The sequence below is a fragment of the Inhella sp. genome, assembly GCF_027532025.1.
In the GTDB taxonomy this organism is placed as follows: Bacteria; Pseudomonadota; Gammaproteobacteria; order Burkholderiales; family Burkholderiaceae_C; genus Inhella.
The window spans coordinates 1-90155 of the sequence record NZ_JAPZSY010000107.1 but is presented as its reverse complement, the minus strand read 5'-3'; the positions used below and the strand labels follow the sequence as shown (position 1 = coordinate 90155).

The window sequence follows — 90155 nt, the reverse complement described above, 5'->3', positions numbered from 1 at the left end:
GAATCGCAACGTGCTGTTCACCTGTTTGGGCAGCCCTGGGCGACCCATGATCGACACTCAGGGCCCGATCGAGTTGCAAATCCGTGACCGCATCCTGCTCTGCTCCGACGGCCTTTGGGGCGTGTTGTCCGATGAGGTCATCACCCAGCAGCTCACCGGGCGGCCTTTGCCCGACACCGTGCCCGACCTTGTCGAGGCAGCTTTGCGGGCCGGAGGCGCCAAGTCCGACAACGTGACGGTGCTGGCCTTGGAGTGGGAAGGCGAAGACGACCCGGTGGAAACCCAAGAGCATTTGTCCACCCGCACCTTGCACGAGAGCGCCTTCGCCACCACGATTCAGCAGCAGATGTTGGAGCAGCAGGAGGAGCGCCGGGAGGCGCTGGACGAGGCTGAAATCGAACGCGCGGTTGAAGAGATCAACGAGACGATCCGACGCGCTCAACGAAAGGGTTGACATGAGTGAAGAACAAATCGCGCTGCGAGCCGACGGCCGCCGCGCCGACCAGTTGCGCCCGGTGCGTTTGCAACGCCAGTACACACGACATGCCGAGGGGTCGGTGCTGGTGAGTTTTGGCGACACGCAAGTGCTGTGCACCGCGTCGGTGGAAGAGCGTGTGCCGCCTCATCGGCGGGGCAGTGGCGGCGGTTGGGTGACGGCCGAGTACGGCATGTTGCCCCGAGCCACCCACACCCGTGGCGACCGTGAAGCCGCCAAGGGCAAGCAGAGCGGGCGCACCCAGGAAATCCAGCGCTTGATCGGCCGTTCGATGCGCGCTGTCTTCAACCTGGATGCCTTGGGTGAGCGCACCATCAGCCTGGACTGCGATGTGCTGCAAGCCGACGGCGGCACCCGGACGGCCGCCATCACGGGCGCCTACGTGGCCGCGCACGATGCTTGCACGTGGTTGCAGTCGCGAGGCCTCGTGACAGCATGGCCGCTGCGTGATGCGGTGGCGGCCGTGTCGGTCGGGCTCGTCGGCGGTGTGCCGATGCTTGATTTGGCCTACACCGAAGATTCGGCCTGCGACACCGACATGAATGTCGTGATGACGGGGCAGGGCGGCTTCGTGGAGGTGCAGGGCACGGCCGAAGGCGAGCCCTTTGCCCATGCCCAACTCATGCAGTTGTTGGGGCTGGCCAGCGCTGGCATCGGTCAGTTGGTGGCCGCCCAGCAGGCTGCGCTGCAGGCATGACCAAGCCGGTGCGCCGATTGGTGCTGTCGTCCAACAACGCCAAAAAGCTGGAGGAACTGCGACAGCTTCTGGCGCCCTTGGGCGCCGACGTGGTGTCGCAGGGGGAGCTGGGCATCGGCGAAGCGGATGAGCCCCACTCGACTTTTTTGGAAAACGCCCTGGCCAAAGCCCGCCATGCGTCGGCCGCTTCAGGCTTGCCGGCCTTGGCCGACGACTCTGGCCTGTGCGTGGATGCCCTGGACGGAGCTCCGGGCGTTCGCTCGGCGCGCTTCGCGAGCGACGCTGGAGAGGGCGAGGGCGATGGTGCCAACAACGCGCTGCTGCTGAGGCGCATGGACGGCCACGCCGAGCGACAGGCCCGGTTTGTTTGTGCTTTGGTCGCGGTCCGGTCGGTGCACGACCCCGAGCCCCTGGTGGCGATGGGGCGCTGGGAACTGCAGGTCTTGTTGGCCCCGCAGGGGATCGGTGGCTTCGGCTACGACCCCATCGTGCGTCCAGCGCAGGCCGACCACTCGGTGGCGGACTGTTCGGCCGAGGAGAAGCACCGGCACAGCCACCGGGGTCAGGCCATGCGCGAGTTGCTCGGGCAGTTGTCCGCCCAGTGGGGCTGGCGTTGAGCAACGCAACCCTGCAATGGCATCGTCCGGGGGCCTTGCGGTTTGACGCGCTGCCGCCGTTGAGCCTGTACGTGCACCTGCCCTGGTGCCTGCGCAAGTGCCCCTATTGCGACTTCAATTCGCACGAGCGAGCCCATGGCGTGGACGAATCGCTGGCCACGGCGTACTTGAATGCGCTCAACGCCGATCTCGAGTCGGCCCTGCCTTTGGTGTGGGGTCGCCCGGTGGTGTCCGTGTTCATCGGCGGCGGCACCCCCAGCCTGTTCACCCCGGCTCAGATCGAGCGCTTGATCAGCGACTTGCGCGCCCGAGTGCCGCTGGATCCTGGTTGTGAGATCACGCTGGAGGCCAACCCGGGCACCTTCGAGCGGGACCGTTTTCATGGCTATCGCCGAGCGGGGGTGAACCGCTTGAGCATCGGCGTGCAAAGCTTCCAAGATGCACAGTTGCAGCGCTTGGGGCGTGTGCACGATGCGCAGCAGGCGCGGGCGGCCGTGAAGGAGGCGGCCTCGGCTTTCGAGACCTTCAACGTCGACCTGATGTACGCCCTGCCCGAGCAGACCGTGGCGGAACTGGGCGTCGAGTTGGAGGCGGTGCTGGACCTGGCGCCTCCCCACCTGTCGCTTTACCACTTGACCTTGGAGCCCAACACGCGCTTTGCCGTTGAGCCCCCGCCGGTGCCGGATGCCGACCTGGCGAGCGACATGCTGGATCTGCTGGTGCAGCGCACGGCCGCGGCCGGCTATGGGCGCTACGAGGTCTCGGCCTATGCGCAGTTGGGGCATGCCTGTGTGCACAACCGCAACTACTGGGAGTTCGGCGATTACCTGGGCCTGGGGGCTGGCGCCCACAGCAAGCTGAGCTTTCCCGAGCGCGTTGTGCGGCAGGTGCGCTGGCGTGAGCCTCGCCGCTACCTCGAGGAGTCTGCCCGTGGCCAGGCCGTCAGCAACGGGCACGACGTGGCTGCGGCGGATCTGCCTTTTGAGTTCGCGATGAACGCACTGCGTCTGGCCGATGGCGTGCCCGTCACCCGATTCAGCGAGCGAACGGGCCTGCCCGTGACCGCCTTGTCCAAAGCCAGGGAAGAGGGCGTGCGCCGTGGCCTCCTGGTGGACGACGTGGCGGTCTTGAAGGCCACGCCCCGCGGATTTGACTTTTTGAACGACACCCAGGCCTTGTTTCTGCCGGGCTGACCCGGCTCAGACCCGGTTCAGCGCACCGCCACTGGCCCGCAGTCGCTCCAGCAAGCGCGGCGCGATGTCCTTGAGGGGCAAGACTTCGTTGGCGGCGCCGGCGTTGATCGCTTCTCGCGGCATGCCAAACACGACGCAACTGGCCTCGTCTTGCACCAAGTTGTAGCTGCCTGCGTCGCGCATGGCACGCATGGCCGTCGCGCCGTCGGCGCCCATGCCCGTGAGCATGATGCCCACAGCATTGGGCCCCACCACGCGGGCCGCGGACAAGAACAAGACTTCGACGGAAGGGCGATGTCGGTTCACCGGCTCCCCATCCACCACGCGGGCGACATAGTTGGCCCCCGACCGTTCCACGCTGAACTGTTTACCGCCCGGGGCCAAGTAGGCATGGCCCGGCAAGATGCGTTCGCCGTCCCTCGCTTCGGCGACCCGAATCCTGCACAGGCCATCCAGGCGCTGGGCGTAACTCGTCGTGAAGCCTGGGGGCATGTGCTGGGTGATGCAAACCGCTGGACAGTCCGCGGGCAGGTTCATCAAGACGTCCTTGGTGGCCTCGGTGCCACCAGTGCTTGCCCCGATGAAGATGATCTTTTCGGTGGACAGCCGCCCCACGCTGGCCACCGGGGCCGGCGCTGCTGCCTGCGCGCCGGGTGGGGCCGTCACTGCGGCTGCGCGCCGCACATGCGCACGAGCGGCCACGCGGATCTTGTCGGTGATGTCGGCGGCCAGTTGGCGGATGCCATCGGCCACGCCGATCTTGGGCTTGGCCACGAAGTCCACGGCGCCCAACTCCAGTGCCTTGAGCGTGACTTCGGCGCCGCGCTCGGTCAAGGTGCTGACCATCACCACCGGCATGGGCCGCAGGCGCATGAGGCGCGACAGGAAGTCGATGCCATCCATGCGCGGCATTTCCACGTCCAGGGTGATCACATCGGGGTTGAGGTTGCGGATCATCTCGCGTGCCACCAGGGGGTCGCTGGCGGCGCCGATGCATTCCATGTCGGGCTGCTTGTTGATGATTTCGGTCAGGATGGAGCGCACCAGCGCCGAGTCGTCCACCACCACCACACGCGTTTTCGCCATACCCACGGTCTCTCAGAACAAATCGATCGAACCACCACTGGAGGCCACCGGCGCCACCTTCTGCACGGCGGTGCGGTCTTGCGCCAGCAGCGCGTCGTTGGCGGCGGCCAGGCGTTTGACCATGGCCTTGCCGCTTCGGGGCAAGAAACAAACCTTGCGCGGGTAAACGTCCAACACGTCCTTGCTCACGACCGGAATGCGCTCGGTTTTGAGAAAGTCCAGCACGAAGTTCGTGTTGCGCTCGCCCACGTTGATGCTGCTCATGCCGCTGATGACCGCGCCGCCGCCAAACACTTTGGCCTCCATGCGACCCTTGTTGGCCCCTCGCTTGAGCATTTCGTTGATCAGCAATTCCATCGCGAACAGGCCGTAGCGGCCGGACTCGCCACTGCCCTCGGGCAGCATGAAGTGGTTCAAGCCACCGACCAAAGCCACGCGATCCCAGAGGCAAGCGGCGATGCAAGAGCCCAAAGTGGTTTGGATCAACACGTCTTCGGTGTCGACGAAGTACTCGCCAGGCAGCACTTTGACCGCCGCTGCTTTGAAGTGCGAGTCGTAGAAGAAGAACGATGCCTCGCCGTTTTTGCGCGGCTGGGCCTTCAGCCGGTTCACCCAGGCCGTGGCCGCCGCGCCGCCACCCAGCATGGTGCTGGCGGCGCTGGAGGAGGGGAGGCTGCTCATGCGTGGGCTCTCAGACCTTTTCGTAAATCGTCTTGCCCCGCAGTCGGAACAAGTCCTTGGCTTCGGTGAAGTTCTCGGAGTGGCCCACGAACAGCAATGAGCCCGGAGTCATCACGCGGTGAATGCGCTCCAACACCTTGCGCTGCGTTGGGGCATCAAAGTAAATCATCACGTTCCGGCAAAACACCATGTGGAAGGGTTCCCCCAGTTGCCACTGGGTGTGCATCAAGTTGACCACGCGGAAGTCGATGTTGCGCGCCAAATCGGGCTTGAAACGGATGCAACCAGCGTTGGCGCCCGTGCCACGCATGAAATAGTTGCGCAATCGCTGGGGCGACAACCCTCGGGCCTCGGCGTCATAAACGCCTCGACGGGCTTTGGCCAGCACGTTGGTGTCGATGTCGGAACACACCAGTTGCACGTTGCTCAGACTGCCCAGGGCCTCGTGGCAGGTGATGGCCAGGGAGTAGGGTTCCTCGCCCGTGGAGGCGGCGCAGCACCAGATGCGCAAGGGTTTGCTGCCCCAGCTTTTCAGGGCATCGGCCAGGGCGTGGAAGTGGTGTTCCTCGCGGAAGAACGAAGTCAGGTTGGTGGTCAGGCAGTTCACAAACTCCTGCCATTCGCGCTCCCCTGCTTGCCCTGTGCCCCGCTCCAAATCGTCCAGGTAGTCTTGAAAACTGGAGTGCCCGGTTTCGCGCAGGCGCCTGGACAGGCGGCTGTAGACCATCGCCTGCTTGCCCTCGTGCAGGCTGATGCCGGCATGCCCATAGATCAACTTACGGACTCGCTCAAAGTCGCTCTTGGCGAACACGAACTCCTGATCGACGGTGGGCGGCATGGTCATGCGGGGGCGTGGGGGGCGGCTTGATTGTGGGCGTGGGGGGGGCGCTGTCACCCTAGTATCGACACGGGGTTCTTGCTCGAATGCCTGCGGATACCCACTGCTAGACTGGGTTGATCCCGATCATCCGTCGCTCTTGATGGCCGACACCGCCCATCCGCTGTCCGTGCTCAAACAGCTCCAGTTGGAGTCCGCCTTGCAGTTGCTGGAGCAGGCCGGGGCGCTGCTTCCCGATGCAGAACCCTACAGCGTGGATTGGTTGCAGGGCGTGGTCGATGCTCTGGCCGATTTGTCCAACCGCGATCCGCTGACCGGGTTGGGCAACCGACGCAGCTTCGAAATGGCCCTCGAGCGGGAGATCGACCGCGTGGCGCGCGCGGGCGAGCCCGCGCTGCTGCTGGTGTTGGACATCGATCATTTCAAGGCGGTCAACGACCAACACGGACACGCCCTGGGCGACGAGGTCATCAAGTCGGTGGCTGTGGCCGTCGCGGGCGCCGTCCGCCCCATGGACACCGTGGCCCGCATCGGCGGGGAGGAGTTTGGCGTGGTGTTGCCCAACTGTCCGCCCAGCTTCGGGCCCACGGTGGCCGAACGCATCCGCAGTGAAGTGGAGCGCTCCAGCGTGGCCTTGTCGATGACGGAGCGAATCGGCGTCACCGTGAGTTTGGGGGGGGCGTTTGCGCCGCAGTGGGTGCGCTCCAGCCCCTTGTTGTGGGCCGAGCGCGCGGACCGGCAGCTCTACCGGGCCAAAGCCGAAGGCCGCAACCGCGCTTGCTTCGAGCCCCAGACCGAGTCGGTTGTCAGCGCCGACGAAAAATCGATGCTGTTTGCCATCATTCCGCAGGAGGGCGCATGACCGCGCGCACACTGGCCGTCACCAGCGGCAAAGGGGGCGTGGGCAAGACCTTCGTCACGGCCAACTTGGCCGCCGCCTTGGCGGCTCGGGGCCATCGGGTTCTGGTGCTGGATGCCGACCTGGGCTTGGCCAACCTGGACGTGGTGCTGAACTTGCACCCCAAACTCACGCTGCACGACGTCTTCACCGAAAAGTGCAGCCTGGAGCAGGCCATCCTGCCGGCGCCGGGGGGGTTCTCGGTGCTGCTGGCCGGCTCGGGCATGGTCGAGTACTCGCGGCTCACGCCCGACGTTCGCGAAAAGCTGTTGGCCATCATCGACCAGGTGAAGCCGCGGTTTGACTGGGTGCTCATCGACACCGGGGCCGGCATCTCGGATGTGGTGCTGTACGCCGTCTCCCTGGCCCAGCACGTGATTGTGGTGGCGACCCCCGAGCCGACCTCGCTCACCGATGCCTACGCCACGATCAAGGTGCTGGCAACGACGCAACAGCGCAAGCTGCTGGGCTTGGTGCTCAACCAGGCCAACCGTCCCGGTGAGGGCAGGGGTGTTTGCACCCAGTTGCAGGCGGTGTTGGCACGGTTCGGCGCCTTGCAGGGTGGGTTCAAGCTGGACCTGTGGGGCGAAATCCGCAACGACGCAGCCGTGCGGCAGGCGGTGCTGAAGCGGAAGTTGTTGTTGGAGTTGGCGCCGGCCAGCGATGCCGCACAGGGCATCAAGTCCTTGGCCAACACGGTGGCGGGTGTCTGAGGCCACCCCCTTCGATTCGATCGGGGGCGAGGGCGCCGTGCGTGCCTTGGTGGATGCCTTCTACGACCTGATGGAACTGGAGCCGCGCTTTGCCCACCTGCGCGGCCTGCATCCGGCCTCGCTCGAAGGCTCGCGCGACAAGCTGCATTGGTTCTTGTGCGGTTGGCTCGGAGGCCCTGACCACTACGTCGAGCGTTTCGGCCATCCACGATTGCGGGCCCGACATTTGCCCTTCTCGATCGGCATTCGGGAGCGCGACGACTGGTTGGCCTGCATGGCGGCGGCCATGGAGCAGGTGCAGGTGCCGCCGGCCTTGCGCGCGCGCTTGGTCGGCTCTTTGGCCAACACGGCCGATTGGATGCGCAACCGAGGCCAGCCGGCCTGAAGTCACGGCAAACCTCAGCCCTGCAGCAGCACCACCAAAGCACCGGCGCCGCCTTGGGCGGGGGTGGCTTGCACGAAGGCCAAGACCTCGTCGCGTTGGACGAGCCAACGTCTGGCTTTGACCCGCAAGACCCCCTCTTTGCCCGGCGAGCCATGGCCTTTGCCGTGGATCACGCGCACGCAACGCTTGCCGTGCCGTTCACACGCGTGGAGGAACTCGGCCAGCGCCTGCCGTGCTTCGTCGCTGCGAAGGCCGTGCAGGTCAAGCTCGGCTTGGATGCTCCAGTGCCCGCGTCGCAGCTTGCTCAGCACCTGCGGGGGCAAGCTGGGGCGTTTGAACGACAGCTCGCTGTCGGTTTCCAACAGGGAGTCGACATCGAAGTCATCGCTCCACGCTTCGACGAGGACCGCTTGTTCATCACGGGCCAGGCTTCTGGGCTCGGGCGTGGGGCGCTGCCGCGTGGCAGGCGCCAGGCCCGGGTCGGGCAAGGGGGTCACGGGGCCAACCGACCGGGCAAACAACTGGCGCTCCCGCTCCAGGCGTTCCAAGCGTTCGCGCTCGGCCGCCACCGCGGCGGCCTCGGCCGCTCGCCGCGCTTGCAGCTCGCGCTGAAGCACGGCCAAGCTCGCCAGACCCTTGTACGCGGTAGAGCGGCACACAGCCAGCACATGGACGCCAAAGAGAGGAACTGTTGGCGCGTCACCACGACATGGTCCAGCACGCGGATGTCCACCAGCCCCAAGGCAGCCGCCAGGCGCTCGGTGAGTCGGCGATCGTCCACGCTGGGTTCGGCCACGCCGCTCGGGTGGTTGTGGGCCAGCACCACCGCGTGCGCGTGAAGGGCCAGCGCACGCTGGACCACCTCGCGCGGGTGCACCGCGGTCTGCGTCAGCGTGCCGCGAAACAACTCCTCCAGCGCGATGAGTCGCAACTGAGCGTCCAAGAACAGCACCGCGAAGACCTCGTGGGGCCGGTCGCCCAGGCGCAGCTGCAACAGCCGGTGCACGGCGTCGGGGTCTTGCAGCACCGGTCGCTCGGTCAACGTTTGCATCAACACCCGTCGAGAGAGTTCCAGCACGGCGGCCAACTCGGCCCGTTTTGCGGGCCCCAGCCCCTTCACGGCCCCCAGGGCTTTGGCGTCTTGTTGCAGCAGGCCGGCGATGCCGCCAAACCGTTGCAAAAGGTCGTCTGCCATGTGCAGCACCGAACGCCCGGCGGTGCCGGTGCGCAGCAGCAAGGCCAGCAACTCGGCATCGCTGAGGGCCGCTGGCCCCAGGCTCAACAGCTTTTCGCGGGGACGGCTGCTGGGGGGGAGGTCGGCCATGGGCATGCGGAAATTCTAGAATCGCGCCCTTCGGCCTTGTTGGCCGGTGCCTATGGGCGACCCCCGCCTATCCCCCATGACCGACCGACCCATCGCCTCGGGCGACTTTCTCACCTTGCATTACCGCCTCAGCGGGCCCGACGGCGCCGCTTTGGTGGACACCTTCACGCAGCAGCCCGCCACCCTGACCTTGGGAAGCGGTGAGTTGTCGCCGGCCCTCGAGGCTTGCTTGATCGGTTTGCGCGAGGGGGCACATCAGGCCTTTGAGCTGCCGCCCGACGCCTCGTTTGGCACCCCCAACCCCGACTTGCGGCAGCGCGTCAGTCGCCGCTTGTTGGACGAGCATGGCGATCCCGACGAGGTGTATGCCGTGGGCGATGTCATCACCTTCCCCACCCCCGCGGGCGGCCAGCACTTTGCGGGCCGTGTTGCCGAGGTGGGTGAGGACTGGGTGCTGTTCGATTTCAACCACCCCTTGGCCGGCGTGCCGCTGCGCTTCGAGGTGCAAGTCATGGGGGTCTTGTCATGAGCAGCCCACTGACCGATGTCCTCTTGGCCGAGCCACGCGGCTTTTGTGCGGGGGTGGACCGCGCCATCGAAATCGTCGAACGCGCGCTGATCAAGTACGGCGCGCCCATCTACGTGCGCCACGAGATCGTGCACAACACCTACGTGGTGAACGACCTGAAGGCCAAGGGCGCGATCTTCATCGAGGAGCTCAGCGACGTGCCGCCCGGCGCCACCTTGGTATTCAGCGCCCACGGCGTGAGCCAAGCCGTGCGTCAGGAGGCCGATGCCCGCGGCTTTCAAATCTTCGATGCGACCTGTCCCTTGGTGACGAAGGTGCATGTGGAGGTGGCCAAGCTGGCTCGCGAGGGGTATGAGTTCATCATGATCGGCCACAAGGGGCACCCCGAGGTGGAGGGCACCATGGGCCAGCTCAGCGAGGGCATTCATTTGGTGGAAGACGAGGCCGATGTCGAGCGGGTGCAGTTGCGTCAGCAAGAGAAGCTGGCCGTGGTGACACAAACCACGCTGAGCGTGGACGACGCCGCCGACATCCTCCATGCCGTTCGGCGCCGCTTCCCGCAGGTGCGTGAGCCCAAGCAGCAGGACATTTGCTACGCCACCCAGAACCGACAGGACGCCGTCAAGGTGCTGGCGCCGCAGGTCGATGTGGTCGTCGTCGTGGGCAGCCCGACCAGCAGCAACAGCAACCGCCTGCGTGAGTTGGCCGAGCGTCTGGGCACCCCGGCGTACATGATCGACGGTGCGGAGTTCTTGGAGCCGGCCTGGTTCGAAGGCCGGCCCCGCGTCGGGCTGACCGCTGGCGCTTCCGCCCCCGAGGTGTTGGTGGAGGCCGTCATTGCACGGCTGCGCGAGTTGGGCGCCACCAGCGTGCGCAAGCTGCCCGGTGTGGTTGAGCACACCCGCTTCCCGCTGCCCTTGGGCCTGGGCGACAAATCCATGGCCGAGTTGAACGCCGTGCGATCGTGACGAGCGTGACAAACGCTGCGTCCGTTCAACCCACCTTCACATTTCGATCGGTTTCCCATGCTTGACATCACTCTGCTGCGCCGCGATCTGGATGGCGTGATTCAGCGCCTTCAGACGCGCAAGAACCCGCAGCCCTTCCTTGACGTGCCCCGCTTTCAAGCCCTGGAAGCCGAGCGCAAGCAGTTGCAAACGGCCACGGAAGACTTGCAAGCCCGTCGCAACAGCCTGTCCAAGGCCATTGGCATGGCCAAAGGCAAGGGCGAAGACGCCACCGCCCTGCTGGCCGAAGTGGGCGGCATTGGTGACGCCTTGAAGACCAGCGCCGAGCGCTTGGACGCCCTGCAGGTCGAGATGCACGAGTTGCTCATGCACCTGCCCAATCTGCCACAGGCCGACGTGCCCGTGGGTGCTGACGAAACCGGCAACGCAGAGGTGCGCCGCTGGGGCACGCCGCGCGCGTTCGACTTCGCGCCGAAGGACCACGTCGACTTGGGCGAGCCCTTGGGCCTCGACTTCGAGACCGGCGCCAAGCTCAGCGGCTCGCGCTTCAGCTTCTTGCGCGGCCCCGTGGCGCGCCTGCACCGCGCGCTGGCGCAGTTCATGCTGGACGTGCAAACTTCCGAGCACGGATACACCGAGTGCTACTCGCCCTACATCGTCAACCGCGAGGTGCTCGAAGGCACCGGGCAACTGCCCAAATTCAAGGACGACATGTTCTGGGTGCTGCGCGGCGGGGACAGCGAGCACCCCGAGCAGTACCTCATCTCGACCAGCGAGATTTCGCTGACGAACAGTGTGCGCGAGCAGGTGCTCGACGCCGCGCAGCTGCCCATCAAGCTCACCGCCCACAGCCCTTGCTTCCGCTCGGAGGCGGGCAGCGCCGGACGCGACACCCGCGGCATGATCCGCCAGCACCAGTTCGACAAGGTGGAGATGGTCCAGATCGTGCACCCCGAGCACAGCAACGCCGCGCTGGAGGCCATGGTCGGTCACGCCGAGGCCATCTTGCAAAAGCTGGAGCTGCCCTACCGCGTGGTGGCCCTGTGCACGGGCGACATGGGCTTTGGTGCCGCCAGAACCTACGACTTGGAGGTGTGGTTGCCGGCGCAGAGCACGTACCGGGAAATCAGCTCCTGCTCTAACTGCGAGGCCTTCCAAGCGCGCCGCATGCAAACGCGCTTCAAGAACGCGCAGGGCAAGAACGAGTTGGTGCACACGCTCAATGGCTCGGGCCTGGCCGTGGGTCGGGCTTTGGTGGCCGTGCTGGAAAACCACCAGCAGGCCGACGGCAGCATCGCCGTGCCCGCCGCCCTGCAGCCTTACCTGGGTGGCCTGACTCTGCTGAAGCCCTGATATACTGCTGCGCTTCGCTGCTTTCAGGAGAGGTGGCAGAGTGGTTGAATGTACCTGACTCGAAATCAGGCGTACGGTATCCCCGTACCGGGGGTTCGAATCCCCCCCTCTCCGCCAAACAAAAAAGCCCAAGTGACGCGCGTCGCTTGGGCTTTTTTCCTGGGGTGGCGTTAGAGCTCGACTTTGACTGCCGCGATCGACAAGTTGTCGCCGGCACCTTGCGCGCGCTGCCGCGCTTTGTTGATCAACAACTCCACCGCTTCCCTGGGTGTCAGCGTGGACGTGACCGTGGCCAGTTCGCGCTCGGTGAAGTAGTGCCACAAGCCATCGCTGCAGCACATCACCACGTCACCCGGCTGAAGCTTGCCGATGTTCGTTACCACGGGCTCGGGGTCTTGGACGGTGCCCAGGCAGGCCGTGAGCAGGTTGCTCTGGGGGTGGGTGAGCGCCTCGGTTTCGGTGAGTTGCCCCTGGTCGATCAAGCGCTGGACGTAAGACTGATCGAGCGTGCGACGCACCATCTCGCCCTGACGGAAGTGGTAGATGCGGCTGTCCCCGGTGTGCAGCCAATCGCAGTCCAACTCGGCATCGATCACGAAGGCGGCCAGCGTGCTGTGCGGCTCCTCCTCAGCCGACAGGGCGGTCAGCTTGATCATGAGGTGCGACTCGCTACAAATCTGCCGCAAGAGTTCCTCGCCCGATTCTTCGGGGGGGCTGAAGCGCTCGAACAGTTGCTGTGCGGTGAGCACCACCTGGTCCGCCGCTTTGCGGCCACCGCTCTTGCCGCCCATGCCATCGGCCACCACGGCGAGCAGGGCGCCGGCCGAGCGAGGGTGCGCCATCACGCACACCTGGTCCTGCTGGTAGAGCCGATCGCCGCGGTGCGTGCCGGTGGCGGCCACCAGCCGCGGTGCCGCGGGCTTGCGGGCGCGGGGCAAGCGCAGTGCGGAGTCTCCTGGTCGGGTTGGGCTCACCACAACTTCCACCAGGGTTTGGTCGAGTTGCTGCCGGCCAGCAGGGCGCTGTTGGGGAAGTTCTTTTGCAACACACGGCGCGCGTCGGCTTCCAACTCGGGCATCTTGAGTGCGCCGTAGCTCTTGACCATCAGCGACAGGGCCTCCTCCGTGGCCGGGGCGTACTGGTACTCGCTGATGGCGGTTTGGGCGCGGTTGATGGCGGCCAGGTAGGCCCCTCGCTCGTAGTAGTAGCGGGCGACGTGGACCTCGTGCCGCGCCAGCATGTTCGTGATGAAGTCGATGCGCACCAAGGCATCGTCGGCATAGCGCGACTGCGGGAACCGTGCCACCAAGTCGCGGAACGCCGCCAGGGCCTCGCGAGAAGCCTGTTGGTCTCGCTCCGAGATGTCTTGCCCCGCCAATCGACCGAACAGCCCGGTGTCTTCACTGAAATTCACCAGGCCCTTGAGGTAGAGGGCGTAGTCGAAGCCCGGGCTGGAGGGGTGCAGCTTGATGAAGCGATCTAGCGTGGCGATGGCCGGCGCCTTTTCGCCGCTTCGGAACTGAGCCCAGGCCAACTCCAGCATCGCTTGCTGGGCCAGGAGCGTTCCGGCAGCGCGGCCCTCGATGCGCTCGAGCTTCTTGATGGCCGCTTCGTAGCTGCCCACGGAGAGATCGTCTTTGGCCTCTGAATACAATTTGTCCAGACTCGCTTGAGAGTTCGGATCGTCTTTGGGGCCGGAAGCACAACCGGTCACGCCGATCGTCACGATCAGGGCCAGCGCCATCGAGGCGGTTCGGAGCCCAGCGCGGCTCAGGATGGGGCCGGAGGACATCGGGCGGTGGTTCGGCATGAAGAGCAAATTCGCTAGAGGCACCACGAGCGCCGTGGCCGGCCCAGTTTATCGGAACGCTGGCTGCGGCCCGGGGAGACAGACGCAGGATGGCAAGCATCGGGCCCGAGGGTGGGGTCGACACAGACATTGAATGGCCGCTGACCACGCTGGTGGTGTCGCCCGATCAGCAAACGCATCGGCTGGATGCGGTGTTGAGCGAGTTGCCCCAGGCGCTGTCGCGCGGGCATGTGCAGTCGTTGATCGAAGAAGGGGCGGTGTTGCTGGATGGGCGCCCATGCCGGCAGAGTGCCAAGCGCTTGCGGCTGGGGCAGCGCATCGAGGTGGAGTGGCGGTTGCCGGCCTCGGAGATGGCGTTCAACCCCGAGGCCCTGCCTTTGGACGTGGTCCACGAAGACGACGATCTCCTGGTGCTCAACAAGCCCGCTGGCTGGGTTGTCCATCCCGCCCCCGGCAACTGGTCGGGCACCGTGCTCAACGCCTTGCTGGCGCACCATTCAGGGGCGGCCGCCCTGCCGCGCGCGGGCATCGTGCACCGTTTGGACAAAGACACCAGCGGCCTGATGGTGGTGGCCAAGACGCTGGCCGCGTATCACGCGCTGGTGGAGGCCTTGGCGGCGCGGTCGGTGCGCCGCGAGTACTTGGCGCTGTGCCACGGGGCGTGGTCGCAAGCGACCAGTGTGGATGCGCCCATCGGGCGGGACCCGCGCTCGCGCATCCGCATGGCGGTGGTCGCGGCAGGCAAGCCGGCGCGCACCGATTTCACGCCTTTGGCGGTTGCCGATCGGCACACCCTGCTGCACTGCCAACTGCACACGGGCCGAACCCACCAGATTCGTGTCCACGCCGCCAGCCGCCGTCATCCCCTGGTGGCGGACACCTTGTATGGCGGGTCGTTGGATTTGGGTCTGAACCGGCAGGCCCTTCATGCAGCGCGTTTGAGTCTCAGTCACCCACGCACTGGGCAGGCTTGGACCTGGACGCGCCCGTTGCCCAGCGACATGACCGAGGCGTGCCGGCGCTTGTGGAACTCGCTCGACATCGGCCTGCCAGGCTGACGATGGCGGCGCGTTACACTGCGACAAAGCATTTGGCGTTGAACCGGCCGCTGTTGGGCCGCCCGCCGAGTCTCGCGGGCGCCCTTCGATCGCGAAGCGCCCTTGGAGCGAACGGGGTCCGAACCCCGCCCATGATCGCCGTGCCTCGACCGCTTCCCGGGTTCAGGCCATCGGCTTCCAGCGGCCCTCGCGGCCTCACACGATCGTCGAACGGATGCAAGAAGTCGATGCCAAAGTCATCGTCGAAGCGGCACTGCTGACCGCCCAGCGCCCGTTGGGTTTTCGCGAGTTGCACGCTTTGTTGGGCGAGCAATGCAGCAAAGAAGCCCTGAAGGCCGCTCTCGATGCCTTGGTGGCCGATTGGGCTGCCCGAGGCAGCTTGTTGCTGACCGAGACCGCGGCAGGCTGGCGGTTTGCCACCGCGCCGGCGGTGCGCCCGCACCTGGAGGCGCTGCACACGGAGCGCCCTCAGCGCTACTCGCGCGCGGTGATGGAGACCTTGGCGGTGATCGCCTACCGGCAGCCGGTGACGCGGGGCGACATCGAAGACATCCGCGGCGTGGCGGTGGGCTCGCCCATCATCAAGCAGCTGGAGGATCGGGGTTGGATCGACTGCATCGGACATCGCGACGCCCCTGGGCGTCCGGCGCTGTACGCGACCACGCGCCAGTTTTTGGACGACCTCGGCCTGCCCGGCTTGTCCGCCCTGCCGCCGCTGTCGGCGCCCGATGGCACGCCGCTTCTGCCGGAATTGCCCGCGCAGACGGCGTTGCCGCTGGTCGATGACGACTTGCTGGCGCAGGCGGAGGACTCCAGCGCGTGCGCCGAAGGGGCCCCTCCGTCCCCTGCAGCCGATGGCCCTGAGGCCGCCGAAGCCTTTTCCCAACCCCCTGAAGCCCTTCCCCAAGAACCGAGCCATTCATGATTGACGACACCTTGCCGACCCCTCCCGCCGCCGAGCCGACGGAGTCGCCCAAGCCCAAGCGTCGCCCGCGCAAGGTCGCCGAAGCGGCCGTGGGGGTGGCCGAGGCGCCGGTGGCCGAAGCGCAAGCCACTGAAGCGGTGGCGTCGCCCGCCCCGCGCAAGCGCGCACCACGCAAGCCCAAGGCAGAGGTCACGGCCGCCGATGAGCCGGTGCTGGCTGCGGCGGACGCCGAGCCCGCGCCAACCGAAGCCGCAGCACCGCTGGTCAGCCCCGAGGTGACGCATGCCGAAGCCCCAGAGGCCGGGGCGGCCAGCGAGCCCAACGAAACCAGCGAGGATGGCGTGGATCGTCCTTCTCGCGAGCCCAGCCTCGTGTTGGCCGCCGACCAAGCGGCCGAAGCCCTGGCATCCCGACTCCAAGATCTGTTGGCCGAGCCCGAGGCCGTCGCCGCCGAGAGCGAAGCGGAGGTCGCAGCACCCGAGGCCGAGCGGCGCGTGCTCGCGCCCGAGCCGGATGCGCCGAAGTTGCAGAAGGTGCTGGCCCAGTCAGGGGTCGGTTCGCGGCGCGACATCGAAGCCTGGATTGCCGATGGCAAGGTCGAGGTCAACGGCCAACCGGCCCACATCGGCCAGCGCGTGGTGCATGGGGACCGCATCGCTGTCAACGGGAAACCAGTCAAGGTGCGGATCTCGCCGCCTTTGCCTCGCATCTTGGCGTATCACAAGCCGGTGGGTGAGATCGTCACTTTCAACGACCCCGAAGGCCGCCCGACGGTCTTCCGATCGCTACCCAAGCTGCCCATGGGCAAGTGGCTGTCGGTCGGGCGCTTGGACATCAACACCGAAGGCTTGCTGCTGTTCACCAACAGTGGCGATTTGGCCAACCAATTGATGCACCCGCGCTTTGGCGTGGAGCGTGAGTACGCGGTGCGGACGTTGGGCACGCTCGAAGACGAGCAGCGCGACAAGTTGCTCGCCGGCGTGGACATCGACGGCCAGACGGCCGCGTTCAAAAGCATCGAGGCCGCCGGTGGTGAAGGGGTCAACCGCTGGTACCGCGTGGTCATCACCGAAGGCCGCAACCGCGAGGTGCGCAAGCTGTTCGACGCCGTGGGCCTGACGGTCAGTCGGCTGATTCGCGTGCGCTACGGCAACCTCGTGCTGCCTCTCGGGCTCAAGCGGGGCGTGTGGGTCGAGCTCTCGGGCTGGGACGTCAAGCAAATCCGGCGCTTGGCCGCGCCCCAACAAGGCGGCGCTCGCGATGCCCAGAACGATCGCGGACCTCGCGATGCCAAAGCTGGCGAACGTGGGCCGCTGAAGGACAAGAACCGCGGCCCGAAGCCCGAGGGCGCTCGCCCGCCGCGGGACGAGCGGCCGCCGCGTGCCGAGCGGGCGCCGCAAGGCCCGCGCCCCAGCATCGACGAGGACGACGATTACATGCCGCGGGACATCAACCCGCTGGAGCAGACTTTCGATCGCCGCTTCGCCAAGAACAAGGGGCGCGGCATCCCCGCTGGGTTTGGCCATGGCGCCAACTCCCCCCTGGCACGCCGCGAGCAGCAGCGTCAGGGGGGCGGGCCGCGCGAGCCCGATCCGCTGCAAACCTCCATCGGTTACATCGGCGCCGACAGCTTCTTGCGTCGCGGTGGCGGCGGTGGCGGCGGCGGCGGTGGGGGTGGTGGTGGGCGGGGCGGCAAGCGCCGTCGCTGATACAGCCGATGGGCCCAATTCCCCGGGGAAACCCGGGGCGGCCCCTACAATCACGGGCTTTGCCTGCCGGCCTTCACGCGGCGGGTGTCATCTAGGAGAACTCTCATGGCGCTCGAGCGCACCCTGTCCATCATCAAACCCGATGCCGTTGCCAAGAACGTGATCGGTCAGATCTACACCCGCTTCGAGAACGCTGGCTTGAAGATTGCCGCCGCCAAGCTGGTGCACCTCTCCCGCGCCGAGGCCGAGCAGTTCTACGCTGTTCACAAGGCTCGCCCGTTCTTCAACGACCTGGTGAGCTTCATGATTTCTGGCCCGGTCATGATCCAAGTGCTCGAAGGCGACAACGCCATCGCCAAGAACCGTGAGCTGATGGGCGCGACCGACCCGAAGAAGGCCGAGAAAGGCACCATCCGCGCCGACTTCGCCGACAGCATCGACGCCAATGCCGTGCACGGCTCGGACGCCCCGGAAACCGCTGCTGTGGAAGTGGCGTTCTTCTTCCCCGGCATGAACGTCTACGCTCGCTGACCTGCGTTTGACGTGACCGACAACGCCACCAACCTGCTCGGGTTCGACCTCGACGGTCTGGTGGCGTTTTGCCAGCAACTGGGCGAGAAGCGATTTCGCGCCATCCAGTTGTACCGCTGGATCCACCAGCGTGGCGTGGCCGACTTCGGCCTGATGACCGACCTGGCCAAGTCCTTGCGGGACAAGCTTGCGGGCTGCGCCAAGGTCGAAGCCCTTCGCGTCTTGACCGAGCAGCGCTCGGCCGACGGCACCATCAAATGGTTGTTCGATGTGGGCGCGGGCGATGCCGTGGAGGCCGTCTTCATCCCCGAGGACGACCGGGCCACGCTGTGCATCAGCTCGCAAGCCGGATGCGCTGTCGGCTGCCGCTTTTGCTCGACCGGCCACCAAGGCTTCAGCCGCAACCTGAGCACGGCCGAGATCGTGGCGCAGTTGTGGTTCGCCGAGCATCAATTGCGGCGCGAGCGCCAGCGTGACGAGCGGGTCATTTCCAACATCGTGATGATGGGCATGGGCGAGCCCTTGCAGAACTACAGCGCCCTGGTGCCCGCCCTGAAGACCTTTTTGGATGACCACGCTTACGGCTTGTCGCGCCGGCGCGTGACCGTGTCGACCAGCGGTGTGGTGCCCATGATCGAGCGCCTGCAGCAGGATTGCCCCGTGGCCTTGGCGGTGTCCCTTCACGCGCCGAGCGACCTGTTGCGCGATCCTTTGGTGCCGCTCAACCGCAAGTACCCGATTGCCGAGTTGCTTGACGCTTGTCGTGCCTATTTGGCCGCCGCGCCTCGCGACTTCATCACCTTCGAATACTGCATGCTCGACGGAGTGAACGACAGCGTGGAGCAGGCGCGCGAACTCGTGCGATTGCTCAAAGGCAAGGTGCCTTGCAAGATCAACCTCATCCCATTCAACCCCTTCCCGGCCAGCGGATTGACGTGCAGCCCGCGCGAGCGGGTGCAGGCGTTTGCCGAGGTATTGATCCAGGCCGGCATCGTGACCACGGTGCGCAAGACGCGAGGCGACGACATCGACGCGGCTTGTGGACAGTTGGCGGGCGAGGTGCAGGACCGCACGAACGCCAGTCAGCGCATGACCCGTGCGCCCATCGTCTTGCATCGGCCTCAGCGGGCTGGTTCCTGACCGACACTGCGCCCCCGTTCGAACCCTGGAAGACCGAGGAGAGCCCCATGAATCCACGCTGGCGTTTGGTGTTGTTGCCCGTTCTGTTGGCGCCAATGTTGGTGGCTTGCGTGCAAACCGGTGGCGTGAACCCGAGCGTGCCGAAGACCGAGGTGGACAGCTCGGAGCTGGACCGGCGCGCGGCCATGCGACTGGAGTTGGCGGCGGGCTACTTGGCGCGGGGGCAACACGCCGTGGCCTTGGATGAGGTCAAGCAAGCGCTCTCCCTCCGTCCCGATTCTCGCGAGGGGCTGAACCTGCGTGCCTTGGTGCTGGCCGCTATGGGAGAGACCGATGCCGCTGACGAGGGTTTTCGCCGGGCGTTGTCGCTGTACCCCCGAGACCCCGACACCCTGCACAACCAAGGGTGGTTTTTTTGTCAACGGGGTCGGATGACGGCGGCTCAGGCCGCGTTCAACGAGGGGCTGGCTCAACCGCAGAACCGGGCGCCTGCGCGCACTTGGCTGGCCAAAGGGGTTTGCGAGGCCATGGGCTCGCAGTGGGCCGACGCTGAGCGCAGCTTGCAGCGGGGCTTCGAACTCGATCCCGGCAACCCGGCCATCGCGTTCAATCTCGCGGAGGTTTTGTTGCGCTTGGGGCAGCTCGACCGCGCTCAGTTTTATGTCGCGCGCGTCAACGCCCAGGCGGAAACCGCCAACGCCCAGTCGCTCTGGCTGGCGGCGCGCATCGAGCACCGTCGCGGCAACGCAGCGGGTGCCACCGAATGGGGCGAGCGCCTGGTTCGTGAGTTCCCGCAGTCGCGCGAGGCCTTGGCTTACGGCGCGCGTCGGTTCGAGGACGGTGGCGCCTGAGGTTGCGACGATGGACGAGTCTCTCGAAGCCAGTCCGGTGACCGCCTCGCCATTGAAAGCGGCGCGCGAAGCCCGTGGCTTGTCGCTCGACACCCTGGCCGCGCAGCTCAAGGTGCCCCCATCCCGCTTGGCGGCACTGGAAGAAGGGCGTTGGGCCGACCTGCCCGATGGTCCCTACGTCAGGGCTCTGGCCAAAACCGTTTGTCGCAGCCTCCAATTGGACGAGGCGCCCGTGTTGCGTGCGCTGCCAGGGGTGAGCGCTTCGTCGCTGGAGCACGTCAACTCGGGCTTGAATCAACCGTTTCACGACCCGCGCAGTGCGTCCGCCCCCTTGTGGCGCTCCCCTTGGGCTTGGGCTGCGGTGGCCGTGCTGGTCTTGGGCCTGGGGCTGAGTTGGTGGCTCCCGCCCTCCGACAAGCCGACCGAGTCCACGCAGCCCGACGAGCCCTCCGCGTCGAGCGCTCCCGTGGCAGCCGTGCCTGAACCGACCCCGTCTGCGGACGTCCCGGCGTCGGCGTCGCCCCTGGGTCTGCCGGCTGTGGTCGAGCCGGTTTCGGTGTCAGCGTCTGCCATGCCTACGGCGAGCGAGGCCGCCGATCCCGCCGCGCCGGCTGGGGCTCAATCGCCCGCGCAGCCTTCTGGTGAAGCAGCCCCGGCCAGCGAAGTCCCATTGCGCGTGCGGGCGCGCCAGGCAGCCTGGGTGTCGGTGGTGGACGGACGAGGCCAGTCGGTCTTGTCCCGCCTTTTGCAGGCGGGCGAAGCCGTCGAGCTGATGGCCGCTGCACCGCTGCGCGTCACCTTGGGCAATGCGCCCGACACCGAATTGGTCTGGCGCGGCCAAGCCGTGGATGTTTCTGCCAACGCGCAACAGCGCGTGGCGCGCCTGGAGTTGCGTTGATGAGCGAACCGACCCCCATTCTTCCCACGTCCGTTCCCGCGCGACGCAGCTTGCAGGCCCGCGTTCGCTGGGGCGAGCGCTTGGTCACCATCGGCGGTGATGCGCCGGTCCGCATCCAGTCGATGACCAACACCGACACGGTCGACGTGATCGAGACCGCCATCCAGGTCAAGGAATTGGCCGTGGCCGGCTCCGAGCTGGTGCGCATCACCGTCAACACCCCCGAGGCCGCCGCCGCCGTGCCTCACATCCGCGAGCAACTCGACCGCATGGGCATCGATGTGCCGCTGGTCGGAGACTTCCACTACAACGGACACCGCCTGCTCAACGAGTTTCCGGCCATGGCGGCGGCCCTGAGCAAGTACCGCATCAACCCCGGCAACGTGGGCAAGGGCGACAAGAAAGACAAGCAATTCGCCCAAATGATCGAGGCCGCCATGCGGCACGATGTGCCGGTTCGCATCGGCGTGAACTGGGGCAGCCTCGACCAGGAACTGTTGGCCGGCTTGATGGACGAGAACGGGCGCCGGGCGCAGCCCTGGGGCACCCAAAGCGTGATGTACCAAGCCCTGATCGATTCGGCGCTGCAGTCGGCTGCTTATGCCGTGGAGTTGGGCATGGCGCCCGAGCAGGTGATCATCAGTTGCAAGGTCAGCGGTGTGCAGGACCTGATCGCCGTGTACCGGGAACTCAACCGCCGCACGAACCACCCGCTGCACTTGGGCCTGACCGAAGCCGGCATGAGCACCAAGGGCACCGTTGCGTCGGCCACGGCCCTGGCCATCTTGCTGCAAGAAGGCATCGGCGACACCATACGCGTCAGCCTCACGCCCCAGCCGGGCGAGGCACGCACCCAAGAGGTGGTGGTGGCCTCGGAAATCCTGCAGTCCTTGGGCTTCCGCACCTTCAACCCGAGTGTCACCGCCTGCCCGGGTTGCGGCCGCACCACCAGCACCACCTTCCAGGAACTGGCCAAGCAGATCGACGATTTCTTGCGTGCCCAGATGCCGGTGTGGCGCGCCAAGTACCCTGGGGTCGAGGCGATGAAGGTGGCCGTCATGGGTTGCATCGTCAATGGCCCTGGCGAAAGCAAACACGCCGACATCGGCATCAGCCTGCCCGGCACCGGAGAGGCGCCGGCCGCGCCGGTCTTCATCGACGGCGAGAAGGCCCTGACCTTGCGCGGCGAGGGCATTGCCCGCGAATTCCAGGCCCTGGTCGAGAACTACATCGAAAAGCGCTTCGGCAGCGCTCCATCTACCGCATGAGCGACTCGAAGAAGCCCGCTCCCCTGACCGGGGTCAAGGGCATGAACGACACCTTCGCCCCCGAATCGGGCCGCTGGGAGTGGCTGGAGGGCGAGATGCGCCAACTGCTGCGCCTGTACGGCTACCGCAATTTGCGCACGCCCATCGTCGAGCCCACGGCCCTGTTCGTGCGCGGCATCGGCGAGGTGACCGACATCGTCGAGAAGGAGATGTACACCTTCACCGACAAGCTCAACGGCGACGAGTTGGCGCTGCGCCCGGAAATCACCGCCGGCATCGTGCGCGCCACCATCGAGCACAACGCGCTGTACGACGGGCCCCTGCGCGTGTGGTCCATCGGCCCGGTCTTTCGCCACGAGCGCCCGCAGAAAGGCCGCTACCGGCAGTTTCATCAGTTGGACGTCGAGGCGCTGGGTTTCGCAGGCCCCGATGTGGATGCCGAGCTCATCTTGCTGACGCGCGCCCTGTGGCGCCGCTTGGGTCTTGTGGAAGGCGAGGACATCCGCCTGGAGTTGAACAGCCTGGGCGAGCCCGATGAACGAGCGGCGCACCGCGCGGCGTTGATCGAGCATTTGGAGCGGCACCGCGAGTTGCTGGATGCCGATGCCCAGCGGCGCCTGCACACCAACCCGCTGCGGGTGCTCGACACCAAGAACCCTGCCATGCAGGCCATGGTGGAGGCGGCGCCCCAGTTGCTGGACTTCCTTGGCCCCGAATCCCTGGCGCACCTGAATGCTGTGCGCGCCGTGTTGGACGCGGCAGGCCTGGCCTACACCATCAATCCCCGCTTGGTGCGCGGCCTGGATTACTACAACCGCACCGTGTTCGAGTGGGTCACCCCCCACCTGGGCAGCCAGGCCACCGTGTGTGGCGGTGGCCGCTACGACGGTTTGATCGCGCAGTTGGGCGGCAAGTCGGCGCCGGCCGTGGGTTTCGGCCTGGGCATGGAGCGGCTCTTGCTGTTGTTGGAAGCCTTGGGCAAGTTCGCACCGGCCGTGGCGCCCGATGCCTACGCTGTGGTGCCTGACGCCAGCGCTTGGCCGCAGGTCGCACCCGTGTTGGAGGCCCTGCGCGCCGCCGGCGTGGCCGTGCAGGCGCACGCCGGTGGTGGCAGCATGAAGTCGCAATTCAAGCGGGCCAACCAGAGTGGCGCACGCTGGGCCTTGGTGTTCGGCGGCGACGAACTGGCACGAGGCGAACTTACCCTCAAAGACCTGCGCGAGGCCGACGTGCCGCAGGCTCCGCGGGCCTTGGACCGGGTGGCCGACTGGGCACCAGCGCTGCGCACCTGCAACGCATAATCCGCCGGCTTTTCTTTCCCCTCACCGACAGCGAGTGCCGCATGGCCACTTTGGACCTCGAAGAACAACAACAACTGGACAACCTCAAGGCCTTTTGGGCCAAGTGGGGCAACCTGATCAGCGGCGTGCTCACCCTGGCCTTGTTGGCCTTCGCCGGCTGGAACGGCTGGCAGGAATGGCAGCGCCGCGAGAACGTGGCCGCCGGCCGCGCGTACGACGCCGTGGAGGCTGCCGTTCAGTCCAAGGACTTGAAGGGGGCGGCTGGGCTGTGGGCGCAAATGCAGACGGAGCACCCCCGCACCACCTACACCACGCAGGCCGGCTTGGTGCTGGCACAGGCCCAGATGGCCCAAGCGCAACGCGATGAGGCCACGCAAGTGCTGACGTGGGTGGGGGCCCAGGGGCGGCCGGCTTTGCTCAAGGAATTGGCGCTGCTGCGTTTGTCGGGTTTGCACCTGGAAGCCGAGCGCTATGCCGAGGCCGAAGCCGCTCTTGCCGCCATCAAAGACCCAGCCTATGCCGCCCTGGTGGCCGATCGCCGCGGCGATGCGGCCCAGTTGCAGAGCAAGCCGGACGAAGCCCGAGCGCATTACGAGAAGGCCTACACCGGCATGACCGACCAACAGAACTACCGTCGTTTGGTCGAGGCCAAGCTCATGGCCCTGGGGGTGAACCCCGCCAAGCTGGTGGCCGTGGAGGTGAAGCCGTGACGCGGCGTGTCTCGCGCTGGGGCGCCGCGTGCTTGGTCCTGCCCCTGGCGGTGTGGGTCTCTGGCTGCTCGCTGTTCGGCGGCGACACCCCCAAACCCAAAGAACTTCAAGCCCTGACCAGCGCCGGCACCGCCCGCCTGCTGTGGTCGTCGCGTGTCGGCAGCGTCGAGTTCCCCTTGGCGGTGGCGGCCAGCGGCGATCGGTTCACTGTGGCCGACTCCAGCGGCACCGTGGTGGCCCTGCGGGCGCAGGACGGCGGCGAGTTGTGGCGCGCCCAGGTGGGCGACAAGCTCGCGGCTGGCGTGGGCAGCGACGGCCGATTTGCCGCCGTGGTCACGCGCAACCAGGAGTTGGTGGTCATCGAAGCCGGTCAGGTGCTGTGGCGCAAGGCGATGAAGTCGCCCGTGATGACGTCGCCCCTGGTGGCTGGCGAACGCGTGTTCGTGCAAGCCGTGGACCGCAGCGTTCATGCCTTCGATGCTCAGGACGGCCGCAAGCTCTGGGAGCTGGCCCGACCGGGCGACGCCTTGCTGCTGGCGCACCCAGGCGGCTTGATCCCCTACAAGGACACCCTGGTCGTGGGTCAGGGCCCGCGGCTGGCGGGCGTGGACCCCTTGCGCGGCACCATGCGTTGGGAGGCCAACCTTGCCAACCCTCGTGGCACCAACGAGGTCGAGCGCTTGGCCGACGTGGTGGGTCCGCTGGTCCGCGTGGGCGACTTGATTTGTGGACGCGCCTTCCAATCGGCCGTGGGCTGCCTGAGCGCCGCGCGCGGCAGCTTGGTTTGGAATCGCCAGAACGCGGGCTCGGTGGGCGTGGGCGCGAGCCCCGAGTTGGTCGTGGGCAGTGATGCCTTGAGCCGCCTGACTGCGTGGCGCACGACCAATGGCGAATCCCTGTGGACTTCGGACGAGTTCGAGCGACGTCAACTGACCGCCCCGCTGGTGGTCGGCAAGGGCGTGTGGGTCGGTGACTTCCAGGGCTACATGCATTGGCTGGACACGGCGACGGGCAAGGCCCAGGCACGCCTGCAGGCCGGCAGCAGCCCGATCGTGACCGCGCCGGTCGCGCTGGCCGATGGCACCGTCGTGGTGGTGGGCAAGGACGGCGGCGTGCACGCGCTGCGATCGGACTGATCCCATGATGAAGCCGGTCATCGCCCTGGTGGGCCGGCCCAATGTCGGCAAGTCCACGCTGTTCAATCGCTTCACCAAGAGCCGCGATGCCATCGTGGCCGATTTCGCGGGGCTGACCCGGGATCGGCACTACGGTGACGGCCGCCTGGGCAAGCGCGAGTACATCGTCATCGACACGGGCGGCTTCGAGCCGACGGCCGAAACGGGCATCGTCAAAGAAATGGCGAAGCAGACCCGGCAGGCCGTGGCTGAGGCCGACGCGGTCATCTTCGTGGTGGACGTCCGTGGCGGCCTGTCGGCCCAAGACCATGACATCGCGCGCTACCTGCGCACCGCCGGCAAGAAGGTGCTGCTGGCGGTGAACAAGGCCGAAGGCATGCGCGATTCGCCGATGTTGGCGGAGTTCCACGAACTGGGCATCGGCGAGCCGATCCCGGTGTCGGCGGCGCACGGGCAGGGCGTTCGCAGCCTGCTCGAATTGGCCCTGGCCGACTTTTTCGACGACGAGGACGAGGCCGAGGACGAGACCCCCGAGGAGGAGCGGCCCATCCGTTTGGCGGTGGCCGGGCGGCCCAATGTGGGCAAGAGCACGCTCATCAATGCTTGGCTCGGCGAAGAGCGCCTGGTGGCCTTCGACATGCCCGGCACCACGCGCGACGCCATTCGCGTGCCGTTCGAGCGCCAAGGGCAGCGGTTCGAGCTCATCGACACCGCGGGCTTGCGCCGCAAGGGCAAGGTGTTCGAGGCGATCGAGAAGTTCTCGGTGGTCAAGACCTTGCAGGCCATTGCGGACGCCAATGTGGTGCTCTTGCTGCTGGATGCCACCCAGGGCGTGAGCGACCAAGACGCCCACATCGCGGGCTATATCCTGGAGAGCGGGCGCGCCGTGGTGGTGGCCATCAACAAATGGGACGCCATCGACAGCTACCAGCGCCAGATGCTGGAGCGCTCGATCGAGGCCCGTTTGTCGTTCTTGAAGTTCGCCCCCATCGTGCACATCTCGGCGCTCAAGCGCCAGGGTTTGGGCCCGCTGTGGAAGGCGCTGGGTGAGGCCTATGGCTCGGCTTTCAAGAAGCTCAGCACGCCGGTGCTGACGCGCTTGATCCACGATGCCGCGCAGCACCAAGCGCCCAAGCGCTCCGGTTCGTTCCGCCCCAAGATGCGCTACGCGCACCAAGGGGGCATGAACCCGCCCATCGTGGTGATCCACGGCAACTCACTGGATCACATCGACGACAGCTACAAGCGCTACCTCGAGGCGCGCATCCGGGCGCACTTTGGTCTGACTGGCACGCCGCTGCGCATCGAGATGCGTTCGGCCGACAACCCTTTCGATGATCGTGAACGCTGAGGGCTTTCCCTCGCTGTGTTAAGGTCAGATGCTTCTACTCCAACGAACACGGAACATATCGTGAGCAACAAAGGCCAACTGCTGCAGGACCCCTTCCTCAACCTGCTGCGCAAAGAGCACGTGCCCGTCTCCATCTACCTGGTCAACGGCATCAAGTTGCAGGGGCAGATCGAGTCGTTCGACCAGTACGTCGTGTTGCTGCGCAACACGGTGACGCAAATGGTCTACAAGCACGCCATTTCCACGGTGGTGCCGAGTCGGGCTGTGAGCTTCAACCCGTCCGAAACGTCGTCGGCTTGAGCCTCCAACGCGGCTCGGCCGCCGGGATGACCACGTGACGGCGACTCACGATCTCGCGCCCGAGCGCGCCCGGGTGGTGCTCGTGGGCGTGGATTTCGGCCGCGATCCGGACTTCGACGACACCCTGGACGAACTGGCCTTGTTGGCTTCCACGGCGGGTGACGACGCCGTGGCCCGCGTGATCGCCCGGCGCAAGGCGCCCGATGCGGCCCTGTTCGTGGGCAGCGGCAAGGCCGAGGAAATCAAGGCCCTGGTGGCCGGGCATGGTGCCGAAGGCGTTTTGTTCGATCAAGCCCTGTCGCCCGTGCAGCAGCGCAACCTGGAGCAGGTGCTGGGCGTGTCGGTGGCCGACCGCACGGCCTTGATCTTGGAGATCTTTGCGCAGCGCGCCCGCAGCCACGAGGGCAAGTTGCAGGTTGAGTTGGCCCAGTTGCAATACCTGGCCACGCGCTTGGTGCGCCGCTGGAGCCACTTGGAGCGCCAGCGCGGTGGCATTGGGGCGCGAGGAGGACCGGGCGAGCGGCAGATGGAGCTGGACCGGCGCATGATCGACCAGCGCATCAAGCAACTCAAGCTGCGCCTGGGCAAGGTGGAGCGCCAGCGGCAAACCCAGCGCCGCGCCCGTGCCCGCGGGGACAGCTTGCGGGTGTCGCTGGTGGGGTACACCAACGCCGGCAAGTCCACCCTCTTCAATGCCCTGACCAAGGCCGGCGCTTACGCCGCCGACCAGCTGTTCGCGACGCTGGACACCACCACCCGTTCGCTCTACCTGGGCGACGGCGTGCCCCAGGTGGCGCTGAGCGACACCGTGGGCTTCATCCGAGATTTGCCGCACAAGTTGGTCGAGGCCTTCAAGGCGACCCTGCAAGAGGCGGCGGATGCCCAGTTGCTGCTTCACGTGATCGACGCCACCTCCCCCAAGCTGCACGAACAGTGGGCTGAAGTGGAGCGCGTGCTGGATGAAATCGGGGTTGCTGGCACGCCGCAGGTGGTCGTGTTCAACAAGATCGATGCCTTGCCCGAGGGCCAGCAGCCGCGTTCGCGTCTGGATTGGGTGGAGCGTCCCGACGGCACGCGCGTGGCACGCGTCTTCCTAAGCGCACACTCGGGCGAAGGTTTGGCCGATCTGCGCCAATTGCTCGTCCGCGCATCGCTCGACGAGCCCTTGATCCCTGACGCGGCGCCCGCATCTACTGCGTGGCCCGTGCCCGAACCCACTCTCTGACTTCCCACCATCCCCCATGCGCGACTTGCATTCCACCGCCGCTCGCCTGCTGGCCCGCCTGCCGGGTCTCAAAGCCCAGCAGGATGGCCCGCCTGACCTCGACGAACTGTGGCGCGACTTCAAGCGCAAGCTGGGCAACCTGATGCCGGGAGGTCCCCAAGGGCCGAACGGATTGCGCCCGGGCGCGGGGGGCGGCGGCTCGCCAGACGGCATGAAAGCGGCGGGCGCCGGCCTCGGGTTGGCCGTTGCGGTGGTGGGCTTGGGCTGGTTGGGCAGTGGCTTTTTCATCGTGCAGGAAGGCTCGCAGGCGGTGATCACCTCCTTCGGCCGCTACAGCAAGACCGTGGAAGCGGGCATCCAGTGGCGGCTGCCGTACCCCTTCCAAGCGCACGAAGCGGTTCAATTCAGCCAGGTGCAAACGCGCGAGATTGGCGCGACACAGGTCGATTCATCGACCGGTCTGCGGGATTCCGCCATGCTGACGCGGGACGAGAACATCGTCGACATCCGCTTCTCCGTGCAGTACCGCCTGAAGGATTCGCGCGACTACCTGTTCGAGAACAACCGTGCCGATTTCGCGGTGGACCAAGCGGCGGAGACGGCCGTGCGGGAGATCGTGGGGCGCTCGACCATGGATTCGGTGCTCTACGAGCAGCGCGATGCCCTGGCCAACGACTTGGTCAAGTCGATCCAAACCCAACTCGATACGCTGAAGGCCGGCGTGCAGGTGGTCAACGTGAACGTGAGCAGCGTGATGGCGCCCGAGCAGGTGCAGGCGGCGTTCGACGACGCCGTGCGGGCCGGGGCCGACCGCGAGCGGGCCAAGAACGAGGGCGAGGCCTACGCCAATCAGGTGATCCCGGCCGCCAAGGGCACGGCCGCGCGCTTGCTCGAAGAGGCGGAGGGCCACAAAGCCCGGGTGGTGTCGGTGGCCCAGGGTGACACGCAGCGCTTCCGCTCGGTGTTGGCCGAGTACCAGAAGGCGCCCGCCGTGACGCGCGACCGGCTCTACACCGAAACCATGCAGCAGGTGTATGCCAACGTCAGCAAGGTGATGGTGGACGCCAAGGCCGGCTCCAACCTGCTGTACCTGCCCCTGGACAAGCTGATGCAGGCTGCCGGCGCCCCGACGCCCGCGCCCGCCGCGGCGGCCCCAGCGCCAGAGGCGCCGGCACCGACGACCGCGCCGCCGGTGGACATGCGCTCGCGCGATGCCGCGCGCTCCCGCGACCGTGACAGCCGCTGACCCGCGCCGCCAAGGACCCTGACATGAACCGCATCATCCCCTTCTTGCTGGCGCTGGCCCTGGGCTTGTTCGTCGCCAGTTCCACCCTGTTCATCGTGGACCAGCGTCAATTCGCCGTGGTCTATGCCCTGGGCGAGATCAAGAGCGTCATCACCGAGCCCGGTCTGAAGTTCAAGATGCCGCCGCCGTTCCAGAACGTGGTGTTCATGGACCGTCGCATCCAAACCTTGGAAAGCCGCGAGCCGCGAGCCATCTTCACCGCCGAGAAAAAGAGCGTGGTGGTGGACTGGTTGGTGAAGTGGCGCATCACCGACGCCCGCGCCTTCATCCGCAACAGCGGCACGACGATGGCGAACCTGGAAACCCGCTTGGCGCCCATCGTGCAGGCGGCGCTGAACGAGGAAGTGACCAAGCGCACGGTGCAGGGCGTGTTGTCGGCCGAACGCGATGCCGTGATGCGTGGCGTGTTGCGCCGCTTGACGGAAGACGCCAAGCAGTTCGGGGTGGAAATCGTGGACGTTCGCGTCAAGCGCGTGGATTTCTCGCGCGAGATCACCGACTCGGTGTACCGCCGCATGGTGTCGGAGCGTCAGCGCGTGGCCAGCGAATTGCGATCCACCGGCGCCGCCGAAGCCGAGAAGATCCGCGCCGATGCCGATCGCCAGCGTGAAATCCTGGTGGCGGAGGCCTATGCCCAGGCCCAGCGCATCAAGGGCGAGGGCGATGCGAAGGCGTCGGCCCTGTACGCCGATGCCTTCGGACGCGATCCGCAGTTCGCCCAGTTTTACCGACAACTGCAGGCTTACCGCGAGACCTTCCGCACCAAGAACGACGTGATGGTCATGGACCCGAGCAGCGAGTTCTTCAAGACCCTGCGCACCGGCGGTCCGGCGGGCGCAGCGCCCAAGCAGTAGACACCGTGCCCGATTGGCTGTGGCCGGCCTTGGGCTTGGTGCTGGTGTGCGAGGGGCTGATGCCCCTCGTCAATCCTCGGGGCTGGCGCGACCTGTTCGCGCGCCTGCTGCGCCTGAACGATGGGCAGTTGCGCTTCGTGGGCCTGTGCTGCGTGGCCTTGGGCGGGGTGATCCTGCTGTTCTCCACCGCCTGAGGCCCTGGTTCAGAAGGGCTCGGTGCGGGTCAGCAGCCAGTCGCGCGCTGCGCCGTCCACCAAGGGCAGCAGGCGCTCGCGCACGGTGGCGTGGTAGCGGTTGAGCCAGTCGATTTCGGCGGCATCCAGCAGGCTGCGTTCGATCGCTCGGGTGTCGATGGGGCACAAGGTCAGCGTCTCGAAGGCCAGCATGTCGCCAAAGGCGCCGCCTTCGGGGGTGCTCAGGGGCACGTTGAGCACGAGGTTCTCGATGCGCACGCCCCAGCGGCCCGGGCGGTACACGCCCGGTTCGATGCTGGTGATCATGCCGGGCTCCATGGCCATGTTGGGCTCCGGGATGGCCTTGGAGATGCTCTGAGGGCCCTCGTGCACGTTCATGTAGTAGCCCACCCCGTGCCCAGTGCCGTGGCCGTAGTCCAGTCCGGCCGCCCACAGGGGCGCGCGGGCGATGGCGTCGAGCATGGGGCTCAAGGTGCCCCGTGGGAACACCGTGCGTGACAGCGCCAGCGTGCCCTTGAGCACGCGGGTGTAGTCGGCCTTTTCCTGGGCACCGACGTCGCCCAGTGCCCAGACGCGGGTGATGTCGGTGGTGCCGCCCAGGTACTGGGCGCCGCTGTCGATGAGGAGCAGGCCATCGCCTTCGATGACGGCATGGCTGTCGTCGGTGGCGCGGTAGTGGGGCAGGGCGCCGTTGGCGCGCCAGCCGGCGATGGTGCTGAAGGACAGGCTGACAAAGCCCGGGCGCTTGGCGCGCTCGGCGCTGAGCATCTCGTCGACCGTCAACTCGGTCAGGCGTTCGCCGCGGGCGCGTGCCGCTTCGAAGGCGGCGTAGAACGCGCACATCGCCGCGCCATCTTGGGCCATGGCCTCGCGCACATGGGCAGCGTCGGCGTCGGATTTGCGGCTCTTGGCCAGGGTGCTGGGGTTGATGGCCTCCACCAGGCGAACGCCGTGGGGCAAGGCCTGGCGCAGCCCGAGCGTGACGCGCTTGGGGTCGAGCCAGACGGTGGCGTCGGCGTGCAGCGTGGCCAGGTCGGCATGGACGCGGGTGTAGGGGGCCAGGTGCACGCCGTCGGCCGCCAGATCTTGCGCCAATGGCGCGTCGATTTGCCCCTCGCTGACGAAGAGCGTGGCCTGCTGGGGCGCGACGAGCAGGTGGGCGACGAACACCGGGTTGTAGGGCACGTCCCGGCCGCGCAGGTTGAGCAGCCAGGCGATGTCGTCCAAGGTGCTGACGAGATGGTGCGTGGCACTTTTGGCGGCCAGGGCCTGACGCAGGCTGGCGAGTTTGGCGGCGCGGCTCTGGGTGGCATGGGGGGCTGCGTGGGCCACAACGGGACGGGCCGGCAGCGCGGGGCGGTCGGGCCAAGCGGCGTCGATGGGGTCGTGGGCCGTGACTACGCGCACGCTGGCGGCCTGGGCGGCGCTGTGCATCTGCTGGGCCTGGGCCAGGCCCAGAACCTGGGCGTCGGCGCCCAGGGCTTGGCCCGTTTTCACCCGAGCCAGCAACCAGGCCAAGGGCTCGTCGAGCCCGGCTTTCATGACCTTGACCAACTCGATGCCGCTGCCCGCCAACTCGTGTTCGGCTTGTTCCCAGTAGCGCGTGTCGGCGAAGACGGCGCAGGCGTCTTGGGTGAGGGCGAGGAAGCCGGCCGAGCCGCTGAAGCCGCTGAGCCATTGGCGCGCTTGCCAGCGTTCGGGCAGGTACTCGCTCAGGTGGGGGTCGGCCGAGGGCACGAGGAAGCCGTGAAGGTCCAGGCGGCGGAGTTCGGCTTGCAGGGCGGCCACGCGGGCGCGGGCGGGGTGGGTGCGGGTGTCCATGGTCGTCAGCCCTTGGGGGTGATCGGAGAGGTGGTCATTGTCCGGCGCCCTGGCGGGCCGCCAAAAAGTCAGAGTTCGGTGCGCACCGACCACAGCTCGGGGAACAGCACCACGTCGAGCATCTTGCGCAGGTAGCTGACGCCGGCGGTGCCCCCGGTGCCGCGCTTGAAGCCGATGACACGCTCGACGGTCGTGACGTGACGAAAGCGCCAAAGGCGAAACGCGTCTTCGAGGTCGACCAGCTCTTCGGCCATTTGGTAGAGGTCCCAGTGGGCTTGGGGCTCGCGGTAGACCTGCTGCCACAGCGCGAGCACGGCGGGGTGGGCGCTGTAGGGCTGGGTCCAATCGCGGGCCAGCACCTCGTCGGGCAGGGCAAAGCCACGCCGGCCGGCCAGGCGCAGCGCTTCGTCGTACAGGCTGGGGGTGTCGAAGGCCGCTTGCACGGCCGCCAGGCGCTCGGGGTGGTGCGCATGGGGCTGCAGCATGGCGGCGTTCTTGTTGCCGAGCAGGAATTCGATTTGCCGGTACTGGTGGCTTTGGAAGCCGCTGCTCTTGGCCAGGTAGGGGCGCAAGGCGGTGTACTCGGGTGGCGTCATGGTGGCCAGCACGTCCCAGGCGTGCACCAGCTGCTCGAAGATTTTGCTGACGCGGGCCAGCATCTTGAAGGCTTCGGGGAGGCGGTCGGTGGCGACGCGCGCGCGCGCTGCCATCAGTTCGTGCAGGGCCAGCTTCATCCACAGCTCGCTGGTTTGGTGCTGCACGATGAACAGCATTTCGTCGTGTGCGGGGGACAGCGGCTTTTGCGCGCCGAGGATGGCGTCCAGGCCCAGGTAGTCGCCGTAGCTCATGTCCCGGCTGAAATCCAGCTGGGCGCCGTGGTGTTGCAGGGTGTCGCTCATCACGTCACCTTGCCCTTGCGCTGGAAGCCGGGCGCTTGCCAGTCGCCGCTGGTGAGCACGTCTTGCAGGGCCGCCACGGCGTCAACGACGTCGGTGTGGCGCGTGTACAGCGGTGTGAAGCCGAAGCGCAGCAGCGGTGGCTCGCCATCGCGGAAGTCGCCCACCACGCCGCGGCTGATGAGGGCTTGCATCACGGCGTAGGTGTCGACCTCGGCCGGCAAGGACAGCGCGACTTGGCTGCCGCGTTGGGCGCTGGCGCGAGGCGACTCCACCCGCACCTGGGGCAGGGCGGCGTCCACGGCGGCGATGAAGGCCTCGGTCAGCGCCACCGACTTGGCCCGGATGGCGCTCATGCCCCCCAGTTGGCGGGCGATGTCAAAGACGTCCAACGCGCTTTCCAGGGCGGCCAGGGCCAGGATGGGGGGAGTTCCGCACTGGTACTGCTGGATGCCGGGTGCCGGCTGGTAGTCCGGTGTGAAGGCGAACGGGGCGGCGTGCCCCAGCCAGCCGGTGAGCGGCTGCCAGACCTGGCCCTGGTGCCGCGGGTGCGCCCACACAAAGGCGGGGGCACCGGGGCCGCCGTTGAGGTACTTGTAGCCGCAGCCGACGGCGAAGTCGGCGGCGCTGCCCAGCAGGTCGACCGGCACGGCCCCAGCGCTGTGGGCCAGGTCCCAGACGGCCAGGGCACCAGCCTGCTGAGCCCAGCGGGTGAGCAGGCCCATGTCGTGCATGCGGCCGCTGCGGTAGTTGACGTGGGTGAGCATGAGCACCGCGCAGCGCTCGTCGAGCAGGGAGGGGATGTCCTCGGGGGTGTCCACCAGCACCAGTTCGCTGCCGTGGGCGCGGGCCACGCTCTGGGCGATGTAGTTGTCAGTGGGGAAGTTGCTGCGCTCGCTGACCACCCGCTTGCGCTGGCCCTGCTGCAGTTGCAGGGCGGCGTGCAGCACCTTGTAGAGGTTGACGGAGGTGGAGTCGGCCACCAAGACTTCGCCGGCGCGGGCGCCAATCCAGGGGGCGATGCGGTCGCCCAGGCGGCGCGGCATGTCGATCCAGCCGGCGGTGTTCCAACTGCCGATGAGGTCTTGCCCCCACTCTTGCTTGATGGTGCGCCGCACCCGATCTGGCGTGGCCTTGGGCAGGGCGCCGAGGGAGTTGCCGTCCAGGTAAACCAAGCCTTCCGGCAGGTGAAAGTGCTGGCGCAGTGGGGCGAGCGGGTCTTGGGCGTCGAGTTGTTCGGCGTCGTGTCGGTTCATGGCAGGCTCCGAAGGATGGCGCGCACGGGGCTGGCGCAGGCGCCCACCCATTTCAGGGGCAGGGCGATGAGTTCGTAGTCGCCCTCGGGCACGTCGTCGAGCACGAGGTTTTCCTGCACGCGCAGGTCATGCTGGCGCAGTTGCTGGTGGGCGTCCAGCGATTTGCTGCTCGCGGGGTCGACGCTGGCCGTGTCGATGCCCACCAAGCGCACGCCCAGGCCCGCGAGCCAAGCCAGGGTTTCGGGGGCGTAGGCGCTGAAGTCGTCGCGCCAATGCCGGTCGGCCCGGCGTGCCGTGCGCACCAGCACGCGGGGTGGCAGGTTCTGGGCCGCGTGGGCGAGGTGCTCGGGCCGCACGAGCGGGCCGACGTCGATGGCGTGGATGACCCGACACGGCCCGAGGTAAGGCGCCAGGTCCACCGCGTCGATGGCGGGCGCGCCGTCGGCGTAGTGCAGCGGGGCGTCGGCGTGTGCGCCCACATGCGGACTGGTCGTCACGGCGCTGAGGTTGACCGGGCAATCGGCGCCCAGGCGGGCCGTCCATTGCAGGGCGAAAGGCTGGTCACCCGGGAAGACGGGCGATTCGGCACAGACGGGGGGAGACAGGTCCCACAGGCGAGGAGAGGGCATGGGCGCGCACCATAGCGAGGGTTGCGGGGGCGTGGTGTCGGTTGTTTCAGACAGTCCGGCGTTCTGCGGCGCGGTGCGTCATTTCAGGCTCTGCACGGCGGCTGCGGCATCGTTGGCCAGCGTGCCCGCCAGGCCTTGCAGCGCCAAGCGCGGCACCAGTTGCGCCCGCAAGAACGCCGACTGGCCGTAGCGTGTGATGCGTCGGTAGTGCCGCGCCGTCACCCGCGCCACCCAGGCGGTGTAGGCGTCGGCCAGTTCGGGGGCGAGGTCGAACTGCTCGTAGTTGACGATGCCATCGACCGGCTGGCCCAGGCCCGCCAGCTTGTCCTCGACGGCGGCTTGCAGGGTCGCAAGGTCGGTGGGCGTGTTCAAGCGCAGGTGGGAGAAGTCGAGGAAGAGCACGCCGTGTTGGGCGTCGAACACGATGCGTTGCGCCAGGGGGCGATGCAGCAGCCGCTCGCGCAGGCCCATGGGCTCGGGGGCGAAGAGGGCGGGGTCCATCGTTTGCCACGTTGCGCTCACCCGCGGTTGGAACGCCATGTGCGCCAGCACATCGCGTTCCAGGTCCAGGCCGGGCGCCAGCTCCACCAACTCCAGCCCCTCGGGCACCAGGCGCAGCACGCAGCGCTCGGTCACGACGAGCACCGGCTGCCCACGGGCCACCGCGTGCGGGCCGCTGAAGGTGCGGTGCTCCACCTGGCGCACGAACTTGCGCAAACCTTCGCCACCGAACAGCCCGGTGAACACCAGGCGCTTGGCCGATTGAGAGATGTTGATGAAGCCCCCGGCGCCGGCCAGGCGACTGCCGAAGCGGCTGACGTTGATGTTGCCCTGGGCATCGCACTGCGCCATGCCCAGCACCGCCAGGTCGAGGCCGCCGCCGTCGTACAGGTCGAACTGATCGGGTTGGTCGATCACGGCCTGCGTGTTCACCGCCGCGCCAAAGTTGAGTCCGCCCGCCGGGATGCCCCCGATCACGCCGGGTTCGGTGCTCAGGGTGATGAGGTCGATCACCCGCTCTTCGGCCGCCACGGCGGCCACGCCTTCGGGCATGCCAATGCCCAAGTTCACCAACTCGCCCGCGCGCAGCGCCAGCGCCGCCCGGCGGGCGATGACCTTGCGCGGCCCGGCCGCCATGGGCGGGAGTTGCGTCAGGGGCACGCGCAGGCGACCGGCGAAGGCGGCCGAGTAGGGCGTGGCGAAGGCTTGTGGGTGCTGCTCGGCGCATTCCGCGCGCACCACGCAGTCCACCAGCACGCCGGGCACCACCACCTCGCGCGGGTTCAGGCTGCCGCGCTCGGCCACCTGCTCCACCTGGGCGATGACGATGCCGCCGCTGTTGTGCACGGCCATGGCCAGGGCCCGGGTTTCCAGCGTGAGCGCCTCGCGCTCCATCGTGAGGTTGCCGTCCAGGTCGGCCGTGGTGGCACGGATCAGCGCCACTTGGATCGGGAAGGCCTGGTACAGCAGGGCTTCTTCGCCGTTGATTTCCAGCAGTTGCACCAAGTCGGCCTGGGTGCGCTCGTTGAGTTTGCCGCCGCCATGGCGCGGGTCCACGAAGGTGCCCAAACCGACCCGCGTGAGGTGCCCCGGCCGGTGGGCCGCAATGTCGCGGTACAGGTGGGCGATGACGCCCTGGGGCAGGTTCCAGGCTTCGATCCGACCCTCGACGGCCAGGCGCTGCAACCGGGGCACCAGGCCCCAGTGGCCCCCGATGACGCGGCTCACCAGCCCTTCGTGGCCCAGGTGGTTGAGCCCGCGCTCGCCCCCGTCGCCCTGGCCGGCGGCGTAGACCAGGGTGAGGTCGCGCGGGTGTCCGGCGGCCAGAAAGCGGCGCTCCAGCGCCAGCGCCAAGGACTCGGCGAAGCCGATGCCCACAAAGCCACTGCTGGCGACCGTGTCGCCGTCTTGCACCAGGGCCAGGGCCTCGTCGGCCGAGACGAGCTTGCCGCCTTCGTAGGCGCGCAATCCGTCGAGCAATTCGCGGGGGGTGGACATGGGGTGGGCTCCTGGTGAGGACGGATCGGATCAAACGAGGGGGCGCGCAGCCAGAAAAGCGTCGCGCAAGACGGCATGGCCGTCGCGGCGCCAGGCCGCGAACACGGCCGAGGGGTCGGGTTTTTCGACCAGCGGCCGGAACACCGCCCCCTGGATGCCCGCGCGCTCGAAGGCGGCGGGCACGATGGAGACCCCCAAGCCCTGCGCCACCAACGACACCACGGACAACCAATGCCGCCCCTCGTGCTGCAGCCGTGGGTAAAAGCCGTGCTGGCGGCAGATGTCGACGATGCGGGCGTGGTAGTCCGGCGAGCCTTTGCGTGAAAACAGGATGAAGGGCTGCTCGGCCAAGGCGCTGAGCGGCACCCGGCGCCGCCGGGCCTCGGGATGGCCGGCTGGCAAACAGGCGAGAAAGGGTTCGGCGTACAGCGCTTGGCAGGCCAAGGCGGGCGGCAGGCGGTCGGTGTGCAGCAGGCCCAGGTCCAACTCCTCGCGCAGCAAGGCGTCGATCTGGTCTTGCGAATTCAGCTCCACCACCACCACCTGCACGCGCGGGGACTGGGCCTGAAACGCCTGCAGCCAAGTGGCCAGCCCGTGTTGCAGGGCCGAGCCCACGAAGCCCAGGCGCAAGCGCCCCACCTCGCCGGCTTGCACCTCGCGGGCGCGCACGCAGGCTTGCTCGGCGCCCTCCAGCAGGGCTTTGGCGCTGGTGCGGAAGGCCAGACCGGCGGGCGTGAGGCGCACGCCTTTGCTGTCGCGCTCGAACAGGCGGGCGCCCACGCTGGCTTCCAGTTGCTGGATGGCCACGGACAGGGGCGGTTGCGACATGGCCAGCCGCTGGGCCGCGCGGCCGAAGTGCAGCTCCTCGGCCAGGGCGGCGAAACAGCGCAGGTGCCGGAACTCCAGCGACCGGGGAAGGGTTTCGATAGGCACGGCGAATCGTCGAAGTGGATGGATGAATTGGACACGAATCGACTGCCTCGCAATACTCGGGCCACCCCTGCACCCGGAGACTCCGCCGTGACCGACCGCGCCAACTTCCAATGGGACGATCCGCTGCTGCTGAACGCCCAACTCAGCGACGACGAGCGCATGGTTCGCGAGGCCGCCGCTGCCTACTGCCAGGGCCGCTTGGCGCCCCGCGTGCTGGAGGCCTTCCGCCACGAGCGCACCGACCCGGGCATCTTTCGAGAGATGGGCGAACTGGGGCTGCTGGGGCCGGTGATCCCGACCGCTTACGGTGGTGCGGGGCTGAACTACGTGAGCTACGGCCTGATCGCCCGCGAGGTCGAGCGCGTCGACTCGGGCTACCGCTCGATGATGAGCGTGCAGTCGTCGCTGGTGATGGTGCCGATCTTTGAGTTCGGTCGCGAAGCCACCAAACAGAAGTACCTGCCCAAGCTGGCGGCCGGCGAATGGATCGGCTGCTTTGGGTTGACCGAGCCCAACCACGGCTCCGACCCCGGCTCCATGGTGACCCGCGCCCGAGCGGTGCCGGGGGGCTACGAGCTGACCGGCTCGAAGATGTGGATCACCAACTCCCCGATCGCCGACGTGTTCGTGGTTTGGGCCAAGGACGACGGCGGCCAAATCCGCGGCTTCGTGCTGGAAAAGGGCTGGCAGGGCCTGTCGGCCCCGGCCATCCACGGCAAGGTCGGCCTGCGCGCGAGCATCACCGGCGAGATCGTGATGGACCGGGTGTTCTGCCCCGAGGAAAACGCCTTCCCCGAAGTGCGGGGGCTCAAGGGGCCCTTCGCCTGCCTGAACAGCGCCCGCTACGGCATTGCCTGGGGGGTGATGGGCGCCGCCGAGGCTTGTTGGCACACCGCTCGCCAGTACGTGCTGGACCGCCACCAGTTCGGCCGGCCCCTGGCGGCCAACCAACTCATCCAGAAGAAACTCGCCGACATGCAAACCGAAATCACCCTGGCCCTGCAAGGCTGCCTGCGGCTGGGCCGCATGAAGGACGAGGGCACCGCGGCGGTGGAGATCACGTCGATCATGAAGCGCAACAGCTGCGGCAAGGCGCTGGACGTGGCCCGGCTGGCGCGCGACATGCTTGGCGGCAACGGCATCAGCGACGAGTTTGGGGTGGCGCGGCACCTCGTCAACCTGGAAGTGGTGAACACCTACGAGGGCACGCACGACATCCACGCCCTGATCCTGGGCCGAGCCCAAACCGGCATCCCGGCGTTTTGATGCACAAGATCGGCCTGATCGGCGCTGGACGGGCGGCGGCGCACCTGGGGCAGGCGCTGGTGGCCTTGGGCGAGCCTTTGGTGGCCCTCGGCGGCCGCGACGTCGAGCGCACGGCAGCCTTGGCGCGGCGTTGGGGTGTGGCCCCCTGCACCCCGGTCGAGGTGCTGGCGCGGGCCGATTGGGTGCTGCTGGCGGTGCGCGACGAGGCCATCGCCCCCGTGTGCGCCGCGCTGCCCTGGGCGCCCAGGCACGTTGCCATCCACCTCAGCGGTGCCAGCCCGCTGAGCGTCCTGGACGCAGCCCGCGCGGCCGGGGCGCAGGTGGCGGGCTTTCATCCGCTGCAACTGCTGGCCGACCCCGAACCCACCGCGGCGGCTGCGCGCTCGGCCTTGGCGGGCATTTGCATTGGCATCGAAGGCGAAGGCGAGGTAGCCGGTGCCCTGGCCGCCCTGGCCCGCAGGCTGGGCGCCCAGCCCCTGACGCTGGACGGTGCCCAACGCGCGGCCTACCACGCCGGCGCCAATGCGGCGGCCAGCGGGCTGTTGGCGCCCTTGGCATTGGCCAGCCACCTGTGCGCTGAGGCCTTGGGGCTGTCGCCCGACGAGGCCTTGCGGGCCCTGATGCCCCTGGCGCACGGGGCCCTGAAGGCCGCGAGCGAGCGGGGCTTGGCGGGCGCCTTGTCCGGCCCGGTGGCCCGGGGCGACGTGCCGGTGCTGCAAGCCCACGCCCAAGCTTTGGCCGCTCGGTCGCAGCCCAACGACGCGGCGCTGTACGCGGCGTTGGTGGAGGCTTTGCTGCCGCTGGCTGCCCAAACCGGTCGCTTGGACGCCGCCGCCTTGGCCCGGCTGCGCGGGTGGCGGCGCAAGCCGCGCCTCAAGGCAGCAAGTCGCGCCGCTCGCCCCCGCTCAGCTTGAGCGAGTCGGTCGGTCGGGTTCTGGGTCAGCGGCTGTGCGACGTGAGCGCCGCCATGGGCGACGCCATGCTGACCCCCGGCGCCGCACCGCGGGCTGCGCGGGCTGCCGGGGTTGCGCGTTCGTCCAGCGCTTCGATCACTTCGCGTTCCACGGTGCCGCGCCGCATGGCCAGGCCCACCGCCAGGATGTCAATCACCAGCAGGTGCAGGATGCGCCCCACCATGGGCAGGTGGGTGGCCACGTCTTCCAGGTGATCGACCAGCAGCGCCACGTCCGCCTTGCGCACCAGCGGGCTTTGGCTGGCGGTGATGGCCACCACCTTGGCGCCGCGTGCCCGGGCCTGTTCGGCCACGTCCAGCAACTCGGGCAACTTGCCGCCACTGGACACGATCAGGGCCACGTCGCCCGGGCCCAGCACCTGACTGGCCAGGTGCGCCAAGCGAGGCTCGGTGTAAGCGCTGGAGGGCACACCGAAGCGCAGGAACTTGAACTGAGCGTCTTGCGCCACCACGCCGTAATGGCCGGCGGCAAAGCACTCGATGCGCCGGGCTTGCATCAGGATGTCGGTGGCGCGGTCGATGGTGTCTCGGTTGAGTTGGCTGCGCACCTGCAAGATGGCGCTGGCCGTGTTGCCCAACACCTTGGCACCCAGCTCCACCATGCTGTCGTCTTCGTTGACCTTGGTGTGGGTGACCGGCACGGTGCCCGTCAGGCCCGAGGCCAGGCGCAGCTTGAAGTCGCTCAGGCCCTCGCATCCCAAGCTGCGGCAGAAGCGGATGACGGTGGGTTGGCTCACGCCGGCGGCCTTGGAGATGTCGGCGATGGGGTCCGACAGCACCGCGCGCGGACGCGCCAGCACTTGTTCGGCCACGCGCTGCTCGGCTGGGGTGAGTTGCGGCTTGGCGCGACGGATCTGCTCCAGGATGGCGGCGCCCGGGCTGGTTTGCAGCTTGCGGAGCTGGCTTTCCAGGATGGCCGAGGCGCCCTTGAAGGTGGCCTGTTCGGCAGTGATGACGTAAGTGGGGATGGCGGCCACGTAGTCGCTGAAGCGGCCGCGCTCTTCGAAGCGGCGGCGGAAGGACGAGCGCTCGAACAAGGGCCCCAGGCGCGGCACGATGCCGCCGCCCACGAACACCCCACCCAGCGCCCCCAGCGTCACCGCCAAGTTCCCTGCGGCAGTGCCGAGCAGGGCGCAAAACACGTCGACCGTCTCTTGGCAGAGCGCGTCGCTTCCGTCGAGGGCCGCTTGCGTGATCTCAGGCGCTTGGCGAGTGGGTGCACTCACCCCGTGCAGCTCGGCCAGTGCGCGGTGGATGAGCGACAGCCCGGGCCCCGACAACAAACGCTCGAAGGAGACGTGCGAGTACTCGCGCCAAGCGTGGCGCAGGATGGCAATCTCGCGTTCGTCGCGGGGGCTGAAGCTGGTATGGCCGCCTTCGGTGCCCAGCGCAATCCAGCCATCGCCCGCCGGAATCAGGCCGGAAACGCCCAAGCCCGAGCCCGAGCCCAGCAGACCGATCACATGGTTGGGCGCGGCTTGCCCACCACCCACCTGCTGGCGCTCGTCGGCCTTGAGCCGGGGCAAGGCCTGGGCCAGGGCCGTGAAGTCGTTGACCACCACCAAGGTGTCCAGGCCGAGGCGGTGGCGCATCTCTTCGATGCTGAACTGCCAGTGGTAGTTCGTCATCCGGACTTGGTCGCCCTCTACCGGGTTGGCGATGGCGACACACGCATGAGCAACCCGCTCGCTCTCGCCTGCCGAGGCGGCACCCGGCAGTCCGTCCAGGTAGGAGCGGACCGCCGCGTGGAAATCCGGGTGGTCGGCGCAGCGCAGCGACTTGGCGTGCAGGAACACGCCGGCTTCGGGTTCCACGGCAAACCGGGCAAAAGTGCCGCCGATGTCGGCCAGCAGGCGAGGGCGCTCAAAAGTCATCACGGCTCCCGTCCCGGTTGAGGTGTTCAACCCCGGTGGGACTGTTGTCGAAGTACACCAACTCATTATCGAGAAGCGTCTCCCTGTGCGGCTTGGGGGTATGCGAGAGGCCGCAGCCCAGCCGCCATGTAGGCCAACTACATGACCGGCGGGTGTTGGGGTGGGAGGCTTGGCGAGCGCATGACGGCGCTATGCCGCGGTCTTTCTCGGTGCAATTGAGCTGCATCAATAACTTGCTGTGTTTTTCGTAAGCTGGATTCGCGTTCCTCGTATTCGGGATGGCAGGTGAAACCGGGTGCAAACGCCATTGCCGACGGCTTGTAGTTTTGCTACCGTGTGGTTCATTGCACTGTTTGCCCGGCTGCAGGAGCCGAGCCGTCATGGTCGAAACTTCCATCGCGTCCGCGCTTTCCACTTCGTTGGCCCCCTTTCCTTGGCTCTTGGCGGATGTCGGGGGCAGCAATGCCCGCTTCGCTTGGATGTCGGGTCCGGGTCAGGCGCCCCAGCACGTGCGCACCCTGTCCGTCGCCGAGTACCCGCAATTGGTGGATGCGGCCCGGGCCTACCTCAATGGCCTGGCCGTCTCGGGCCTCATCGGCTCTGCCGAACTCCCGGCCAGCGCCGCGCTGGCGGTCGCCACGGCCGTGACGGGGGATGTCGTGCGCTTCACCAACAGTGCGTGGAGCTTCTCTCAGCACCAGTTGGCCGACCAACTGGGGGTCCAGACCCTGGTGGTGCTCAACGATTTCGAGGCCCTCGCTTTGTCCTTGCCACGCCTGCGACCCGAGCAGGTGCAAGGCGCGCCGCTGGGCCGCCCGGTGGCGCCCATGGCCGTGGTGGGGCCGGGCACCGGCTTGGGGGTGGCGGGCTTGATGCCGCACCAACGGGCCGGCGGTGGGGCAGGAGTCACTTGGCTGGCCATCCCCGGTGAGGGCGGCCACGCCACCCTTGCGCCCGCGGACGATTTTGAGTGCGAGCTGTTGTCGGCCGCACGTCGCGAGTTCCCCCACGTGTCGGCCGAGCGCTTCCTGTCGGGCATCGGTTTGCCGGTCTTGTACCGCGCGGTGGCGCAGGTGGCAGGTCAGCGCGCCGTGCCGGAGGTGGATGGCAAGTGGATCGTGGAACGGGCACTGGCCGACGACGATGCCTTGGCCACTCGAACGCTCGACACGTTTTGCGCCATGCTGGGCAGCTTCGCCGGTTCGGTGGCGCTGACTTTGGGTGCCCGCGGTGGGGTCTACATCGGCGGTGGCATCGTGCCCCGCCTGGGCGATCGCTTCACACGATCCGCCTTCCGGCAGCGGTTCGAGGCCAAGGGGCGGTTCAGCGCCTTTTTGCAGCCCATCCCGACGCCGGTGATCACCGACACCCTGGCCGCGCTCGACGGCGCGGCTCAGGCCCTGACCCAGCTGAGCTGACCGGCCGCCCGCCTCACCGCAAGGTGAGCGGCCCGATGGCATCCATCCAACGCGGGTCCGCGGGGCTGCGGCGTCCGCCCATGGTGTGCGGTCCGGCGGTGTCGGCCAGCTCGCGGTAGCCGCCATCCCAATCCCAGGTGTTCAGGTACACCCTGGCCCCTTCCAGGCTGGCGCCAGGGGGCAGGGCGGCGGCTGGCAGGGTGATCACCAGTTCCCGCCGCTCGGGGTGGGCCGACACCGTGGCACCAGGGGTGAAGGGCTGCCCCTCATCCTGGGCGCTGGACCCGTCGGCGCTGAACCAGGCATTGGACCAGCCATGGACGCGCAGACGCCGGTGCCACACCATGCCGTCCGGGAGCTCCGCGCCTTGCAACGGCATCGTTCGCTGCCCGCCAGGCTGCCCCGGCAGCTCCAGGAACAGCGTGAAGGCCACGTGGTCGAAACCGTTCGCCGGGTTCCATGTGGTGGTGATCTCGTGCAGCTTCACCGTCAGCCGCAGGGCACGACCGGTTCGCTCCGCGCGCAGGCCCAGCAGGTCCATCTGCCGCGAAGCACCCCAGCTGGGGTCGGTCGGGTAGGTGGTGTGCCCCAGCGGGCCATGGTCGTCGCCCTTCGGGTCGCTGAGCTCGGCGATGGGCTGCCAGCGCACCGGCACCTGCACCTCGTGCGCAGCGGCGCCCACCCACGGCGCGTCGGGGCTGGCCCGGTGGCGCAGGCTCAAGCGGTGCCGCACGCCGGGGTCCAGCCAATCGTCGGTGGGCCAGTGCGCCAGCCAGCGGCCGCGCGCGTCGGGTTTCAGTGGCATGGCGTGGGCCAGGTCGCCGTCGGCCAGCAGTTCGGCCTCGTGGCCAGGGGGCACGAGCCCTTGCAGGGCCAACCGCCCATCGGCGGTGATGCGGGGAGCGGCCATCGTGGCCTTGGGGGTGCTGGGTGCCCCGGAAGGGGGGCTGGGCTCCAGTTGCCACACCTGCCCGCTGCGAGGTGGCAAGAGCACATCCACTTGCCCCGAGGCGTCCGTTTGCAGGGCCGAGGGCTGGCCATGCAAAGCGAAACGCGGCCGCAGGGCCATGGCCCCTGGGCCGACGCGCAAGCGATCGACCCACTGCGGCGAGTCCGACGTGTTGAACACCACGAGCAAGGACTGCTTGCCGTGCGTGGTGCGCCACGCGAGCACGCCCGGCCCGGCCCCGTTGGCGCGCAGCACCTGGGGCGTGCCGCGGCGCAAGGCGGGTTCATCGCGGCGCAAGCGGGTCAAGTCCGCGATCAGCCGGTACAGCCGGTGTTGGGGGTCGAAGTGATCGCGCCCGCCGCTGCCATGCCCCTGAGCAAACATCGAGGCCCGAGGTTCGGTGAAGCCCTGCTCGGTGCCGTAGTAAACGGTGGGGATGCCCGGCAGGGTGAACAGCGCCAACAAGGCTTGCTGCAAGGCTTCCTCGCTGCCCCCGGCCAAGAAGCGGTCCACATCATGGTTGTCCAAGAAAGTCGGCATGCGGTGCTGGCGGGCGCCGAACACGACCGTCTGGGCCTGCAGGCGCTGGGCCAACTCAGCGGGAGCTCGCCCCTGTGCAAACACCGCCTGCAAGCTGCCGTAGAGCGGGAAATTCAGCATCCCGTTCATGCGTCCCGGCGTTTGGTAGGCCTGAATGCGACGCATCTGCCGGGTCTCGCCAGGCTTGTCGATGCCAAAAGCCTCGCCAAACACCAGCAGGTCGTGGCGCCCCATTTGCTGTGCCACGCGCAGCAGGCCGGGCGCTTGTGGGTCGCTGCTGTGCAGCCAGTCCTCGAAAAAGGTGGGCGGCATGTAGAACGCCGTGTCCACGCGCAGCGCGTCCACCCCCACCTCGTGCAGCCAAAAACCGTAGCTGTCCCGCAGGGCGCGGCGCACCACGGCGTTCTCGGTGTTCAGGTCGTCCAGCCCGGACATCTGCCAGTTCAGTTCTTGCTCGAGGTCGGCGTAGTTGCGGATGGCGGGCGTCCAGTGATAGACCCCTGCTGCGCGTTGGATGGGGTCGCGCGGGTCGTTCTGGTCGAAGGGCGCTTGTAGGGGGCGCGTGTGAGGTGCGCTGCCTGCATGGGGTTGCCAGCCGGCCGCTGGGTCGTCCCGCCGCCAGGCGCCCTCCGCATAGCCGAAGAAGTTGCCCATGTGGTTGGGGACCACGTCCTGGATCAGGTGCATCCCGCGGGCGTGAAGGGCTTGCGCCAAGCAGCGGTAGTCGTTCAAAGTGCCCAAGTGCGGGTCGACTTCCTTCAGGTGGCTGGCCCAGTAACCGTGGTAGCCCGTGCCTTGGCCGTCGCGCCACTGGTTGAGTACGGGCGGGGTGATCCAAAGCGCCGTTGCGCCCAGCCCTTGGATGTAGTCCAAGCGGCGCATCAAGCCGGCGAAGTCGCCGCCACTGTAGAAGCGCCCGTCTTGGGGGCGGTACTCGCCCGCGCCTTGGTCGTTGTTGCCAGGGTTGCCATCGTCGAAGCGATCGGTCATCACAAAGTACACGACCTGATCGCGCCAATCGGGGGATGGGCGAGGGGCCGGCGCTGGGCACTCGGCGGCCCCGACCGGGCCACCGACCACCGTGACCACGAGGGTCAGCAACGCGGCGACGGATGGGTGTAGGAAGTGAGTGCGCATGACTGTAGTTTTGCTACCAACATGCATCGTCGCCGGCCCCAATCCCCCTCGCATCCGGGTAAGCCATGTCAGGTTAAACCCTTTGTTTGTGCCGATTTAGCGACGAAAACAGGGGTGAACCCAGGTATCGGAGGCCCTTTCGCGCATGGAATGCAATCTAGTTTTAGTACAAAATTTCCGACGTCATCCCCGTGACAGCGGGCGATCTGGGTGGGCCGGGTCGAGCGCCTGTCGTTTTCACAGCCTAGGAGTTCCAAGCATGAAGAGTTCCCGCAGCGGACGCGAGTTGTTCCGCGTCAACGCCGTCACCGCAGGGTGCCTGGTTTTGGTCGCGGCCACCGGCGCCGCGTACGCCCAAACCGCCCCGCAGACGCAGCAACTCGACACCGTGGTGGTCACCGGTATCCGCAAGGGCATCGAAGACGCCATCTCGGTCAAGAAGAACAAAGACAGCATCGTCGAGGCCATTTCGGCCGAAGACATCGGCAAGCTGCCCGACACCACCATCGCCGAATCGCTCGCCCGCCTGCCTGGCGTGACCACGCAGCGCACCCGCGACGGCAAGGCGTCCACCATCAGCATCCGTGGCCTGGGCCCTGACTTCAACGGCTACCTGTTGAACGGTCGCGAGCAAAGCACGACCGGTGACAGCCGTGGCGTGGACCTGAGCGTCTACCCGGCCGAACTGATCGCCGGCGCCGTGGTCTACAAGACCGGCGACGCCAGCCTGATGGCCGCTGGCCTGGCCGGCACCATCGACAACCGCTTGATCGACCCTCTGGCGTTTAAGGGCCGCGTGATCGCTGGTAGCGTGCAACGCAACGAAGACGGGCGTGGCCTGGAGGGTGTTGAGCCGGGCGAGGGCGATCGCTACAGCCTGACCTACATCGATCAGTTCGCTGACCGGACCATCGGCGTGGCCATTGGCTGGGTGCGTGCTGACGGCGTCAACAACCAAACCACCCAAGGTGGTTGGGGCACCAACGACAACGTCAGCGGTACCCTAGCCTCCGGTGGCGCCTTCACCGGCGGCAAGGTCTCGAACTTTGGCAACGGCGTTGACTTCATCAACCGCCGCATCACCGATCATCGCTATGGCACCGCCGCCATCTTGGCCTACAAGCCGAACAAGAGCTTCAGCTCGCAGCTGGATCTGTTCGTCTCGGAAATCCTGAACGTCAAGAAAGAAGCGCGCATCCAGGGCGGCTTGGGTGGCCCCGTCACCAACGCCGTCATCGGCGCGGGCAACGAGCTGACCAAGGGCACCTACCAGCTGGGCGCCAGCCCGAACGGGTTGATCAACCGCCACGAAACCGTCTACGACGACGACAAGCTGTTCTCCCTGGGTTGGAAGAACAAGTGGACCCTGTCGGACAACCTGAAGGCAGTGTTGGACATCAGCCGCAACACCTCGAAGCGCGTGGAGCGCAACATCGAGGCCTACGGTGGCATCCTGAACGCCGACACCCTGACGTTCGAAAAGGTCGGCACCGGCACGCCCAAGTTCACGCTGGGCCGCGCGGCCGACTACACCAACCCCGCCACGGTCTTCATCCGCGACCAGACCGGCTGGAGCGGTGTGACCGATCCGGCTTCGCCGACCGGCGCCCCCGTGCCCCAGGCTGGCTACTCGAAGGGCCCCACGATCAACGACAAGGTGGAAGCCGTTCGTTTGGACCTGGAGCAGGCCTTTGAAGGCGGCTGGTTCAACACCCTGCAGTACGGCATCAACCAAACCCGCCGCACCAAGGACCGCATCACCGACGAAGGCGTGATCGCGTCGGCGGCTGGCGATGGCCGCGTGCCGTTCGCTTACCCGGCGGGTTCGTACGTCGAGCGCAACATCGGCGGCACGGGCTTTGACATGCTGACCTTTGACCCGACCGCCGACCTGTGGCCGGGCGCGAAGATCATCCGCAAGTACAACGACGACATCCTGTCCAAGTCCTTCGGCATCAAGGAAAAGGTCACGACGGCCTACGTCAAGGCCGACATCGACACCGAATTGGCGTCGATCCCGGTGCGCGGCAACATGGGCCTGCAGGTCGTCAACACCTACCAGTCGTCGACCGGCTTCCGCGCCAACGTCGGCAGCGACGTGACCTTGACCAACCCCGCCGTGGGCCTGAGCCAAGACGGCACGAAGTACACCGACGTGCTGCCTTCGCTGAACCTGTCGGGTGACCTGGGTTCGGGCAACGTGCTGCGCTTGGGCGTGTCCCAGCAGATCGCTCGCGCCACGCTGACCGACCTGCGCAACTCGCTGGCCGTGGGCGTCGACAACTTCTGCAACGGCACCACGGGCGGCACGCCGACCAACCCGACTTGCACGGGCGACTCGACCTTCGGCAAGTTCGTCGGTTCGTCGGGCAACCCGCAACTGAAGCCTTTCAAGGCTTGGGCGCTGGACCTGTCGTACGAGAAGTACTTCGGCACCAAGGCCTACGTGAGTGGCGCGCTGTTCTACAAGAAGCTCGACACCTACATCACCCAGTCCATCAACAACGCCTACGACTTCACCAAGGACGCCCAAGCCCTGCGCTTGGCCACGCCTCCTGGTGGCCTGATCGGCCAGATGACCCGGCCCGTGAACGGTGACGGTGGCCGCATCAGCGGTTACGAAATCGCCGCCTCGATGCCCTTCGGCATGTTCACCGACTGGCTGGATGGCTTCGGTGCGAACTTCAGCTACGCCGGCACGAGCAGCTCGGTCGACCTGCCGAACGTGTTGGGCCAAAACCCGACGCAGGCGCCGCTGACCGGCAAGATGCCCATGCCCGGCCTGTCGAAGAAGAACGCCAAGCTGATGATCTACTTCGAAAAGTGGGGCTTCAGCGCCTTCGTCGCGCAGAACTACCGCTCGACGTACGTCGGCAGCGTGGCGGCCGGTGTGGGTGGCTACCCCACCCTGCAGGAAATCTTGGGTTCGAGCTGGGTGTCGGCCCAGGTTGGCTACGAGTTCCAGTCGGGTCCGGCCAAGGGTCTGTCGTTCCGCTTGGAAGGCAACAACCTGAACAAGCCCGAGTACAAGGAGCGCACGGCCACCGGCGTGAACACGTACAAGACGGGCAGCTCGGCCATCTTGCGCGTGAACTACAAGCTGCAATAAGGCCTGTTCGGTCGCTCGCTCCCCCGGGGGCGAGCGGCTCGACGATCCCTTCAACCCCCAGCCCCGGCCGGGGGTTTTTCATTGGGTGAGAGCACAGCGCCGAAACCCGCAAGAATGGCGCTGCCAGCGGGCTTCCGGAGGGCGGACGCCCCAAGCATCACAGCAGGACCTGACGTGGAACCAGACAAAGTCAAACAAGTGGTCATCGTGGGCGGCGGCACCGCCGGCTGGATGACGGCCTCGGCCCTCGCGAAGGTGCTCAAGGGCAAGTACGCCATCCGCTTGGTGGAGTCGGACGAGATCGGCACGGTCGGGGTGGGCGAGGCGACCATCCCCATGATCAGCCTGTTCAACCGCATGCTGGAGTTGGACGAAGACGAGTTCATGCGCAAGACGCAGGCCTCGTTCAAGCTGGGCATCGAGTTCGTCAACTGGGGCCGCTTGGGCGACCGCTACATCCACGGCTTCGGCGTCATCGGGCAGTTCAACTGGACGGTGGACTTCCACCATTACTGGCTGAAGCAACGCTTGGCCGGCAAGGCCCAGGACCTCGCCCACTACTCGATCAACACCGCGGCCTGCTTGCAGAACAAGTTCATGCGGGCCCGGCCCGACATGCCGAATTCGCCGCTCGGCCAGATCGCCCACGCCTTTCACTTCGACGCCTCGCTCTACGCCAAGTTCCTGCGCGAGTACAGCGAAGCGCGGGGGGTGGTGCGGACCGAAGGCCGGATCGTGGACGTCAAGCTGCGCGACGCCGACGGCCACGTTGAAGCCATCGTGTTGAACGACGGCACCGTGGTGGAAGGCGACCTCTTCATCGACTGCTCCGGCTTCCGCGCGCTGTTGATCGAAGGTGCGCTCAAGACGGGCTACGAGGACTGGTCGCACTGGCTGCCCTGCGACCGGGCCTTGGCGGTGCCTTGCGCCTCCACGCAAGAGATCACGCCCTACACGCGTGCCACGGCCCGCACGGCCGGTTGGCAATGGCGCATTCCGCTGCAGCACCGCGTGGGCAATGGCCACGTGTACTGCAGCAAGTTCATCAGCGACGACGAGGCCAGTGCCCAGCTGCTGAGCAACTTGGACGGCGAGCCCCTGGCGGCCCCCCGGCCCATCAAGTTCCTCACCGGCAAGCGCAAGCAGGCCTGGAACAAGAACGTGGTGTCCATCGGCTTGTCCAGCGGTTTCTTGGAGCCCTTGGAGTCGACCAGCATCCACCTCATCCAGATGGGCATCGCCCACCTGCTGACCTACTTCCCCTCGGCCGGGTTCGCCGAGTCCGATCGCAAGCAGTACAACCGCATGATGGACGCGGAGTACACCTGGGTGCGCGACTTCATCATCTTGCACTACAAGGCCACCGAACGCACCGACACGCCCTTCTGGAACCACTGTCGGACGATGGACGTGCCCGACTCCTTGACGCACCGGATGAAGCTGTTCGAAACCAGCGGCCGCATCTTCCTGGAGGGCGAGGAGTTGTTCCGCCCCGTGAGCTGGCTGCAGGTGATGTACGGGCAGCGCATCCAGCCCAAGTCCTACCACCCCTTGACGGACCTGCTGAACGAGGAAGAAATTCAGACCTACCTAGACGAGATTGCGGGGGTCATCAAGGCCTGCGTCAATGTGATGCCCTCGCACAGCCAGTTCATCGCCGACCATTGCGCGGCGCCCCGGATGTGATGCGCCAGCAATAGCCTGAAAGGATGACCATGAAGCGAATTGCTCGAGTGTGTTGGACATGGCTGTTGCCATTGGGCTTGGTGGCGTGCGCCACCGACGGCACGCCCCAAGCCATGCTCACCTACGAAACCAAGCCCGAAGGCGCCACGCTGTACCAAGGCGGTGTGTCGCTGGGCGTGGCCCCCCAGACCCAAACCTACCGGGGGGCGGCCGGGGCCACGGACATCACGACCCCAGAAGTGACTGCCGTGTGGCCCAGCGGCGCGAAAGCCGTGTTCTGGACGCGCCTGAAACCTCGCGCCGACGAGGTGGCGCTCATCGAGCGACCGGCGAAAGCGCCCGGTCTCGAGGTGGACTTGGCCGCCGAAGCCAAGCTCTTGGAGGCGCGCCGCAAGACCGACCGTGACAAGGCCGAGGAGTTGCGCCGGGAGGCGGCGCGCAACTCGCCCGAGTGCCGTCGCCAAATGCTGCAGGGGCCCAATGCGCAGACGCTCACCGCCTGTCAGTGAGGCATGGTGAGGCCGCTGCAACTGCCGGCCGCGGGCCGATTCTTCAACGCCCAAGCGGTGGTGCAGGATCTGCACCTGGGCCGTGGCCGCACGGTTCACGTCATTGACGATGCGCTGGTCGACCCCCAAGCCGTGGTAGATTGGGCGGCGCTGGTGCGCTTTGACCCGCCCCAGACCAATGCCTACCCCGGCGGGGTCACGGGGGTGCCGGAGGCGCTGCGCGACGCCCTGGACGGCTTCTTCGCCCAGCACCTGCGCACCCGCATGGGAGCCAGGCGCACGCTGGACATGTACGCGCGACTGAGCATGGTGACGCTGTCGCCGGCGCAGTTGCGTCCGGGGCAGTGGCTGTGCCACAAGGATCGCACGGCCTTGGACCCCTCGGCGGTTCTGATGGCCGCCTCGGTCCTGTACCTCTTTCACGATCCGGCGCTCGGTGGCACGGCCTTCTTCGAGCCCCGGCGATCGGCCGCCGAAATCCAAGCGTTGGTTGACGACGCGCAAACCCTGGACAACGCCCGTTTTGCCGATCGCTACGGCGTGGCGCCTGGCTATCTCACCGAGAGCAACGACTACTTCGAGAAGGTGGCCGAGGTCCCCGCCCGCTGGAACCGTCTCATCTTCTACGACGGTGGCTTGTTCCATTCCGGCTGCGTTCGGCAGCCGGTGCGGCTCACCGACGACCCACGCACCGGGCGGCTGACCCTGAACGGCTTCTTCGGTTGTCGTCGCGTGGCGCGTTGAAGGCGGGACCTCGCCGATGCGCCTGCTGATCACTGGCCTGAGCGGCACTTTGGCCCCGGTGCTAGCGAGCGCGGCGCGGGCGCGGGGGCACCGCGTGCTGGGGCTGGACCACCGCCTCCTGCGCTCCCTGGGACCGACCGCCGCCGCGCGCTACTTGGATGCGCAGCTTCCGGACGCCGTCGCGCACCTCGCCATGGCTAACGCCCAGGCATCGGGGGAGCTGGCCGCCTGGGCCGCTCGGCGGCGCTTGCCTTTCGTGATGACCAGCACCGCCATGGTGTTCCACCACGAGCCCGATGGCCCCCATGCCGTGGGTGATGCCCGCAACGCGGTGGACGACTACGGCCGTGGGAAGGCCGCCACCGAGGACGCCGTGGTGGCCGCCCACCCCAGCGCCAGCATCGTGCGCATTGGCTGGCAGATCGACCCCGAGGCGACAGGCAACAACATGCTGCGGGCTTTGGATGGGTGGCAGGCCGAGCAGGGCGAGGTGGCGGCCAGCACCGCCTGGATTCCGGCGTGTTCCTACATGGCGGACACCGCGCGGGCACTGTTGCGCTTGGTCGACCAGCCAGGCGTGCATCACGTGGACAGCAATGCCGACGAGGGCTGGACGTTTGCGGAACTTGTTGCTCGCCTAGCGCGGGCGCACCAGCGCTCGGCGTGGCGCGTGCGTCCGCACGACGGCTACCGGCATGACCAGCGCTTGGCGGGTGGTGGGCGCTGGGTGCCCCCCTTGTCGGCCGTGCTGGGGCCTCGCTGAACGCGACGGGGGTTCAAGCGGGCTGGGGTGTTGCAGCCCCCCGATGGGCCAGCACCCGCTCGTCCACGTCCACCAATTGCCGGTGGCCGCAGAAAGCCATGGTGAGGTCCAGTTCTTTGTGGATGATCTCCAGGCAGCGGGTGACGCCGGCTTGCCCCATGGCCCCCAGTCCGTAGAGGAAGGCCCGCCCGATGTAGGTGCCGCGTGCGCCCAGCGCCCAGGCTTTGAGCACGTCCTGCCCCGAGCGGATGCCGCCGTCCATGTGGACTTCGATGTCGCGGCCCACGGCCTGCACGATGCGGGGCAGCACGGCGATGCTGCTTTCGGCGCCGTCCAACTGCCGCCCGCCATGGTTGCTGACGATGAGCGCATCGGCGCCGCTGTTGACGGCCAGTCGGGCGTCTTCCTCGTCGAGGATGCCCTTGAGGATGAGCTTGCCGCCCCAGCGCCGCTTGATCCATTCGACGTCGGCCCAACTGAGCGCGGGGTCGAATTGCTCGGCCGTCCAGCTGGACAGGCTGCTCAAGTTGCTCACCCCCTTGGCGTGGCCCACGATGTTGCCGAATTGGCGCCGCGGCGTGTGCAGCATGTGCCAGCACCAGCGCGGCTTGGTGGCCAGGTTGATGAGGTTGGCCAGCGTGGGCTTGGGCGGGGCGGAGAGGCCATTTTTGAGGTCTTTGTGGCGCTGCCCCAGGATTTGCAGGTCCAGAGTGAGCACCAGGGCGCCGCAACCCGCGGCTTGGGCGCGTGCGATCAGCGCTTCGACAAAGGCTCGGTCCTTCATCACGTAGAGCTGAAACCAGAAGGGCTGGGTGGTGACGGCGCGCACGTCCTCGATGGAGCAGATGCTCATGGTGGACAGCGTGAAGGGCACGCCAAAGGCCTCAGCGGCGCGGGCGGCGAGCATTTCGCCGTCGGCGTGCTGCATGCCGGTCAGGCCCGTGGGGGCCAGGGCCACGGGCATGGTCACCGGCGTGCCGACCATGGTGGTGGCGGTGCTGCGCTGCTCCAGGTTCACCGCCACGCGCTGGCGCAGCTTGATGGCGTGGAAGTCGCTCTCGTTGGCGCGGTAGGTGCCCTCCGTCCAACTGCCCGCGTCGGCGTAGTCGTAAAACATGCGCGGCACACGGGCTTGGGCGAGGCGGCGCAGGTCTTCGATGCAGGTGATGACGGGCATGACACGGGGCCTTCGGGTGGCAAGATGGCCGGATGTTGCCGCAGGCGCCTGACGGCGCGCTGAACGGGTGCCCGCTGTCGAGGGCTGGAGAGCGAATGGGGGTCGTGACGATGGCTTGGAACACCTGCGATGTGTGCGATCGCTTCAAGGCGGCCGACCCGGCTGACTTGCGCGTGTGGCCGGGCAGCCGCTGGATGCACTTGGGTGGCACGCGCCGCATGGCCGGCGAGGTGAGCACGGTGCGTTGCTTCGAGGACAACTCCCGCGTCAAGGAGGCGGTGGAGAGCCCGGGCGGAGGCCGTGTGTTGGTGGTGGACGGCGGTGGCAGCCTGCGCCGCGCCTTGCTGGGTGGCAACTTGGCCGCCGCCGCCGCCCGCAACGGGTGGGCAGGCTTGTGGGTGCATGGCGCGGTGCGCGACTTGGCGGAGTTGCGCGAGCAGCCGATCGCCATCTTGGCGCTGGGGCATGTGCCCTTGCCGACCGAGCGCCAGCAACAAGGGCTGCGCGACGTGCCCTTGCTGCTGGACGGCAGCCCCGTCCGGCCGGGCGAGTGGTTGCTGGCCGACGACGACGGCGTGGTGGTGCTGCGCCAGGCCCCGACGGACGGACCTGGATGATCTTTGAAGGGGTTTGAAGGCCGGGGCTGCGGGAACAGGCTGGGGTCGGCGCCGGCTGCAGCAGTTGCAGCGGCCTCAGCGGCCTCAGCGGCCGCAGCGATGCGATCAGGGGGCGGGCACCAACGGCACCGGTGGCAGGGCGCCCGGGAACGGGCTCCATGGCGGCGGACCGGTGCGTGCGCCCCGCTCGTTGAAGCGGCCCGCGCCAGCGGTGCGCTTTTTCAACGTGGGGCTGCCGAAAAAGTCCACGGTGCCAATGCCGGAGATGCGCGCATCCAGGCTTTGATGCACCCACAGCTTGGCTTTGCCCAAGCCCGTGATCCGGACCTTGGCCTGCTGAGTGTTGAGGTCGTGGCCTTCGAAATCGCCACGCCCGGAGATGTCCACGAGGAGCGATGGCGCGCGCCCGGTGAATCGGCCCGAGCCAGCGCCGGCCACCTTGAATACCAGCGATTCGGTGCTGATCTTGTCGAACTGGGTGTTGGCGGAGCCGGACACGTCGATGCTGAGTTGCTGGAGCAGCACCGGCTCGGGGGCCTGGAAGTCGGTGGCGCCGGACAGCGTGAGCTCCCGCAGGTCGCGGGCCACCACGATGAGGCGCAGGCGTTGTTGCGGGGTGCGCCAGAACATCCAGGAGCCGGCCGTGCCCACGGTCAGGCGCGTGCCCTTCAAGCTGATTTCCACGCTGTCCTGGGCGTCGGTGGGGCCTTCCACGAAAACCTCGTCGCGGTCGCCTTGGAAAAAGCGCACCGTCGCCGCGCCGTTGAAGTTCAAGCTGTCGAACGGCCCTGGTGCGTAGGTTCTGCCGGGGACGGGCGAGAGCGTGGGCTGGGCGCTGACCGAGGCTGCCCACAAAGGCAGCAGCAGTGCCGCACAAACTCGGCGTCGTTTCATAGCGACTGCGCCCTCAACTCTTTGGACACCTCGCGGCTGGCGGTGAAACGGCTGCCGTCGCGCAGTTGCACCACCAACTGCGAGTTTTCGTCGGGGGTCATGGCGTCAACGAAGTCCAGGTTGACGATGCAGCTGCGGTTGACCTTGAGGAAGCGCTGGGGGTCCAGGCGCTGGCCAAAGTGGGTGATGGGCAGGCGCACCAGGTAGGTTTTGCCCTGCACCGCCAGGGCGGTGTATTTCGTATCGGAGCGCAGGTGCTCGATGTGCTCGACCTGGATGGGGATGATCTTGCCCATGTCCCGCACCAGCAGCCGGCGCAGGGGTTCGGTGTCGACGGGGGTTTGCGCGGCTTCCAGGGCCTGGAGCGTGTCGTCGCCCAGCGCCGATTGACGCCCCATGGCGTGCTGCACGGCTTCGAGGAAGCGCTCTTGGGAAAAGGGCTTGAGCAGGTAGTCCACCGCGTGCAGTTCGAAGGCGGTGAGCGCGTGTTCGTCGTAAGCGGTGGTGAAGATCACGGCCGGCCGGTGCGCCTCCGGGTCGTCGGCCAGGGCCCGCAGCACTTGCAGGCCGGTCAGTCCGGGCATTTGGATGTCCATCAGCACGAGGTCGGGCCGCTGCGTGCGAATGGCGTCGAGGGCGCTCAGGCCATCGCCCACGGCGTCGAGCAGCTGCAACTGGGGCAGGGCTTGCACCCACTCGACCAGGCCGTCGCGGGCCAGGGGTTCGTCTTCGGCGATGAGGGTTCGCATGAGGCAGCGGAGTTCAGGTCAAGGGCCAGGTGATGGTGACGGCGAAGCCCTGGCCCGGGGCGGTGTCCACCTCGAAGCGGGCGCGGCCGTCGTGTTCGAGCTCGAAGCGGCGTTGCAGGGCCGACAAGCCCACGCCACGCCGACCGTTGGGGTCACTGGGCGGCGGCCAGGCGCAACCGGCGCCGTTGTCGCGCACGCTGAGGTGCAAGGTGTCGTCGAGCACGCGGGCGCTGATGTGCAGGTCGCCCCCGTTCACCTGCGGCGACAGGCCGTGCTCTACCGCGTTTTCCACCAGCGGCTGCAGGGTCAGCGGGGGCACCAGCGCGTCTTCGGCGGCGGGCTGGATGTCCCAGTGCACGCGCAGGCGTGGGCCCAGCCGCAGTTGTTCCAACGCGAGGTGGTCGCGCACGAAGGCGATTTCGTCGGCCAAAGGCACGTGCGCATCGGGCTGGCGGGTGCTGTCGAGCACGTAGCGCATCATCCGCGAGAAGCCGAGCAGGGCGTGTTCGGCGCGGGCGGCGTCGCGGCGCACCAACATCAGCAGGGAATTGAGGGTGTTGAACAGGAAGTGTGGGTTGAGCTTGCCGCTGATGGCCGCCAACTCGGCGCGAACCAGGGCCGCCTCGGCCTGTGCCGCTTGCAACGCAGCGGCATGCGCCCGTTGGGCGTTGATGACGCCACCGAAGCCGAACACCAACACGCCATAGACGAAGCAGCCCCAGGCGGCGCGCCAGACGAGGCCTTGCTCGAAACTGGCCCAGGCATGGGCCGCGCCGAAGAAGAACCACGCCGTGAGGGCATCCAAGCCTTGCCACAGCAACGCGAAGCTCAGCGCGCCCAGCAAGTGCCAGCCCAAGCGACGGGCGAGCCGCCGCGGCCGGCCGAGCAGCCAGCGCGTCCAGGGCCAGGCCAGGGGGCCGAGGGCGAAGGCCGGCCCCAGGTTCCAGGTGGCTTCGTACAGGCCAAACCAGAAGGCGCCGGCATCGCGGTGCCATTCGGTGCCCGCCAAGGCGTACAGCAGCCAGCTCATCAAACACAGCAGGCCGTAAGACAGCCACAGGCGCTTGAAGGGGCGCTGGGGGCTGGGCAGGGGAGCGGCGACCGTCATGAGGCGGATGCTAGGTCGCCGAGCGGACGAAGTGCCAGTGCCCGGAGACGAAGTGCGGTTTGGGGGCGCAGAACCGCGGCTGCGGGATCAGTCGAGCGCGAGCAGCAGGCGGTCCAGCCCACCGTGGTCGATGGCGACGGTGGCTTGTTCGCGCACCCTGGGCTTGGCGCAGTAGGCCACCGAGAGGCCGGCCACGCCCATCATGGGCAGGTCGTTGGCGCCGTCGCCCACGGCGATGGCCTGGGTGCTGGCCAGCCCCAGGCGCGCGCAGTGCTGCTCGATGAATCGACGTTTTTCGGCGCCGTCCACCACGTCGCCCCAGTCCTGCATGCGCACGCGGCCGGTCAGGCGGCCATTGACGATCTCCAACTCGTTGGCGCGCACGACGTCGATGCCGAGCGCCGCTACGACGTGGCGTGTGAAGTGGGTGAAACCGCCCGACACGAGGCCCAAGGTCAAGCCGGCGGCCTTCAGCGCGGCGCAAAGCTCGCGCGCACCGGGGTTGAGGCGCAGGCGTTCGTTCAGCACGCGGTCCAGCAGCGCTTCGGGTTGGCCTTCGAGCAGGGCCAAGCGCCGGGTGAGGGACTCGCGAAAGTCGGTGATCTCGCCGCGCATGGCGGCTTCGGTGATGGCGGCCACCTGCTCGCCCACCCCAGCCAGCGCAGCTATCTCGTCGATGCACTCGATGGCGATGAGCGTGGAGTCCATGTCGAAGGCGACCAAGCCGAAATCCCGCAGCCGTGGGCGCGGACCGCGCAGCCACAGGCCCGGGGCGATTTCGAAGGCAGGGGGGATCGCAGGGCTCATCACTTCAGTTCTTTGCGGATGTCGGCGGGCAGGCAACCCCAAGCACCCGTGACTGGGCCGAAGACGGTGCGTTGCCCGTCGGGGCTGCGGGCGGCCACGATGAACACGTAGCCGTCTTTGGCGCGCCAACCCACGCGGTACCAGTGACCGCGCCCCACGGTGACGGGCTCTTGCAGAAGGATGTTGACCTCCAATTCGCCGACATTGGCCGGTGCCACCGGGAGGTTGGGCAGCACTTCAGGATTGGGGCGAATCAAGCAAACGCGCAGCAATGGCGCGATTTCGTTCAGCGCCGAGTTGCGCCAGGCGTTGTCGGCCACGACCAGGGGTTTGTTGGCCCAGGCCGGTGCACTCAGCACGAGCAGGGCGGTGGTGATCCAAACTTTCATGCCATTTCCTTCGGCGGGCCGATGAGGCGAAGCACCTCGCGCACGCAGTGCGCGCGGTCGGCGGGGTCAGACAAAGACTTGTCGATGCGTAGTTTGTCGTTGCCCACCAGTTTGATGTTGGGATTCTTCTGAACAAGCTGGATCACACGAAGGGCTTCGATGGGCGGGTTGGGCTTGAACAACACATTGATGACGCCGGGCGCCGCGTCGATGCGCACCACGCCATAGGGCTGCGCCAACACGCGCAGGCGGTGGGTGTCGAACAGGGTCTGGCCCTGCGCCGGCAGCTTGCCGAAGCGGTCCGTGGTTTCTTCCAGCAGCGCGTCGATCTGCTCGGCTTTGCTGGTGCTGGCCAGTCGCTTGTACAGGCTCAGGCGCACGTGCACGTCGCCGCAGTAGCCGTCGGGCAGCAGGGCGGGGGCGTGCAGGTTGATCTCGGTGGTGGCTGGCAAGGGGTTGGCCAGATCGGGCTCGCGGCCGCTCTTGAGCGCGCGCACGGCCTCGGCCAGCATGTCGTGGTAGAGCTGGTAGCCCACCTCCATCATGTTGCCGCTCTGCTTCTCGCCCAGCACCTCGCCGGCGCCGCGGATCTCCAGGTCGTGCATGGCCAGGTAGAAGCCGCTGCCGAGCTCCTCCATGTCCTGGATGGCCTGCAGGCGCTGCGCGGCCTGTTTGGTCAGGCCTTCGATTTCGGGCACCAAGAGGTAGGCGTAGGCCTGGTGGTGGCTGCGGCCCACCCGGCCGCGCAGCTGGTGCAGCTGCGCCAGGCCGAATTTGTCGGCGCGGGCGATGACGATGGTGTTGGCGCTGGGCACGTCGATGCCGGTCTCGATGATGGTCGAGCACAGCAGCAGGTTGTGGCGCTGGGCCACGAAGTCGCGCATCACGCGCTCGAGCTCGCGCTCGGGCATCTGGCCGTGGGCCACCGCGATGCGCGCCTCGGGCACCAGCTCTTCGAGCTTTTGCCGGCGGTTCTCGATGGTGTCGACCTCGTTGTGCAGGAAGTAGACCTGCCCGCCGCGCTTGAGCTCGCGCAGGATGGCCTCGCGGATGACGCCGCTGCCCTCGTTGCGCACGAAGGTCTTGATGGCCAGGCGGCGCTGGGGCGCGGTGGCGATCACCGACAGGTCGCGCAGGCCTTCCATGGCCATGCCCAAGGTGCGCGGGATGGGCGTGGCGGTCAGCGTGAGCACGTCCACTTCGGCGCGCAGGGCCTTCATGGCCTCCTTGTGGCGCACCCCGAAGCGGTGCTCTTCGTCGATGATGACCAGGCCCAGGCGGGCGAACTTGGTGTCGGGGCTCAGCAGCTTGTGCGTGCCCACCACGATGTCGATGGTGCCGTCCTCCAGGCCTTGCTGCGCCGCCTTGATTTCCTTGGCGGTGCGAAAGCGGCTCATCTCGGCCACCTTCACCGGCCATTGGCTGAACCGGTCGGCGATGTTCTGCGCGTGCTGCTCGGCCAGCAGGGTGGTGGGCGCCAGCACGGCCACCTGCTTGCCGCCCATCACGGCCACGAAGGCGGCGCGCAGGGCCACCTCGGTTTTGCCGAAGCCCACGTCGCCGCACACCAAGCGGTCCATGGGCCGGGGGCTGATCAGGTCTTGGATCACGGCGTGGATCGCGGCGCGCTGGTCCACGGTTTCTTCGAAGCCAAAGCTCGCGGCGAAGGCCTCGTAGTCGTGAGCGCTGTAACGGAAAGCGTGACCTTCGCGTGCCGCGCGGCGGGCGTAGAGGTTGAGCAGCTCGGCGGCGGTGTCGCGCACCTGCTCGGCGGCCTTGCGCTTGGCCTTCTCCCACTGGCCGCTGCCCAAACGGTGCAGCGGGGCCTCTTCGGCGCTGACGCCGGTGTAGCGCTGGATCAGGTGCAGTTGCGCCACGGGCACGTAGAGCACCGCCTCGTCGGCGTAGGTCAGGTGCAAGAACTCGCTCGCCCCTTGGCCGATGTCCATGTGCTTCAGGCCTTGGTAGCGGCCGATGCCATGGCTCAGGTGCACCACCGGGTCACCGACCTTGAGCTCGCTCAGGTCCTTGATCAGGGCCTCGACGTTGCTGGCCTGCTCCTGCCGCCGCCGGCGTCGCGTGCTGGGCGTGGTGGCAAACAGCTCGGTCTCGGTGACCAGCTGCAACTGGCGGTCGCCCTCGATCCAGATGAAGCCCTGCGCCAGGGGCGCGGCCAGCAAGGCGAACTTCTCGCCGCTGGCGTCGAACTCGGCGAGGTCTTTGACGCTGGGCGCGTCCAGCTTGTGCTCGCGCAGCAGGTCCAGCAGGCTTTCGCGGCGGCCTTCGCTTTCGGCCAGCAGCAGCACCTTGTGCGGCGTGGTGTCCAGGTGCCGGCCCAGGCGCGCCAAGGGCTCTTGCGCGCCGCGCTCGATGCTCACGTCGGGCAGGGGGCGGGCGTAGTCCACCGCGGATGTGGGCCCCCAGGTCTCGGCGGCGCCGAGCCCGCCCCCCGAGGGGGATCCGGAAGCTTGGGGCAGTCCTGCGCTTCCGGGGCCCCGCACCGCCAACGTGGCCAAGGGCTGGGTGCAGGCGAACAGCTGTTCGGTCCGCAGGAAGATGGACTCGGGCGGCAGGATGGGCCGCTCCGGGTCGGTCACCAAGAGCTTGTGGCGCTCGCGCGTGTCTTGCCAAAAGCGCTGTAGCGCCTCGTCCACCTCGCCCAGCAGCGCCACGCTGGCGCCGGGGCCCAGGTAGTCGAAAAAGGGCACGGTCTCGTCGAAGAACAGCGGCAGGTAGTACTCGATGCCCGCGCCGGCCAGGCCTTCGCCCATGTCTTTGTAAAGACGCGCCTTGCTCGGGTCGCCGTCCAGGTGCTCGCGCCAGCGGCCCCGGAAGGCCGTCCGCGCCCCCTCGCTCATCGGGAACTCGCGGCCGGGCAGCAGGCGCACCTCGGGCACGGGGTAGAGGCTGCGCTGGCTGTCGGGGTCGAAGACGCGGATGGAGTCGATCTCGTCGCCGAACAGGTCCACGCGGTAGGGCACCAAGGAGCCCATGGGGAACAGGTCGATCAGGCTGCCGCGCACCGCGTACTCGCCCGGGCTCACCACCTGGCTGACGTTCTGGTAGCCGGCCAGCACCAATTGGGCGCGGAAAGCCGCTTCGTCCAGCTGCTGGCCCTTCTTGAAATGGAAGGTCGTGGCGGCCAAAAAGCTGGGCGGCGCGAGGCGCGTCAGTGCCGTGGTGGCCGGCAGCAGCACCACGTCCAGGTCGCGCTGCTCGCGCGACTTGCCCTGCGCCTGCAGCAAGCGCCACAGCGTGGCCAAGCGCTCGCTGATCAGGTCGTGGTGGGGGCTGAAGCGGTCCCAGGGCAGGGTTTCCCAGTCGGGGAACACGGCCACGCGCAGCCCCGGCGCAAACAGCGGCAACTCGGCTTCCAGGCGCTGGGCGTCGCTCGGGTCGGCGCACACGATGGCGGTGACGCTGCCTTGCTGCTGCGCAAAGCGCGCGAGCAGCAGCGCATCGGCAGAGCCCAAGGGGCGGGGAGTTTGGTGGCGTTTGCCGGGGGCGACGAGGGGCAGCAGGGGCATCACAAAAACGACGAAAGCCCCGCGGTGGGGCCAGGCGATTATCTGAGGCCACCCTTCGCCCGCTTGAGCGCAGGGCTTGCACGGGGCGGCAGAATTCGCGCTTTGCCCAGTGCCCCAACCCTGTGATCCCATGAGTTTGCGCCGCCGCCACCTTGTTGCCAGTGCCCTGGCCCTGCCCGCCGCGGGTTCGGCCTGGGCGCAGTTCCGCGTCGAAGTCTCGGGACAGGGCGCCACGCAATTGCCCATCGCCATCCCGGAGTTCCGCGAGGAAGCGCGCGCCCCTCAACCCATCTCGGCCATCGTGCGCGCCAACCTCGAGCGCTCGGGTCAGTTCCGCATGGTGGACACGGCCGGTGCGGGCGCTCACTCGGAGCTCAGCAGCCCTGTCTATGCCGACTGGCGTGCGAAGCAGGCCGATGCCTTGGCCGCGGGCTCGGTGACCCGGCTGGCCGACGGGCGCTTCGATGTGCGCCACCGCTTGTGGGATGTGGTGGCCGGCAAGGACTTGGGTGGTGAATCGCAACCCGTGCCGCCCGACGACCTGCGCCTGGCGGCGCACCGCATCTCCGACAACATCTACCAGCGCCTGACGGGTGAGCGCGGTGTCTTTGCCACCCGACTGGCCTATGTCGCCAAGTCCGGCACCCGCTACCAACTGCTGGTGACCGATGCCGATGGCGAGGGCGCTCGTGTGGCCGTGACGAGCCCAGAACCCATCATCTCCCCGGCCTGGTCGCCCGATGGCCACAGCGTGGCCTATGTGAGCTTCCACACGGGCAAGGCCGTGGTCTATGTGCAGGACATCAGCTCGGGCGCGCGCCGCACCCTGGCCGACTACCGCGGCACCAACAGCGCGCCCGCGTTTTCGCCCGACGGCCAGCGCTTGGCCTTGACGCTCAGCCGCGACGGCGGCTCGCAGCTGTTCATGGTGCGCAGCGACGGCAGCGGCCTCAAGCGGCTGACCCAATCCCTGGCCATCGACACCGAGCCGGCCTTCAGTGCCGACGGGCGAACGCTGTATTTCGTGAGCGACCGAGGCGGTGGCCCCCAGATTTACCGCATGTCGGCCGATGGCGGTCCGGCGGAGCGCGTCAGTTTCAACGGCCCTTACAACGTGAGCCCCAGCGTCAGTCCCGATGGCAAATGGTTGGCCTACGTGAGCCGCCAAGAAGGGGCTTACCGCACCTGCCTGATGGACCTGCTGACGGGGGCGGTGCGGGTGATCAGCGACACCGCAGACGACGAGTCGCCCAGCTTTGCGCCCAACAGCAAGCTGCTGGTGTATGCCAGCCGGGCCCAGGGGCGCGACGTGCTGGTCACGTCCACCCTGGATGGTCGCGTCAAGGCCAAGCTGGTGGTCAGCAATGCCGACATCCGAGAACCCGCTTGGGGGCCCTTAACCCGCTGAAAAGAACCCGCTGAAAATGAGCAAATACCCGGGGGGAATGGCGCCCTCGGCGACAATCGTGCTTTTCCCACCCTTTAAACGTATCTCTCCACCATGACGCTGCATCGTTTTGCCCTGGCCGCCCTGGCCGCCGCCGCTCTGGCCGGTTGCTCCACCACCAAGCTGGAGGAGCCCAAGGCCACCCCCGCGCCGGTCGAGACCCGTCCGACCGTGCCGCCCACCACGCCGACCCAGCCTGTGGCCGAGAGCCGCGTGGCCCCGGTGGACCTGGGCGCTGAGCTGACCAAGGCCGTCTCCGACAAGCGCGTCGTCTACTTCGACTTCGACAGCTTCGTGGTCAAGGACGAGTACCGCGGCTTGGTGGACGCCCACGCCAAGCGCCTGCTGCAGATCAAAACCCAGAAGTTGAGCTTGGAAGGCCACGCCGACGAGCGCGGCAGCCGCGAGTACAACTTGGCCTTGGGCCAGAAGCGTGCTGAAGCCGTGTTGCAGCAATTGACCCTGGCTGGCGTGCCCGCCGCTCAAGCCGAGCCGGTCAGCTTTGGCAAAGAGCGTCCTGCCGTGCAAGGCACCGGCGAAGCCGTTTGGGCCAAGAACCGTCGCGTTGAGCTGAAGGACAAGTGATGGCCCTGGCCTTGCGCAGCTGGGTGGCGGCCGTGGCCCTGGGCGCTTCGGCGTCCAGCCAGGCCGCCTTGTTTGCCGACGACGAGGCGCGCAAGGCCATCCTCGACCTGCGCGCCCGCGTGGTGGCGCTGGAAGAGGCCAGCAAGAAGATGGCCACGGCGCAGGACCTGCAGGATCAGCTGGCGGTTTTGCGGCGCAGCCTGTCCGAACTGGCCAACCAAAACGAAATGCTGCGCGCCGAAGTGGCGCGCCTGCGCGGCACCAACGAACAGTTGGCACGCGACTTCGCCGACACGCAGCGCCGCCTGTCGGACAGCCTGCAGGGCTTCGATGCCCGCCTCAAGCCACTGGAGCCGCTCAAGGTCAACCAAGACGGCAAAGAGTTCCAAGCCAGCCCCGAAGAGCGCAACCAGTACGAAGCCGCCATGGGCCTGCTGCGCCGGGGCGATTTCGACGAAGCGGCCACCGCCTACCAAGGTTTCTTGCGCCGCTTCCCGGCCAGTGGCTACAACGACGCGGTGCGCTTCTGGTTGGGCAATGCCCAGTACGGGCAGCGCCAGTACCGGGAAGCGATCGCCACGTTCCGGGCGTTCTTGAGCGCCAACGCCACGCACCCTCGCGCGGCGGAGGCGGCTCTGGCGCTGGCCAACTGCCAAATCGAGTTGAAAGACACGAAGGCCGGCCGTCGCAGCCTGGAAGACGTGGTCAAGACCTACCCTGGCACCGAAGCCGCACAAGCCGCCAAAGAGCGATTGGCGGCCTTGAGGTAAGCCTGCTGTGTTGCCCCCAACGGCCCGCCAGTCGCGGGCCGTTGTTCTTGTGGATGAGCCCATGACCGACGCCGAACTCGCCGCCCTTCGCCACATGGTGCTGTGGGGCGCCTTTGCGCTGTCGGCGGTGCTCGGCGCCGTGAGTCAGCGCAGCCACTTTTGTGTGATGGGCGCGGTGAGTGATGTCGTGAGCATGGGCGACTGGACCCGTGCGCGCATGTGGCTCTTGGCGGTGGCCGTGGCCATGGGCGCCTTCGCCCTCATGCAATCGATGGGCTGGGTGAGCGCAGCCCAAACGCTTTACGGCAGCCCGCGCCTCTTGTGGGCATCGCATGCCTTGGGCGGGCTGCTGTTCGGGCTGGGCATGGTGTGGGCCTCGGGCTGCGGCGCCAAGACCCTGGTGCGCCTTGGCGGCGGCAACCTCAAGGCCCTGGTCGTGCTGCTGGTGATGGGGCTCAGTGCCTCGATGACCCTGCGCGGCGTCACCGCAGTGGCGCGCGACGCCAGCGTGGACCGCTGGGTGCTCACGCTGCCGAAGGCACAAGATGTGGCCAGTTTGACCGGATGGCCGTGGATCGGTTTGGCTGTGGCACTCGCCCTGGCCGCTTGGGCTTTGGGGCTGCGCGGGGAGCGACGCCGCATCGCTTGGGGCGCGGTGGTGGGGCTGGTCGTGGCGGGCACCTGGGCCTTGACCAGCCGATTGGCCTTCGTGGCGGAACATCCCCACACGTTGGAGCCGGCCTACCTGGGTACCGTCAGCAACCGCCCTGAGGCGCTGAGCTTCGTCGCGCCGATGGCGCAGACCCTCGAGTGGCTGCAGTTTTTCAGCGATCGCTCGCGGGTGTTGCAGTTGGGCATCGTCACGGTGTTGGGGGTCGTGCTCGGCGCGGCGGCGATGGCGTTGTGGCGTCGCGAGTTCCGCTGGGAAGGCTTTCGCCGAACGGACGATTTGGTGTTCCACCTCGTTGGCGCCGTGCTCATGGGTGTGGGTGGGGTCACCGCGCTGGGCTGCACTGTGGGACAGGGCTTGAGCGGTGTGTCCACGCTCAGCCTGGGCAGTTTCATCGCCGTGGCTGGCATCGTGGCGGGCGCCGTGATCGGCCTGCGGGTGCAAATGGCCTGGGTCAACCGATGAGCGCGGATCTCGACGGCGAGATGGACGCCGAGCGTCGCTTTGGTGGACTGCGTCGGCTGTACGGTCCGGAAGGCTACCAGCGGCTCCGGGGCTTGCACGTGGCGGTGGTGGGGTTGGGCGGCGTCGGCTCTTGGGCGGTGGAGGCCTTGGCCCGCAGCGGCGTGGCAGCGCTCACGCTGGTGGACCTCGACCATGTGGCGGAGTCCAACATCAATCGCCAGGTGCAAGCCACCACGCAGACCCTGGGTCAGCACAAAGGCGAAGCCTTGCGCGAGCGCATCGGTGCCATCCACCCGGCCTGCGCCGTGCGCGTGGTGGATGCATTCGTCGAGCCCGACAACTGGCCCGCCGTCTTGGGCGATGGCCTCGAGTCGCCGCAGCTCGACGGTGTCATCGATGCCTGCGACCAGTCGTCGGCCAAAGCCGCCATGGCCGCGTGGGCGCGGCGAACCGGCCTGCCCTTCGTGTGCGTGGGCGCGGCGGGTGGCAAACAACAGGCGCAGGCGGTGGACGAGGCCGATCTGTCGGATGTGACGCACGACCCGCTGCTGGCGGGCTTGCGCGCCCGCTTGCGGCGCGAGCACGGCGCGCCCCGCCAGGGACGGCTGGGCGTGCGATGCGTCTTCAGTCGCGAAGCGGTGCAGCGACCTCGGGCGGAGCAGGGCGATGCCTGCGAGGTGGATGGCAGCCTGAACTGCGCAGGCTATGGGTCCAGCGTGATGGTCACGGCGAGCTTTGGCCTGTGCGCCGCATCGGCCCTGGTGGCCCAGTGCTTGCGCAATCACCAGAAAGGCTTGCAGAAGCAACCTTGATTGTCTATACTCGCGGGCTTTCCCGGGCGGGTCGGTAGCTCAGTCGGTAGAGCAGCGGACTTTTAATCCGTTGGTCGCGAGTTCGAGTCTCGCCCGACCCACCAGCCGACACCGGTGGCAAGCGCCACAGGCCGGCACGGAAGCAAAGAAAACGGTGCGCTAACATCTGGCGCTTCGCTTTCGGGCTCTTAGCTCAGTTGGTAGAGCAGCGGACTCTTAATCCGTTGGTCGTAGGTTCAAATCCTACAGGGCCCACCAAAATCGTTCAGTCAACCAAGCACTTGGCTTGGTATCCAAAACCCGCCGCGTGCGGGTTTTGTTTTGGACGTCCATCGTTGCCGGTTTCAGGCCGACGATGGCTGGAAATGGCTGGAAATGGCTGGACCGGCTTCAAACTCGGCAAGAACCGTTCTCGCTGGGGCCGATCGGGGTGAGGAAGCCTTTGCGTTTTCGGGGGCTTGGGCAGTGTCGGATTTCACGCTCCCTCGGCTTCCTCGCCACCGGTGAGCAGCCGGGTGATGAGGGTGTCGCGCATAGTCTCTCTGACCATGACGGCTCCCATCAGTTCCAAAGACCAGCGCAAGGATCGGCGGCGTCTGCTCAAGACCACGGCCAACGTGGTGGTGGCTGGGCACGCGCCGCTGGCGGTTCGGACGATCGACATCAGCCGTGGTGGGCTGGGTTTCGTGGCCGCGGCCAATCCGCCGGCCAACTTGGTGATGACGGTGCGATTGACGCTGCCAATGCCTGGCGCCAGGTGGGTGCCGATTGAGGTCACGGGCAAGGTGGTCTACAGCGTGCTCAGCGGTCGGCATGATGGCTTCTCGATCGGCTTGGCTTTCACGTCGGCCAGCACGCAGACCATCGAGGCGATCGACGCTTACGTCAGGTCGTGAAACGAGGTGGCTTGCGCCGCCATTGCACTCGGGTCACGACACGCTGGGGTGCAGCATCTGCAAGGTGCCGGCGTCGGCATCGACCTCGGCCACCGCTCCCACCGGCAGGGTGAACTTGCGCTTGATGTGACCGACCATGGCCCCGCGGTACACGGGCACATTGAGGGGCAGCAGGTATTCGTCGAAAACCTCGTCCAGCGTCAGCGTGCCGTGGCCCTCGCCAGGGTTGCAGTTGGTGAACTGACCCAGCACGACGCCCGCGACTTGGCTGAGAGCGCCGGTCAGGCGCAGGGTGCTCAGCATGCGGTCGACGCGGTAGATGTACTCGTTGACGTCTTCCAGGAACAGGATGGCGCCTGGGAAGCGGGGCCAGTAGGCGCTGCCGGCCATGGCGGTGAGCACGGTGAGGTTGCCGCCCACGAGCGGGCCGCGGGCTTTGCCGCTGCGCAGGGTTTGCGTGCGCCATTGCGTTTGCACGAGGTGGTCGCCCAGTTCGCGCTGGGGGTTGCGCAGCAGGGGGCTTTCGCCGCGCATCACCAGGGCTTTGAAGTGCTCCACGCTGAAAGCGTTCCACTCGCTGCCGGCCATCGGGCTGTGGAAGGTGATGAGGCCCGTTTGTTGGTGGATGGCATTGACCAGGGCGGTCAGGTCGGAAAAGCCGCCAAAGAACTTGGGCGTGCGGCGGATTTGGGCGTAGTCCACCAGCGGCAGCATGCGCGTGCCGCCGCTCCCCCCGGTGAGCGCGATGACGCCTTGCACGTTGGGGTCGGCGAACATGGCGTTGAGGTCGCCAGCGCGCTGGGCGTCGGTGCCGCCCAGGTGGCCGTGGCGGGCGCGCACGTGTTGGCCGAGCTTGACCTTGAAGCCCAGGGCCTGCAGGGATTCGATGGCGATTTGGAGCGGCTCGCGCTCGAAGGTGGCGTTGGCCGGGCTGATGAGGCCCAGCGTGTCGCCCTCCTTCAGGCCCGGCGCGCGAAGAGTGCCCACAGGACCCATCGGGGACGCAGCCTGTGACGCCAGCGGAAGGGCGGCGGCGGTGGCCAGCAGGTGGCGGCGGTCCAGCTTCATCACAACACCCTCGGGAGGTCGCGGCGCACCGCGACGCGGTCGCCAAAGTCAAAGTGCCACCACTCGCTGGCGATGCCGTGGAAGCCGGCCTCGCGCATGGCGCGGCGCAGCCAACCGCGCTCGGTCAGGTGGGCGGGGGTGAGTCGGCCCAGGGCCAGGTGCTCGGCTTCGTATTCGGGGTGGGAGAGGGCGCTCATCTCGTCAAACCCGCTGCCCATGTCGGCCTCGCGGCCGTGGGGATCAAGCAGTGTGAGGTCCACGGCCATGCCGAAGCTGTGGATGGAGCCACGCTCTGGGTGCGCCAGGTACATGGCCAGCGGGGTGCCGTCCAACTCGGCATAGAGCCGTTCTTGGACGCGCTGGGGGCGCAGTGCGTCCAGCACGCGCAGGCGCCAGCCGGGGCGGGCGGCGGCCAGCCATTGGGCGGCGGCCGAGAGGGCCTCGGCAGCATCGCGGCGGAGGTAGGCGCAGTCCAGCGCGCCGTAGACATGGCGGCCCACGAAGTTGTCGTCGCTGGCGTAGCGCAGGTCCACGTCGATGCCAGGCAATGTTGCGAGGGCAACGAAATCGGGGTGACCGGGGATGGCTTCGCAAGGGATGCCAGGGATGGCGCTCATCAGGCGTTGAGTGCGGCCAAAGCCGCTTGGGTGCGCTCGGCCAGGATTTTGACCAGCTTGCGCCCGACTTGCGGCAGGGGCGCTTTGGCCGAGGTCAGCAGGTGCAGGTGCACGGGGATGCTGGGCTTGAGGGGGCGTACGCGCACGAGTTGGCGGTCGGCGCTGGTGGCGGTGAAGGGGTCGACGACGCTCAGGCCCAAGCCGGACTCGACCAGCGCACGGGCCAGTTGGTAGGTTTGCACCGTGATGCGGGTGCGTGGCTGCACGCCCTGCGCGCCAAAGGCGTTCATCACCTGCGCGCCGAGTGGATCGTCTTCCACCATGGCGATGAGTTCGGTCAGGATGTCGGCCACGGGCAGGGCGCCGTCGTGGCGGGCTTCGGGGCTGCGCAAGGGGCACAAGGCCATCATGGGGCCGCTGGCCAGCACCTCGGCGGTGATGCCGGGGTGGTGGGGGTCTTGCAGGGACAGGGCCATGTCGGCTTCGCCGAGCAGCAGCGCACTGACGATTTCCTTGGTGTGGTTGGTGGCCAGCACGCAGCGGCTGTCGGGGAAGGCCTTGGCCCAGACGGTCATGGCGCCGGGCAGCAGCGAGGCGCCCAGCGTGGGCGTGGCCATGACGCGCAGTTGGTCTTGGTCGCCCGCTTTGAGCTGGGCCGCGAGGCGGCGGATGGCGACCAGGTCGCGGTTGAGCTTGTCGATCTCGACGAACAGGCGGCGCGCTTCGGGCGTGGGGTGCAGCTTGCCGCGCACGCGGTCGAACAGGGGCATGCCGAGTTGCAGTTCGGCGTGCTGCAACACCTTGGTGACGGCAGGCTGAGAGATGTGCAGCAGGTGCGCGGCGCCACTGATGGAGCCGGCCTGCATGATGGCGTGGAAGACCTCGATGTGCCGCAACCTCATGGTCGCCTCCAGTCTGCGTCCCGGCGGGTCTCCGCCACCCTCCGAGGGGGGCGCAGCGACCCGTTCTCGGGATTGGGGCGGCCCGGTGCCCGTTCGCGGGCCGCTGTGCGCAAGTGCATGATGGTCATTCCCGCACGACCCCTTCGAAGTCCACACTGCCATTGGGTGCCATGACGAAGCCTTTGACGCCCTCGCGAACTGGGATGTAGACCGTGCTGTGGGCCATGGGCATCCAGGGGCGCTCGCGCTTGAAGACGACTTGGGCTTGCTCGTAGAGCGCGATGCGTTTGGCCTGGTCGGTGGTGACGCGCGCCTCGTCGATGAGCTTCTCGAACTCGGGGTGGCAGAACTTGACGCCGGTGCGGTTGGCGGCGCAGCTGAGGTTGGGCGTGAGGAAGTCGTCGGCGTCGCCGGTCTCGCCGCTCCAGCCGCTCATGTAGACGTGGTGCTCGCCGTTGTTGGCGCGCTTGAGGTACTCGCCCCACTCGAAGGTCTTGATGGTGGCTTTGACGCCGATGCGCGCCCAGTCCTGCTGGATGAGCTGGGCCATCAGCTGCCCGTTGGGGTTGGTAGGGCGGGCCAAGGGCAGGGCCCAGAGGTCGATGACGAAGCCGTTGGGAAAGCCGGCCTGGGCCAGCAGGCGCTTGGCCTTGTCGGGGTCGTACTCGTTCTTCAGCGCCTTGTTGAAGCCGGGGATGGCGGGCGGGAAGGCGCTGGTGGCTTGCAGCGCGTCGCCGCGCGGGAACAGGGCCTTGAAGATGGCGTTGCGGTCGATGGCGACGTCCAGGGCTTCGCGCACCTCGCGCCGGTTCACCGGCTCGCGCTTGAGGTTGAAGGCGAGGTAGCTGATGTTGAGCGCTTGCTGGCTCAGCAAGGTGATGCCCTTGCGGCCTTGCAGTGCGGCCACGTCGACGTCGCGCAGTGGGGCGGTGATGTGGCACTCGCCCGCCAGCAGCTTTTGCACGCGCACGCTGGGCTCGCGGCTGATGGAGAAGATGAGCTTGGGCGTGCGCTGCACGCCCCGCCAGTACGCCGGGTGCGGCTCCAGGCGCAGCACATCGTCTTTGGCGTAGCTGCGGAATCGGTAGGGTCCCGTGCCCACGGGGCGGCGGTTGAGCAGCGCGCCTTCTCCTCGCTTCAGCAACTGCTCGGCGTACTCGGCCGAATGGATGCTGGCGAAGGACATGGCGAAGGCGCTCAGGAAGGTGACATTGGGCTGGCGCAGCGTGAAGCGAACCTCGTGGTCGCCGAGGCGTTCGATCTTTTCGATGGCCTGGGCCAAGCCCAGGCTTTGCGGGTAGATGTAGTTGGAGGGAACGGCTCGGTTCCAGGGGTGCTGCGGCTCGATGAAGCGCCGGAAGCTGAACAGTACGTCGTCGGCATTCATGGGCCGCGTGGGCTTGAAGTCGGGCGTGGTGTGGAACGGCACCCCGCGGCGAAGTTGGAAGGTGAACACCCGCGCGTCGGGTGACACGGTCCACGACGCCGCCAACAGCGGCTCCAGTTCGGTGCCACCGCGCCGAAAGGCCACCAAGCCTTGGAACATGGGGCTGGTGGCGTTGCTGGTGCTGCTGCTGTCCCACAGGCCGGGGTCAAAGCCCTCGGGGCTGGCGTCGGCGCAATAGACCAGGGGCAGCGCGGCGCGCGCAGGCGCCAGTGCCAAGCTGGCAAGCATCAACAGAGCGGAAAGCAGCGGTCGCAAGGCGGTGACGCGGTCGGCAGGGAGGGCGTCCCATTATTGGAACGCGACCGCCGGGTCGGGGCGCGTTTGCTTGGGTCGGTAATTACCCTGGGTTATGGCTCTTGAGCCGTCCGCACAGGTAGGTCCAGACGAAGTGCGCCGCGGCTTGGCTGCTCAGCTCCGCGTGGTCGTAGGGGGGCGACACCTCCACGCAGTCCATCCCCACCCAGGGCAGGTCGGCCAGGTCTTCGAGCACCGTGAGCACCTGGCTGCTGCTCAGGCCGCCGGGCTCGGGCGTACCGGTGCCCGGGGCGAAGGCGGGGTCCAGGCAGTCGATGTCCAGGCTCAGGTACAGGGGGGGGTGGCCGGCGGCGGCCACGCGCTGGCGGATGTCGTTCAGCACCGGGTCCAGCAGGGCGCTGCCGTCGAGGCCGCGCAGGCGGCGGGCTTCGTAGATCAGGCCGCCGCGGTCGCGCACGAACTCGCGCGCGGCGCGCTCGGCCGAGGAGCGGATGCCCATTTGCACGAAGCACTCCGGCAGCACTAGGCCCTCGTTGAAGGCTTCGGCCACCCAGGTGCCGTGGCCGCTGGGTTCGCCGAAGTGGTTGGTCCAGGTGTCGCAGTGGGCGTCGAAGTGCAGCACACCCAAGGGCCGTCCATGGTGGGCGCGGTAGGCGCGCAGCAGGGGCAGGGTGATGGAGTGGTCGCCCCCCAGCCACACCATGTGGTGCGCGGCCAGCAGTGGGGGCAGCATGGGGGCCAGGGCCTGCCGCATGCCGGTCAGGCTGGTGTTGGGCAGGGGCAGGTCGCCCAGGTCGACGGCGCGGCCTTGGGGGCTGGTGTCGAACAAGGGGTGGTGGGCGTCGCACAGCATGGCGCTGGCGCGGCGGATGGCGGCCGGGGCCATGCGGGCGCCGGGGCGGTGGGTGGTGGAGCCGTCCCAGGCGATGCCGGCGATGGCAAAGGGCGCCGCCGAACTGCCTGGTTGGGCCAGCGGCAATTGCAAGAAGCCAGGGTGGTGGAGGTAAGCGAATTGGGTCAAGGCAGGGGCCGGGTCGGATCAGTCGGCAGGGAGCAGCGCCCGGGGTTTGAAACGGTCCCAAAAATCCGCCGCTGGCAAGGGCCGCGACCAGTGGTAGCCCTGGCCCGTGCGGCAGCCCAGGGTCTGGAGCGACTCCGCCCAACTCGGCTCTTCGACGCCTTCAGCCACCGTGTCGAGCTTGAGTTTGTGGGCCATGGCGATGATAGTTTCCACGATCGCCCGGTCGGGCGGGCTGGTGACGAAGCGGCGCACAAAGCCTTGGTCGATTTTGAGTTGCTGCACCTCCAGCCGCGACAAGTAGGCGAGGTTGGAGTAGCCGGTGCCGAAGTCGTCGATGGACAGGGTGACGCCCAGCGCCCTCAGGCGGCGCAGCGCGGCGTGCAGGGCGTCGGCGCTGTCGACCAGCACGGATTCGGTGAGCTCCAGCACCAGGGCCGAGCCGGGCAAACCGGTTTCGGCCAGGCAAGTGAGCACGTCGTTGGCGAGGTCGTCGCGCCGGCATTGCACCATCGACACGTTGACGGCGACGGTGAAGTCGGTCCAGCCCGCTTTGCGCCAACTTTGGGCCTGCTGGCAGGCTTCGTGCAGGCCCCAACGGCCGAGTTCGACGATCAGGCCCGAGCGTTCGGCCAGCGGAATGAATTGCGCCGGGGACACCGGCCCGTGCACCGGATGCGTCCAGCGCATCAGGGCCTCGGCGCCCACGACCGTGCCACTGGCCAAATCGACCTTGGGCTGGTAGTGCATCTGGAAGCCCTCGCCGCGCTTGAGGCAGTTGCGCATGGAGGTCAGCAGGTCGAGTTGGTAGGCCTGGTCTTCCTGCAGGTTGGGCGCGAATCCAGCCACGCCATTGCGGCCGCGGTCCCGGGCCAGCCGCATGGCCGCGTCGAGGTGACTCAGCAGCTCGGCATAGCTGTGGGCACCGCGCGTGGCCGCGATGCCGCCGGACACGGTGCAGCGCACCTCGATGCCCACCAGGTCGATGGGTTCGCCCGTGGCGTTGACGAATCGTTGAGCCCATTCCAGGCTTTGCACATCGTCCAGACTGGCCGTGGTGGTCACCAGGAATTCGTCGCCACTGAGGCGGTAGAGCGTTTCGTCGGGGCCGAGCATTTGCCGCCAGCGCTCGGTGAGAGCCACCAAAAGGCGGTCGCCCACCTGGGGGCCGAAGGCGTCGTTGATGGAGCGAAAGCCATCGACGTTGAAGAGGGCCACCGTTGCCTCGCCCGAGCGCGGCAGCATGCAAGCTGGCACCAAGGCCTCTTGGGCGGCGTGTCGGTTGGGCAGGCCGGTGAGGGCGTCTTGGCGCCGATTGGCTTCCAGCGCCTGCATGGAGGAATGGGCCTTGGATTGGCCATCCAGCGCTTGCTTCAGGGTCACGCGCAGGTCGTACACCAGGTTCCACACGGCATAAGCCGTCATGCCCAAGATGGCCAGCAACGTGGCGGTGAGCACGGTGTTGGAGGCGGGCGGTGCGGCGTTTTGCGGCGCGTAGGCCAAGCCGACGCCCACGATGATCAAACCTTGGATCACCGTCAGCCAACGCAAGGTGCTGGCAGACCGCAACATGCCGGCGAAGACCAACAAGGCGGGCAGGGCAAGAAGGGAGGTGTCGCGCAGGCCATGACCATGGAGAGCCAGCCCGCCGACCATGCAAGACGTCACCAACAAGAACCAGTCGGCGGCGGCGTCGGGGCGTTGACGCCGAGACAGCAGAAAACAGGGCAGCAAGGACGCGATGCTGACGGCGATGATGACGGCGGTGGTGCGGCGTCCAATGGCGGTGTACAGCCCCGCCATCAGCCCCAAAACGACCACGCTCCACAGCAACGTGCGCAGCATGCGCTGGCTTCGCGCAGGCACGCTGAGGTGGGCGGGGGCTTGGTAGTTCATGGGCGGCTGTCGAGGCAGTGAGTCGAACCGGTCCGGCGCCATGGGGGTGAACGCAAACCATCTCGCGCGGGGCGGGCTGGCGCGCGATGACAGCCAATTCGCTCGATGCGGCTGCCGACGGGGGAGCTTTCAGGCGCTGGTTGGGCGGACATCAGCGGTCGATTGAACCCCAAAACCAGCGCGTGAACCACCTTCTTCCCGGCAGAAAGTCACCTTGAAGCCCGCTTCGTGCCCACCCAGGGCCTGGGTTAGCGCAGTTCGTCACAGGCCACCAGCCTTCCGCCCACCTCGCGGAGCGCGGGAAGCACCTCGGCGCAGCGGGCCGTGGCGCGCGGGCAGCGTTGGTGGAAGGCGCAGCCGCTGGGCGGCTTCAGCGGGCTGGGCAGCTCGCCTTTGAGCACGATGCGTTCTCGCCGGTCTGCGGCGTGCAGGGCGGGCGTGGCGCTCATCAGGGCCTGGGTGTAGGGGTGCAGGGGCTGGGCAAACAGCGTGGCTTTGGGGCCGCGCTCCACCACGCGGCCCAGGTACATCACGGCCACCTCGTCGGCCACGTGCTGCACCACGCTGAGGTTGTGGCTGATGAAGACGTAGGCCACGCCGGTCTGCTCTTGCAGGTCCATGAACAGGTTCAGCACCTGGGCCTGGATGGAGACGTCGAGCGCGCTCACGGGTTCGTCGGCCACCACCAGGCGGGGCTGGAGCATCATGGCCCGGGCGATGGCCACGCGTTGGCGCTGGCCGCCGCTGAACATGTGCGGGTAGCGGCCGGCATGCTCAGGGCGCAGGCCCACGCGCGACAGCGCGGCGGCCACGCGCTCGCGGCGCTCGGCCGCGCTCCAGGTGGTGTTGATGACCAGGGGCTCGGCCAGGGTGCGCCCGATGCTGTGGCGCGGGTTCAACGAGGCGTAGGGGTTCTGGAACACCATCTGGACCTGCTGGCGCAGGCGCTTTCGCGTGGTGGCGTCGGCCTGGGTCATGTCCTGCCCGTCGAAGCACAGGCGCCCGGCGGTGGGCGGCTCGATCAGCGTGAGCTGCCGCGCCAGGGTGGACTTGCCGCAGCCCGACTCGCCCACCACGGCCAGGGTGCGGCCGGCGTGGACCTCGAAGCTCACGTCTTGCAGCGCGCGCACCGTGGCCTTGCCGAACCAGCCTTGGCGCACGCGGTAGTGGCGCGTCAGCGCCTCGGCTTGAAGGAGCGGTGCGGTCATGAGGGAAAGAAGCAACGAACGCCCTGCACCAGCGCCGGGCGTTCGGCGTGGCAGCGGGGCTGGACCTTGGGACAGCGAGGGCTGAGCAGGCAGCCCGCCGGGCGGTCGTGCGCGCCGGGCACGATGCCGCTCAAGGCCTGCAAGCGGCGCGCGCCTTGGTTGTGCTCGGGCAGGGCGGCCAGCAAGGCCTGGGTGTAGGGGTGCTGGGGGGCGTCGAACAAGGCGGGCACGGGGCCGGTTTCGACGACCTGGCCGGCGTACATCACGGCCACGCGCGCACCGCCGACGGGCCGCTCCCGAGGCGGTGCAGCCCCCTCGGGGGGCAGCGACGCCTGCAAGGCGTCGCGTGGGGGCTGGCGTGATGCGAGCTCCGCCACCAGCGCGAGGTCGTGCGTGATCATGATCAGCGCCATGCCCTGCTCGCGCTGCAGGCGCAGCAGCAGGTCGACGATTTGCGCTTGGATGGTCACGTCCAGCGCCGTGGTGGGCTCGTCGGCGATGAGCAGCTTCGGGCCACAGGCGATGGCCATGGCGATCATCACGCGCTGGTTCATGCCGCCGCTCAGCTCGTGCGGGTAGGCCTGCAGGCGGCGTGCGGCGTCGGGGATCTCCACCTGCTCCAACAGGGCCACGGCGCGCTCCCGCGCGGCGCGGCCTTTCAAGCCCAGGTGCAGCTTCAGCACCTCCTCGATCTGGAAGCCCACGGTGTAGCTGGGGTTCAGCGCGGTCAGCGCGTCTTGGAACACCATGGCCACGTCGCGGCCCACCACGCGGCGGCGCTCGCGGTCCGACAGCGTCAACAGGTCGTGGCCGAGGAAGCGGCAGCGGTCGGCGGTGACCACGCCGGGGGCGCTGATCAGCCCCATCAAGCCCATCATGCTGACGGACTTGCCCGAGCCGGATTCGCCCACGATGCCCAGCACCTCGCCGGCGTCCACGTGCAGGTCCACGCCGTCCACGGCCGGGAAGGCGCCGAAGCGAACGCGCAGGTTTTGGATGTCGAGCATCAACTCACCCGCTTCAGCTTGGGGTCGAGCGCGTCGCGCAGGCCGTCGCCCATGAGGTTGATGGACAGCACGGCGGTCAAGATGGTCAGGCCCGGCAGGGTGACGACCCAAGAGGCGCGCTGGATGTAGTCGCGGGCGCTGGACAGCATGGTGCCCCACTCGGGCAGCGGCGCTTGCACGCCCAAGCCCAGGAAGCCCAGGCCGGCCGCGGCCAGGATGGCGCTGGAAAAGCCCAGCGAGGCGTTGACGATCAGCGGCGCCATGCAGTTGGGTAGCACGGTCACCAGCATCAGGCGCAGGGTGCCGGCGCCTGCCACGCTGCTGGCGGTGACGTACTCCTTGGGCAGCTCGGTCAGGGCGGCGGCGCGTGTGAGGCGCACGAAGCCGGGCAAGGCGCCGATGGCGATGGCCAGCACCGTGTTCACCAAGCCCGGGCCCAGCACCGTGATGACGCAGATGGCCAGCAGCAGGCTGGGCAGGGCGAGCAAGATGTCCATCACCCGCATGACCACCGGTCCCAGGCTGCGGGCGTAGAAGGCCGCCAGCAGGCCGAGCAGCACGCCGGGCACCAGCGACAGCACGACCGCAGCCAAGCCCAGGCCCAGCGAGGCACGCCCGCCGTGCAGCAGGCGGGACAGCAAGTCGCGGCCCAGCTCGTCGGTGCCGAACACGAACTGCCAACTGCCGCCGTCCATCCACACCGGCGGCGCCAGCAGGTGGGCGCGGTGCTGTTGGATGGGGTCGTAAGGCGCCAGCCAGGGCGCGAACACCGCCGCCAGCACCAGGGTGGCGAACACCAGCAGGGCCACGAAGGCGCCGCGGTTGGCCTTGAAGCCTTGCCAGAACTCTTGGAAGGGGTTGTTCATGTCAGTGGCGCCCGGCCGCCCGAAGCCACTGAGCGCCCCCTCGGGGGGTGGCGAGCGAACGCGAGACTGGGGGTTGTTTCATGTCAATGCCCTCCGCCGCGCAGGCGCGGATTGACGATGCCGTTGAGCAGGTCCACCAGCAGGTTCACGGCGATGAAGGTCAGCGCCGTGACCAGGATGCCGGCCTGCACCACGGGGTAGTCGCGCCGGGCGATGGCGTCGATCATCCATTTGCCGATGCCGGGCCAGCTGAAGATGGTTTCGGTGAGCACGGCGCCCGCTAGCAGGCCGCCCATTTGCAGGCCGATGACGGTGAGCACGGGGATGAGGGCGTTGCGCAGCGCGTGCACGCCCACGATGCGCGCCATGGGCAGGCCTTTGGCGCGGGCGGTGCGGATGTAGTCCTCGCGCAGCACCTCCAGCAGGCTGGAGCGCGTCATGCGCGCCACCACCGCCATGCTGGCCGTGCCCAGCACGATGCCCGGCAGCAGCAGGTGGCGCACGGCGCTCCACCAGGCACCGCTCTCGTCGTGTAGCGCGGCGTCGATCAGCATGAAGCCGGTGACGCGCTGCACCTCGTACTCGATGGCCACGCGGCCCGACACCGGCGTCCAGCCCAGGTTGACCGAGAAGGTCATGATCAAGAGCAGCCCCCACCAGAACACGGGCATGGAGTAGCCCACGGTGGCCAGTCCCATCACGCCTTGGTCCAGCCAGGTGCCGCGCTTCAGCGCTGCGGCCATGCCCAGCAGCAGGCCGACGACGACGGCCAAGAACAAGGCCATGAAGGCCAGCTCGATGGTGGCGGGGAACAGGGCCGCGAATTCTTCGCTGACCGGCGCCTTGGACACCATGGAGCGGCCCAAGTCGCCTTGCAGCAGCTGGCCCAGGTAGTCCAGGTACTGCACGGGCAGGGGCTGGTCCAGGCCGAGTTGCTTCACCAGCGCGGCGTGCGCCTCGGGGTCGAGCCGGCGCTCGCCCATCATGACCTCGACGGGGTCGCCCGGCACCAGGCGGATCAGGCCGAAGGCCACGACCGTGATGCCCAGCACCGTGGGCACCAGCATCAAGAGCCTTTGCAGCAGGGCCTTCATCACCAGCGGCTCGTGTAGGGGCGGGGCTCTGGCGGCTGCTTGATCTTCATGCCGACGGGGTCGTTCACCACGTACAGCAACGCGGCGGTTTCGGCGTCCGGTTGCCCGTCGTACTTGGCCGGGCGGAAGCGCATCTGGAAGGCGGTGAGCACGTCGCGCGTGTAGGCGTCCAGCTCGCCGGTGCGGCTAGCGGCGAAGCCCCACTGCGCCAGCTTGTCTTGGAACCAAGTCAGCTCAGGCAGGGCCTGCTCGTACTGCGCCTTCTTGGCGGCCACCATGGCGTCGTCGGGCCAGGCGATCAGGCCGGCGTCGGCCAGCTGGCGCCAGGGGAAGAGCGGGCCGGGGTCTTGCTTGCTGCGGGGCTGGATGTCGCTGTGGCCCACGATGCGCTCGGGGCGGATGTTGTGGCGCTTGACGATCTCTTTGCTCAGCGCGATGACCTCGTCGATCTGCGCCTGCGGGAAGGGCTTGAACTGCATGACGCCGTCCGGGCCGCGCGTACCGCCGGTGTTGACGATCTCGATGCCGATGCTGCTGGCGTTGAGCTGCGTGTGCCCGCGCCAGTAGCTGGGGCCGGCGTGCCAGGCGCGCTGGCTCTCGTCCACCAGGCGGTAGGTGCGCACCGGGTTCTCGCTCACCAGGTAGTGGCTGCTGACGGGCGCGGCGCTCGGCTTGGTGAGCGTGTGCAGCGAGCTCTTGAAGTCGCCCACGGTGTAGTGCATCACCAGGAACAGCACGCGGCTGTCTTGGTTCTCGCTCGTGTACGTGGTGTCGACGCGCACGCCGGTGGTTTGGCAGCCGGCCAGTGCAAGGGCAGCGAGCAGGGGGAGGAGCTTGGTCTTCATGCGGCGAACGCGTTCAAGGCCAGGCGGGCGGCGGCGTGGTGCGACGCGAGCTGGCGGGTTTGCAAAGGGCAGTCGGCGGGCAGCGCGGCGCGCAGGCCCTCGGTGACGAGCGGGTGTAGCAGCAGCACGCGGCCGGCGGCGACCACGGGCTGGGGACCCAGGCGCCGGCGCAGCACGGCGCCCAGGCGGCCCAGCTCTTGGCCGGCGCGGTGCAGCAGCGCGCAGGCCTCGGGGTCGTGCCGCTCGGCCGCCTCGGCCACGGCCAGGGCCAGGCGGCCCACGGCGCCACGGTCGCTGGCGTAGACGAACTGGCGGGTCAGCGCCCAATCGGGGCCGCCCAGGGCGTTGAAGACGGCCCGGGCCAGGCCGCTGTGCGGCCAACTGCCTGGGGCCTCGTCCTCGCGGCGCCAAATGGCGGCCAGGGCTTCCTTGGCGATCCAGTAGCCGCCGCCTTCGTCGCCCAGCGCGAAGCCACGACCGCCGGCGCGGTGCAGGGTGCCGGCCGCGTCCAGGTGGGTGGCGATGGAGCCGGTGCCGGCGTAGACCAAGACGCCCTCGCCGGGCTGAAAAGCGGCGTGGAAGGCCACGTGCATGTCGCTGTGGCAGGCCACGCGCGGGGTGCCCAGGGCCTGGGTGATGAGGCCGTTGAGTTCTTGTGTGGGTGCAGCGGCCGGGTCGCTGATGCCCGTCACCCCGCCCACCACCGCCACCGCGTGGCCGTGTGGGCGCAGTTGCTGGGCCAGCGCGGCCAAGGTGTGTGGCAGCTGTTGGCGCGGCTCGGGCTGCGACAGGTGCAGGCCGCTGAAGCCGTCCACCTGCCCCTCGGCCACCAGCGCGCCGCCAGCGTCCACGGCGGCCCAGCGGGTGGCCGTGCCGCCCGCGTCCAGGCCGACGAACAAGGCGGTGCTCATTTCAACCAGCCTTGGCGCGGGCCCTCGAGCCCGTTGCGGCCGATCGCGCTGGCCACCAGCGCGTCGGCGTCGGCCGGCCAGGCGAACAGGCCGGGGCCCGCCAACTCGCCGCGCCATTGCCCTCGAACCCGCCACCAGCGCCACACGCGCGGCGGGGGGCTGCCGTCGTCGGCCAGCAAGGCGGCGTGTTGGCGGTCCACCCAGGCCAGGCGCAGCGCGGGCGCCGAGGGGGCGGGCAGCCAAGGCGTGGCGGGCGGCACGGCGGGCGCGGGGTAGCTGAAGCGCAGCAGGTCGGCGATGCCACGGCGGTTCTGCGTCAGCGCGGCCATGCTGAAGTGCACGTGGCCGCTGGCCGGGTGCAGCTGGCGGGTGAGGTCGATTTGGCCAACGATCTCCTCGGGCTGCCAGCTGGTGGGCTCGGCGTTGATGCGGCTGGTGAACAGGCCCGGCCACACGTGGCGGCCTTGCGGGTTCAGCGCCAGCCAGCCCTGCAGCAGGGGGCCGAAGGCCTGCGCGGTTTGCGCGCGCGGCCAGTAGAGCTGGGGCACGAGGTAGTCCAGCCAGCCCTCGCGCAGCCAGCGCTCCACGTCGGCGTACAGCTTGTCGAATTGGCTGAAACCGGCGATGCCCGGCGGGCGGGCGTCGGGCCGCATCAGGCCGAAGGGGCTGATGCCGAGTTGGGTGCCGGGGCGCACCTCGCGGGTGAGCCGGAACATCGCTTCCACCAGCCGGTCGACGTTCTGCCGCCGCCAGTCGGCGCGGTTCAGGCCGGTGGCCAGGCCGAAGCGTTGCCAGCTAGCCTCGTCGGGGAAGTCGACCTCGTTGCCGGCGGCGTCTTTCTCCGGGTAGGGGTAGAAGTAGTCGTCGATGTGCAGGCCGTCGAGCGCGTATCGGCTCAGCACGTCGCGCATCACGGCCAGGGTGTGGGCGGCGGCCTCGGGTTCGCCGGGGTCGATCCACAGCTGCTTGCCGTAGGGCTTCACCCAGGCGGGTCGGGTTTGGCTCAGGTGGCTGGCGTGCAGCGGGCTTTGCGCCGCGCTTTGGCGGGCGCGGTAGGGGTTGAACCAGGCGTGCAGCTCCAAGCCGCGGGCGTGGGCCTCCGCGATCCACAGGGCCAGCGGGTCGTAGGCCGGGTCGGGCGCCTGACCTTGCGTGCCGGTGAGGTACTCGCTCCAGGGCTCCAGCGCGCTGGGGTAGAGCGCGTCGGCGCTGGTGCGCACTTGCAGAATCAAAGCGTTCAAGCCCAGCGAGGCGGCCAGCGCCACCGTGGCGCGCACCTCGTCCTGCTGCTCGGCCGTGCTCAGGCCCTTGCGGCTGGGCCAATCGATGTTGGCCACCGTGGCCACCCAGGCGGCGCGGAACTCGCGCGGGATGGCGGGGGCTTCCAGCGTTACCGGGCCGGCTGGCTGGGGGAGCGTGGTGCAAGCGCTCAGGCCCAGGGCGCCTGCGGCGCCGAGCCAGCGGCGGCGGCTGATGGGGGGCATCAGACTTTGATGAACCATTGCCGCTTGAACAAGAACAGGCCCACGCCGTAGAACACGGCCACGAACCCCACGGCGAACAGCAAAGAGGCGTTGACCGGGGCCAAGCCCGAGGCCGCCAAGGGCGCGTACAGCGCCGCCTTGAGGCTGGCGTCACCGACCTTGACGGTGTACAGCAGCTTGGCCACGAGGCCGGAGAGCACGAACAGCGCCAGCGCGTTCATGCCGAACACCACCAAGGGCTGCGCCAGCCGCCGCGCGCCTTGGCGCAAGGCCTCGTCCGGGGCGGCGTCCAAGAGCCAAAAGCTGGCCCCGAACAGCAGGCAGGCCCAGCCGGCGGTGGCGGCAACAAACGCCGGCGTCCACAGGTTTTTGTTGATGGGCATGTTCCAGGCGTGCAGCACCTGACCGGCCCACAGCAGCACGAGGCCCGCGAGGAAAAAGCCCACGGTGCGCTCGGCCGCGCTGCGGCGCGTGGCGAGCCAGTGGCCCGCCAGCAGGCCGGCGATTTGGCTGGCCACGGCCGGCAGGGTGCTGAGCAGGCCCTCCGGGTCCCACACCTTGGACTTGGCCCACAGGTGGCCGTCCATCAGCGCGCGGTCCAGCGCGCTGGCGGTGTCTTGCCCTGGCAGCAGCGAGCCGGTGCGGATCACGCCGTCGGCGCCGGTCACGGGCACGGCCAGCATCAGCACGCTGTAGAGGCCCAGGAGGCCCAGGCCCACGGCGGCCTGGCCGCGCCATCCCAGGTACACCGCCAGCGGCGCGGCCACCATGGTGCACAGGCCCAGGCGCTGCAGCACCCCGGGCCAGCGCAGGGTGTCGAGGTCCAACGCAGGGATGAAGTTCAGCGCCAAGCCGATGAGCACGATGACGGCGCCGCGCCGCACCGTCGTCAGCGTGAGCTTGAGCTTGTCGTCGCCCAGTGCGGCACGGCGGCTCAAGCTCATGGTCATGGCCATGCCGCTGATGAAGACGAAGAAGGGGAAGACCCAATCGGTGAAGGTCCAGCCGTGCCACTCGGCGTGCGCCAGCGGGCCGTACAGGTGGCCCCAGTCGCCGGGGTTGTTCACCAAAAGCATGGCGGCGATGGTGAAGCCGCGGAAGGCGTCGAGCGATTGCAGCCGGGCGTTCACGCGGCCTCCTTCTTGCCGAAGCCTTCGGGCACGCGGACCAGGGCCGTCACCAGGAACGAGGGCACGGTGGCCACCAACACCCAGGCGAAGAACGCGAGGTAGCCGATCAGGTCTTGCAGCCAACCGCTCCACATGCCCGGCACCATCATGCCCATGGCCATGAAGCCAGTGCACAGGGCGTAGTGCGCCGTCTTGTGCGGCCCGTCGGCTGCCCAAATCATGACCATGAGGTAAGCCGTGAATCCAAGTCCGTAGCCGAACTGCTCGACCGCCAGAGCGGCACTGACCCACCACATCCCAGGGGGCTGCAGCCATGCAAGCAGAACGTAAACCACGTTGGGCAGGTTGATCGCGAAGGCCATGGGCCACAAGGCGCGTCGCAGCCCATGGCGAGAGATGAGCCATCCCCCGACGATGCCGCCCAGCGTCAGCGCCGAAATGCCCACCCAACCATACGCAATGCCCACTTGCTGGTTGTCCAGCCCCAAACCACCCCTGTCGATGGGGTCGAGCAGGAACGGCGAGACCAGCCGCAGCAACTGAGCCTCTGGAAATCGGTACAAGAGCAAGAAGGCCAGCACGACGCCGACGCCCGGCTTGCGAAAGAAGGCAATGAAGACGTCGACGGAATCGCGCGCAAACACGCGCCAATTGCGAATAGAAGCTGGGCGATCGGCAGTGGGAATGGGAAGTGCCATCAAGTGCCAGGTTGCCCCTAGCCCGAACATGACAGCGAGTAAAGCCATCACGCCTTGCCATGCCTCAACCGGGTTGCCCGAGTGCTTGATCCAAACTCCGGATAGGTAAACCAATCCACCTTGCCCGAGGATGTTGGCCGCCCGATAGGCTGCGGACCGCACGCCAACGAAGGCGGCCTGTTGATGGGTTGGCAAAGCCAGCATGTAAAAGCCGTCGGCTGCGATGTCGTGGGAGGCCGAGGCGAACGCCATCAGCCACAGCACGACCAAGCTCATCTGGAAAAAGCTGGGCAGGGGCAGGGTGAGCGCCACACCGGCCAGCAGTGCCCCTACCAGGAACTGAAGGGGCCAAATCCAGCGCCGCTTGGTGCCTAGGAGCTCGATCAAGGGACTCCACAGCGGCTTGATCACCCAAGGCAGGTAGAGCCAGCTCGTGTAGAGAGCGTTTTCGGTGTTGGACAAGCCCAAGTTTTTGTACATGGTGACGCTGAGCGACATCACCACCATGTAAGGCAAGCCCTGGAGTAGGTACAGGCTCGGGATCCAACCCCACGGGCCAACGCGGATCGGTGCGGCGCTCATTCGCCCAGCGCCTTGCGCAGGCTGCCGTCCACCCGCGCCAGCGCCTGCGCCGAGCTGTGCGCGTCCAGACCGTGGCGCAGCATCAGAACTGCGCATTTCACCGAGCCGTCGGCGGCGTCCACCGCGGCCGTGGCCTCGGCCTCGCTGCGGCCGGTGGCGGTGACGGTGAGCGCCACCGAGCGGCGGCGCAACTTGGCGTTGGTGGCCTTCACGTCCACCATCAGGTTGCCGTAGACCTTGTGCAGCTTCACCATCAAGCTGCTGCTGAAGGTGTTGAGCGCGATCTTTTGGGCCGTGCCGGCCTTGAGGCGCGTGCTGCCGCTGATGACCTCGGGGCCGGTGTTGAGGGTGACGCCCACGTCGGCCTGCTCGGCCACGGGCGCGCCCTCGTTGTTGGCAAAGCCCAGGGTCAGGCTGCCGATGGCTTTTGCGGCGTGCAGCGCGCCCATCACGTAGGGCGTGGCGCCGCTGGCGGCGATGCACAGCACCACGTCCTGCGGCGTGGGCTTGAGGCTGTGCAGGTCGCGCGCGCCCATGTCGGCGTCGTCCTCGGCGCCTTCCACGGCGCGGTACAGCGCGGGCGGGCCGCCGGCCAGCAGGGCCTTGGCGCGCTCGGGCGGCCAGCTGAAGGTGGGGTAGAGCTCGACGCTGTCCAGCAGGCCCAAACGGCCTGAGGTGCCGGCGCCGACGTAGAGCAGCCGACCGCCGGCCTGGATGCGCGGCAGCGCGGCCTCCACCGCGCGGGCCAGCGCCGGTGCGGCGGCCTGCACGGCGCGCACGGCCTCGAACTGGTCGTCCACGAAGGCGTGCACCAGGGCCTCGCTGGCGTAGCGGTCCAGCTCGGGGTGTCGGGTGTCGGGTTGCTCGGTGCGGGGCGGGGCGGGCATGGTGGGGACTCTAGGAGTGGCGTGGTGCTGGGCGCATGCCGGGTGATCGTGGGGCCATCACTGCAGGTTCTCGGAAGCGCCGCCTTGGGTCGCGAGCAGGGCGATCAGGGCGTCGAGCACCGGACGCCCCTTCGCTGCGGCTTGCGGGTGGTTCAAGAGCGCCACCACCACCCAGGGGCGGTCGCGTGCATCGGACACCACGCCGGCCAAGCCGACGACGTTGTTCAGCGTGCCGGTCTTGAGCCGAGCGCGCCCCTCGGCAGCCGTGCCGCGCAGCCGGCGACCCATCGTGCCGTCCACACCAACCAGGGGCAGGCCGGCCAACCAATCGGGGGCATGCCGACCGGCCAGTGCCGTCGAAATGACCTGGGCCAACAGCGTGGGGCTCAGTCGTTCGCTGCGCGAAAGGCCCGACCCGTTGTCCAGCACCAAGCTGCGCGTGTCGATGCCGTGCCGCTTCAGCCACGCTTCAACCCGGGCTGCGGCGCGTTCGCGCGTGCTGCGGCCCGCCCCAGGGGTGGGCGCGGTGGCACCCAACTCCAGGTAGACGAGCCGGGTCAGCGCGTTGTCCGAGCGCTTGATGGCCCCGCGCAGCAGCTCCGCCAGTGGGCGCGCTTGGTGGGAGGCCAGCACGCGGGCCTCGGCAGGCGTGCCGCCGAGCCCGGCCTGCTCGGCCTTGCCGCCCAGCTGGCGCCACAGCTGCAGCAGCGCCTGCGGGTCGAGCCAGTCGCGGTCCACCAGGTTCAGCGCCTGCCGCACCGTGCAGCCGCGCGGGAAGGCGCCTTGCAGCAGCACTTGCAGACCGTCGGCTTGAGGGCTCACGATGGGTGGGCGCCAGTGGGCGTTCCAAGCGTTGCAGGGCGCGTCCACCAGAGCGACCTGGCGGCTGTCGACCGTCAAGCCGGCCCAAGCGGGCGACCAGCGCGCCGTGAGGCTCTGCTCATCGGCCTGCAGGTGCAAGTCCAGCAGATTGCCGTTGAGGTGCAACGCGTCGGGAATGACGTTGTAGGGGAACTCGGGGGCCTCGTCGAAGGGGGGCACCTGGTCTTCCCGCGCAGGCTCGAAGCGGCTGCGGTCCACCCACAGCCCGCCGCGCACCTCGCGCACCCCGGCCTCGCGGGCCTGGCGCAACAGGTTCCACAGAACGCCCCAGTCGAGGTCGGCGTCGGCGGCCCCGCGCAACACCAAAGGCCCGTGCAGCACCCCATCCACCAGCGTGCCCGATGCCAGCAGGTCGGTGCGCCCGCGCCACTGGGGGCCCAATTCGTCCAGCGCCACGGCCGATGTCAGCACCTTGATGGTGGACCCCGGCTGCATGACCTGGTCGGCCTGCCAACGCAGTCCCGTGTTGGGTCGGTGCACCGGAAATGCCACGACCGCCAAGGCCTCGGCGGGCAGGTCGGCGGCCGACAAGGCAGCGTGAACGGGGCGGGGAAGGGGGTCGGTCAACGTGCTGCAGCCCGCCACAACCAGGGCCAAGCTCAGCACGCCCGACAGCAGGCCGATGCGCATGCCGTCAGCCTAGCGTCTGCGCGCGGCTTCGGCCATTGGCATGAGTCAGGGTTATGGTTCAGGCCCAAGCATTCATCGTGGCTAGGGCAGGTCCCGGGTGCCCAGTGCCCTGTCGTCCGGCCATGATGCGCCCTATCGTTGTCCCACCCGCCGAGGAACCCTTATGCGATTGAACCGCCTAGCCCTGTGTTTCCTGACCCTTGGAATGGGGGCCCACCTGGGGGCACAGGCCCAAGGCACCACCGGCAGCGGCGGCGATACCGCCAAGCTGGAAAAAGTGGTGGTCACGGGTTCCAGCATCAAGCGGCTCCGCGACGAGGGCTCGCTGCCGGTGCAGGTGTTCACGCGAGCCGAAATCGACCGCGCCGGCATCAGCAGCGCCGAGCAACTCGTCGGGTTGCTGACCAGCAATGGCAATGGCGTGGACAACATGGCCAGCCAGTCGGATGTGGTGGCGGGTGATGCGCGAGGCAACAACGGCGCTTCGTTTGCCAACCTGCGCGGCCAGGGCTCGCGCAACACGCTGGTGTTGCTCAACGGCCGTCGTGTGGCCTCGCACGGCCTCAATGGCACGGCGGTGAACCTGAACACCATCCCGATGAACGCCATCGAGCGGGTCGAGGTGCTGAAAGACGGTGCCTCGGCGATTTACGGCACGGATGCCATCGGTGGCGTCATCAACTTCATCACCAAGAAGGACCTCTCGGGCTTGCAGCTCGAAGGCTTCATGGATGTGCCTTCGCGCAAGGGCGGCGAGGTTTACGGTGTCAAGGTGAGCGGGGGCCTGGGTAACCTAGCCAAGGATGGCTACAGCCTGCTGTTTGCTGCCGCCCACACCGACAACAAGATCCTGACCGGTCAGCAGCGCGATTTCGTTAACACCTTCCAACCCGATCGCGGTTTGTCGGTGGACACGCGAGGCACGCCCATCGCCACGGTGTTTGCCGTGGGCACGACGGCCACGGTGACCAACATCTTTTCGCCCATCGCGGCGCTCGGCGCGGCTGGCCCGTCGTCGACCGGCGTGCTGCGCCCCGGGGACACGGTTCGCTACAACGGGATCAACACCCTGGACTTGCCCGGGGGCGCAGGTTGTGGCTCGATGCCGAACTCGGCCCCGTACGACGACCGGCTCTGGAACAACCCGGCCACGGCCTTTGGCTGCGCCTGGGACACCGGGGTGTCGGCCACCTTGCAGCAGCCCGTGAAGAACACCAGCTTGGTGTTGCGTGGCTCGTACAAGCTGGGCGAGCACCAGATCAGCGCCGAGTTGGTGGGCGCCAAGGTCAACTCGTACAAAGCCTTCTCTGAAGTCCAGTTGATTGGCAACAACAGCACGGCGCGCTACCGGATCACGACGGCCAACAGCTCCTACAACGACGTCTTCAATGCGCTGGTCGGCGCCTTCCCGACGCTGGAGGGCAACCGCGGCCGCGACATCTACTTCCGTTGGCGCTGCCTGCCCTGCGGTCCGCGCGAGATCGAGACCGATACCGAGTCCCGCCGCTTCTTCTTGGGTGCCGACGGCCCACTGCCTTTCGCCGATTGGGACTACCGCGTGGGCGTGTCCACGGGCTACAGCGAGGACAAGTCGGCGCTGCGCAACGGCTACTACTACCGGGATGGCATGGTCAACATCCTGGCGAATGGCTCGCTGAACCCGTTCACCTTGAGCCAGACGAGCGCGGGTTTGGCGGCGCTGGAGGGCATCAACGCCCGCGGTTTGCCGCTCTACGGCGGCAAGTTCGAGGTCAAACAGGCCGACGCTTCGGCTTCGGGCCCCATCATGAAGTTGCCCGGGGGCACCGCGATGGCGGCGGTGGGCGTGGATCTCCGGCGTGAGACCTACCGCTTCCGCGGCTTGCCAGCGGCCAGCGCGCCGGGCGGCATCATCATCGCCGCGCCCTTCGACGAGTCCAACAGCGTCGATGGCAAGAGCCGCGACGTGAAGGCCGTGTACGGCGAGCTGCTGATGCCGGTGCTGAAAACCGTCGAGGCCACCCTGGCGGTGCGCACCGACCAGTACACCGGCTTTGGCCGCACCACCAACCCGAAGCTGGCGGTGCGCTGGTTCCCCAGCGAGCAAATCATGGTGCGCAGCAGCTACAGCACCGGTTTCCGCGTGCCGACCTTCAGCCAGCAGCTCAACGGCGTCACCCAAAGCCCGTTCTCGGGCGTGTCCACCCTGGTGGACCCGGAGAAGTGCCCCAGCTTGGTCGTCAGCGGCCTGCCTGGCTGCACGTCGATTTCGCCGGACACCATCGACGGTGGCAACCCCAACTTGCAGCCTGAAAAGGCCAACATCGCCTCTGTCGGGTTGGCGTTCTCGCCCACGCGCGACCTGCGTGCCTCCATCGACTGGTGGTCGATCGAGCTCAAGGATTCGATGCGCAAGCCCGGCATCTCGGAACTCACGCGCTACTACGACCTGTTCAAGTCGCGCTGGGTGCGAGACAGCGCCGGCAACGTGACCGCCATCGACCAACGCTGGTTCAACACCGGTGGCTCCAAGACCACCGGCCTGGAGTGGGAGGTCGAGGGCCAATTCCGCGTGGGCGACGGCCGTTGGAAGGCCAACGTCAACGGCACCTACTTGCTCAGCAAGAAGTCGCGCGCGCTCGACGTGCTGCCATACGGCCCGAGCGAGATTGGGCAGTTCAACCGCTACGGCGATCCCGGCATCCGCTGGAAGCACACCGCCACCTTCAGCTACACCGAGGGCGCATGGACCAGCAGCCTGACCCAGCGCTACAGCAGCGGCTACAACGACAACGTCTTGCCCGGTGTGGTGGCTGGGCGGGTCAGCCCGCCAAACTGGAGCCCGAAGGTGCAGCCGTACACCGTCTACGACGTGTCGGTTTCGTACAAGGGCTTCAAGAACATGGAGGTGATCGCCGGCATCAAGAACTTGCTGGACGACGCACCGCCCTTCAGCGCCTACTACGACGACAACTTGGGCTCTGGCAGCA

At 67.8% G+C, this 90155-nt stretch carries 81 protein-coding genes, 3 tRNA genes and 1 pseudogene; 46 read left to right on the top strand and 39 right to left on the bottom strand.

Annotated elements, in window-relative coordinates:
- The 4 genes from O9335_RS13575 to hemW all read left to right on the top strand — a co-directional run.
- The coding region (locus tag O9335_RS13575) for a PP2C family serine/threonine-protein phosphatase (protein WP_367185435.1) at nucleotides 1-454 on the top strand (454 nt) is incomplete at its 5' end.
- A 22-nt stretch (nucleotides 455-476) separates the two neighbouring features.
- On the top strand, nucleotides 477-1193 hold the full coding sequence (gene rph / locus O9335_RS13570) for a ribonuclease PH (RefSeq protein WP_298388993.1): 717 nt from the start codon (nucleotides 477-479) through the stop codon (nucleotides 1191-1193).
- Nucleotides 1190-1810: a non-canonical purine NTP pyrophosphatase gene (locus O9335_RS13565; RefSeq protein ID WP_298388979.1), complete on the top strand. Its 621-nt coding sequence runs from the start codon at nucleotides 1190-1192 to the stop codon at nucleotides 1808-1810. The genes rph and O9335_RS13565 overlap by 4 nt, the downstream gene beginning before the upstream one ends.
- A complete protein-coding gene (hemW, locus tag O9335_RS13560) occupies nucleotides 1801-3003 on the top strand; it encodes a radical SAM family heme chaperone HemW (RefSeq protein WP_298388991.1) in 1203 nt (400 codons plus the stop codon). The genes O9335_RS13565 and hemW overlap by 10 nt, the downstream gene beginning before the upstream one ends.
- Before the next feature lie 6 nt (nucleotides 3004-3009).
- On the opposite strand, the gene O9335_RS13555 is transcribed toward hemW, so the two are convergent.
- Genes O9335_RS13555 through O9335_RS13545 form a run of 3 tightly spaced genes read right to left on the bottom strand, consistent with a single transcriptional unit; the run spans nucleotide 3010 to nucleotide 5614 of the window.
- The gene (locus O9335_RS13555; RefSeq protein ID WP_298388977.1) at nucleotides 3010-4089 is read right to left on the bottom strand and encodes a chemotaxis response regulator protein-glutamate methylesterase; all 1080 of its coding nucleotides are present in this window, start codon (nucleotides 4087-4089) and stop codon (nucleotides 3010-3012) included.
- A gap of 12 nt (nucleotides 4090-4101) precedes the next feature.
- A complete protein-coding gene (cheD, locus tag O9335_RS13550) occupies nucleotides 4102-4734 on the bottom strand; it encodes a chemoreceptor glutamine deamidase CheD (RefSeq protein WP_298388989.1) in 633 nt (210 codons plus the stop codon).
- Nucleotides 4735-4780: 46 nt separating this feature from the next.
- Nucleotides 4781-5614, bottom strand: a complete 834-nt coding sequence (locus tag O9335_RS13545) for a CheR family methyltransferase (protein WP_298388975.1) — start codon at nucleotides 5612-5614, stop codon at nucleotides 4781-4783.
- A gap of 136 nt (nucleotides 5615-5750) precedes the next feature.
- Between O9335_RS13545 and O9335_RS13540 the strand changes: the two genes are divergently transcribed.
- From O9335_RS13540 to O9335_RS13530, 3 genes are read left to right on the top strand one after another with little or no spacing between them, the layout of a single operon-like run.
- On the top strand, nucleotides 5751-6470 hold the full coding sequence (locus O9335_RS13540; RefSeq protein WP_298388974.1) for a GGDEF domain-containing protein: 720 nt from the start codon (nucleotides 5751-5753) through the stop codon (nucleotides 6468-6470).
- A complete protein-coding gene (locus O9335_RS13535) occupies nucleotides 6467-7219 on the top strand; it encodes a MinD/ParA family protein (RefSeq protein ID WP_298388972.1) in 753 nt (250 codons plus the stop codon). Before O9335_RS13540 ends, O9335_RS13535 begins: the two co-directional genes overlap by 4 nt.
- Complete coding sequence (locus O9335_RS13530) at nucleotides 7170-7604, top strand: group II truncated hemoglobin (protein WP_298388970.1); 435 nt, start codon at nucleotides 7170-7172, stop codon at nucleotides 7602-7604. Before O9335_RS13535 ends, O9335_RS13530 begins: the two co-directional genes overlap by 50 nt.
- A gap of 14 nt (nucleotides 7605-7618) precedes the next feature.
- Here the strand turns inward: O9335_RS13530 and O9335_RS13525 are convergent, their stop codons facing one another.
- Together O9335_RS13525 and radC are read right to left on the bottom strand one after the other, a co-directional pair.
- Complete coding sequence (locus O9335_RS13525) at nucleotides 7619-8101, bottom strand: Smr/MutS family protein (RefSeq protein WP_298388967.1); 483 nt, start codon at nucleotides 8099-8101, stop codon at nucleotides 7619-7621.
- A 161-nt stretch (nucleotides 8102-8262) separates the two neighbouring features.
- A pseudogene (gene radC / locus O9335_RS13520) lies at nucleotides 8263-8934 on the bottom strand (DNA repair protein RadC); the annotation flags it as partial.
- A 70-nt stretch (nucleotides 8935-9004) separates the two neighbouring features.
- Here radC and O9335_RS13515 point away from each other — a divergent pair.
- The 4 genes from O9335_RS13515 (at nucleotide 9005) to O9335_RS13500 (ending at nucleotide 11895) form a co-directional block, all read left to right on the top strand.
- A complete protein-coding gene (locus O9335_RS13515; RefSeq protein ID WP_298388965.1) occupies nucleotides 9005-9457 on the top strand; it encodes an FKBP-type peptidyl-prolyl cis-trans isomerase in 453 nt (150 codons plus the stop codon).
- Nucleotides 9454-10425: a 4-hydroxy-3-methylbut-2-enyl diphosphate reductase gene (gene ispH / locus O9335_RS13510; RefSeq protein ID WP_298388963.1), complete on the top strand. Its 972-nt coding sequence runs from the start codon at nucleotides 9454-9456 to the stop codon at nucleotides 10423-10425. Before O9335_RS13515 ends, ispH begins: the two co-directional genes overlap by 4 nt.
- A 57-nt stretch (nucleotides 10426-10482) precedes the next feature.
- Complete coding sequence (gene serS, locus O9335_RS13505; protein ID WP_298388961.1) at nucleotides 10483-11778, top strand: serine--tRNA ligase; 1296 nt, start codon at nucleotides 10483-10485, stop codon at nucleotides 11776-11778.
- A gap of 26 nt (nucleotides 11779-11804) precedes the next feature.
- Nucleotides 11805-11895 (top strand) — tRNA-Ser (locus O9335_RS13500).
- 53 nt (nucleotides 11896-11948) lie between these two features.
- Here the strand turns inward: O9335_RS13500 and O9335_RS13495 are convergent.
- Together O9335_RS13495 and O9335_RS13490 are read right to left on the bottom strand one after the other, a co-directional pair.
- Entirely contained in the window at nucleotides 11949-12716 is a 768-nt protein-coding gene (locus tag O9335_RS13495; protein ID WP_298388987.1) for a protein phosphatase 2C domain-containing protein, read from the bottom strand.
- Nucleotides 12717-12748: 32 nt separating this feature from the next.
- Nucleotides 12749-13522 carry an outer membrane protein assembly factor BamD gene (locus tag O9335_RS13490; protein ID WP_298388985.1) on the bottom strand — a complete coding sequence of 258 codons (774 nt, stop codon included), beginning with the start codon at nucleotides 13520-13522 and terminating at the stop codon, nucleotides 12749-12751.
- A gap of 155 nt (nucleotides 13523-13677) precedes the next feature.
- On the opposite strand from O9335_RS13490, the gene O9335_RS13485 reads away from it, so the two are divergent.
- The 17 genes from O9335_RS13485 (at nucleotide 13678) to O9335_RS13405 (ending at nucleotide 30345) form a co-directional block, all read left to right on the top strand.
- A complete protein-coding gene (locus O9335_RS13485) occupies nucleotides 13678-14646 on the top strand; it encodes an RluA family pseudouridine synthase (RefSeq protein ID WP_298388959.1) in 969 nt (322 codons plus the stop codon).
- 214 nt (nucleotides 14647-14860) lie between these two features.
- On the top strand, nucleotides 14861-15571 hold the full coding sequence (locus O9335_RS13480) for an SMC-Scp complex subunit ScpB (RefSeq protein WP_298388957.1): 711 nt from the start codon (nucleotides 14861-14863) through the stop codon (nucleotides 15569-15571).
- Nucleotides 15568-17280 carry a pseudouridine synthase gene (locus tag O9335_RS13475; protein ID WP_298388955.1) on the top strand — a complete coding sequence of 571 codons (1713 nt, stop codon included), beginning with the start codon at nucleotides 15568-15570 and terminating at the stop codon, nucleotides 17278-17280. The genes O9335_RS13480 and O9335_RS13475 overlap by 4 nt, the downstream gene beginning before the upstream one ends.
- A 105-nt stretch (nucleotides 17281-17385) precedes the next feature.
- Nucleotides 17386-17811: a nucleoside-diphosphate kinase gene (gene ndk / locus O9335_RS13470; RefSeq protein WP_298388953.1), complete on the top strand. Its 426-nt coding sequence runs from the start codon at nucleotides 17386-17388 to the stop codon at nucleotides 17809-17811.
- Between the two features lie 12 nt (nucleotides 17812-17823).
- Nucleotides 17824-18951, top strand: a complete 1128-nt coding sequence (gene rlmN / locus O9335_RS13465) for a 23S rRNA (adenine(2503)-C(2))-methyltransferase RlmN (RefSeq protein ID WP_298388951.1) — start codon at nucleotides 17824-17826, stop codon at nucleotides 18949-18951.
- 47 nt (nucleotides 18952-18998) lie between these two features.
- Nucleotides 18999-19802: a type IV pilus biogenesis/stability protein PilW gene (gene pilW / locus O9335_RS13460; protein WP_298388949.1), complete on the top strand. Its 804-nt coding sequence runs from the start codon at nucleotides 18999-19001 to the stop codon at nucleotides 19800-19802.
- Between the two features lie 10 nt (nucleotides 19803-19812).
- Nucleotides 19813-20700, top strand: a complete 888-nt coding sequence (locus tag O9335_RS13455; RefSeq protein ID WP_298388947.1) for a RodZ domain-containing protein — start codon at nucleotides 19813-19815, stop codon at nucleotides 20698-20700.
- Entirely contained in the window at nucleotides 20700-21968 is a 1269-nt protein-coding gene (gene ispG / locus O9335_RS13450; RefSeq protein ID WP_298388945.1) for a flavodoxin-dependent (E)-4-hydroxy-3-methylbut-2-enyl-diphosphate synthase, read from the top strand. Before O9335_RS13455 ends, ispG begins: the two co-directional genes overlap by 1 nt.
- A gap of 41 nt (nucleotides 21969-22009) precedes the next feature.
- The gene (gene hisS, locus O9335_RS13445; RefSeq protein ID WP_298388983.1) at nucleotides 22010-23269 is read left to right on the top strand and encodes a histidine--tRNA ligase; all 1260 of its coding nucleotides are present in this window, start codon (nucleotides 22010-22012) and stop codon (nucleotides 23267-23269) included.
- Nucleotides 23270-23310: 41 nt separating this feature from the next.
- A complete protein-coding gene (locus O9335_RS13440) occupies nucleotides 23311-23979 on the top strand; it encodes a tetratricopeptide repeat protein (protein ID WP_298388943.1) in 669 nt (222 codons plus the stop codon).
- On the top strand, nucleotides 23976-25115 hold the full coding sequence (bamB, locus tag O9335_RS13435; protein ID WP_298388941.1) for an outer membrane protein assembly factor BamB: 1140 nt from the start codon (nucleotides 23976-23978) through the stop codon (nucleotides 25113-25115). Before O9335_RS13440 ends, bamB begins: the two co-directional genes overlap by 4 nt.
- 7 nt (nucleotides 25116-25122) lie before the next feature.
- Complete coding sequence (gene der / locus O9335_RS13430) at nucleotides 25123-26466, top strand: ribosome biogenesis GTPase Der (RefSeq protein WP_298388938.1); 1344 nt, start codon at nucleotides 25123-25125, stop codon at nucleotides 26464-26466.
- Between the two features lie 60 nt (nucleotides 26467-26526).
- Nucleotides 26527-26766 (top strand): RNA chaperone Hfq, encoded by a 240-nt coding sequence (hfq, locus tag O9335_RS13425; protein WP_298388936.1) that lies wholly within the window; start codon nucleotides 26527-26529, stop codon nucleotides 26764-26766.
- 34 nt (nucleotides 26767-26800) lie between these two features.
- Nucleotides 26801-27991, top strand: coding sequence for a GTPase HflX (hflX, locus tag O9335_RS13420; protein WP_298388934.1), 1191 nt, complete (start codon nucleotides 26801-26803; stop codon nucleotides 27989-27991).
- Between the two features lie 16 nt (nucleotides 27992-28007).
- Nucleotides 28008-29237, top strand: a complete 1230-nt coding sequence (gene hflK, locus O9335_RS13415) for an FtsH protease activity modulator HflK (protein ID WP_298388932.1) — start codon at nucleotides 28008-28010, stop codon at nucleotides 29235-29237.
- A gap of 23 nt (nucleotides 29238-29260) precedes the next feature.
- Nucleotides 29261-30151, top strand: coding sequence for a protease modulator HflC (hflC, locus tag O9335_RS13410; protein ID WP_298388930.1), 891 nt, complete (start codon nucleotides 29261-29263; stop codon nucleotides 30149-30151).
- A 5-nt stretch (nucleotides 30152-30156) separates the two neighbouring features.
- Complete coding sequence (locus O9335_RS13405) at nucleotides 30157-30345, top strand: DUF2065 domain-containing protein (RefSeq protein WP_298388928.1); 189 nt, start codon at nucleotides 30157-30159, stop codon at nucleotides 30343-30345.
- 9 nt (nucleotides 30346-30354) lie between these two features.
- Here O9335_RS13405 and O9335_RS13400 read toward each other — a convergent pair whose 3' ends face one another.
- The 6 genes from O9335_RS13400 to O9335_RS13375 all read right to left on the bottom strand — a co-directional run bounded on the left by O9335_RS13400 (nucleotide 30355) and on the right by O9335_RS13375 (nucleotide 37851).
- Nucleotides 30355-32166, bottom strand: coding sequence for an aminopeptidase P family protein (locus tag O9335_RS13400; protein ID WP_298388926.1), 1812 nt, complete (start codon nucleotides 32164-32166; stop codon nucleotides 30355-30357).
- A 68-nt stretch (nucleotides 32167-32234) separates the two neighbouring features.
- Nucleotides 32235-33065: a tryptophan 2,3-dioxygenase gene (gene kynA, locus O9335_RS13395; RefSeq protein ID WP_298388923.1), complete on the bottom strand. Its 831-nt coding sequence runs from the start codon at nucleotides 33063-33065 to the stop codon at nucleotides 32235-32237.
- On the bottom strand, nucleotides 33065-34318 hold the full coding sequence (kynU, locus tag O9335_RS13390; protein ID WP_298388921.1) for a kynureninase: 1254 nt from the start codon (nucleotides 34316-34318) through the stop codon (nucleotides 33065-33067). The genes kynA and kynU overlap by 1 nt, the downstream gene beginning before the upstream one ends.
- A complete protein-coding gene (gene kynB, locus O9335_RS13385) occupies nucleotides 34315-34947 on the bottom strand; it encodes an arylformamidase (RefSeq protein WP_298388919.1) in 633 nt (210 codons plus the stop codon). Before kynB ends, kynU begins: the two co-directional genes overlap by 4 nt.
- Nucleotides 34948-35025: 78 nt before the next feature.
- A complete protein-coding gene (locus O9335_RS13380; RefSeq protein WP_298388917.1) occupies nucleotides 35026-36945 on the bottom strand; it encodes an acyl CoA:acetate/3-ketoacid CoA transferase in 1920 nt (639 codons plus the stop codon).
- 30 nt (nucleotides 36946-36975) lie between these two features.
- Nucleotides 36976-37851, bottom strand: coding sequence for a LysR family transcriptional regulator (locus tag O9335_RS13375; RefSeq protein WP_298388981.1), 876 nt, complete (start codon nucleotides 37849-37851; stop codon nucleotides 36976-36978).
- A 114-nt stretch (nucleotides 37852-37965) separates the two neighbouring features.
- Here O9335_RS13375 and O9335_RS13370 point away from each other — a divergent pair, with 114 nt between their 5' ends.
- Both O9335_RS13370 and O9335_RS13365 read left to right on the top strand, forming a co-directional pair.
- Nucleotides 37966-39144 carry an acyl-CoA dehydrogenase gene (locus O9335_RS13370; protein WP_298388916.1) on the top strand — a complete coding sequence of 393 codons (1179 nt, stop codon included), beginning with the start codon at nucleotides 37966-37968 and terminating at the stop codon, nucleotides 39142-39144.
- A complete protein-coding gene (locus O9335_RS13365; protein WP_298388914.1) occupies nucleotides 39144-40058 on the top strand; it encodes a DUF2520 domain-containing protein in 915 nt (304 codons plus the stop codon). Before O9335_RS13370 ends, O9335_RS13365 begins: the two co-directional genes overlap by 1 nt.
- A 25-nt stretch (nucleotides 40059-40083) precedes the next feature.
- Here O9335_RS13365 and O9335_RS13360 read toward each other — a convergent pair whose 3' ends face one another.
- Entirely contained in the window at nucleotides 40084-41991 is a 1908-nt protein-coding gene (locus tag O9335_RS13360) for a glucokinase (RefSeq protein ID WP_298388912.1), read from the bottom strand.
- 380 nt (nucleotides 41992-42371) lie between these two features.
- Here O9335_RS13360 and glk point away from each other — a divergent pair, with 380 nt between their 5' ends.
- Nucleotides 42372-43409 (top strand): glucokinase, encoded by a 1038-nt coding sequence (gene glk, locus O9335_RS13355; protein ID WP_298388910.1) that lies wholly within the window; start codon nucleotides 42372-42374, stop codon nucleotides 43407-43409.
- Between the two features lie 13 nt (nucleotides 43410-43422).
- Here glk and O9335_RS13350 read toward each other — a convergent pair whose 3' ends face one another.
- Nucleotides 43423-46035 (bottom strand): alpha-amylase family glycosyl hydrolase, encoded by a 2613-nt coding sequence (locus O9335_RS13350; protein WP_298388907.1) that lies wholly within the window; start codon nucleotides 46033-46035, stop codon nucleotides 43423-43425.
- Nucleotides 46036-46294: 259 nt separating this feature from the next.
- Between O9335_RS13350 and O9335_RS13345 the strand changes: the two genes are divergently transcribed.
- The 5 genes from O9335_RS13345 to O9335_RS13325 all read left to right on the top strand — a co-directional run bounded on the left by O9335_RS13345 (nucleotide 46295) and on the right by O9335_RS13325 (nucleotide 52846).
- The gene (locus O9335_RS13345; protein ID WP_298388905.1) at nucleotides 46295-49144 is read left to right on the top strand and encodes a TonB-dependent receptor; all 2850 of its coding nucleotides are present in this window, start codon (nucleotides 46295-46297) and stop codon (nucleotides 49142-49144) included.
- A 174-nt stretch (nucleotides 49145-49318) separates the two neighbouring features.
- Nucleotides 49319-50830, top strand: coding sequence for a tryptophan halogenase family protein (locus tag O9335_RS13340; protein WP_298388903.1), 1512 nt, complete (start codon nucleotides 49319-49321; stop codon nucleotides 50828-50830).
- 29 nt (nucleotides 50831-50859) lie between these two features.
- Nucleotides 50860-51339: a hypothetical protein gene (locus O9335_RS13335; protein ID WP_298388902.1), complete on the top strand. Its 480-nt coding sequence runs from the start codon at nucleotides 50860-50862 to the stop codon at nucleotides 51337-51339.
- A 6-nt stretch (nucleotides 51340-51345) separates the two neighbouring features.
- Complete coding sequence (locus O9335_RS13330) at nucleotides 51346-52083, top strand: DUF6445 family protein (RefSeq protein ID WP_298388900.1); 738 nt, start codon at nucleotides 51346-51348, stop codon at nucleotides 52081-52083.
- Nucleotides 52084-52099: 16 nt separating this feature from the next.
- Nucleotides 52100-52846, top strand: a complete 747-nt coding sequence (locus O9335_RS13325; RefSeq protein WP_298388898.1) for a sugar nucleotide-binding protein — start codon at nucleotides 52100-52102, stop codon at nucleotides 52844-52846.
- A gap of 13 nt (nucleotides 52847-52859) precedes the next feature.
- Here the strand turns inward: O9335_RS13325 and O9335_RS13320 are convergent, their stop codons facing one another.
- Nucleotides 52860-54023: an alpha-hydroxy acid oxidase gene (locus O9335_RS13320; protein WP_298388896.1), complete on the bottom strand. Its 1164-nt coding sequence runs from the start codon at nucleotides 54021-54023 to the stop codon at nucleotides 52860-52862.
- A 95-nt stretch (nucleotides 54024-54118) separates the two neighbouring features.
- Here O9335_RS13320 and rraA point away from each other — a divergent pair, with 95 nt between their 5' ends.
- A complete protein-coding gene (gene rraA / locus O9335_RS13315) occupies nucleotides 54119-54640 on the top strand; it encodes a ribonuclease E activity regulator RraA (RefSeq protein WP_298388894.1) in 522 nt (173 codons plus the stop codon).
- A gap of 105 nt (nucleotides 54641-54745) precedes the next feature.
- Here rraA and O9335_RS13310 read toward each other — a convergent pair whose 3' ends face one another.
- The 6 genes from O9335_RS13310 to mfd form a co-directional block, all read right to left on the bottom strand.
- Nucleotides 54746-55534, bottom strand: coding sequence for a head GIN domain-containing protein (locus tag O9335_RS13310; RefSeq protein WP_298388892.1), 789 nt, complete (start codon nucleotides 55532-55534; stop codon nucleotides 54746-54748).
- A complete protein-coding gene (locus O9335_RS13305; RefSeq protein ID WP_298388890.1) occupies nucleotides 55531-56283 on the bottom strand; it encodes a LytTR family DNA-binding domain-containing protein in 753 nt (250 codons plus the stop codon). Before O9335_RS13305 ends, O9335_RS13310 begins: the two co-directional genes overlap by 4 nt.
- Before the next feature lie 13 nt (nucleotides 56284-56296).
- Nucleotides 56297-57391 carry a sensor histidine kinase gene (locus tag O9335_RS13300; RefSeq protein WP_298388888.1) on the bottom strand — a complete coding sequence of 365 codons (1095 nt, stop codon included), beginning with the start codon at nucleotides 57389-57391 and terminating at the stop codon, nucleotides 56297-56299.
- A gap of 87 nt (nucleotides 57392-57478) precedes the next feature.
- The gene (gene serB / locus O9335_RS13295) at nucleotides 57479-58198 is read right to left on the bottom strand and encodes a phosphoserine phosphatase SerB (protein WP_298388886.1); all 720 of its coding nucleotides are present in this window, start codon (nucleotides 58196-58198) and stop codon (nucleotides 57479-57481) included.
- Nucleotides 58198-58587, bottom strand: a complete 390-nt coding sequence (locus O9335_RS13290) for a hypothetical protein (protein WP_298388884.1) — start codon at nucleotides 58585-58587, stop codon at nucleotides 58198-58200. The genes serB and O9335_RS13290 overlap by 1 nt, the downstream gene beginning before the upstream one ends.
- Entirely contained in the window at nucleotides 58584-62114 is a 3531-nt protein-coding gene (gene mfd / locus O9335_RS13285) for a transcription-repair coupling factor (protein WP_298388882.1), read from the bottom strand. The genes O9335_RS13290 and mfd overlap by 4 nt, the downstream gene beginning before the upstream one ends.
- A gap of 130 nt (nucleotides 62115-62244) precedes the next feature.
- Here mfd and tolB point away from each other — a divergent pair, with 130 nt between their 5' ends.
- The 8 genes from tolB (at nucleotide 62245) to O9335_RS13245 (ending at nucleotide 67759) form a co-directional block, all read left to right on the top strand.
- Complete coding sequence (tolB, locus tag O9335_RS13280; RefSeq protein ID WP_298388880.1) at nucleotides 62245-63522, top strand: Tol-Pal system beta propeller repeat protein TolB; 1278 nt, start codon at nucleotides 62245-62247, stop codon at nucleotides 63520-63522.
- A 93-nt stretch (nucleotides 63523-63615) separates the two neighbouring features.
- The gene (locus O9335_RS13275) at nucleotides 63616-64146 is read left to right on the top strand and encodes an OmpA family protein (protein ID WP_298388878.1); all 531 of its coding nucleotides are present in this window, start codon (nucleotides 63616-63618) and stop codon (nucleotides 64144-64146) included.
- Nucleotides 64146-64916, top strand: coding sequence for a tol-pal system protein YbgF (gene ybgF / locus O9335_RS13270; protein ID WP_298388875.1), 771 nt, complete (start codon nucleotides 64146-64148; stop codon nucleotides 64914-64916). The genes O9335_RS13275 and ybgF overlap by 1 nt, the downstream gene beginning before the upstream one ends.
- Nucleotides 64917-64977: 61 nt before the next feature.
- Nucleotides 64978-66051 (top strand): YeeE/YedE family protein, encoded by a 1074-nt coding sequence (locus O9335_RS13265; protein WP_298388873.1) that lies wholly within the window; start codon nucleotides 64978-64980, stop codon nucleotides 66049-66051.
- The gene (locus tag O9335_RS13260) at nucleotides 66048-66863 is read left to right on the top strand and encodes a ThiF family adenylyltransferase (RefSeq protein ID WP_298388871.1); all 816 of its coding nucleotides are present in this window, start codon (nucleotides 66048-66050) and stop codon (nucleotides 66861-66863) included. The genes O9335_RS13265 and O9335_RS13260 overlap by 4 nt, the downstream gene beginning before the upstream one ends.
- 28 nt (nucleotides 66864-66891) lie before the next feature.
- Nucleotides 66892-66967, top strand: a tRNA-Lys gene (locus O9335_RS13255).
- Nucleotides 66968-67045: 78 nt separating this feature from the next.
- Nucleotides 67046-67121 (top strand) — tRNA-Lys (locus O9335_RS13250).
- A gap of 290 nt (nucleotides 67122-67411) precedes the next feature.
- A complete protein-coding gene (locus tag O9335_RS13245; protein WP_298388869.1) occupies nucleotides 67412-67759 on the top strand; it encodes a PilZ domain-containing protein in 348 nt (115 codons plus the stop codon).
- 33 nt (nucleotides 67760-67792) lie between these two features.
- Here the strand turns inward: O9335_RS13245 and O9335_RS13240 are convergent, their stop codons facing one another.
- The 17 genes from O9335_RS13240 to dacB all read right to left on the bottom strand — a co-directional run bounded on the left by O9335_RS13240 (nucleotide 67793) and on the right by dacB (nucleotide 87186).
- A complete protein-coding gene (locus O9335_RS13240; RefSeq protein ID WP_298388867.1) occupies nucleotides 67793-68827 on the bottom strand; it encodes an LD-carboxypeptidase in 1035 nt (344 codons plus the stop codon).
- Nucleotides 68827-69444 (bottom strand): M15 family metallopeptidase, encoded by a 618-nt coding sequence (locus O9335_RS13235; RefSeq protein ID WP_298388865.1) that lies wholly within the window; start codon nucleotides 69442-69444, stop codon nucleotides 68827-68829. The genes O9335_RS13240 and O9335_RS13235 overlap by 1 nt, the downstream gene beginning before the upstream one ends.
- On the bottom strand, nucleotides 69444-70346 hold the full coding sequence (locus tag O9335_RS13230; RefSeq protein WP_298388864.1) for a LysR family transcriptional regulator: 903 nt from the start codon (nucleotides 70344-70346) through the stop codon (nucleotides 69444-69446). Before O9335_RS13230 ends, O9335_RS13235 begins: the two co-directional genes overlap by 1 nt.
- Nucleotides 70347-70470: 124 nt before the next feature.
- On the bottom strand, nucleotides 70471-72021 hold the full coding sequence (locus O9335_RS13225; RefSeq protein WP_298388862.1) for an ABC transporter substrate-binding protein: 1551 nt from the start codon (nucleotides 72019-72021) through the stop codon (nucleotides 70471-70473).
- Nucleotides 72022-72130: 109 nt separating this feature from the next.
- The gene (locus O9335_RS13220) at nucleotides 72131-73069 is read right to left on the bottom strand and encodes an agmatinase (RefSeq protein WP_298388860.1); all 939 of its coding nucleotides are present in this window, start codon (nucleotides 73067-73069) and stop codon (nucleotides 72131-72133) included.
- Between the two features lie 18 nt (nucleotides 73070-73087).
- Entirely contained in the window at nucleotides 73088-74962 is a 1875-nt protein-coding gene (locus tag O9335_RS13215) for a bifunctional diguanylate cyclase/phosphodiesterase (RefSeq protein ID WP_298388858.1), read from the bottom strand.
- A gap of 248 nt (nucleotides 74963-75210) precedes the next feature.
- Complete coding sequence (locus O9335_RS13210; protein WP_298388856.1) at nucleotides 75211-76170, bottom strand: peptide ABC transporter ATP-binding protein; 960 nt, start codon at nucleotides 76168-76170, stop codon at nucleotides 75211-75213.
- Nucleotides 76167-77177, bottom strand: coding sequence for an ABC transporter ATP-binding protein (locus tag O9335_RS13205; RefSeq protein ID WP_298388854.1), 1011 nt, complete (start codon nucleotides 77175-77177; stop codon nucleotides 76167-76169). Before O9335_RS13205 ends, O9335_RS13210 begins: the two co-directional genes overlap by 4 nt.
- Complete coding sequence (locus tag O9335_RS13200) at nucleotides 77177-78043, bottom strand: ABC transporter permease subunit (RefSeq protein ID WP_298388852.1); 867 nt, start codon at nucleotides 78041-78043, stop codon at nucleotides 77177-77179. The genes O9335_RS13205 and O9335_RS13200 overlap by 1 nt, the downstream gene beginning before the upstream one ends.
- Before the next feature lie 83 nt (nucleotides 78044-78126).
- Complete coding sequence (locus tag O9335_RS13195; protein WP_298388850.1) at nucleotides 78127-79140, bottom strand: ABC transporter permease; 1014 nt, start codon at nucleotides 79138-79140, stop codon at nucleotides 78127-78129.
- A complete protein-coding gene (locus O9335_RS13190; RefSeq protein WP_298388849.1) occupies nucleotides 79137-79982 on the bottom strand; it encodes an N-acetylmuramoyl-L-alanine amidase in 846 nt (281 codons plus the stop codon). Before O9335_RS13190 ends, O9335_RS13195 begins: the two co-directional genes overlap by 4 nt.
- On the bottom strand, nucleotides 79979-80893 hold the full coding sequence (locus O9335_RS13185) for an N-acetylglucosamine kinase (RefSeq protein WP_298388847.1): 915 nt from the start codon (nucleotides 80891-80893) through the stop codon (nucleotides 79979-79981). The genes O9335_RS13190 and O9335_RS13185 overlap by 4 nt, the downstream gene beginning before the upstream one ends.
- On the bottom strand, nucleotides 80890-82377 hold the full coding sequence (locus O9335_RS13180) for a family 10 glycosylhydrolase (RefSeq protein ID WP_298388846.1): 1488 nt from the start codon (nucleotides 82375-82377) through the stop codon (nucleotides 80890-80892). Before O9335_RS13180 ends, O9335_RS13185 begins: the two co-directional genes overlap by 4 nt.
- Nucleotides 82377-83507: a heparan-alpha-glucosaminide N-acetyltransferase domain-containing protein gene (locus tag O9335_RS13175; RefSeq protein WP_298388844.1), complete on the bottom strand. Its 1131-nt coding sequence runs from the start codon at nucleotides 83505-83507 to the stop codon at nucleotides 82377-82379. Before O9335_RS13175 ends, O9335_RS13180 begins: the two co-directional genes overlap by 1 nt.
- Nucleotides 83504-84787 carry an MFS transporter gene (locus O9335_RS13170; RefSeq protein ID WP_298388842.1) on the bottom strand — a complete coding sequence of 428 codons (1284 nt, stop codon included), beginning with the start codon at nucleotides 84785-84787 and terminating at the stop codon, nucleotides 83504-83506. The genes O9335_RS13175 and O9335_RS13170 overlap by 4 nt, the downstream gene beginning before the upstream one ends.
- A complete protein-coding gene (murQ, locus tag O9335_RS13165) occupies nucleotides 84784-85674 on the bottom strand; it encodes an N-acetylmuramic acid 6-phosphate etherase (RefSeq protein WP_298388839.1) in 891 nt (296 codons plus the stop codon). Before murQ ends, O9335_RS13170 begins: the two co-directional genes overlap by 4 nt.
- 57 nt (nucleotides 85675-85731) lie before the next feature.
- Entirely contained in the window at nucleotides 85732-87186 is a 1455-nt protein-coding gene (gene dacB, locus O9335_RS13160; protein WP_298388837.1) for a D-alanyl-D-alanine carboxypeptidase/D-alanyl-D-alanine-endopeptidase, read from the bottom strand.
- Between the two features lie 205 nt (nucleotides 87187-87391).
- Between dacB and O9335_RS13155 the strand changes: the two genes are divergently transcribed.
- Nucleotides 87392-90155: TonB-dependent siderophore receptor (locus O9335_RS13155; RefSeq protein ID WP_298388835.1), on the top strand; the 2764-nt coding region annotated here is incomplete at its 3' end.

Excerpts from the sequence above, each read along its gene's own strand:
- O9335_RS13565 (WP_298388979.1), top strand. The coding sequence starts at position 1,190 with ATGACCAAGCCGGTGCGCCGATTGGTGCTGTCGTCCAACAACGCCAAA.
- O9335_RS13555 (WP_298388977.1), bottom strand. The coding sequence starts at position 4,089 with ATGGCGAAAACGCGTGTGGTGGTGGTGGACGACTCGGCGCTGGTGCGC.
- cheD (WP_298388989.1), bottom strand. The coding sequence starts at position 4,734 with ATGCTGGGTGGCGGCGCGGCGGCCACGGCCTGGGTGAACCGGCTGAAG.
- O9335_RS13545 (WP_298388975.1), bottom strand. The coding sequence starts at position 5,614 with ATGACCATGCCGCCCACCGTCGATCAGGAGTTCGTGTTCGCCAAGAGC.
- O9335_RS13540 (WP_298388974.1), top strand. The coding sequence starts at position 5,751 with ATGGCCGACACCGCCCATCCGCTGTCCGTGCTCAAACAGCTCCAGTTG.
- O9335_RS13535 (WP_298388972.1), top strand. The coding sequence starts at position 6,467 with ATGACCGCGCGCACACTGGCCGTCACCAGCGGCAAAGGGGGCGTGGGC.
- O9335_RS13530 (WP_298388970.1), top strand. The coding sequence starts at position 7,170 with ATGCCGCACAGGGCATCAAGTCCTTGGCCAACACGGTGGCGGGTGTCT.
- O9335_RS13515 (WP_298388965.1), top strand. The coding sequence starts at position 9,005 with ATGACCGACCGACCCATCGCCTCGGGCGACTTTCTCACCTTGCATTAC.
- ispH (WP_298388963.1), top strand. The coding sequence starts at position 9,454 with ATGAGCAGCCCACTGACCGATGTCCTCTTGGCCGAGCCACGCGGCTTT.
- serS (WP_298388961.1), top strand. The coding sequence starts at position 10,483 with ATGCTTGACATCACTCTGCTGCGCCGCGATCTGGATGGCGTGATTCAG.
- O9335_RS13490 (WP_298388985.1), bottom strand. The coding sequence starts at position 13,522 with ATGGCGCTGGCCCTGATCGTGACGATCGGCGTGACCGGTTGTGCTTCC.
- O9335_RS13485 (WP_298388959.1), top strand. The coding sequence starts at position 13,678 with ATGGCAAGCATCGGGCCCGAGGGTGGGGTCGACACAGACATTGAATGG.
- O9335_RS13480 (WP_298388957.1), top strand. The coding sequence starts at position 14,861 with ATGCAAGAAGTCGATGCCAAAGTCATCGTCGAAGCGGCACTGCTGACC.
- O9335_RS13475 (WP_298388955.1), top strand. The coding sequence starts at position 15,568 with ATGATTGACGACACCTTGCCGACCCCTCCCGCCGCCGAGCCGACGGAG.
- ndk (WP_298388953.1), top strand. The coding sequence starts at position 17,386 with ATGGCGCTCGAGCGCACCCTGTCCATCATCAAACCCGATGCCGTTGCC.
- pilW (WP_298388949.1), top strand. The coding sequence starts at position 18,999 with ATGAATCCACGCTGGCGTTTGGTGTTGTTGCCCGTTCTGTTGGCGCCA.
- O9335_RS13455 (WP_298388947.1), top strand. The coding sequence starts at position 19,813 with ATGGACGAGTCTCTCGAAGCCAGTCCGGTGACCGCCTCGCCATTGAAA.
- ispG (WP_298388945.1), top strand. The coding sequence starts at position 20,700 with ATGAGCGAACCGACCCCCATTCTTCCCACGTCCGTTCCCGCGCGACGC.
- hisS (WP_298388983.1), top strand. The coding sequence starts at position 22,010 with ATGAACGACACCTTCGCCCCCGAATCGGGCCGCTGGGAGTGGCTGGAG.
- O9335_RS13440 (WP_298388943.1), top strand. The coding sequence starts at position 23,311 with ATGGCCACTTTGGACCTCGAAGAACAACAACAACTGGACAACCTCAAG.
- der (WP_298388938.1), top strand. The coding sequence starts at position 25,123 with ATGAAGCCGGTCATCGCCCTGGTGGGCCGGCCCAATGTCGGCAAGTCC.
- hflK (WP_298388932.1), top strand. The coding sequence starts at position 28,008 with ATGCGCGACTTGCATTCCACCGCCGCTCGCCTGCTGGCCCGCCTGCCG.
- hflC (WP_298388930.1), top strand. The coding sequence starts at position 29,261 with ATGAACCGCATCATCCCCTTCTTGCTGGCGCTGGCCCTGGGCTTGTTC.
- O9335_RS13400 (WP_298388926.1), bottom strand. The coding sequence starts at position 32,166 with ATGGACACCCGCACCCACCCCGCCCGCGCCCGCGTGGCCGCCCTGCAA.
- kynA (WP_298388923.1), bottom strand. The coding sequence starts at position 33,065 with ATGAGCGACACCCTGCAACACCACGGCGCCCAGCTGGATTTCAGCCGG.
- kynU (WP_298388921.1), bottom strand. The coding sequence starts at position 34,318 with ATGAACCGACACGACGCCGAACAACTCGACGCCCAAGACCCGCTCGCC.
- kynB (WP_298388919.1), bottom strand. The coding sequence starts at position 34,947 with ATGCCCTCTCCTCGCCTGTGGGACCTGTCTCCCCCCGTCTGTGCCGAA.
- O9335_RS13380 (WP_298388917.1), bottom strand. The coding sequence starts at position 36,945 with ATGTCCACCCCCCGCGAATTGCTCGACGGATTGCGCGCCTACGAAGGC.
- O9335_RS13365 (WP_298388914.1), top strand. The coding sequence starts at position 39,144 with ATGCACAAGATCGGCCTGATCGGCGCTGGACGGGCGGCGGCGCACCTG.
- O9335_RS13360 (WP_298388912.1), bottom strand. The coding sequence starts at position 41,991 with ATGACTTTTGAGCGCCCTCGCCTGCTGGCCGACATCGGCGGCACTTTT.
- glk (WP_298388910.1), top strand. The coding sequence starts at position 42,372 with ATGGTCGAAACTTCCATCGCGTCCGCGCTTTCCACTTCGTTGGCCCCC.
- O9335_RS13350 (WP_298388907.1), bottom strand. The coding sequence starts at position 46,035 with ATGCGCACTCACTTCCTACACCCATCCGTCGCCGCGTTGCTGACCCTC.
- O9335_RS13345 (WP_298388905.1), top strand. The coding sequence starts at position 46,295 with ATGAAGAGTTCCCGCAGCGGACGCGAGTTGTTCCGCGTCAACGCCGTC.
- O9335_RS13335 (WP_298388902.1), top strand. The coding sequence starts at position 50,860 with ATGAAGCGAATTGCTCGAGTGTGTTGGACATGGCTGTTGCCATTGGGC.
- O9335_RS13325 (WP_298388898.1), top strand. The coding sequence starts at position 52,100 with ATGCGCCTGCTGATCACTGGCCTGAGCGGCACTTTGGCCCCGGTGCTA.
- O9335_RS13320 (WP_298388896.1), bottom strand. The coding sequence starts at position 54,023 with ATGCCCGTCATCACCTGCATCGAAGACCTGCGCCGCCTCGCCCAAGCC.
- rraA (WP_298388894.1), top strand. The coding sequence starts at position 54,119 with ATGGGGGTCGTGACGATGGCTTGGAACACCTGCGATGTGTGCGATCGC.
- O9335_RS13310 (WP_298388892.1), bottom strand. The coding sequence starts at position 55,534 with ATGAAACGACGCCGAGTTTGTGCGGCACTGCTGCTGCCTTTGTGGGCA.
- O9335_RS13305 (WP_298388890.1), bottom strand. The coding sequence starts at position 56,283 with ATGCGAACCCTCATCGCCGAAGACGAACCCCTGGCCCGCGACGGCCTG.
- O9335_RS13300 (WP_298388888.1), bottom strand. The coding sequence starts at position 57,391 with ATGACGGTCGCCGCTCCCCTGCCCAGCCCCCAGCGCCCCTTCAAGCGC.
- serB (WP_298388886.1), bottom strand. The coding sequence starts at position 58,198 with ATGAGCCCTGCGATCCCCCCTGCCTTCGAAATCGCCCCGGGCCTGTGG.
- O9335_RS13290 (WP_298388884.1), bottom strand. The coding sequence starts at position 58,587 with ATGAAAGTTTGGATCACCACCGCCCTGCTCGTGCTGAGTGCACCGGCC.
- mfd (WP_298388882.1), bottom strand. The coding sequence starts at position 62,114 with ATGCCCCTGCTGCCCCTCGTCGCCCCCGGCAAACGCCACCAAACTCCC.
- tolB (WP_298388880.1), top strand. The coding sequence starts at position 62,245 with ATGAGTTTGCGCCGCCGCCACCTTGTTGCCAGTGCCCTGGCCCTGCCC.
- O9335_RS13275 (WP_298388878.1), top strand. The coding sequence starts at position 63,616 with ATGACGCTGCATCGTTTTGCCCTGGCCGCCCTGGCCGCCGCCGCTCTG.
- ybgF (WP_298388875.1), top strand. The coding sequence starts at position 64,146 with ATGGCCCTGGCCTTGCGCAGCTGGGTGGCGGCCGTGGCCCTGGGCGCT.
- O9335_RS13265 (WP_298388873.1), top strand. The coding sequence starts at position 64,978 with ATGACCGACGCCGAACTCGCCGCCCTTCGCCACATGGTGCTGTGGGGC.
- O9335_RS13260 (WP_298388871.1), top strand. The coding sequence starts at position 66,048 with ATGAGCGCGGATCTCGACGGCGAGATGGACGCCGAGCGTCGCTTTGGT.
- O9335_RS13245 (WP_298388869.1), top strand. The coding sequence starts at position 67,412 with ATGACGGCTCCCATCAGTTCCAAAGACCAGCGCAAGGATCGGCGGCGT.
- O9335_RS13240 (WP_298388867.1), bottom strand. The coding sequence starts at position 68,827 with ATGAAGCTGGACCGCCGCCACCTGCTGGCCACCGCCGCCGCCCTTCCG.
- O9335_RS13235 (WP_298388865.1), bottom strand. The coding sequence starts at position 69,444 with ATGAGCGCCATCCCTGGCATCCCTTGCGAAGCCATCCCCGGTCACCCC.
- O9335_RS13230 (WP_298388864.1), bottom strand. The coding sequence starts at position 70,346 with ATGAGGTTGCGGCACATCGAGGTCTTCCACGCCATCATGCAGGCCGGC.
- O9335_RS13225 (WP_298388862.1), bottom strand. The coding sequence starts at position 72,021 with ATGCTTGCCAGCTTGGCACTGGCGCCTGCGCGCGCCGCGCTGCCCCTG.
- O9335_RS13215 (WP_298388858.1), bottom strand. The coding sequence starts at position 74,962 with ATGAACTACCAAGCCCCCGCCCACCTCAGCGTGCCTGCGCGAAGCCAG.
- O9335_RS13210 (WP_298388856.1), bottom strand. The coding sequence starts at position 76,170 with ATGACCGCACCGCTCCTTCAAGCCGAGGCGCTGACGCGCCACTACCGC.
- O9335_RS13205 (WP_298388854.1), bottom strand. The coding sequence starts at position 77,177 with ATGCTCGACATCCAAAACCTGCGCGTTCGCTTCGGCGCCTTCCCGGCC.
- O9335_RS13200 (WP_298388852.1), bottom strand. The coding sequence starts at position 78,043 with ATGAACAACCCCTTCCAAGAGTTCTGGCAAGGCTTCAAGGCCAACCGC.
- O9335_RS13190 (WP_298388849.1), bottom strand. The coding sequence starts at position 79,982 with ATGAAGACCAAGCTCCTCCCCCTGCTCGCTGCCCTTGCACTGGCCGGC.
- O9335_RS13185 (WP_298388847.1), bottom strand. The coding sequence starts at position 80,893 with ATGAGCACCGCCTTGTTCGTCGGCCTGGACGCGGGCGGCACGGCCACC.
- O9335_RS13180 (WP_298388846.1), bottom strand. The coding sequence starts at position 82,377 with ATGCCCCCCATCAGCCGCCGCCGCTGGCTCGGCGCCGCAGGCGCCCTG.
- O9335_RS13170 (WP_298388842.1), bottom strand. The coding sequence starts at position 84,787 with ATGAGCGCCGCACCGATCCGCGTTGGCCCGTGGGGTTGGATCCCGAGC.
- murQ (WP_298388839.1), bottom strand. The coding sequence starts at position 85,674 with ATGCCCGCCCCGCCCCGCACCGAGCAACCCGACACCCGACACCCCGAG.
- dacB (WP_298388837.1), bottom strand. The coding sequence starts at position 87,186 with ATGCGCATCGGCCTGCTGTCGGGCGTGCTGAGCTTGGCCCTGGTTGTG.